Source organism: Catellatospora methionotrophica, from assembly GCF_011297335.1.
GTDB classification, from domain to species: domain Bacteria; phylum Actinomycetota; class Actinomycetes; order Mycobacteriales; family Micromonosporaceae; genus Catellatospora; species Catellatospora methionotrophica.
Genome location: NZ_JAAOTJ010000003.1, coordinates 114,898 through 230,240 on the forward strand (window position 1 = coordinate 114,898; position 115,343 = coordinate 230,240).

At 68.8% G+C, this 115,343-nt stretch carries 92 protein-coding genes and 1 tRNA gene (2 of these 93 only partly in view); 41 read left to right on the forward strand and 52 right to left on the reverse strand.

Annotation, left to right across the window (positions count from 1 at the left end):
- From HAV40_RS11240 to HAV40_RS11270, 7 genes are all read right to left on the reverse strand, one after another.
- Positions 1-278, reverse strand: the 5' portion of a protein-coding gene (locus HAV40_RS11240; RefSeq protein WP_166380884.1) for a TerD family protein. It extends 286 nt beyond the left edge of the window; the window shows 278 of its 564 coding nt (coding positions 1-278); the start codon lies at positions 276-278; its stop codon lies beyond the left edge, outside the window.
- On the reverse strand, positions 278-688 hold the full coding sequence (locus HAV40_RS11245; RefSeq protein ID WP_166380885.1) for a hypothetical protein: 411 nt from the start codon (positions 686-688) through the stop codon (positions 278-280). The genes HAV40_RS11240 and HAV40_RS11245 overlap by 1 nt, the downstream gene beginning before the upstream one ends.
- A gap of 101 nt (positions 689-789) precedes the next feature.
- Positions 790-2,016 (reverse strand): toxic anion resistance protein, encoded by a 1,227-nt coding sequence (locus HAV40_RS11250; protein ID WP_166380886.1) that lies wholly within the window; start codon positions 2,014-2,016, stop codon positions 790-792.
- 92 nt (positions 2,017-2,108) lie between these two features.
- Positions 2,109-2,684, reverse strand: coding sequence for a TerD family protein (locus HAV40_RS11255; protein WP_166380887.1), 576 nt, complete (start codon positions 2,682-2,684; stop codon positions 2,109-2,111).
- A 190-nt stretch (positions 2,685-2,874) separates the two neighbouring features.
- The gene (locus tag HAV40_RS11260) at positions 2,875-3,453 is read right to left on the reverse strand and encodes a TerD family protein (RefSeq protein WP_166380888.1); all 579 of its coding nucleotides are present in this window, start codon (positions 3,451-3,453) and stop codon (positions 2,875-2,877) included.
- 302 nt (positions 3,454-3,755) lie between these two features.
- Complete coding sequence (locus tag HAV40_RS11265) at positions 3,756-4,427, reverse strand: TerD family protein (protein WP_166380889.1); 672 nt, start codon at positions 4,425-4,427, stop codon at positions 3,756-3,758.
- A 254-nt stretch (positions 4,428-4,681) separates the two neighbouring features.
- On the reverse strand, positions 4,682-5,695 hold the full coding sequence (locus HAV40_RS11270; protein ID WP_166380890.1) for a hypothetical protein: 1,014 nt from the start codon (positions 5,693-5,695) through the stop codon (positions 4,682-4,684).
- A gap of 230 nt (positions 5,696-5,925) precedes the next feature.
- On the opposite strand from HAV40_RS11270, the gene HAV40_RS11275 reads away from it, so the two are divergent.
- The 3 genes from HAV40_RS11275 to HAV40_RS11285 all read left to right on the forward strand — a co-directional run bounded on the left by HAV40_RS11275 (position 5,926) and on the right by HAV40_RS11285 (position 11,323).
- On the forward strand, positions 5,926-7,776 hold the full coding sequence (locus HAV40_RS11275; protein ID WP_166380891.1) for an AfsR/SARP family transcriptional regulator: 1,851 nt from the start codon (positions 5,926-5,928) through the stop codon (positions 7,774-7,776).
- Between the two features lie 163 nt (positions 7,777-7,939).
- Positions 7,940-8,458, forward strand: a complete 519-nt coding sequence (locus HAV40_RS11280) for a sigma-70 family RNA polymerase sigma factor (protein ID WP_166380892.1) — start codon at positions 7,940-7,942, stop codon at positions 8,456-8,458.
- A gap of 132 nt (positions 8,459-8,590) precedes the next feature.
- Entirely contained in the window at positions 8,591-11,323 is a 2,733-nt protein-coding gene (locus HAV40_RS11285; RefSeq protein WP_166380893.1) for an AfsR/SARP family transcriptional regulator, read from the forward strand.
- A gap of 42 nt (positions 11,324-11,365) precedes the next feature.
- Here the strand turns inward: HAV40_RS11285 and HAV40_RS11290 are convergent, their stop codons facing one another.
- The 3 genes from HAV40_RS11290 to HAV40_RS11300 all read right to left on the reverse strand — a co-directional run bounded on the left by HAV40_RS11290 (position 11,366) and on the right by HAV40_RS11300 (position 16,118).
- The gene (locus HAV40_RS11290; RefSeq protein WP_166380894.1) at positions 11,366-14,695 is read right to left on the reverse strand and encodes a S8 family peptidase; all 3,330 of its coding nucleotides are present in this window, start codon (positions 14,693-14,695) and stop codon (positions 11,366-11,368) included.
- 212 nt (positions 14,696-14,907) lie between these two features.
- Positions 14,908-15,300: a hypothetical protein gene (locus HAV40_RS11295; protein ID WP_166380895.1), complete on the reverse strand. Its 393-nt coding sequence runs from the start codon at positions 15,298-15,300 to the stop codon at positions 14,908-14,910.
- A 293-nt stretch (positions 15,301-15,593) separates the two neighbouring features.
- Positions 15,594-16,118 carry a peptidoglycan-binding domain-containing protein gene (locus HAV40_RS11300; RefSeq protein ID WP_166380896.1) on the reverse strand — a complete coding sequence of 175 codons (525 nt, stop codon included), beginning with the start codon at positions 16,116-16,118 and terminating at the stop codon, positions 15,594-15,596.
- A gap of 305 nt (positions 16,119-16,423) precedes the next feature.
- Between HAV40_RS11300 and HAV40_RS11305 the strand changes: the two genes are divergently transcribed.
- Entirely contained in the window at positions 16,424-16,939 is a 516-nt protein-coding gene (locus HAV40_RS11305) for a hypothetical protein (RefSeq protein ID WP_166380897.1), read from the forward strand.
- Positions 16,940-16,955: 16 nt separating this feature from the next.
- Here the strand turns inward: HAV40_RS11305 and HAV40_RS11310 are convergent, their stop codons facing one another.
- The gene (locus HAV40_RS11310) at positions 16,956-19,055 is read right to left on the reverse strand and encodes a nuclease-related domain-containing DEAD/DEAH box helicase (RefSeq protein WP_166380898.1); all 2,100 of its coding nucleotides are present in this window, start codon (positions 19,053-19,055) and stop codon (positions 16,956-16,958) included.
- Positions 19,056-19,341: 286 nt separating this feature from the next.
- On the reverse strand, positions 19,342-21,177 hold the full coding sequence (locus HAV40_RS11315; RefSeq protein WP_166380899.1) for a DUF262 domain-containing protein: 1,836 nt from the start codon (positions 21,175-21,177) through the stop codon (positions 19,342-19,344).
- A 229-nt stretch (positions 21,178-21,406) separates the two neighbouring features.
- Between HAV40_RS11315 and HAV40_RS11320 the strand changes: the two genes are divergently transcribed.
- A complete protein-coding gene (locus HAV40_RS11320; protein WP_166380900.1) occupies positions 21,407-22,810 on the forward strand; it encodes a restriction system modified-DNA reader domain-containing protein in 1,404 nt (467 codons plus the stop codon).
- Between the two features lie 118 nt (positions 22,811-22,928).
- Here HAV40_RS11320 and HAV40_RS11325 read toward each other — a convergent pair whose 3' ends face one another.
- From HAV40_RS11325 to HAV40_RS11335, 3 genes are read right to left on the reverse strand one after another with little or no spacing between them, the layout of a single operon-like run.
- Positions 22,929-23,234 (reverse strand): hypothetical protein, encoded by a 306-nt coding sequence (locus HAV40_RS11325; protein ID WP_166380901.1) that lies wholly within the window; start codon positions 23,232-23,234, stop codon positions 22,929-22,931.
- Between the two features lie 15 nt (positions 23,235-23,249).
- A complete protein-coding gene (locus HAV40_RS11330) occupies positions 23,250-24,512 on the reverse strand; it encodes a hypothetical protein (RefSeq protein ID WP_166380902.1) in 1,263 nt (420 codons plus the stop codon).
- Between the two features lie 3 nt (positions 24,513-24,515).
- Positions 24,516-24,656 (reverse strand): hypothetical protein, encoded by a 141-nt coding sequence (locus tag HAV40_RS11335; RefSeq protein WP_166380903.1) that lies wholly within the window; start codon positions 24,654-24,656, stop codon positions 24,516-24,518.
- Between the two features lie 1,430 nt (positions 24,657-26,086).
- On the opposite strand from HAV40_RS11335, the gene HAV40_RS11340 reads away from it, so the two are divergent.
- Complete coding sequence (locus tag HAV40_RS11340; protein ID WP_308441060.1) at positions 26,087-31,864, forward strand: ThuA domain-containing protein; 5,778 nt, start codon at positions 26,087-26,089, stop codon at positions 31,862-31,864.
- 457 nt (positions 31,865-32,321) lie between these two features.
- Here HAV40_RS11340 and HAV40_RS11345 read toward each other — a convergent pair whose 3' ends face one another.
- Both HAV40_RS11345 and HAV40_RS11350 read right to left on the reverse strand, forming a co-directional pair.
- Positions 32,322-33,305, reverse strand: coding sequence for a hypothetical protein (locus HAV40_RS11345; RefSeq protein WP_166380904.1), 984 nt, complete (start codon positions 33,303-33,305; stop codon positions 32,322-32,324).
- Between the two features lie 28 nt (positions 33,306-33,333).
- Positions 33,334-33,744 carry a hypothetical protein gene (locus HAV40_RS11350; RefSeq protein WP_166380905.1) on the reverse strand — a complete coding sequence of 137 codons (411 nt, stop codon included), beginning with the start codon at positions 33,742-33,744 and terminating at the stop codon, positions 33,334-33,336.
- Between the two features lie 60 nt (positions 33,745-33,804).
- Here HAV40_RS11350 and HAV40_RS11355 point away from each other — a divergent pair, with 60 nt between their 5' ends.
- A complete protein-coding gene (locus HAV40_RS11355; protein WP_166380906.1) occupies positions 33,805-37,470 on the forward strand; it encodes a CHAT domain-containing protein in 3,666 nt (1,221 codons plus the stop codon).
- Positions 37,463-38,776, forward strand: a complete 1,314-nt coding sequence (locus HAV40_RS11360) for a tetratricopeptide repeat protein (RefSeq protein WP_166380907.1) — start codon at positions 37,463-37,465, stop codon at positions 38,774-38,776. Before HAV40_RS11355 ends, HAV40_RS11360 begins: the two co-directional genes overlap by 8 nt.
- 337 nt (positions 38,777-39,113) lie before the next feature.
- On the opposite strand, the gene HAV40_RS11365 is transcribed toward HAV40_RS11360, so the two are convergent.
- The 4 genes from HAV40_RS11365 to HAV40_RS11380 are packed head-to-tail and all read right to left on the reverse strand — an operon-like array spanning position 39,114 to position 41,370.
- Positions 39,114-39,419: a hypothetical protein gene (locus HAV40_RS11365; RefSeq protein ID WP_166380908.1), complete on the reverse strand. Its 306-nt coding sequence runs from the start codon at positions 39,417-39,419 to the stop codon at positions 39,114-39,116.
- Between the two features lie 15 nt (positions 39,420-39,434).
- Positions 39,435-40,697: a hypothetical protein gene (locus HAV40_RS11370; protein ID WP_166380909.1), complete on the reverse strand. Its 1,263-nt coding sequence runs from the start codon at positions 40,695-40,697 to the stop codon at positions 39,435-39,437.
- 3 nt (positions 40,698-40,700) lie between these two features.
- Positions 40,701-41,057, reverse strand: a complete 357-nt coding sequence (locus HAV40_RS11375) for a hypothetical protein (RefSeq protein WP_166380910.1) — start codon at positions 41,055-41,057, stop codon at positions 40,701-40,703.
- Positions 41,044-41,370: a YbaB/EbfC family nucleoid-associated protein gene (locus HAV40_RS11380; protein WP_166380911.1), complete on the reverse strand. Its 327-nt coding sequence runs from the start codon at positions 41,368-41,370 to the stop codon at positions 41,044-41,046. The genes HAV40_RS11375 and HAV40_RS11380 overlap by 14 nt, the downstream gene beginning before the upstream one ends.
- 262 nt (positions 41,371-41,632) lie before the next feature.
- Between HAV40_RS11380 and HAV40_RS11385 the strand changes: the two genes are divergently transcribed.
- From HAV40_RS11385 to HAV40_RS11405, 5 genes are all read left to right on the forward strand, one after another.
- The gene (locus HAV40_RS11385; RefSeq protein ID WP_166380912.1) at positions 41,633-41,791 is read left to right on the forward strand and encodes a hypothetical protein; all 159 of its coding nucleotides are present in this window, start codon (positions 41,633-41,635) and stop codon (positions 41,789-41,791) included.
- 72 nt (positions 41,792-41,863) lie between these two features.
- Positions 41,864-42,490, forward strand: coding sequence for a hypothetical protein (locus tag HAV40_RS11390; protein WP_166380913.1), 627 nt, complete (start codon positions 41,864-41,866; stop codon positions 42,488-42,490).
- A complete protein-coding gene (locus HAV40_RS11395) occupies positions 42,459-43,031 on the forward strand; it encodes a tetratricopeptide repeat protein (RefSeq protein ID WP_166380914.1) in 573 nt (190 codons plus the stop codon). Before HAV40_RS11390 ends, HAV40_RS11395 begins: the two co-directional genes overlap by 32 nt.
- Positions 43,032-43,197: 166 nt before the next feature.
- Complete coding sequence (locus HAV40_RS11400; RefSeq protein WP_166380915.1) at positions 43,198-43,965, forward strand: DUF262 domain-containing protein; 768 nt, start codon at positions 43,198-43,200, stop codon at positions 43,963-43,965.
- A 9-nt stretch (positions 43,966-43,974) separates the two neighbouring features.
- Positions 43,975-45,246, forward strand: a complete 1,272-nt coding sequence (locus HAV40_RS11405; RefSeq protein ID WP_166380916.1) for a GmrSD restriction endonuclease domain-containing protein — start codon at positions 43,975-43,977, stop codon at positions 45,244-45,246.
- A gap of 14 nt (positions 45,247-45,260) precedes the next feature.
- On the opposite strand, the gene HAV40_RS11410 is transcribed toward HAV40_RS11405, so the two are convergent.
- The 7 genes from HAV40_RS11410 to HAV40_RS11440 form a co-directional block, all read right to left on the reverse strand.
- Positions 45,261-46,223: a phosphatidylserine/phosphatidylglycerophosphate/cardiolipin synthase family protein gene (locus HAV40_RS11410; protein WP_166380917.1), complete on the reverse strand. Its 963-nt coding sequence runs from the start codon at positions 46,221-46,223 to the stop codon at positions 45,261-45,263.
- Positions 46,220-47,770: a protein kinase domain-containing protein gene (locus HAV40_RS11415; RefSeq protein ID WP_166380918.1), complete on the reverse strand. Its 1,551-nt coding sequence runs from the start codon at positions 47,768-47,770 to the stop codon at positions 46,220-46,222. The genes HAV40_RS11410 and HAV40_RS11415 overlap by 4 nt, the downstream gene beginning before the upstream one ends.
- A gap of 45 nt (positions 47,771-47,815) precedes the next feature.
- Complete coding sequence (locus HAV40_RS11420; protein WP_166380919.1) at positions 47,816-50,986, reverse strand: type I restriction endonuclease subunit R; 3,171 nt, start codon at positions 50,984-50,986, stop codon at positions 47,816-47,818.
- Complete coding sequence (locus tag HAV40_RS11425) at positions 50,983-53,157, reverse strand: AIPR family protein (protein WP_166380920.1); 2,175 nt, start codon at positions 53,155-53,157, stop codon at positions 50,983-50,985. Before HAV40_RS11425 ends, HAV40_RS11420 begins: the two co-directional genes overlap by 4 nt.
- A 281-nt stretch (positions 53,158-53,438) precedes the next feature.
- Entirely contained in the window at positions 53,439-54,689 is a 1,251-nt protein-coding gene (locus tag HAV40_RS11430) for a restriction endonuclease subunit S (RefSeq protein ID WP_166380921.1), read from the reverse strand.
- Positions 54,686-56,650, reverse strand: coding sequence for a type I restriction-modification system subunit M (locus HAV40_RS11435; RefSeq protein ID WP_166380922.1), 1,965 nt, complete (start codon positions 56,648-56,650; stop codon positions 54,686-54,688). The genes HAV40_RS11430 and HAV40_RS11435 overlap by 4 nt, the downstream gene beginning before the upstream one ends.
- A 50-nt stretch (positions 56,651-56,700) precedes the next feature.
- Positions 56,701-58,278, reverse strand: coding sequence for an N-6 DNA methylase (locus tag HAV40_RS11440; protein WP_166380923.1), 1,578 nt, complete (start codon positions 58,276-58,278; stop codon positions 56,701-56,703).
- Positions 58,279-58,491: 213 nt separating this feature from the next.
- Between HAV40_RS11440 and HAV40_RS11445 the strand changes: the two genes are divergently transcribed.
- From HAV40_RS11445 to HAV40_RS11510, 14 genes are all read left to right on the forward strand, one after another.
- Positions 58,492-58,953, forward strand: a complete 462-nt coding sequence (locus HAV40_RS11445) for a hypothetical protein (RefSeq protein ID WP_166380924.1) — start codon at positions 58,492-58,494, stop codon at positions 58,951-58,953.
- Between the two features lie 10 nt (positions 58,954-58,963).
- Complete coding sequence (locus HAV40_RS11450) at positions 58,964-59,815, forward strand: ATP-binding protein (RefSeq protein ID WP_166380925.1); 852 nt, start codon at positions 58,964-58,966, stop codon at positions 59,813-59,815.
- On the forward strand, positions 59,725-61,389 hold the full coding sequence (locus HAV40_RS11455) for an AAA family ATPase (RefSeq protein ID WP_166380926.1): 1,665 nt from the start codon (positions 59,725-59,727) through the stop codon (positions 61,387-61,389). The genes HAV40_RS11450 and HAV40_RS11455 overlap by 91 nt, the downstream gene beginning before the upstream one ends.
- Entirely contained in the window at positions 61,386-61,787 is a 402-nt protein-coding gene (locus HAV40_RS11460; RefSeq protein WP_166380927.1) for a hypothetical protein, read from the forward strand. The genes HAV40_RS11455 and HAV40_RS11460 overlap by 4 nt, the downstream gene beginning before the upstream one ends.
- Positions 61,788-61,918: 131 nt before the next feature.
- Positions 61,919-62,545 (forward strand): DUF4352 domain-containing protein, encoded by a 627-nt coding sequence (locus HAV40_RS11465; protein WP_166380928.1) that lies wholly within the window; start codon positions 61,919-61,921, stop codon positions 62,543-62,545.
- A 179-nt stretch (positions 62,546-62,724) separates the two neighbouring features.
- Positions 62,725-63,453: an EcsC family protein gene (locus tag HAV40_RS11470; RefSeq protein WP_166380929.1), complete on the forward strand. Its 729-nt coding sequence runs from the start codon at positions 62,725-62,727 to the stop codon at positions 63,451-63,453.
- 239 nt (positions 63,454-63,692) lie between these two features.
- Complete coding sequence (locus HAV40_RS11475) at positions 63,693-64,385, forward strand: vWA domain-containing protein (protein WP_275413504.1); 693 nt, start codon at positions 63,693-63,695, stop codon at positions 64,383-64,385.
- 1 nt (position 64,386) lies between these two features.
- Positions 64,387-65,157, forward strand: coding sequence for a PP2C family serine/threonine-protein phosphatase (locus HAV40_RS11480; RefSeq protein ID WP_166380931.1), 771 nt, complete (start codon positions 64,387-64,389; stop codon positions 65,155-65,157).
- Between the two features lie 19 nt (positions 65,158-65,176).
- Positions 65,177-66,523 carry a protein kinase domain-containing protein gene (locus tag HAV40_RS11485; RefSeq protein WP_239086831.1) on the forward strand — a complete coding sequence of 449 codons (1,347 nt, stop codon included), beginning with the start codon at positions 65,177-65,179 and terminating at the stop codon, positions 66,521-66,523.
- Positions 66,520-69,768, forward strand: coding sequence for a DEAD/DEAH box helicase (locus tag HAV40_RS11490; protein ID WP_166380933.1), 3,249 nt, complete (start codon positions 66,520-66,522; stop codon positions 69,766-69,768). The genes HAV40_RS11485 and HAV40_RS11490 overlap by 4 nt, the downstream gene beginning before the upstream one ends.
- Positions 69,746-71,368: a hypothetical protein gene (locus HAV40_RS11495; protein WP_166380934.1), complete on the forward strand. Its 1,623-nt coding sequence runs from the start codon at positions 69,746-69,748 to the stop codon at positions 71,366-71,368. The genes HAV40_RS11490 and HAV40_RS11495 overlap by 23 nt, the downstream gene beginning before the upstream one ends.
- Positions 71,340-73,658, forward strand: coding sequence for an AAA family ATPase (locus HAV40_RS11500; protein ID WP_166380935.1), 2,319 nt, complete (start codon positions 71,340-71,342; stop codon positions 73,656-73,658). The genes HAV40_RS11495 and HAV40_RS11500 overlap by 29 nt, the downstream gene beginning before the upstream one ends.
- A gap of 3 nt (positions 73,659-73,661) precedes the next feature.
- The gene (locus tag HAV40_RS11505; protein ID WP_166380936.1) at positions 73,662-75,830 is read left to right on the forward strand and encodes a hypothetical protein; all 2,169 of its coding nucleotides are present in this window, start codon (positions 73,662-73,664) and stop codon (positions 75,828-75,830) included.
- The gene (locus HAV40_RS11510; RefSeq protein WP_166380937.1) at positions 75,820-77,259 is read left to right on the forward strand and encodes a TIGR02710 family CRISPR-associated CARF protein; all 1,440 of its coding nucleotides are present in this window, start codon (positions 75,820-75,822) and stop codon (positions 77,257-77,259) included. The genes HAV40_RS11505 and HAV40_RS11510 overlap by 11 nt, the downstream gene beginning before the upstream one ends.
- Positions 77,260-77,513: 254 nt before the next feature.
- Here HAV40_RS11510 and HAV40_RS39075 read toward each other — a convergent pair whose 3' ends face one another.
- Together HAV40_RS39075 and HAV40_RS11525 are read right to left on the reverse strand one after the other, a co-directional pair.
- Positions 77,514-77,750, reverse strand: a complete 237-nt coding sequence (locus HAV40_RS39075) for a DUF429 domain-containing protein (protein ID WP_166380938.1) — start codon at positions 77,748-77,750, stop codon at positions 77,514-77,516.
- A gap of 636 nt (positions 77,751-78,386) precedes the next feature.
- Positions 78,387-78,473: transfer RNA gene (locus tag HAV40_RS11525), tRNA-Leu, on the reverse strand.
- 139 nt (positions 78,474-78,612) lie between these two features.
- Between HAV40_RS11525 and HAV40_RS11530 the strand changes: the two genes are divergently transcribed.
- A complete protein-coding gene (locus tag HAV40_RS11530) occupies positions 78,613-79,173 on the forward strand; it encodes a P-loop nucleotide/nucleoside kinase family protein (RefSeq protein WP_166380940.1) in 561 nt (186 codons plus the stop codon).
- A 76-nt stretch (positions 79,174-79,249) separates the two neighbouring features.
- On the opposite strand, the gene HAV40_RS38855 is transcribed toward HAV40_RS11530, so the two are convergent.
- Together HAV40_RS38855 and HAV40_RS38860 are read right to left on the reverse strand one after the other, a co-directional pair.
- On the reverse strand, positions 79,250-79,645 hold the full coding sequence (locus HAV40_RS38855; RefSeq protein ID WP_275413506.1) for a beta-galactosidase small subunit-related protein: 396 nt from the start codon (positions 79,643-79,645) through the stop codon (positions 79,250-79,252).
- Complete coding sequence (locus tag HAV40_RS38860) at positions 79,534-79,944, reverse strand: beta-galactosidase small subunit-related protein (RefSeq protein ID WP_275413507.1); 411 nt, start codon at positions 79,942-79,944, stop codon at positions 79,534-79,536. The genes HAV40_RS38855 and HAV40_RS38860 overlap by 112 nt, the downstream gene beginning before the upstream one ends.
- On the opposite strand from HAV40_RS38860, the gene HAV40_RS11540 reads away from it, so the two are divergent.
- The gene (locus HAV40_RS11540; protein ID WP_166380801.1) at positions 79,867-80,040 is read left to right on the forward strand and encodes a hypothetical protein; all 174 of its coding nucleotides are present in this window, start codon (positions 79,867-79,869) and stop codon (positions 80,038-80,040) included. The two genes, HAV40_RS38860 and HAV40_RS11540, sit on opposite strands and share 78 nt — an antisense overlap.
- 26 nt (positions 80,041-80,066) lie before the next feature.
- On the opposite strand, the gene HAV40_RS11545 is transcribed toward HAV40_RS11540, so the two are convergent.
- Positions 80,067-80,543, reverse strand: a complete 477-nt coding sequence (locus HAV40_RS11545; protein ID WP_203671734.1) for a beta-galactosidase domain 4-containing protein — start codon at positions 80,541-80,543, stop codon at positions 80,067-80,069.
- A gap of 117 nt (positions 80,544-80,660) precedes the next feature.
- On the opposite strand from HAV40_RS11545, the gene HAV40_RS11550 reads away from it, so the two are divergent.
- Entirely contained in the window at positions 80,661-81,350 is a 690-nt protein-coding gene (locus tag HAV40_RS11550) for a DUF4386 domain-containing protein (protein ID WP_166380942.1), read from the forward strand.
- A 67-nt stretch (positions 81,351-81,417) separates the two neighbouring features.
- Here HAV40_RS11550 and HAV40_RS11555 read toward each other — a convergent pair whose 3' ends face one another.
- Positions 81,418-82,389 (reverse strand): hypothetical protein, encoded by a 972-nt coding sequence (locus tag HAV40_RS11555; protein WP_166380943.1) that lies wholly within the window; start codon positions 82,387-82,389, stop codon positions 81,418-81,420.
- A gap of 145 nt (positions 82,390-82,534) precedes the next feature.
- Here HAV40_RS11555 and HAV40_RS11560 point away from each other — a divergent pair, with 145 nt between their 5' ends.
- Both HAV40_RS11560 and HAV40_RS11565 read left to right on the forward strand, forming a co-directional pair.
- The gene (locus HAV40_RS11560; RefSeq protein ID WP_166380944.1) at positions 82,535-84,031 is read left to right on the forward strand and encodes a GGDEF domain-containing protein; all 1,497 of its coding nucleotides are present in this window, start codon (positions 82,535-82,537) and stop codon (positions 84,029-84,031) included.
- A 73-nt stretch (positions 84,032-84,104) separates the two neighbouring features.
- On the forward strand, positions 84,105-84,581 hold the full coding sequence (locus HAV40_RS11565; RefSeq protein ID WP_166380945.1) for a VOC family protein: 477 nt from the start codon (positions 84,105-84,107) through the stop codon (positions 84,579-84,581).
- 61 nt (positions 84,582-84,642) lie between these two features.
- Here the strand turns inward: HAV40_RS11565 and HAV40_RS11570 are convergent, their stop codons facing one another.
- On the reverse strand, positions 84,643-85,236 hold the full coding sequence (locus HAV40_RS11570) for a hypothetical protein (protein WP_166380946.1): 594 nt from the start codon (positions 85,234-85,236) through the stop codon (positions 84,643-84,645).
- A gap of 179 nt (positions 85,237-85,415) precedes the next feature.
- Positions 85,416-86,054, reverse strand: a complete 639-nt coding sequence (locus HAV40_RS11575; protein WP_166380947.1) for a hypothetical protein — start codon at positions 86,052-86,054, stop codon at positions 85,416-85,418.
- Positions 86,055-86,259: 205 nt separating this feature from the next.
- Between HAV40_RS11575 and HAV40_RS11580 the strand changes: the two genes are divergently transcribed.
- Positions 86,260-86,865 carry a hypothetical protein gene (locus tag HAV40_RS11580; protein WP_166380948.1) on the forward strand — a complete coding sequence of 202 codons (606 nt, stop codon included), beginning with the start codon at positions 86,260-86,262 and terminating at the stop codon, positions 86,863-86,865.
- 104 nt (positions 86,866-86,969) lie between these two features.
- Here HAV40_RS11580 and HAV40_RS11585 read toward each other — a convergent pair whose 3' ends face one another.
- Together HAV40_RS11585 and HAV40_RS11590 are read right to left on the reverse strand one after the other, a co-directional pair.
- Positions 86,970-88,094, reverse strand: coding sequence for an aromatic ring-hydroxylating oxygenase subunit alpha (locus HAV40_RS11585; protein WP_166380949.1), 1,125 nt, complete (start codon positions 88,092-88,094; stop codon positions 86,970-86,972).
- A complete protein-coding gene (locus tag HAV40_RS11590; protein ID WP_166380950.1) occupies positions 88,091-89,686 on the reverse strand; it encodes a phytoene desaturase family protein in 1,596 nt (531 codons plus the stop codon). The genes HAV40_RS11585 and HAV40_RS11590 overlap by 4 nt, the downstream gene beginning before the upstream one ends.
- A gap of 323 nt (positions 89,687-90,009) precedes the next feature.
- Between HAV40_RS11590 and HAV40_RS11595 the strand changes: the two genes are divergently transcribed.
- On the forward strand, positions 90,010-91,314 hold the full coding sequence (locus HAV40_RS11595) for an outer membrane protein assembly factor BamB family protein (RefSeq protein ID WP_166380951.1): 1,305 nt from the start codon (positions 90,010-90,012) through the stop codon (positions 91,312-91,314).
- A 65-nt stretch (positions 91,315-91,379) separates the two neighbouring features.
- Here the strand turns inward: HAV40_RS11595 and HAV40_RS11600 are convergent, their stop codons facing one another.
- The 3 genes from HAV40_RS11600 to HAV40_RS11615 all read right to left on the reverse strand — a co-directional run bounded on the left by HAV40_RS11600 (position 91,380) and on the right by HAV40_RS11615 (position 96,871).
- A complete protein-coding gene (locus HAV40_RS11600; RefSeq protein ID WP_166380952.1) occupies positions 91,380-92,810 on the reverse strand; it encodes an RICIN domain-containing protein in 1,431 nt (476 codons plus the stop codon).
- Positions 92,811-92,831: 21 nt separating this feature from the next.
- A complete protein-coding gene (locus tag HAV40_RS11605; protein ID WP_166380953.1) occupies positions 92,832-94,250 on the reverse strand; it encodes a pectinesterase family protein in 1,419 nt (472 codons plus the stop codon).
- Positions 94,251-94,648: 398 nt separating this feature from the next.
- Positions 94,649-96,871, reverse strand: a complete 2,223-nt coding sequence (locus tag HAV40_RS11615; protein WP_239086795.1) for a sigma-70 family RNA polymerase sigma factor — start codon at positions 96,869-96,871, stop codon at positions 94,649-94,651.
- Between the two features lie 134 nt (positions 96,872-97,005).
- On the opposite strand from HAV40_RS11615, the gene HAV40_RS11620 reads away from it, so the two are divergent.
- The 3 genes from HAV40_RS11620 to HAV40_RS11630 are packed head-to-tail and all read left to right on the forward strand — an operon-like array spanning position 97,006 to position 99,305.
- Positions 97,006-97,389 (forward strand): GNAT family N-acetyltransferase, encoded by a 384-nt coding sequence (locus HAV40_RS11620; RefSeq protein WP_166380954.1) that lies wholly within the window; start codon positions 97,006-97,008, stop codon positions 97,387-97,389.
- Positions 97,374-98,576 (forward strand): cation:proton antiporter domain-containing protein, encoded by a 1,203-nt coding sequence (locus tag HAV40_RS11625; RefSeq protein ID WP_166380955.1) that lies wholly within the window; start codon positions 97,374-97,376, stop codon positions 98,574-98,576. The genes HAV40_RS11620 and HAV40_RS11625 overlap by 16 nt, the downstream gene beginning before the upstream one ends.
- A 54-nt stretch (positions 98,577-98,630) precedes the next feature.
- Positions 98,631-99,305 (forward strand): SMI1/KNR4 family protein, encoded by a 675-nt coding sequence (locus HAV40_RS11630; RefSeq protein ID WP_166380956.1) that lies wholly within the window; start codon positions 98,631-98,633, stop codon positions 99,303-99,305.
- Positions 99,306-99,308: 3 nt separating this feature from the next.
- On the opposite strand, the gene HAV40_RS11635 is transcribed toward HAV40_RS11630, so the two are convergent.
- Complete coding sequence (locus tag HAV40_RS11635) at positions 99,309-99,980, reverse strand: GOLPH3/VPS74 family protein (RefSeq protein ID WP_166380957.1); 672 nt, start codon at positions 99,978-99,980, stop codon at positions 99,309-99,311.
- Positions 99,981-100,207: 227 nt separating this feature from the next.
- Here HAV40_RS11635 and HAV40_RS11640 point away from each other — a divergent pair, with 227 nt between their 5' ends.
- Positions 100,208-101,713, forward strand: coding sequence for an APC family permease (locus tag HAV40_RS11640; RefSeq protein WP_239086796.1), 1,506 nt, complete (start codon positions 100,208-100,210; stop codon positions 101,711-101,713).
- Between the two features lie 69 nt (positions 101,714-101,782).
- On the opposite strand, the gene HAV40_RS11645 is transcribed toward HAV40_RS11640, so the two are convergent.
- The 10 genes from HAV40_RS11645 to HAV40_RS11690 form a co-directional block, all read right to left on the reverse strand.
- Positions 101,783-103,741: a primary-amine oxidase gene (locus tag HAV40_RS11645; RefSeq protein WP_166380958.1), complete on the reverse strand. Its 1,959-nt coding sequence runs from the start codon at positions 103,739-103,741 to the stop codon at positions 101,783-101,785.
- A gap of 126 nt (positions 103,742-103,867) precedes the next feature.
- The gene (locus HAV40_RS11650; protein ID WP_166380959.1) at positions 103,868-104,275 is read right to left on the reverse strand and encodes a VOC family protein; all 408 of its coding nucleotides are present in this window, start codon (positions 104,273-104,275) and stop codon (positions 103,868-103,870) included.
- A gap of 61 nt (positions 104,276-104,336) precedes the next feature.
- Complete coding sequence (locus HAV40_RS11655) at positions 104,337-104,744, reverse strand: helix-turn-helix transcriptional regulator (RefSeq protein WP_166380960.1); 408 nt, start codon at positions 104,742-104,744, stop codon at positions 104,337-104,339.
- Between the two features lie 42 nt (positions 104,745-104,786).
- Positions 104,787-105,233: a hypothetical protein gene (locus tag HAV40_RS11660; RefSeq protein WP_166380961.1), complete on the reverse strand. Its 447-nt coding sequence runs from the start codon at positions 105,231-105,233 to the stop codon at positions 104,787-104,789.
- Positions 105,233-105,637, reverse strand: a complete 405-nt coding sequence (locus HAV40_RS11665) for a hypothetical protein (RefSeq protein ID WP_166380962.1) — start codon at positions 105,635-105,637, stop codon at positions 105,233-105,235. Before HAV40_RS11665 ends, HAV40_RS11660 begins: the two co-directional genes overlap by 1 nt.
- 113 nt (positions 105,638-105,750) lie before the next feature.
- Positions 105,751-106,170: a helix-turn-helix domain-containing protein gene (locus HAV40_RS11670; RefSeq protein ID WP_166380963.1), complete on the reverse strand. Its 420-nt coding sequence runs from the start codon at positions 106,168-106,170 to the stop codon at positions 105,751-105,753.
- A 209-nt stretch (positions 106,171-106,379) separates the two neighbouring features.
- Positions 106,380-106,976 carry a GNAT family N-acetyltransferase gene (locus HAV40_RS11675; protein WP_166380964.1) on the reverse strand — a complete coding sequence of 199 codons (597 nt, stop codon included), beginning with the start codon at positions 106,974-106,976 and terminating at the stop codon, positions 106,380-106,382.
- Complete coding sequence (locus HAV40_RS11680) at positions 106,973-108,478, reverse strand: APC family permease (protein WP_166380965.1); 1,506 nt, start codon at positions 108,476-108,478, stop codon at positions 106,973-106,975. Before HAV40_RS11680 ends, HAV40_RS11675 begins: the two co-directional genes overlap by 4 nt.
- 50 nt (positions 108,479-108,528) lie before the next feature.
- Positions 108,529-109,152, reverse strand: coding sequence for a GOLPH3/VPS74 family protein (locus HAV40_RS11685; protein WP_308441061.1), 624 nt, complete (start codon positions 109,150-109,152; stop codon positions 108,529-108,531).
- Positions 109,153-109,391: 239 nt separating this feature from the next.
- Entirely contained in the window at positions 109,392-111,233 is a 1,842-nt protein-coding gene (locus HAV40_RS11690; protein ID WP_166380967.1) for a M14 family metallopeptidase, read from the reverse strand.
- A gap of 164 nt (positions 111,234-111,397) precedes the next feature.
- On the opposite strand from HAV40_RS11690, the gene HAV40_RS11695 reads away from it, so the two are divergent.
- The 3 genes from HAV40_RS11695 to HAV40_RS11705 all read left to right on the forward strand — a co-directional run.
- Entirely contained in the window at positions 111,398-111,670 is a 273-nt protein-coding gene (locus tag HAV40_RS11695; protein WP_120319484.1) for a Smr/MutS family protein, read from the forward strand.
- Between the two features lie 111 nt (positions 111,671-111,781).
- Positions 111,782-113,509: a fibronectin type III domain-containing protein gene (locus tag HAV40_RS11700; protein ID WP_166380968.1), complete on the forward strand. Its 1,728-nt coding sequence runs from the start codon at positions 111,782-111,784 to the stop codon at positions 113,507-113,509.
- Positions 113,510-113,633: 124 nt separating this feature from the next.
- Positions 113,634-115,343, forward strand: the 5' portion of a protein-coding gene (locus tag HAV40_RS11705; RefSeq protein WP_239086798.1) for a fibronectin type III domain-containing protein. 891 nt of this gene lie beyond the right edge of the window; only the first 1,710 of its 2,601 coding nucleotides appear in the window; it begins with the start codon at positions 113,634-113,636; the stop codon falls past the right edge of the window.

Sequence of the window (115,343 nt, forward strand, 5' to 3'; positions counted from 1 at the left end):
ACGGCGGCGAAGTTCACCTCGATCTGCTCCTCGTCGTCGCCGAGGGCCTCCTCCAGCTGCGTCACCGACAGATCGGGAGAGCTCAGCTGGTTGAAGAACACGAAGTGCTCGTCGGAGACGGCCTTGCCCGCCGCGTCGCACAGGATCGCCGCGACGACGAGGTTGTCCGACAGCAGCGATTCAGAGCCGGCATCCCAGTTGATGCCGAACACGATCCCGGTCAGGCCGGGGATCTCCCGGGTGAGTGCCACGTTCGATCCGCGTCTCATCACTGCCATCAGAGGTCCAGGTCCGATCGAGAGAATTTCGTGCGCATGAAACTACCCTGGGTCATCAGCGCGTCGACGTCCTGGGCCTGCGCAGCCACCAGGACCGCCGACGTCGACTCCCACATCAGCTCGAGCTGCTCCTGCAAGGCTTCGACCGGGGTCTGCCCCCTGGCCCGCGCCACATCGTGGTGGGCCGGATCCAGGGCGAGGAAGCTCTTCAGGGTCGTGGGCAGGTAGTCGTCCACGACCCCGCGCACCGACACCACGGTGTAGATGTCGAGCTCGCGGACCTCCGAACTGTCGATGACCGCCCGCAGGACGTCGGTCACCCGCCGGGCGGTCACCACCGCCTCCCCCGGCAGCCGGCCGGAACTGCGGTTGACGAACCGGATCAGCTCATCCAGGTTCTGGCGCAGCACTGCGGGACTGTCGTCGACGGGCGCCGACTCTGCGGGCTGCGTCTCACGCTCTCTGCGAAACCATCGCACTGCTGTCGTCCATCCCCCGAACGGTGTCTGCGTCAGGCCCCGACCTGGCCGGCCGAACCACCCTCGTTGCGGCGGGTCCGCTCCAGGTACGGCTTGGCGCGCTCGATCTGCCCCTCGATCGCCGCGACCGTCTGGGCCATGCTGTCCACGGCCTGGGCACGGAACGTGTCGAGGGCGTCCATCGTCTGGAAGACGTTGTCGAACGCGGCCTGGAGCTTGGCCACGTCGATCGTCGTACTCGCGGCCTGCTGGTTGATCTGGGCGCCCTGGACGCGAAGCTGCACCGACGTCGACTCGATCAGGCTGGAGGTGACCGTGTTCAGGGCGGTGATCTGGTCGAGCACGAGCTTCTGGCGCGACAGCGCCTGCGCGACGATGACCGCGGTGCGCAGCGCCGCGATCGTGGTCGTCTGCGCCCGGTCGACACCCTTGATCAACTCGATGTTGTTCTTGCGGACGAGGTCCAGGGCCAGGTAACCCTGAACCGCGACCGCCATCTGCGTCATGATGTCCTGCCGCCGCTGCCGGATGGGGAACAGCGCGTCAGCGCGCAACGTGTTCGCGTCCTCGCCCCTGCCCGCAGCGTCCAGCGCGGCGACCTTGGCCTCGACAGCGGCGTCCAGGGCCGCGGCCAGCTCGTTGTACTCCGCGAGCTTGCCCATCGCGGCCCACATGTTGGCCTTCTCGGTCTCGATGCTCGCGTTGTCCTTGCGCAGCTCGTCCTGGCCCGAGTCGAGCGCCTTGATGATCGCGTTGAGGTGACTCTGCGCCGACTGGTACTTGGCGAAGTAGCGCTGGATCTGGTCACCACCCGGCAGGAACTTCAGCACCTTGCGCACACCGCTCAGGTCGGCGCGACCCGGGTCGAGCTCGGTGACCGTCGTACGCAGGTCGACCAGCGTGTTGGCGACCCGCGTCTGCGCATCGTCGCCACCGCGGCCACGACCGGAGCGCAGCGCCGCCGCGGGCCGCTCCAGCATCCGGCTGGACACGCTCGCCGACGCCCGCATCTCCCGGTCACCCATCGACGTGATCGCGCCGACCTTCTCGGAGAACGCCGGCGAGCGCATGTCCAGCGCGCTCAGCTCGCCGGCGAACGCCTCCGCCCTCGACCGCAGCTCCGCCTGCTTGCCGCTGTCCACGGGGACGGCGCCGGCCGCCTGCTCCTTTTCCACCACGACGACAGGGGCCGGCGGAGTGAGTACGAGCGCGGTGCCCGGGGCCGTGGGCGCTGCGCCACCGAGGTCGAGTTCGGACATGGAGGACTCCTTGGCGTACGTCAAACAGGTGGAGGGGGGTCAGCGGGAGGGAAACGGTGTTCTACGACGTCAGCGGACCGGTGCGGGGCAGGTCACAGGTGTGCGGCCATCGCGGGGAGCAGATCATGGAAGGTACGTCCGGAGGTGGGCGCGCCGATCGCCGTCATCGACCAGCCCTGCCCGTCGCGGGCCACCTTGGCCATGATCTGGGCGGTGTGGTTACCGGAGCCGGTGAGCGCGTAGCGGGCGACCTCCTGGCCGTTGGTCTCGTCGATCAGCCGGCAGAACGCGTTCTCGATCTGGGAGAAGTCCTGCCCGGTGAACGAGTTCACCGTGAAGACCAGCGTCGTGATGTGGACGGGCAGGCGGGACAGGTCGACCTTGATCGACTCGTCGTCGCCGTCGCCGTCACCGGTCAGGTTGTCGCCGGTGTGCTGCACAGCGCCGTCACGGCTCTTCAGCTGCCGGAACCACACCTGGTCGGCCAGCTGGCCGCTGGCGTCGAACAGCAGGCACGACGCGTCGAGGTCGATGGTCTGCTTCCGGCTGCCGAAAAGGCTCTTCTTGCGTACGGCGTCCCAGCCCAGACCCATCCGAACCTGGGTCAAAGTGCCGCCACCGGCCTTGGACAGCGAAACCTTCTGTCCCTTGCTCAAACTGACCGTCACGTCGCGCCCTTTCATGTCGCTTTCGATATCGTTATAGCGGGATCGGCCACCTGCTGCCATCCCGTGGCAGTCCCAGCCGATCCGCAGATCATGCACGAACTCCGCAAGGCCCGAGCCGGGCTCGATCCAGCCGACTTCAGCGCACCGGAAGAGTACGTCGCCCGGGCCGCCAGCGGGGCCCGGTCCACGATCATTCGACGTTGACGCCGAAGTCACGGGCGATGCCGGCCAGGCCAGAAGCATAGCCCTGCCCGATCGCCCGGAACTTCCACTCGCCATTGCGCCGGTAGACCTCACCGAAGATCATCGCCGTCTCGGTCGAGGCGTCCTCGGACAGGTCGTAGCGCGCCAGTTCCCCGCCGTCGACCTGGTTCAGGATGCGAATGTAGGCGTTACGGACCAGCCCGAAGGACTGCCCACGGCTGCCCGCATCGTAGATCGACACGGCGATGGTGATCGTCTGCACCTCGGCCGGCACCGCAGCGAGGTCGATCTTGATGGACTCGTCGTCGCCGTCACCCTCACCCGTCAGGTTGTCACCGGTGTGCTCCACCGACCCCTCAGGGCTGACCAGGTTGTTGAAGAACACGAAGTGCTGATCCGACAGGATCTTGCCCGACCCGTTGAGCATGAGGGCGCTCGCGTCGAGGTCGAAGGCGGCTCCGCTGGTCGTTCGCGTATCCCAGCCGAGGCCGACGATCACCGCAGTCAGGCCGGGGGCCTGCTTGGAGAGGGAGACATTGCCGCCCTTGCTGAGGCTGACGCCCATGTGTGTCCTCCTGAACGTGTGGTGCGACCGGCACTGCTGACGCGCGGTAGGGACGTAGCCCCTGAGCGCAACGGCGATTGGCACTTTAGCCGCAGGGTCAAATGGTGAGACTGCACTTTCCGCCCATACCGGCCGCACCGCCGCATGACGTGACGACCGACATGGGTACTGCCGTCCTAGTGTGACGGCTCGATGCGATTCGCTCCCGACGATGCAACACCGCCTGACCGCTCACAGAGACCCGCAGGCCACCGACTCGGGCATGGTGAGACCGAGTCGGTGGCGCGGTGATACGGACCGGACTATTTGCGGCCCGGTGACCAGTTCATACCCCAACCGTAGGCACGGTCCAGATCAGCCTGACCACCATTGATGTACCGGACCTCACGTCCGATGGTCAGCCCACCACCCGCCGCCTCGAGCAGCGCGATCGCGCACATGCGGCTACCGGAACTCTCATCGAGCCGGATCTCGATGGGAGCACCACCCACGGGGTACAGAGTCACCACACCGTCGGCCTTGTCCCAGGCGGGGACGCCTTCGTAGATGAACGCGAAGATCAGGACCCGCTTGAGGTGGTCGAGGTGGTCGAGGTTGATGAGCAGGTTCTCTCCACCGCTCGCGGCGCCCGAGCGGTCATCGCCGTCGAGCTTTATATAAGGATGCTGATCGAGGCTGCCGAAGGAGTTGCCCAGGGCCTGGATGACGCCTTTGCGGCCGTCGACGGTCTCGTAGAGGCAACCGATGTCGAGGTCGATGGAGTCACTGCCCGACAGAAGCTTCTTCAGAAAGCCCCCGCCGCTGTTGCTGCCTGCCGGTCGGGCGTTCCAATTGAGGTTGATGCGCATCTGCCCCGATGCGCCGGTCGCCTTGGTCAGCGAGACCTTGGGGCTGCTCTTGGTGAGCGACGTCTTCGACAGGGAGACGGGGGCAGCGGGAGCCGCGCCGGACGGACGCTTGTTGTAGTCGACCACGGAGTGCCTTCCTACGACGGCGAGCGGGGTGAGAGACCCATATCAGGCTAGTGCCGTCGAGGGTGCACGTTAACTGTCCATCACTATGCATTTCCTGACTAGGCGGACTAGCCCGTCGTCATCCTCGACATCACGTCATCCGATACGAATGGCGCCTGATACTGACCGCACATGGGCGATCCCCGCTTCTCTCCACCACCCGCCGCCCCTGATCACAATGACGAAGACCTGGCGGGTGGCGCCCTCGTAGCGGCTCAGCAGTAGCCGTCGTTCAGAAAGTCCCGCTCGCCGGGTCGGCCGAGCTCCAGCGGGATGTCGACGTAGCTGGGCAGTTGCCCGTACGCCGTGTTCGGCACGATAAACTCGCGGCCGGTGTAGCGCTGACGCACACTCTGCTCGCGGGCCGGTCCGCACACCAACGGGTTGGCGTACGTGTTGTACCCCAGACCCACCCCGGTGTTGAGGAAACCCGCGTCCTGGCACTGGTACAGCACCCCACGCAGCGCCGCCGCGCTGCGCCGACCCCGGTAGCGGTCGGCGAAGTTCGCGAAACACGCCTTGGACTGCGCGCCGTCGTACGGCGACGGGCCGGCTGCGGCGAGCGCGCCGAGGAAGTCACGGTCGCAGCCGATCGCCGCCGACGGCGCGGCGCCCTGCAGCAGCCTGCCACGGCGGCAGCCGGTCACGTCCTGGAACGCGCTGACGACGTCCTGACCCCGGCGCAGCCGGGAGTACGCGTAGACGAGGTCGGTCTGCGCGGCGAGCGGGTACGCGCCGGTATCGCCGAACTGCTCGTCGAGCAGCCGGAACCAGGTCTCGAAGCTGGGCACCTGGGCCCGCTGGTGCGGCGGGAGGGTGTACACGGCCAGGCCGGTGGGCGTGGACCAGTCTTCCAGGCCCGGGTAGCCGACGTAGGACAGCACGCCGATGCCGACCTTCGCCGGGGTGTCGCCGTAGTCGCGACGTAGCCGCAGGTACTGCTCCAGGTTGGTGTTGGAGCCGGCCCAGGCGTACCAGAAGCCCTCGGGGTAGATCGAGCTCTGCCCGACCGCGTGGGTGGTGCCGAACAGCTGCGGTGAAACGCACCGGACCTGCCGCCGCTGCCAGGCGTCGCGGTACTCGGCCGGGGTGGCGATGCACGAGCCGTACCCGCCCGCCGGGCCCGGCGCGGCCGGGGCCGGGGACGCGGTCGTGAGGACCAGTCCGCAGATCGCCGCGGCGACGGCGCGCAGCATGCCGCGACCGGTGAGGATGTTTCCGACAAGCATGGGCGGTCCCTGCGCTTCGTTGCGGCTGTGCGGCGGCGCGACTGCCCGCCGCCGTCGAGTCTTGCCCACGGCCGACCGGCCAGGCCAGTGACGCGGCCGTGACCAGGAGACGATTCAGCAGTTCAACCGGGTACGGCAGCGTCGCGTCCCGGGGCCCGCCCAGACCCGGGCTGCTGGCGCGCGGCTGGGCGCGGGCTGGACCGGCGGATCAGCCGGTTACGGTTGCCGGTGTGCAGGCGGGGGCGGGTGAGGCGATCGGGTTCTCGGTGCTCGGCTCGATCCGGGTCGTACGGGCCGGCGCCGCGCTGCCACTGGGCGCCCGCCAGCAGCGCCTGGTGCTCGCGCTGCTGGCGGCCCGGGCCGGTGCGCCGGTCTCGGTGGCCGAGCTGGTCGACCTGCTCTGGGACGAGCAGGCCCCGGCCAGCGCCGTCAATGTCGTCCACCGGCACATCGGCGAGCTGCGGCGGGTGCTCGAACCTGGCCTGCCGCACCGGGCGACCGGTCGGCACCTGGTCCGGGAGCTGGCCGGCTACCGGCTGCGCGCCGACGAGCAGTCGCTCGACCTGCTGAGGTTCCGGGCGTTGAGCCGTCAGGCGGCTAGCCGTCTGCACGACGGCGACCCGGCGTCGGCGCTGCGGCACGCGCTGGACGGGCTGCGGTTGTGGCGAGGCCGCTGCGCCGCGGGCCTGGAACCGCAGTCGCGGCGGCATCCGGTGTTCCTAGCGGTGGAGGCCGAACGTGCCCAGGCCGTACGGGAGGCCGCCGACGCCGCCGAGCGGTGCGGCCGGCTGGCGGCGGTGCTGGCCGCGTTGCGGCAGGCCGCCGAGCAGCATCCGCTCGACGAGTCGCTGCAGAGCCGGTTGCTGCTGGCGCTGGCCGCCGACGGCCGGCAGGCCGAAGCCGTCGAGGTGTACCGGGCGGTGCGGCACCGGCTCACCCACGAGCTGGGCGTCGAACCGGGTGAGGAGCTGCGGGAGTCCTACGACCGGCTGCTGCACCAGCGCACCCGGCCGGCGGCTGCCGAGTCGCCGTCGCCGCTGCCCCAGCCCGCGCAGTTGCCACCGGACCTGCCCGGCTTCCACGGCCGCGACGACCTGATCGCCCAGGCCGGTAAAGCGGTGTCGGCAGGCAGCACGGTGCTGGCGATCGACGGGATGCCCGGGGTCGGCAAGTCCGCCCTGGCCGTGCGCATCGCCCACGAGCTCGCCGCCGATTACCCCGACGGGCAGCTGTACGCCGACCTGCGCGGCTACGGCTGGGAGCAGCCGATGGGCCCGGCCGAGGCGCTGCGGGGGTTCCTCGGTTCGCTCGGCGTGGCGCAGGACGCCATCCCGGCCGAGCTGCACGCGCAGGCGGGCCTGTACCGCAGCAGGCTCGCCGGCCGGCGGCTGCTGATCGTGCTCGACAACTGCCGTGACGCCGAACAGGTCCGGCACCTGCTGCCCGGCGGCCCTGGCTGCCTGGCTGTCGTCACCGGCCGCAACCGGCTCGCCTCCCTGCAGACCACGGCCGGGGCACACCCGCTGCCGATGTGCCCGCCGAGCCAGGCCGAGGCCCGCACAGTACTGGTGGGGATGCTCGGCGCCACGCCGGACCTGGACGCGGTCGACGCCGTCGTCACGGCGTGCGGGCGGCTGCCGCTCGCGCTGGCAGCTGTGGCGGCCCGCGTGGCAGGGCAACCGGGCGTCACGCTCGCGCGGGTCGCCGAAGAGCTGGCGCAGGCAGCCGGAACCCTAGACGGCTTCGACGGCGACGATCCGCAGACCGGGCTGCGGGCCGCCTTCTCCTGGTCATACCGGGCATTGACGCCCGAGGCCGCGCGGCTGTTCCGGCTGCTGCCGGTCCATTCTGGTGCTGGCATCTCGGTCGCCACGGCGGCTGCCGCGGCCGACGTCGGGTTGCGGTCCGGGCGGGCACTGCTCGGCGAGCTGAGCCGCGCCCACCTGGTCAGCGAGGAACTGCCTGGCCGCTACCGCGCCCACGAGTTGCTGCTGGCGTACGCCGCCGAGCTGGGCGAGGAGCACGACAGTCCGGCCGCTCGGGCTGCGGCACGGCTGCGGTGCCTGCGGGCCGACCGGTAGGCAGCTCTGTCGCTGACGGGGACCGGCGCCGAAGTCTCGCGCTGAGCGAGATGCTGCGGACCCACGGTCACGGCACTGATTCAGCACTTATGTGTCAGTCCATCCGCATCGATGATCCCTAGGCTCGGCGCACTCACCCGCCGCACCTGCCTAGGGGGTCTCCGTGCTGCTGGCATCCGGCGAATCGACCGCCGCGGCGCAGCGCCTGACCGCGCTGCACGCCGACCACGCCCCTGCCGTGCTGCGCCTGCTGACGGTGCTGACGCACGGCCAGCGGCAGTCGGCCGAGGACCTGCTGCAGGAGACGATGCTGCGGGCCTGGCGGCACCTGGACACGGTGCCCGCCGAGGCCGACGCCGCACGCCGGTGGCTGCTGACCGTCGCCCGGCGGCTGGTCATCGACGGCGTACGGCGCGGCGCGAACCGCCCGTCGGAGGTCCACGTCGACATGAGCTGGATTGCGGCCGGTGACGACACGACCGGCACCGCGCTGGCCTCGCATGCGATGCGGCAGGCTCTGGGCCGGTTGAGCCCGGCGCAGCGCCGCCTGCTGTGCGAGGTGTACCTGGTCGGGCGGTCGGCGCAGGAGGTCGCGGGGCGGCTGGGTATGCCGGTCGGCACGGTGAAGTCCCGGACGCACTACGCGTTGTGCGCGCTGCGCACCAGCCTCAAGGCCGCCTGAGACGCGGCCTGCCGAGCCGCGGTTCCGGCCCGAGGTCAAGTTCACAGAGCCGCCGGCCCGGCTGGTCGCGCGCGATGATCCCTGCCACGCTACGGCGATCGTGACCACCTGCACCACACGGATCGCACTCAGATGACCAGCCCACTGACCTTCGCCGTACTCGGCCCGGTGCGGGCCTGGCGCGGCGGGTCCGAAATCGACCTCGGCACCCGGCAACAGCGGCTGATCCTCGCACTGCTGCTCGCCCGTGCCGGAGGTGCGGTCAGCGTCGCGGAGTTCGTCGACCTGCTGTGGGAGTCCGACCCGCCGCCGAGCGCGGTCAACGTCGTACACCGGCACGTGGGCGTGCTGCGGCGGCGCTTCGAGCCGGGCCTGCCCACGCGGGAGCAGGGTTCGGTGCTGGTCCGCGACGGCGCGCAGTACCGGCTGCGGCTCGACGGCCGTTCGCTGGACCTGCTGCGTTTCCGGCACCTGGCCGCCCTGGCCCAGTCCGGTTCCGGTGAGCAGGCCGTGGAGCTGTACCGGCAGGCCCTGGCCCTGTGGCGTGACCGGTGCGCCGCGGGTCTGCACACCGACGGCCGTTCGCACCCGGATTTCGTCGCCGTCGACGGCGAACGGTATGCGGCAGTGCGCGCGGCAGCCGATGCGGCGCTGCGCGCCGGGTGCGTTCACGTGGTGCTGCCCGCGCTGCGGCAGGCCGCCGCAGCTGAGCCCCTCGACGAGGCGCTGCAGGCGCGGCTGCTGCTCGCGCTGGCCGCCGACGGCCGGCGGGCCGAGGCCCTGGCCGCCTTCGCCGACATAGAGCACCGGCTCGCCGACGAACTCGGCATCGTGCCAGGCCCGGAGCTGCGTGCGGCCCGCGACAGCCTACTCGGCCACGAGGCCCCGACCAGCGCGGCCGAACGCCCTGCCCAGTTGCCGGGTGACCATCCGTACTTCACGGGCCGCCGTGACGTGCTCGCCGCCGTCGAACAATTGCTGGCCGGGGAGCAGCGGCCGACGGCGCTGGTCGTCGACGGCATGCCCGGCGTCGGCAAGACCACGTTCGCGGTGCACCTGTCGCACCGGCTGGCCGACCGCTACCCCGACGGGCAGCTGCACGCCGACCTGCGCGGGTTCGACGCCACGGGTGCGGCGATGACGCCGTCGGAGGCGCTGCGCGGGTTCCTGTGGTCGCTGGGCGTGGCGCCGTCGGCGATCCCCGCGGAGCTGCACGCCCAGGCCGGCCTGTATCGCAGCATCCTGGCCGAGCGGCGGATGCTGATCCTGCTCGACAACTGCCGCGACGGTGACCAGATCCGGCACCTGCTGCCCGGCACAGGCGCGAGCCTGGTCATCGCGACGAGCCGCCGCCGGATCACCGGTGTGGCGGGCGCGCACGCGCTGCACCTGAACCTGCTGACCGACGCCGAGGCCCGGGAACTGCTGACCCGTCGGCTCGGGGACGTGGTCGCCGCCGACCCTGCCGCCGTCGGGGAGATCATCGTGCGGTGCGGGCGGTTGCCGCTGGCGCTGGCGCTGGTCGCGACCCGCAGCGTCGGCCGGCCGGGGCTGAGCCTGCCGGAGGTCGCCGGTGAGCTGGCCGGGGCCGACGGGCGGCTGGCCGGTTTCGGCGACGCGTACGCCGACCTGGAGGCGATCTTCTCCTGGTCGTATCAGGCGCTGTCGCCCGGGGCGGCGCGGCTGTTCCGGCTGCTGCCCCTGCATCCGGGCGCGGACTGGAGCCTGGACGCGGCGGCGGCGCTGGGCGGGCTGACGCCACGGGCCGCGCGGGGCCTGCTGGCCGAACTCGGCGCGCAGTTGCTGGTGCAGCCCGGTGACGGCCGGTGGCGGATGCACGACCTGCTGCGCGCCTACGCGGCTGAACTCGGTGAGGAGCACGACGGCGCGGCCGAACGTGACGCGGCCGTCGAGCGGATGTACGACTTCTACGAGCTGAGCGCGTACGCGGCGCATCTGCTGGTGCTGCCGCAGGTGCCGCTGCCGGAACCGGAGCCGTCGGTGGTCGCCGGGCGGTCGTTCACCGACCGGGACGAGGCGATGGCGTGGTTCGCCGCCGAGCAGCGGGTGCTGACCGGCATCGTCGCGCGGGCGGGGCGGCGCGGGCGGCCGGGTACGGCGTGGCGGATCGCGCTGGCGATGCAGAACTTCTTCCAGGACACGGCACAGTTCAAACAGTGGGCGGCCGTGGCGGGTATCGGCCTGGCCGCGGTAGGCGACGACCTGGTCGCGCGGGCGCTGCTGCACCGCAGCCTCGCGGGCGCGTGCTACTTCCTGGGCGATCTCGACGGCGGTCTGTCGCACCTGGACCGGGCGCGGAAGATCTTCGAACGGCTGGGGCTGCGCACCGAGCAGGGCCATGTCGAGAACAACATCGCTGAGATCCGCCTCGAGCAGGGCCGCTACGACGAAGCGATCGAGCACGCGGGAGCGGCGCAGACCCTGTTCCGGGCAGAAGGCAACGAGCGGGGTGCGACGACGGCGCTGCTGGCGATCGCGCGGGCGCAGTCCTGGATGGGCCGCCACGAGCCGGCGCTGGGCATGTTCACCCAGGCGCAGCGGCAGTTCGAGGCCCTCGGTGACCTGCACGGGGTCGGCACGACGCAGGCGTGGCTGGCGCACACGTACTCGATGATCGACGACCTGCCGCACGCGATGGCAGGGTGGCGGCAGGCGATCGGCACGTTCCGGGGCGCGGGGGCCGCTCATCACACCGCCGAGGTGCTGGTCGCGGTCGGTGACTTCCACTCCGGCCACGGTGAACCGGTCCGGGCGCGGCAGGCGTGGCGGGAGGCGCTGGCAGAGCTCGACGGCACGGACTCGCCGATCGCCCGGCAGATCCGCGACCGGCTGATCAGCCGGTGACCCGGACGCGGCGCCGGGCAGCGCCGCGTCCGGGACCGGTGCTCAGTACCGGTAGGCGCGGATCACGGTCTGCTTGACCGTGTTGCCACGGTTGTCGGTCGCCGCGGCGCGCAGCGACACGAAACCGGTGCCCGCCGGGTGGCAGATCAGCGCGGTGCCCTGCTCACCGAAGCGCAGCACCGGCAGCTTGTGCCAGGTCTTGCCGTCGTCGAACGACGCCTCGACCGTCAGTGCCTTCGTCCGGCCCGGCGCGGCTCCGACCTGACGGTCCAGCGACACCGGGATCGTGAACAGCCGGCCCGCCGCCGCCTTGTTGTCGATGTCGAGCTTCGGGCTGTACCGGATCGCGGTCAGCGGCAGTTTCACCAGTTCCCCGTCGGGCACGTGGCCGGACGTGAACGTCCACTCGGCCTGCACGACGGTCGACAGGGTGAACGCCGGGTCGCTGGTGAACGTCGCGGCAAGCCGGTAGTCGCCGGTCTGCGCGGGCACCTGCCACGTGTACGGCACCTCGGACGCGCTGCCGATCTCGACACCGTCGCGGTACAGGGTGACCTGGGCGCTGCCGCCACGTACGTGCCGGAAGCCCATGTGCCCGGTGCCGTCACCGTGCAGCGGGCCGGGTCCGCCGATCTGGTCGCCCCAGTAGCGGGTCGCGTACTGCTGACCGAAGTTCGGCTGCGGGTACACCGGCCCGGCGACCGCGTTGGCCCACTTCACGTGGTACGTACGGCCCGGCTGGTAGCCGGTCCAGTCCGACTGGTAGTAGGTGTAGCGCGTCTGCGCCGACACCGACTGCCATACCGCCTTCTTGTCGGTGTGGTAGTACTCGGTGATGGTGGCGGGCACGTCGTAGGTGAAGGTCGGCTGGATGTTGCGCTCGTCGCGGTAGACCGGCGAGTTACCGGGCGCGTGCGCGACCGCGTTGCGGGCGACCGGCACCCCGGGCACGTCCGCGCTGATCTGCGACCGGACCGTGGCGAAGTCACCGGCGCGCAGCCGGCGGGTCAGGCCGGTCATCATCTGGCCCGGCTCGTAGAAGTAGGCCCGGTACACGTACGGGCTGTTGTGCAGACCGCCGTCGGCGTCGACCTGGCCCCAGATCCCGTGCACGTAGGACACGAAACCGGGGGTCCTACCGGACCCGACCTGCGCGGTGCGGATGTGGTCGAACGGCACGTTCATCAGCGTGCCGAAGGGGTCGTTGCTGCCCCAGATCTGCGGTTGCTGCGTGCGGATCGTCCAGCCCGAGTCCGGGAAGACCAGGCTCGCCTTCGCGTTCGGCACCGACACCGTGAGCGGCTTGGCCTTGCGGGTGTCGACGGTCAGCGACTGGTCCTTGGTCAGGTCGAGGGTCGGGCGGACCAGGGACGTGATGTCGGGGGCGTTCGGGTCGCCGGTCAGCATGTACGTCTGGACCAGGTAGCGGCCCGCGCGGACCCGGTGCGTGGTGGCCGACGGGTCGTCGAGCACCAGCTGGGTCTGCCGGTCCAGGTCCATCAGGACCGTCACCCAGCCCTGCTCGGCGGTCGGCTTGCCGCCGTCGGGGCCGATCAGCTTGAGGGTCAGCTGACGGCGTACGACATCCACCGCGACCGGGGTCTGCACCTGCGTGCCGTTGCCGGTCGCGGTCACCTCACCGCCGAAGTACCGGTCGGGCAGACCGGCGCTGGCCTGCACGGTGACGGTCACCGTCGCGGTGCCGCCCGCGGGCACTGTCACGGTCGGGGCGCTGAGGCTGAACAGCCCCGCCGGGGCCGGTGCGCCGTCGGCGTCCTTGGCGTCGAAGGTCAGCGCCAGGGTCAGGGCCGAGGTGCCACTGTTGGTGTAGGTGACGGTGCGGCTCTGCGCGGCGGTGGTCCGCTCGAACGCGACGCTGACCGGGCTGGCGGTGGCGGTCTGCCCGATCGCGCGGGCGACGTCGACGAAGCCCGCGCCCTGCTCGTACACGCCGATCGCGGTGCTGGGCTGTGCGGCTGCCATCAGCGTCGACTTGATCCGGTCCGGGGTCCAGTCGGGGTGCTGCTGGGCCAGGATCGCCGCCGCGCCCGCCACGTGCGGCGTCGCCATCGACGTACCGGACAGGCTCGCGTACTGCGGATTATCGTCGTTGGCGTACAGATCGGAGGCCGCGCTACGCGCCGCGACGATCGCCACGCCAGGTCCGGTGATGTCGGGCTTGATGCCCGCGTCGCCGGTGCGCGGGCCGCGGCTGGAGAACTCGGCCAGCTCACCGGTCTTGGACACCGCGCCGACGGTCAGCGCCTCGGTGACGCTGCCGGGCGAGTTGACGGTCGACTCCCCGCCCAGGCCCGTGTTGCCGGCGGCGACGACGAACAGGATCCCGTAGCGGTGGGTCAGGTCGGCCAGGGCCGCCTCGATCGGGTCGGTCGCCGAGCTGTCCGGGCCGCCCAGGCTCATGTTGGCGACCTTGACGCCCTGCTGCGCCGCCCAGGTCATACCGGCCAGGATCGCCGACTCGGGGCAGCCGTCGATGGTGCAGACCTTCGCGCTGTACAGCGACGCGCCGGGCGCCATGCCCTTGAACCGGCCCTGCGACGCCTCTCCCCCACCGGCGATGGTCGAGGCGACGTGGGTGCCGTGGCCGACCCGGTCGAGGGCGTCGGGCTCGGCGGTGAAGTTCTCCGCGGCGGCGACCCGTCCCGCGAGGTCGGGGTGGGTCTGGTCGACGCCGGTGTCGATGACGGCGACCTTCACCCCGGTGCCGGTGAACCCGGCCTGCCAGGCCTGCGGTGCGCCGGTCAGCGGGACGCTGACGTCGAGTGTCGGCTTGCGCAGACCGTCGAGCCAGATCTTGTCGTATCCGGTGCGCAGCCGCCGCTCGGAGCCGGTCGCTGCGGTGAGGCTGTTCCAGAAGGCGACGGCGTCGGTGCGGTTCTGTGCGACGGCGCTCAGACCGGGGAGTTCACGGATGGTCCGCGCACCGGTGAGGCCACCGGTGGTGCCGTCGTGCTCGATGAGCAGCGGCAGAGTGGTACGCGAGTCGTCGTAGCCGAAGCCGACCAGCGTCGAGATGTCGAACAGGCGCTCGTCGAGCTTGCCGCGGTTGAGCAGGCCGACGGCGTCGGCGGGGATGACCCGCACGTCGTCGCCCGCGCTGTGGGTCAGGAACGCGATCCGTTCCCGGCCCTTGCCCGGCACGACGGTGACGGCGGTCTGGCCGTCGATCGTGCTGACGTGGACGGTGTCGCCGGTGAGCAGAGTGACCGTCGAGGGCTTCGACGCGACCGGGGGTGTGGTCGCCGGCTTCGGCAGCGGGGTCGGAGCCGCGGCGGCGGAGCCGCCGGGGACGACCGCCGAGACGCCGAGCACCAGCACCGCCAGCGCCGATAACTTGCGTACTGACCGCATCTTTCTCCCTTGATGAACGCGAGAGGGGTACGCGTCATCAGGACGTGGCCAGCAGGTGAAAGTTCAGACTGGTGACCTGGATCACATCATCGGATCGGCTTAGGCCCCGCGAGCTGGCACGCCCAGGGCTGACAACGAGGGCAGCTTCGCCCACCACGCGACTGCACGTCGTCATACCTGACCCAGGGCGTGGGCAGCATGCTCAGCCACGCCTAGACCCGGTCCGGGTGGGCATCCTCCAGGCGCTCGACCCGCAGGTAGCCGAGAAGCAGCTCCTGATCCCGTGGGTCGAGCGCGGCGAACGCCCGAGACGCCGCCGCCCTCGACCCGGGGGTCTCGATGCCCAGCAGGCCGATGATCGCCACCCACGCCATCGACACGAGATGGAACAACCTGTCCTCACGGAGCCGGGGATCCTCGGCAAGGTCTGCCAGCGGCTGGACGAGATGAGCGTCGGTTCTTGCCCTGCCGATAAGCTCGAGCAGCGCGGCCCGACGCAGTGTGCGCCCGCGGCCGATCAGCTCAATGATCTCGTGGTCGGAGAGCGCCTTGACAGCGGCGCGGTCGCCGCCCGGAGACTGGGCATCAGCACTCCCGCTATCCATACCACTCCTCCCGGATCTTCGCGATCGCCGCGTCCCTGATCTCGGTCAGCCTACGCACGGCATCGAGGTCACCGATCGACGTCGCATAGTCGATCTCCTTCTGGAGGGGGCGTCGCAAGACCCAGAGAACCAGGTCCCCTGACTTCGCCCAGGCGTGCACAACGTTCGGGATGGAAGCATCGGGACCAGCGACGGCAGGCTCCACTTTTGCTCGACGCGGGCGATCGCGGCAGGCAGCAGGGCCGGCCCTGCTCAGGGCCGATCCTGCCGCCGCCTGCGGCATCGTTGCAATATCAGTAATGGGTACAGTTCCCGCTGTTCATCGCAGGCCAGCACATGATGTTGCGGGTCTGCGACCCGTAACCTCCGTCGATCTTGATGGTCGCGTCGAGGTGGTCGTGCCACCACCTCTGGGCGAACCGCAGGCCGGCCTCGGTATTGGGCCCGAAGTCGTTGTCCTCGCTGAGCATGACCCAGCCGTCGAAGTATCTGAAGTTGTAGTTCAGCGCCCGCTGCAGCTGGCCGACCCCGGAGTTGTGCGAGCCGCGCAGCAGCCAGCAGTTGAAGTTGCTCGACCGGTACCCGGGAATCCACGCCGAATGCGTCCCGCCGTAGTCGTCGGGCCGGATGATCAGACCTGTGCCGTCGCACTGGGGGTTGGCCGCGTGGGCCGCCGACGGGCCGACCAACTGCACCACGGCGGACGCGAGAACGATCGCGGTGACGGTGAAAACGCGCCGAGCTCCCGACTTGAACATGCCGATTTTGCTCCTCACTCGATCCCTGGAAGTGGAATCGCCGGTGAACAGCGTCGCCATCGCCGGCGGGCGGACGGATCCGCACCGACCAACTCCGGACTGCGGCGACCGCTGGCCTGATCATCACCGCCGCACCGGGCCCGGACACCGGACAGAACCGGATCTAGAACGTACGGACGAGTAACGCTGCCCGCCGAGCAGCGATGACATGGCCCGGTGACCACGGAGCACCAGGCCATCGTCAAACGCGGCACAGCGAACGCCTACCAGCGGATAGCGCTTCATGCCACTGCCGCGCCGGACCACAGGCCACTAGATCCACAAAGATGTACCAATACGTTGACGTGCATCACTACACTGCGGCAATGGAGACGCTGACGGCCATCTTGCCACTGGCCGGTGTCGTGATCGGTGCGGTCGCGACATATCTCGTCACCACCGCGACTGAACGTAGCCGGTGGCAGCGGGCGCAGGACGTGCGCTGGGACGAGCGCAGGCTGACGGCGTACATCGCTTTCGGCGAGGCGAGTAAGCGGATATACAGCGTCGCCTTCCGGATCGCGGCCCACCACGGATTCCACAACCGCGGCGACCCACTGACGCCGGAGGACGGCCTGCCGCTGCTGTCCGCTGCGATCGCAGATCGGGCGGTCAGCTGGGAAGCGCTGCTGCTACTGGGCGGAAGTGGCGCACTCGAATCCGCACGAGAGTGGCACCGCGTGCTGCGGGTCCCCGTGTCATACGTCCGGGGCGAGGCGACCGATCCTCAGGCGTGGCAGGCTGCGGAACGTGCCGTGGACCTGGCACGGGACGCGTTCTACATGGCCGCCCGCGACGACTTGGGCGTGCCCGACTTCACGGTGTCGGCACATCTGCGCTGAGCGAACCCGGCACGCCTCACGCGAGGGCACCAGGCTTGGCGGGCGCGCGTGACGTCTCCCCCAACCAGAGGGTCAGCCGAGCGCGACTCATCGCCACATGTAGAGCGTGTCGAGCCAGAGTCGCCGACTCATCATCGGACTGGTACCCCTTGGCGGCGTCGGTGATCGCGCTACTGGGGCCCGGCAGCAGGACGTGCGCGAACTCCAGGCCCTTCGCCTTGTGCCAGGTGCCCACCTTGACCCGGTCGGTGGGGTCACCGGTATAGGCATCGAGTTCCACAACGGGGATGCCCTCCCTGCGCAGCAGGGCGGCGTATCGCCTGGCCTGCGCTCCCCGGTAGCACAACACGGCGACCTCGCCGTAGCCTCCCCCGGCCGCCAGCTCCCGGACAGCCGCGACGGCCTGGTTCTCGAGCTGGGATTCAGTCTCCTCCGACACCCGCACGACCCGCCCAGCGCCATGAGTCACCGCCAGATCCGCCGGCCGCCCCGTGACCATCGTGCCGTCGATGTCCTCCAGCCGCTGCTCCGCGATGACGTCGAGAGCCGCGTCGAGGATCGCCGGGGCGTTGCGGTAGTTGACGGTCAGAACCTCACTGCGTCCGCCGGTGATCGACAGGCCCGCGTCAGACAGCCGGTAACCGCCGGGATAGATCTTCTGGCGGCAGTCACCGATCAGAAGCAACCCGTTCGCCCCCGGTGGCGCGACAGCGGACACCAGCCGAAGCGCCGTCAAAGACAGGTCCTGCACCTCGTCGACGATGACCGCCCCGTATCCGGGCTGCGGCGGCTCCCGCCGCGCCTCCGCGAGCGCCCGCATCAGCAGATCGGCCGCATCGGCGATCCCACGGTGCACGAGACGCTGCTGGTACCGCTCGTACAGGTCCCATACCAAGTCGCGTTGACCTTCTGTGAGCCGCAGTTGCCGGCCGGGCCTCGCGCTAGCCCGGTACTGGCCACGCTCGGCGATGCCCCGGCCCTTGATGACGACATCGATCTCCTGCCGCCAGTAGACCGGCCGCGGGTCCAACGCGGCCAGGGGCGAGCCGCGCATGGCCAGCCAGGCATGGCTGAACTCGTTCTCGGCAGCCGCCGCGTCGTAGGCTACCTCGATGCCGCGCTCGGCAAGGAACCTGGCGGCCCACCCGTGCACATGCACGCAGTCGATGCGATGGGCCAGGTCCGGGCGCATCTGATGGAGCAGTCTCGCCTGCACCCGCGGCACCATGCGCACGAGGCTGGTCAGCAGCACCGGACCGGTCGTGTTCTTGGCCGCTTCGACAGCGCGCCACAGTCCCACCACCGTCTTTCCCGTGCCCGCCGGGCCGCTGATCCGGGCAGGTCCCGTGTAGGTGCGTCGCACGATCGCCAACTGGCTGGCGTGCAGGAACGTCATCCAGCGCTCCATGGGCCGGGCAGTCGCGGCCGCGACCTCGGCGTCGAGGATGTCCTGTGGTTCGAAGAGTCCTCCTGCCACCTGGGCGGCAGCCTGGACGGCGACCCGATCGGCCGGCAGGTTGCAGGGCTCGTACGCCGGATACACCTGTGCCAGGACCTCGTGCACAGCTGTCACGTCGGCCGTCGACAGACGTGACGGCAGCTCTCCGGCCAGCGTCGGGCGCAGCTCCTTCACGCCCAGCAACATCACGCCCTGGTGATTGCGGTGCACCGAATGACCAGCGAAAGCGAGCACCGGATGAACGATGTCGGCGACGATCTGCAGCCGCCGTGCCAGCGCGTGCTGCGCGGGCCGGATCATCGCCTTCACCTTCGCGATCTCGGCCTGCCGGTTGTCCAGACCCGCGCACAGCACACCGGCATGGATCTGAGGCTGGCTGGTCCACTCCTTCGCGTCGACGATGAATACGCCCGGCGGTCCGATCAGAATCATGTCCACGTTCGCCGAACGGGTTCCGGGCCAGGCACGGTCGATCATCAAGAACCATCGCTGCCGCCCGGCACCGTCCGGGCGGGTGAGTGCCATCAAGGCCGTCGCGATCTGTCGCTCGCCGAACGCGCCACGGGCGAACCGTGGCGCCAGTACGGCTTGCGCGTCCAGTTGGTCCCGCACCAGCTGCTGAGACCGGTCGGTGTCTGCGCGACGCCGACCGGTCACGACAGGCACCTGTCAACCGCGCCAACATCCCGACCACGGGGTACGTTCATCGCGCCGGCCCTCCCCAGGTACCTACATCGATCGACTGTGCCATACAGTAATCGACGCACCACGCTGTGTCAGCCCAGATCGCTAATGGTCGGCGAAAAGCACTATCGATCAGTCTGCGACACCAGGCAACCACGACACGATCGCCGAGTTCTCCGGACATGATCACATTTCCGGGGCGTCAGAAGCCGTTCACCCGCTGCTGGGCTGCCGAGAACCGCCGCTGAGGACGGGACATTCAGTCCTCATAATCAGGGTCGTCGTCCTGCTCCTCGAACTCGCCCTCCTCAGGAACATCACGCACGGCTGACTTGCCCATCGCCTCGCTGATGAGATTCAGCAGCTTCACCTGCCGATCCTCGAAGAAGGTCTCGAAGTCATCTGAGCGCAGCGCTGTCGGATGAATCAGATGCGACTCGATGATCTGGTCCATCTTGTCGCCCCGGACACCGGCTGCCGATTCCACCCTCGCCAGGTAGCTGCTCGGAGCTCGCCCACCGATCGCCCGGTTGGTGACGGAGGACAGCGCCGTCTTGTTGACGATCGACTCACGGTCGGCCCGGCTGATGTTGTTCCTGTCGCACCACGTCTTAGGAAAGATGTGGTGGATATCGACCTGAAGGTCGAGAAAGTTAGCGATATTTATCGGTTGCGGCTGGATCCAATCCAGCCCACCTTCCCGCATCAACAGCGCGTAGATGCCCTTGTAGGCCGCGCTGTTGCGCGTCCGTAGACTCCAGAGCCGGGACTCGTGGAAACTCGCGTCCGACACGGTGCCCGGCTCGGCCCTGTCGCCGCGAACCCAGTCAACGACCTGCTCCAGGTCCCTGGCGAAGCGCGTCTCGGTACTACCCCCGTAGAGCTCGCCCAGTACCCCGGACCAGAACCAGCGTCGCAGTTTGATGTCGGCGCTGTGGGTGTCCACGGCAGAACCCAGCACTGCCCTGATCGCCGCCAGCGGAATGAGCTGACTCCGGTAAGGAACATCCTTGTCAGTAAATATGTGCTGACGGGTAAGGAACGCCGAGGCCCAGATCAGACCCTCCTCAACCGCAGGCGCGTGGGTGAGGTAGTCGTCCAGCGTGAGCTTGAGGATGTCGCGGCGTTTACACGACACCCCTGGCGACTGCGCAGAGTCTTTCCCAGCCGCCAGATGGGCCTCTCGTCGCGCGTACGAGGTCAGTAGCGAGATCGTCTGCAGGAAGTCGGTGTTCTGCACAGAGCCGAGAACACGCTTCGCGGCCAGCCGCTCGTACCGCTGCCGCCAGTCGTCGTTGAGGCGAAAGTCCTGGTGCTTTCGATCTCCAGCAAACGTGGCGGTCAGCAGCTCGAATACGTTGAGCACCACTCCGCCCGTGTTCACCTTCTCAAAAACTATGCAGACCGCTTCCTTCGGCGTCGACTTCTTCAGAACGATGACAGGCACCGTGTAGCTGATGATGTTCTGCAGTACTTTCGCGTAGAAGGCATTCCAACGATGCACTCTGTCCGCGTCCCCTGCGACATACCGGCCGCCCCACTCGAAGACCTTCGCCGCGTCGAGTGCGATCCACAGCGGGAAAACGCCTTCCACACATTGCTGATCGATCGTGGAATAGTCCGCGATGGTCACCCGGCCGAAGTCTTTCCGCAATTTCAGGTCGGCAGGCACGGAGAGGATCGCCTCCTCACGATCGCCGTCCTCATCCAGCGCTCGCTCCATGTCGATGAAGTACCAACGCTGCAGTTTCTTACCGTTCGGGTCGCAGGTCTCGACAGGTTGCTGGGCCTTGAGCGACTGGAACAGGGAGGTCAGCCGCTGTTGGCCGTCGAGCAGCAGCTGCTCCGGCTCGGCCAGTGCGGCTCCATCGGCCACGCCAGCGAGAGGGCGGGGCGCCAGACGGATGTCATCGCCACCCGTCTCCAACATCATCACGACCCCGACCGGGTAGCCAAGGCTGATGGTCGCAAGCAGGCTGGCGATCCGCGGGTCGTCCCACTTCCATTCTCGCTGGAAGTCAGGCAGTTGGACCTTGCCCTGACCGACATCCTGTAGCAGCGTTCCGAGGTTAATGTCTGGGCTGTCGAACGGCATATCAAACCCCCACCACGGCGACCAAGACGACAACCCTTCCACGAGATCCAGACTGCCGCCATCGTCCGGTCATCTTTCGAGTGACACCCGGTCGAGGAAATGTATTCCTGCGCCGATTGCGGTATCGCTCTGGATAGGACAGGATCGTCCGCGGTGTTGTGCCCGCCCGGTTTACTGTGCAGAGCGGCTGTCGCCAGCCGACCGCATCCCGACAGCAGGAGAGTCGCGCATGTCGCTCGAAGACCGGCCCCGGACCCGCCGCGAGCTGCTCATCGACGGGCGCCGCGTGCGGCTCGCCGACCTGATCGAAGCAAGCTTGCTCAAGCCCGGCCAGGAGCTTTTCTACCAGCAGCGCGTGGGCATGGAGCCATTCCGGTCGGTGCTCACCGAACGCGGGCGCCTGCGACTAGATGACGGGCGGGAATTCAGCTCGCCTTCTGCGGCAGCCACGGCACTCGCCGAGGTCACCGCGGTCGCCGGGTGGTCCGCATGGCGCGTCGGGCGTGACGGCCCCTACCTCTATCGGCTTCGTCAAGAGCTCTTGAAGGAGGTAGCCGACGAGGTATCGCGGGCCGCCAGCACCGCAGAGCCCGAGGCCGACGCCGCGACCCAGCGGTTTGCCCTTTTGAACGACGCCCGCAGCGCCGCCGATTCCGGCGAGCCACGCACCCTGACCGTTCAGGAGATGCTGAAACTCTGGGGCGCAGAGGACCGGGATCGCTCCACGAGCATGCAGATCGAGTCAGACCTGGCCAACCACGGGCTGACCACCGTGCCCGACTTCCGCGCGGTAAGCCTGGACCATGTCGTACGCATCGTCGCCCCTGCCGTCGAGGCTCCCACCATTCCCGCCGCAACCTCCCTCGAGGAATCGAGTTCGCCGTCCGCTCGGCTGGCTAGCGAGGAGGTGAGTGTCGACATCGGCCTTACGCTCGGCAACCTGTTGTCCGGCACGCGGCGACTCGCCGCCGTCTCCCCTTCGGCGACGTTCGAGGAAGCCGTCACCACCATGCAACTCAATGACTACTCTCAGCTTGCGGTGCTCGCTACTCCCCGCAAACTGCACGGGGCGGTCTCGTGGAAATCGATCGCTGAGGCGAGGCACCTCAAGCCCGATGCGAAGTTCAGCGACGCCGTCGACCGCAATGTTCAAGTCTTCGGCTACGGTACCCGCCTGCTCGACGTCCTCGACGTACTACAGCGTGACGGCTTCATATTCGTCAGCGACTTCGACAACACGATCAACGGCATCATCACCACCGCCGACGTGGTACAGAAGTACGACGAGACCGCGACGCCGTTCTTCCTCATCGGCGAGGTCGATCAGGAACTCCGCCTCCTGATCCAGAACACGTTCGACGAGGAGACCGCACGGCAGGCGTGCACGGCGGCGAAGATCGGCTTCAAGACGTTTCATGAGATGACCATGGGCCAGTACCAGGCTGTCCTCGATAATCCATCGTGCTGGGCGCAACTCGGCTGGCCGCTGGATCGGAAGACCTTCATTCAGCGGTTGGACCAGATACGCCGGGTCCGCAACACTGTCATGCACTTCAATCCCGATCCCGTCAGGGCGGAGGACGTCGCCATACTGCGCAACTTCCTGAACCTGATCAGGCGATACAACGGCTGAACGGTTCCACGTAACGGAGAGGCTGGGCACGTTCATCACCAGCGGTAATTGATCTCGGGCAAAAGCCACGAGGGCGGGAGCGACATCGGTTTGGCGCACCTGTGGAGCTAGACCCGGCTCACGCGTAGTACTTGTGCGCCGTCTCCGGCGCCTCACCGGATTGCAGATACTTTGAAATGATCGCCCCGGCGACTCGCACCACCTTGAGCCGGTCAGATGACGAATCGTGGCCGGCGACCACAAACCGGGAACCGTATATGACTAGGTCACCTTGGACCACTCCGTCCTCCGCGCATGGCCTCACTGCCTGGGTCGCCGGATCGAACAGCACGAAGCCAGCGGTCACGCTGCCGCCATCAGCCTCCCAGCGGTAAAGGACGCCGCTCGGCAGCTCCGCGACTTTGAACACGCCCAGTACGAACACGCGCTGACTCCTTCATTACCCCTGGAACCCTAGACCGTCGGCTGCGGCAGCACCTTCGTTCCAGGGGTGGCCTGCCTCGATCGTGGCATTGTGGGCCTTCATGTAACTGGGATCGCCGGTCCTGGCCATGTGCTGCGACTCGTACAACTCGTGCCGAAGCAGGTTTAGGTCGGCGGGGTGCGGGGTGCCGTTGGCGAGCCGCTGCCACGCTTCGGCGATTCGCGGGTTGGGGTCGAAGCGCGCCATCTCCCCCGGCGGGAAATAGTCGAGCAGGTGCTCCTCGTGAAAGAGGTGGTTCTTGATCTGAATGACGTCGTCGGGCGTGAAGCCGTGTTCGGCGGCCGTTGCCGCCACGTCCGCCACGTCGTCGGCTGATCGGATCTCGTCGTACATCTCTGATGCCCAGCGGGCGTCCCAGTCGCCGGCGTCTCTGGGCCGCCGGACGATGCCGCCGCTCTGCAAGATGTCGAAGCCCGCGTCGCCGTCCAGGTGGGCGGATGGTGCACCGAACCGGCGCGCCATGAGGCGAGCCAGGGTCTCGACGATCTCGTCCAGCTTTCGCAGGGCAGGCGACAGGTTGCGCAAGCTGGAGGTGAGCGCCTTGATCAGCCGCATGATCCGTGCGCCCCACTTCGCGACCAGGGCTGCCACCTGTGCTTCGACGTAGGGCGTGGCGAGACCGAAGGTGCCGAGCGTCTCCGCCGTCCACAGCGGGATCCGGGCGACGAGGATCGACACCAGTTCCCCGATGAGATCTCGCACCAGCGTACGGACGAGCGTCACCAGCGATCCGGTCATCTCGACGATGACGCCCATAGCCTCTGAGGCTTTCGCCAGCCCCGCTGTCAGTTCGAACGTATCGGCGGCCTGGGCCCGGTAGGCCGCAGCGGCAGCACCGCGCCAGTCCGGAATCTCGTATCTGACGCCTCGCAGGTAATGATCGGCGATGCTGTCTTGCTCCTCGGCGACGTTTCGCCACGTCTGCGCGTTGGCTGCCACGTGATCAGGGTCTCCCACGAGCCAGTCGAGGGCGTCCGACAGTGGCTGGACATGCTCAACGACCCATCCGAACCCGGCGGTGACGAGAGCACCGACAGGATCGAGCAGCCACACCGCGCCTTCCGCGGCAGTACCGAAGCCACCCAGCGTGCTGTCGACCCACGACCCGCTCTTGACGCCGTCGACCAGCATGTCGACCGTTTCGACGATGCCGACACCGGAATACCAGGCTGTCGTGTCCACGCGCGGCGCTACGAGCGGGTTCTTGGCTTCTGGCACCGCTCAGATCTGCCTGTCGGCAGGTCGGTAACGGGCGAGCAGGTCAAGATGACCACTGACCGAGTCATCGGCCATCTGGTAGGTCGTGCGGACCGCGCGCAGCGCCTCACCCATAGTCTCCACATGCACTGCCGACATCTGCATCACAGCGATGATCCGGGCTTGGAACGGCGCAAGATTTGCGGGTATAAACGCGCACGCTTGGCCGTAGGCATCGATGTCCAGGCTCGCCCTACGCGCGGCGCTGTGCACCGTGTCGGCACGGTCGGCAAGGCCGCTGACAGTACGCGCATGACGGCTGATCTACTCGCTCGGAGCGACGACCTGCTCGAGGGGCACCCCATCGTCAGCGATCAGCATCGCCGAATCCCGCTACAGTGGTGAGCTCGAGGATGTGCGCGGCCAAGGCCTGGCGGGCCGCGTCGGTGGCAGCCAGCACGCCCTGCGCGATCCGCGTCGCCGGCCAGTCACGGACGCGCCGTCCAGCCTCAGATCGGTGAGGTGACCGCCCTGATCCACGGTCGCGGTGACCATTCCACGTCCAATCGAGGCGTCGACTCTCAAGTCGCGAACCTGCGCTGCGAGATCCGCAGCGCGGCGGGCACGATCCTCAAGTACGTTCGCCCAGTGTTCGACTCGAGCGTCGAGCCGGTCCGCATCAGCGTCGAACAAATACCTTCGCCTCCCGAGTCACCTAGCCTTCGCAGCCTAGGAGACCGAGCCGAACCGGACAAGGCTTCTGTCGATGCTTCGATCAGGGCGTTAGGTCTAGCGAGCTGCCGCACTCGACTGGCTCGACTAAACAGCGTCGTCGCTTCCCGTCGATGCGTGTTACCGCGCAGGAGTAGCAGTCACCTACCTTCGGCGCGGTCCTGCCCTGGCGCGTCGACCCACCTCGCACCCTGACGACGTCATTGAGCCGATGACCATCGACGGCGTCTATGCCGCGCTCGGGGAACTCGGCGACGCTCCACAAACTCTGGAAAGAGACCTATCCGAACATAAGCTCGACCGCTACCGAAGCCGCTCGACTCAGGGTCACCTATTTTCGCTGATCTTGCCGAGCGTCGGATGGATTTAATCGGCATCCGAGGGGTAACCCAAACGAAATCCCCACCGGATTCGACGCTGTCGACGTCGATTCAGTTGATCTAGCTGTTATCGGGGCGGGGTTCCAGGTCTCGACACTTTCACGGTGGAGCAGCTTCCGGGGCTCCTCGCCGCGGGCCACCGCGAGCCTGCCGAGCTGAGGAAGAACTCATCGAACTGCGGTGGCGACGCGACGCGTGAGGGTAACCAACGGACCTTGCCCGACCCGAGCCACCGTACAACGGGCCAGGAGTCTGTCGACGTCGGGCGCGTTATCGAAACGTTATGGAATTGACCAGCAGCAATCTAACCAAGACTTCGGTGGCGGCGCTAATTTGTTCAATGCCTCAACTATTACCCCCACAGGTCTTCGGCGAGCCGCGGCGGGCTCTGAAGTCCCGTCCAGGCATTGGAGACTCTTCGTGTCCGCACAACGTCGCAGCCGCACCCATCCGAATATCAGAGCGCGATCTCTGCTCGGTTCGGTGCTCGCGCTCGCCATGACCGTGACCGCGCTTGCCGTCGGGCAGTCGCCCACGCGGGCCGCGCCGGCAACCACCCGTCAAGCCAACGCGGCGCTCGCTCCGTTCTCGGTGCTGGTCTTCTCGAAGACCGCCGGGTTCCGGCATGATTCCATTCCCGCCGGCATCGCAGCGATCCAGCAACTCGGTGTCGACAACGGGTTCACGGTCACCGCGACGGAGGACGCTGGCGCGTTCACCGACGCCAACCTCGCGCAGTACGCGGCGGTGATCTGGCTGTCGACCACCGGTGATGTGCTCGACGCCGCCCAGCAGGAAGCCTTCGAGCGCTACATCCGTGCCGGCGGCGGTTATGCCGGCGTGCATTCCGCATCGGACACCGAATATGCCTGGCCATGGTACGGCAGCCTGGTCGGCGCATACTTCTCTGCGCACCCGAACAACCAGCAGGCGACCATCAAGGTCGAGGACCCAGCGCACCCGTCCACGGCTGCTCTGCCGGCGCAGTGGTCACGGATCGACGAGTGGTACAACTACCAGGCGAACCCGCGCAGCAAGGTGCATGTGCTGGCCAGTCTGGACGAGCGGTCCTACTCGCCGGGCACCGGTGCGATGGGTGCCGATCACCCGATCGCGTGGTGCCAGGATTATGACGGCGGCCGGTCCTGGTACACCGGGATCGGTCACACCATCGCTTCGTACACCGAGCCTTCATTCCTGGCTCACCTGCTCGGCGGCATCCAGACCGCGGCCGGTGCGCTCGACTCCGACTGCAGCGCGTCGCTGACCAGCGGGTACGAGAAGGTGACGCTGGACAGCAACACGCAGAATCCGATGGAGCTGGACGTCGCGCCGGACGGCCGGGTCTTCTACATCGAGCGTGACGGCCGGGTGCAGATCATCAAGCCCGCCACCGGCACCACGGTGACCGCGGTCGACCTGGATGTCTTCACCGGCAACGAGGACGGCCTGATCGGCATCCGGCTGGACCCGAACTTCGCCACCACCAACTGGGTCTACCTGTACTGGGCGCCGAACGACGGTATGACGCGTAACCGGATCTCCCGGTTCACGGCCAGCGGCGACAGCATCGACCCGGCCAGCGAGAAGGTCGTGCTGGAGGTGACGACGCAGCGCACCACCTGCTGCCACGCCGGCGGTTCGATGGTGTTCGACCGCGCCGGCAACCTGTACCTGGCCACCGGCGACAACACCAACCCGTTCGAGTCCGACTCGTTCACCCCGATCGACGAGCGGACCGGGCGCCAGAACTTTGACTCCCAGCGCACCTCCGGTAACACCAACGACCTGCGCGGCAAGGTGCTGCGCATCCACCCGGAGGCCGACGGCACGTACACCATCCCGAGCGGGAACCTCTTCCCGCAGGGTACGGCGATGACCCGGCCTGAGATCTTCGCGATGGGCTTCCGCAACCCGTTCCGGATCGGCATCGACGCGAAGACGAACACGCTGTACGTGGCCGACTACGGCCCGGACGCGAGCACGACGAACCCGAACCGCGGCCCGGAAGGAACAGTCGAATGGAACATCGTCCAGCCCGGCAACTACGGCTGGCCGTACTGCCACGGGGCTAACTACGCCTACAACGACTACACCTTCCCGAGCGGACCGTCCGGCGCGAAGTTCGACTGCGCCGCCCCGGTCAACAACTCGCCCAACAACACGGGTCTGACCAACCTTCCGCCCGCGGTCAGCGCCACCGTCGACTACGACTACAGCGGCAACGCACTGTTCCCGGAGATCGGTGGCGGCGGCGCGCCGATGGCCGGGCCCGTGTACCGCTACGACCCCGACCTCGTCTCCGAGCGCAAGTGGCCGGCGTACCACGACGGCAAGGCGATGTTCGGCGAGTGGAACCAGAACAAGATGTACGCGTTCCAGGTCGCCGCCGACGGCAGGTCGCTGGTCGACATCAACAACATGCTCAGCGGCATGACCTTCCTGCGGCCGATGGACATCGAGTTCGGTCCGGACGGCGCGCTCTACCTGATCGAATGGGGCACCGGATTCGGCGGCAACAACGGCGACTCCGGCATCTACCGCATCGACTACATAGCGGGCGAGCGGGCCCCGATCGCGGTGGCGACCGGCACGCCGGACTCCGGACCTGCGCCACTTTCGGTGCAGTTCTCCAGCGCCGGGTCGCGTGACCCGAACGGCGGGGCGCTGAGCTACGCATGGACGTTCGGTGACGGTGGCACCTCCACCGTGGCCAACCCGTCGCACACCTACCCGGCTGCCGGCAACTACACGGCGCAGCTGACCGTCACCAACACCGCCAACCGCACGGCCGTCGCGAACGTGACGGTCACGGTCGGCAACACCGCACCCACGGTCACCATCTCGTTCCCGCCGGACGGCGGCTTCTTCGAGTGGGGTGACCAGGTCAAGTACACCGTCGCGGTGACCGACCCGGAGGACGGGACGATCGACTGCTCGCGGGTGAGGCTGCAGTACTACCTCGGTCACGACCAGCACGCACACCCCCTGCAGTCGTACACCGGGTGCACCGGCACCGTGCAGACGTCGCTGGCCTCCGGCCACGGCGCTGACGCCAACGTGTTTGCCGTGTTCGAGGCCACCTACACCGATGATGGTGGAGCCGGCGGCTCCCACGCGCTGACCGGCAGGGCGATCGAACAGCTGCAGCCCAAGCGCAAGCAGGCCGAGTACTTCACCGCCACCGGACGGGCTCCCGACGGCGTCGGCGGCGGTGACCCGGGCGTGCAACTGGAGACGACGACCGACACCGCCGGCGGTTTCCAGAACATCGGCTTCATCGAGGACGGCGACTTCTGGTCGTACGCCCCGGTGAACCTGACCGGTATCGACGTGCTGCGGTTCCGGGTGGCGTCGGCCACCGCCGGTGGACGCATCGAGGTAAGGACCGGCACGGCGGACGGGCCGGTGCTGGCTACCGCGACAGTGCCGGGCACCGGCGGCTGGCAGACCTTCACCGATGTCACGGCGACGCTGAGCAGCCCGAGCACGGTGACCGGGCCGCTGTTCCTGGTGGCGAAGAACCCGGCAGGCGACACCGGTACGGGTTCGTTGTTCAACGTCAACTGGGTCGACTTCCTGGGACGCGGCGTGACCGACAACGCGCCGCCGGTGGTCACCGCGACGGCGACGCCCACCACCGGCACCGCGCCGGTGCTGGTCACCTTCACCGGTTCGGCGACCGACGCCGAAGACGACAGCCCGCTGACCTACCTGTGGGAGTTCGGAGACGGCGCCACAGCCGCCACCGCCAACGCCACGCACACCTACGCCAACCCCGGCACTTTCACAGCGACGCTGACCGTGTCCGATGCGCGCGGCGCGAAGTCGTACGCCAACGTGGTCGTCAGGGTCCAAGCGCCGAACAACGCCTGCCTCGGCGCCCGTTCGGACAACTTCGACGGCACCGCACTGGACAAGGGCCGCTGGTCGACCGTGGTCCGGGAGAACCAGCTCTACTCAGTGGCCGGTGGCACATTGCGGCTGCCCACCGCGGTCGGTGACCTCTACGGCACCCGCAACGACGCGACCAACCTGATCCTGCAGCCGGCACCGGATGGCGCCTGGCAGGCGACCACCAAGGTGTCTGTCACCGTGGCGGCCGACTACCAGCAGGCCGGCCTGATCGTGTACGGCGACGACGACAACTACGCCAAGCTGGACCTGGTGTACGGAGGCTCCAGGAAGTTCGAGTTCATCCGGGAGACCGCAGGGTCGCCGCGCAACGGCTCCGCCGACGCGGTCAGGGCCCCGGCAGAGCTCGGCGACACGGCCTACCTGCGGTTGATCAGTGACGGCGTGAACCTGACGGCGGCCTGGTCAGCTGACGGTGTGACATTCGCGCCGGTCGGGCAGTCGGCCGCGCTGGCCGGCATCGTCAACCCGAAGGTGGGCATGTTCGCCCTCAACGGCGGCACCACCGCACCGGTCGTCGACGCGGCGTTCGACTGGTTCCAGATCACCCCGGACGCTCCGGCCGGGCCGATCGACCCGTCCGACGAGTTCGACGGGTCAGCCCTGGACCGGTGCAAGTGGAACGCGGTAGTCCGCGAGGAAGCCGGCAAGTACCGGGTCACCGGCGGCAAGCTGGAGATAGATGTGCCTAACGGGGACATCTACACAGGTGCCAACACCGGGCCCACCAACTTCATCCTGCAGAACGCGCCATCCGGTGACTGGACGCTGCAGACGAAGGTGGACGGTAGCCAGCTCAACGAGCAGTACCAGCAGGCAGGCCTGCTGGTCTACCTCGACGACGACAACTACCTGAAGCTGGACTACATAGTCGACAACACGGCCGGCTCACCCGTCAGCCGGCGGATCGAGTTCCGCAGCGAGATCGCCAGTGTCGTGCAGAACCCGCAACCCGGAATCACCAACCTCACCGGCGCGGTATGGCACCTGCGACTGGCCCGGGTGGGCGGCGTCTACACGGCCTCCTACTCCGCCGACGGCACCACCTGGACGGCGCTGGAGCCGTTGACCAACACGGTCGTAGGTGACACTCCCAAGGTCGGGCTGTTCACGCTCGGCGCCAACCAGACGGCGTCGAAGCCGGCAAGCTTCGACTACTTCCGGATGACCACGCCAGGCGCCGGCGACACCACAGCCCCGGTGACCACGGCTACCGTGACCGGTGCGGCTACCGCCGGCTGGTACACCGAGTCGCCGACGGTCAGCCTGACCGCCGCCGACGAGGCCGCAGGCAGCGGCGTCACGCGCACCGAGTACCAGCTCGACGACGCCACGACGTGGACCGCCTACACCGAGCCGGTGCTGATCAGCGGGACAGGAACGCACCAGCTGCGCTACCGCTCCACCGACACCGCAGGCAACGTCGAGCAGGCCAAGACCGTCGAGGTGAAGATCGACGCCACGGCGCCGGTCACCACAGCGACGTTCGCACCGGCCAACGACGACGGCTGGCACGCCGGGCAGGTGCCGGTGCTGCTCGCCGCCACCGACGCCGGTGCCGGCGTGGCCAAGCTGGAGTGGTCACTGGACGGCGGGCCGTGGACGCCCTACACCGAGCCTGTCAACATCGGCGGCGACGGGCAGCACGAGCTGCTCTACCGGGCCACCGACGGGGCGGGCAACGTCGAGACGCTGAAGTCCGCCATCCTGAAGGTCGACGGCAACCAGCCGACCGTCATCGTGGCAGGGTTGGCCGACGGCCAGCTCTACGGCGACAGCCAGGACGTCCGGGTCACCTTCCAGGCCGTCGATCCGACCTCCGGCATCGCGTCGGTCGTCGGGACGCTCAACGGCGCGGCGTACACGACCGGCACCCTGCAGGCCATGTACGAGCTGCGGCTCGGCCTGCACGAGTTGACGGTCACCGCCACCGACAAGGCCGGCAACAAGACGGTCTCCACGGTGCGGTTCTACGTGACGACCTCGTTCCGGGACATGCAGAACCTGCTGGACCGGTTCAAGGCGACCAGCCGGCTGTCGGCCAACGCGCACAAGAAGCTGACGGCCAAGCTGACAGCGGCTCGCCAGTCCGAGGCGAACGGCAAAGACGCCAAAGCCATCAGCCAGCTCAAGGAGTTCCGCGCGCTCGCGTTGAACACCTCGCTCGTGCCCGAGGCCGAAGTCCGGGCGGTACTCGTCCGCGACACCGATGCCATGATCATCAGGCTGGGCGGCACACCGCCGACCAACGCCGGGGCCAAGGCCAACGGCGGCACGTCACTGGCCGGGGTCGGACGGCTGAACGGTGACGTCGTCCGCATCGGCAAGAACGGCCGCCTGAGGTAGACAAGCACCATCTGGTACGAGGTCGCGCCGTCACGAACTCCGTGGCGGCGCGACCTCGTACGCCATGCGTTCAGGGTTGCGAAGGTAACCACCAGCGCGAGTCGTCAGAAGGTCCTGGAACTGCCTCAGTCTGTCGGGTCGGGCATGTCAGGCCGAGATCAAACGACGTACAGCCTCTTCCACGTCGGCGGGCTTTCCCCGTAGTTCATTCACCATCTCGGCAACCTCCCGCAGGTCGATGGCAACGCTGACGCCGACCCATAAGATCCCGCGTCCGCTGGTTGTGAGCGACAACCAGCTCCGTCAGGATCACCGGCCTGCCGTGACCCACGGGCCCCCGACGTCGTTGCCTTGGTCAACAACCCGGACCGGGCCGCTCGGCGGGCTGATCGGCGCCGGTGGCGGCCGACGACGCCGCCGCAGCCCGGTCGTGGGTCTGCGGCCGCTCCTCGGCGAGTCAGGGCCCGGTACTGACAGCCGCAGGCTGCTCCGGCAGGGTCTTGGCGAGCACCTGCTCGATCTGCTCGCCGACCGCCGTGGTCAGCGAACCGTCACAGGCGATGCCGAGCGCCATCGCCAACTGCCGACCGTGCAGGTCGACGGTGGCCTCGAGCAGCTGGGCGAGCACCTCGGTCGCACGGCGCGCCCGCCGCCGGCCGCTGCCCAGGACGACCAGGCCGATCAGTAGCGCGGGCCACCAGAACAGGCCGAGCACGAGGTAGGCCAGGCCCCAGGCGAACAGGCGCGCCGCATCGGCGTACCCGCGCTGGGCGCTGGTCAGGTCCGTCCGCAACGGCTCGGGCGCCACCGACCACAGGTGCGGCCACGCCGACCGCAACGCGAACCCGTACCGGGCGAGCACCCGGCGTTCCACCAGGGCGAGCCGGTCGGCGATCCACGTCGCGGCCACCGGCTCGGCCGGTGCGACCCGGTCGCGCCTAGCACGCAGCCGACGTCGGCGCGCCCGCGCGTCGTCGGGGTCCTCGGGTACGTCCGCGGTGGCGCGCTGCCGGGGCGGGGCCGTGCGCAGCCGGCCGCGGGCGACCGCCGCTGCGAACGCGTCCAGCTCCGCAGTGAGCGCCCGGTCCGCCGCGAGCCAGCGCCGCCGGCGACGCGCCGCCGCCCGGTCGGCGAGCAGGCCGGGCGGGTCACCCCACGCGGCCTCGACAGCCCGACCCAGCGAAGCCACTCCCACCCCGCACAGGGCCGCCGCGAACGCCACCGCCGCCAAGGCCAGACCCACCCGGATCGTATCGTCGGCGCCGGACCCGACCCCGAACCGCGCGATCACCGCCTGAGCCCGCTCGACGTCTGCGGCGTGGCGGTGGCCCAGCCGCAGGCCGAGCCACGCGCAGGCGACGAACAGCAGCCCGGGGCCGAACACGACCGCGGCCCAGCGGTCCAGCACCCGCTTGGACAGCTCCTGCAACAGAGACGTCATGGCGTCGCCGCCGGCGCACGACCGGGCGTCACCCCGGCACCGTCACCGGTTCGAGCCCGCGACCACCGACAGCGCAGCGCGACTTCGCCGAAGGCTGGGACTCGGCGCGCACGCACATCCGCAGCGGGCACACCCACACCTGCTCGGACCCGGGGCCGGGCGGCAGCAGCCGGAACGAGCGGTTGGCGCGGGTGAACCCGTGCACGCCCACGAGCAGGAGCTGGTCGTCCAGCGCGTCGAGCGCGCCGCGGATGCGGGCCGGGTCGGAGGCGCCCGCACGGATCTCCGTCAGCGCCGTCTCGAACTGCTCCTCGGCATCGGCGGCCGCCAGCACCTCGTACAGGTCGCCGCGGTCGAATGCCCGACAGAGCCGCTCGATGCGCTCGGCCAGCTCTGTCCCGTCGTCGGTCGAATCACCATAATGATTGTCCGGTAGCACAGGGTGAGTGTATACCTACAGAACAGCGCTAACGCGGTCTGTCCACTGAGGAGGTAGGGGGTGCGGGTACGGCTGCTGGCACTGCTGAACGCCAAGCTGGCACACGCCCGGCAGCACCAGTCGACGGAGCTCCTCGACGACGACACCACCCTCGCCGAGCTGGTCGATCTCCTCCATGACCGTCGACCCGCCACGGAGCACGGCCCGGACCTCGAGGTCCTGTCCATCGTGGGCTGGGTGCTCTATCTGCGTCACCTCAACGCACCGGAGCAGACCCGGCTGCCCACCTTCGTGGCCGCCTGCCAGCTGCTGGGCCCGGTCCACCTCGCCGACCCAGGTTCCCTGCCGCCGATGGTCGCCGCGTTCTACGCGACCGGTGCCGACCCCCGGGAGTTCTTCTCCTGGCAGACGGGCATGAACACCGATCCTGAGGTGTGGGTGGCGCTCGTCCGCGAACCCATGACCCGCTTCCTCGCCGACCACACCGACCTCGCCACGGCCCGGCTCGTCACCGGTCTGCTGCGGCTGGCCTGCGTAGCCGCCGGCGACCGGCACCCCGGCCGCACGCGCTATCTCGGCGGTCTCGCCTCTCACCTGGCCGTCCTGCGCCCACTGGTCGACGACCTCGAAACCGCCCGCGCCTCGGCCGAGGCCAACCAGGCGATGCTCGACGCGATGACCGCCAGCGACCCGGCGCGGGGGTTGTTCCTGCAGAACCTCGGGGTGGCCCGGTTCACCGTAGGGCGCGACACCGACCGGCTGGACCTGGTCGAGCAGGCCGTCGACCTGTTCCGGGAAGCGCTGCCGCTAGCCAGGAGTGCGGACGAACGCGACCATCTCCGGCTCAACCTGGGCGGGGCGCTGGGCCATCTCGGCGCGTTCGGCACGCGACACGCGCTGCTGCACGAGGCGGCGGTACTGCTGCGCGAGACCGCCGCCGGCGCCGGACCGGTCGCCGACGCCGCGGTCAAGAACCTGCGCGCCATGCTCGGACAGGCGATGGCCGGACTCCAGGCCACCCCTGACGACGACGCCCTGCTGGCGCTGTGCACCGGCGCGGTCCGGCCCGAGCCACCCGACGCCCCACTCGACGCCCTGTTCCTCATCGCCCTGATGTACCTGTTGATGCGCCGCTACCAGTTGCCGCGCGGGACGCTGCAGGACGCGACCCGCGCGATCGCGTACGGCCGTCGGGCGCACGCCGTCACCCGCACCGGCCGGATCATCGATCACGCCGAACGCGCCAGTCTCCTGCACAACCTCGGCTCCTGCATGCGCACCGTCGCCCAGATCTCCGGCGACGTCGCGCTGGTCGACGAGGCGATCGACCTCGGCCGGCAGGCATGCGCGGCACCGGCCTCGCCCAGCCTGGACCAGGCGACCCTGCTGGCGTCGCTGGCCTCCTCCCTGGCCTGCCGGTTCGACCTGGCCGGAGACCGCGCCGCCCAGCGTGAAGCCCTGGCCGTGAGCCGGCAAGCGGTCGCCTACATCGAGGCCGGCGGCACCCCCGGCGACAGCCTCACCCTGTTCGACGTGCACACCGTCCAGACCGACGACCCGGACGCCGGCCGGCACACGGTCGCCGCCTGGCGGGCGTCGGTGCTCCACGCGCACACCGCGGTGCTGCGCAACTCCGCGCACATCCTCGACGACCTCAGCCTGCTCCGGGAGGCCGTCGACATCCGCCGCGAACTCGCCGCGGAACCCGGCATCACCGACCGAACCCACGGGCGACGCCTGCACGCGTACTCCGACGTGCTGCGTGACCTGGCCGCCAGCACGCGCGGCGCGGAACGTGCGACGTTCGCTCGGGAAGCCGTCGACCTCGCCCGGCGCGGCATGGCCCTCACCCCCGACGACGACGTGGACCGCTACGCCTACCAGGGCAACCTGGGCCGTGCCCTGCGCCTGCTCGGCCAGATCGAAGGCGAGGCGACCGGTGCCGAGGCCGTGCTCGCCGCCCGCCAGGCCCGCGACACCACCGACCCGAAGAGCCCCTGGTGGGCGTTCCACAGCCTGCACCTCGGTCTGGCGCTATACCACGAGTCCGACAGCACCGACGCGGTTGAGCAGGCCCTGGCGGCATTCGAGGCCGCCACGCACGCTCCGGCCGCCCGGCCGGACGTCCGGGTCAACTCCGGCCGCATGTACGCCGAGGCGGCACTGCGGCTCGACCGGCCCGCGGCCGCGGTCGACGCGCTCGCCGAGGCCGTCGCGCACCTGCCCTTCGTGGCCTCTCCCGACCAGTCCCGCCAGGACCGGGAACGGATCCTGCGCGACCAGCAGGGTCTCACCGCCCAGATCGTGCGGGCCTGCGTCGCCGCCGGCGATCCCGCACGCGCGGTGGAGCTGCTGGAGCAGGCGCGCGGCCTGCTCTATGCCGAGGCCCTGGGCGCCCGCGGCGACCTCAGCGAACTGCAGCGCCTCGACAGCGACCTGTATGCCCAGTTCAACGACGTGCTGCGCCGCATCCGCGGCCTCGATTCCGCCGAGCCCGCACCGGGCACGGACCGCCAGGCCGCCGACCTGCGCGGCACCACCATCGCCGAACGCAACGCGCTGATAGCACGGATCCGCACCAGCACGCCGCTCACCGACTTCCTGAAACCACCGGGACTGTCGCAGCTGAGGGCACAGGCATGCGACGGCCCGATCATCATCGTCGCCTCCACCGGGGAGTCAGGCCACGCGCTGATCATCACCGCCGACGCCGACCGGCCCGTCCGCCACGTGCCCCTGCCCGGACTCGCCTACGAGCAGGCCAGCGACCGGGTCCTGACATTCCTCGCGGCACGCACCGTGGCCACCGACCCCGGGTACTCGATCCGGGCCCGGATACGGGGCCAGCGCGAGGTCACCGGCATGCTCTCCTGGCTGTGGACCGTCGCCGCCGAGCCGATCATGGAAGCACTCGGCGCGGCGGCCGTGCCCGACGCCGACGACGCCGAACTCCCCCGCGTCTGGTGGTGCCCGGTCGGGTTCCTTGCCAACCTGCCCTGGCACGCCGCCGGCACGCACGACCGGGGCACCGCAGCCGCCGTACTGGACAGGGTCGTGTCGTCCTACACCGTCAGCATCCGGGCCCTGCAGTACGCGCGCGCCCGCCCCGTGCCACCGTCGGGCGGGAGCATGCTGGTCGTGGCTCAGCCGACCCTGCCGGGCGCCGGCACCCTGGGGGGCGTGGCCGCAGAGGTCGACCGGATCACCCGCTACGTCCCCGAGACCGAGCAGCTGTCCGAAAGCCGCGCACGCAAAGCCGAGGTGCTCGCCGGCCTGGCCCGCCACCCGTACGCCCACTTCGCCTGCCACGCTCTGTCCGACCTGCGCGAACCCGCCCGCAGCCGACTGATCCTGGCCGACCACGAGACCGATCCGTTGACCGTGCGGGACCTCTCCGCCCTCCACCTCGAGGCTAAGGAGCTGGCAGTGCTCTCCGCCTGCAGCACCTACGAGACCAACCCGTCGACAGCCGACGACGCCGTCCATCTGACCGCGGCGTTCCAGCTCCTCGGCTTCCGACACGTCGTCGGCTCGCTGTGGCCGGTCTCCGACGGGACGGCCGTCGACCTCGCCGACACGCTGTACCACCACCTCACCGGCGGCGGCCGGCAGCCGCTCGACGCGACCGCGACCGCGACCGCCCTGCACCGCGCCGTCCGCGCGCTGCGCGCCCGGTTCCCCGCCGCGCCCACCGTCTGGGCCGCCTACCTCCACACCGGTGCGTGATCCGGTGACGCCGCCAGACGACGTGGCCGTGGAGGCCCGACAGCTGCACGACACGCTGACCGCCCTGGGCGAGGGCCGGCACGCCATCGCCGTCGTGCTCAGCCAACTGCCCCGCATCCTCTCGCTGATCGACGCCACCCCGGTCGAGGACGAAACCACCATCTCGCTGCGCGTCTACAACGTCGCCATCGTCGCCCTACTGCACCACCAGATGGGCGAACGGGCGGTGCCGCTCGCGGAGCGAGCCCGTGACGTCGTCATGCTCAGGCTGGGACCAGAACACGAGGTCACCCTGTCCATCCTGGAGACGCTCGCCTCGACGTACCAGCAGTCGGGCCAGCACACCCGTGCGGTGCAGCTGCTGGAGAAGGTACTGACCGCCCGGCAGACGACGCAGGACCCGGACGACCCGGACATCTGGCACGTGATGCAGAACCTCGGCGGCGCCTACCACGCCGCAGGACGACACCGCGAGGCGCTGGCGACCGTCGACCAGATCGAAGCCCACCACATCCGCACCGTCGGCCCCTGGCACCGGTCGACGTTCATGGCGCGCAACAACCGGGCGGTGATCCTCCGCAGCGCCGGCGACCCGGCCGAGGCGATCCGGATCCTGGAGCTCCTGGTCCCCGAGATGGAGCAACACCTCGGCGCGCAGCACGCGGACACCGTCGACGTCCGCGACGGCCTGGCCCGGGCCCGGCGAGCCCACGCCCGCACGTCGGGCGCGCACGCCGCCGCGAAGGCGGACCCCGCCCACCCCCGCCCCGCGCTGGCGGACACCGATGACCTGGAACCCGAGGGCGGCATCGACGAGATGTACGCCCTCGTACGCGACCAGACCGCCGCGCGCGGCGCGCACGACCTGCACACGCTGATCGCGCGGGTCCGCGCCGCCACGACGCTGCGCAACCAGGGACACCTCGACGAGGCCCGCGAGGAGTTCGAACGGACGCTGGCCGACTGCGTCACCCACCTGGGCGAGAACCATCCGGTCACCCTCGACGCCCGGATCAGGCTGGCGTTCACGCTGTGGCGGCAGGACGAAGACGAGCAGGCACTGATCGCGACCGAGGTGCTCGTCGTCGACTGCGAACGGGAACTCGGGCGGCTGTCCCGGCTCACCATCACGGCCGTGACCATGCTCATCAACCTCTACAGCCTGCGGTCCAGGTCGCAGGACGCCGACCAACTGCTCGACGAGTGGCACGCTGACATCATCGAGGTGCTCGGATTCGAGCACGAGCTCACTCGCCTGGTGCTCGCCCAGCGCACCTTGCGCCAGTACGGCATCGACCAATTGTGACCCGCCGCGGCGGTACCGGCAGACAGCGGAGCGAGGCACCAGAAAGACCCGTCCGGCGCCAGAACCCAATGACGAGCTCGACCTGCACCGATCCGACGGCTAAGGCAGACGTATCCGCAGGAACACAAACGGTGTTCGCCATGATTGATCTTGGCGAACATCGTTGGGATTTGATTGGTGTCCGAGGGGGCATTTGAACACCGCTTTTCGGCGTCCATGATGCATTTGGGTGTTCATGTGCAGCACGATATCAGCCTAATTCATCTCAGATCGGGCCAGAAACTGCGAGGGCCGGCGCGAGATCGATTTCTTCCGCACCAGCGGGGTTAAACGCAGTTCACGCGTAGTACTTGTGCGCCGTTTCCGGTACCTCACCGGATTGCATAAACTTTGTGATGATCGCACCGGCAACCCGCACTACCTTGAGCCGGTCGGATGAGGGGTCGTGTCCGCCGACCACGAGCTGAGAGCCGGATATCACGAGGTCACCTTGGACGGCTCCGTCCTCCGCACATGGCCTCACTGCCGGACTCACCGGGTCGAACAGCACGTAGCCTGCGGCCGTGCTGCCGCCATCGGCCTCCCAGCGGTAGAGGACGCCGCTCGGCAGCTCCGCGACTTTGAACACGCCCAGTACGAACACGCGCTGACCCCTTCGTTACCCCTGGAACCCTAGACCGTCGGCTGCGGCAGCACCTTCGTTCCAGGGGTGGCCTGCCTCGATCGTGGCGTTGTGGGCCTTCATGTAACTGGGATCGCCGGTCCTGGCCATGTGCTGAGATTCGTACAGCTCGTGACGGAGCAGGTCGAGGTCGGCCGGGTGCGGGGTGCCGTTGGCGAGCCGCTGCCACGCTTCGGCGATTCGCGGGTTGGGGTCGAAGCGCGCCATCTCCCCCGGCGGGAAATAGTCGAGCAGGTGCTCCTCGTGAAAGAGGTGGTTCTTGATCTGAATGACGTCGTCGGGCGTGAAGCCGTGTTCGGCGGCCGTTGCCGCCACGTCCGCCACGTCGTCGGCTGATCGGATCTCGTCGTACATCTCTGATGCCCAGCGGGCGTCCCAGTCGCCGGCGTCTCTGGGCCGCCGGACGATGCCGCCGCTCTGCAAGATGTCGAAGCCCGCGTCGCCGTCGAGATGTGAGGATGGTGTACCGGACCGGCGCGCCATAAGGCGAGCCATGGTCTCGACGATCTCGTCCAGCTTCCGCAGCGCAGGTGACAGATTGCGCAGGCTGGAGGTGAGCGCCTTGATCAGCCGCATGATCCGTGCGCCCCACTTCGCGACGAGGGCTGCCACTTGGGCCTCGACGTAGGGCGTGGCGAGACCGAAGGTGCCGAGCGTCTCTGCCGTCCACAGCGGGATCCGAGCGATGATGATTGACACCAGCTCGCCGATGAGGTCGCGTACGAGGGTGCGAACGAGGCTGACCAGTGATCCGGTCATCTCCACGACAACGCTCATCGCCTCCGACGCCTTCGCCAAGCCCATCGCCAGCTCGAAAGTGTCAGCGGCCTGCGTGCGGTAGGCAACGGCGGCAGGACCACGCCAGTCCGGGATGTCGTAGCGGACGCCCCGAAGGTACAGGTCGGCAATGTCGTCATGCTCCACGGCGACGTTTCGCCAGGTCTGTGCATTCGCAGCGACCTGGTCCGGGTCGCCGGCAAGCCAGTCGAGCACGTTCGACAGCGGTTCGACATGCTCGACGACCCAACCGAAGCCGGCGGTGACGAGTGCGCCCACCGGATCGAGTACCCAAACGGCGCCTTCGGCGACGGTACCGACACCACCCAGTGTGCCGTCGACCCAGGAGCCACTCCTGACGCCACCGATCAGCAAGTCCAGGGTCTCGACGATACCGAGGCCCGAGTACCACGTTGTCGTGTCGACCCGTGGCGCGACCAGTGGAAGAGCGGGGTCCGGCACGGCTCAGGCCTGCCTGTCGCCAGAACGGCTGTGGGTGAGGGCATCGAGTTGAGCGCTGATCCGGTTGTCCGCGGCCTGATAGGTCGGGCCGATCGAGTTCAGAGCGGCACCCATGGACTCCATGTGTTGTGCCGACATCTGCATCAACGCGGCGATGCGCGTCTGGAGCGGCACTAGGTTCGCCGGGATGAAGGCGCACGCTTTGCCGTAGGCATCGCCATCCATACTCACGTGGCGTGCGGCTCCATATGCCATGTCAGCGCGATCCGCCAGACGATCGACTGTCTGGGCATGTCGGCTGATCTGCTCGTCGGGCGCAACGATCTCCGCGCTCGCGCCGCCATCATCAGTGGTCAGCATTGCCGAATCCCGACTCGACAGTGAGTTCACGAACGTGTGCGGCAAGCGCCTGATGGGCGGCGTCTGTAGCGGCCAGCACGCCTTGAGCAATCCGCTCCACGGGCCAGCTACGGACACGCTCGTCGAGCTTGAGATCCTTGAGACGCCCTGCCTGATCAACGGTTGCGGTAATCAACCCATGGCCAATGGAGGCATCGACCCTCAGATCACGGACCTGCGTTGCCAGGTCTGCAGCCCGACGGGCACGGTCTTCCAGCACGACCTGCCAAGCTTCGATGCGGTCGTCGAGCCTGTCTGCATCGGATTCGAACACGTGGCAGCCGCCTCCCCCGAGCCTGTCAACCCAGGACGCAGGCTAGCACCAGGGGCCCAGCAGCCCTGCCGTCGATGCGATAGGCCCCAGAATGGATCACACCGCCGACTCGGGTGACGAGCGCCGCAGCGGGCAGCTGTAGCAATGTTCACCCGACTGGGGCTAGCCCGCAGGGTCTGCAGCCACGACCGATGGAGTAAGACGTATGCCTGGGTGACAAACTGCTCGACATGGCATCGACGTCCTTGTCACGATGCTGAGCGTGCGCGTCATGCTCGACACCAACCTGCGGTCGTACCTGGGCGACGCGGGCATGGTGCGAACGTTCGACGCCGAGGTCACCCGGCGGTCGATTCGGGTGATGATGGCGCCGAGCACGCTGGTCGAAGTGCTGGGCCATCCGAAACTCGATGTTCGGTAGCGAATCCTCAAGGCCATCGGCACCGGCCGGCGGAACCGTCTGCCGACCGAGGCCAGCGCCGAGGCTGCGGAGTTGGTCGCCGAGGCGCAGCGGACACGTCCTCGTTGGCTGCGCCAGATCCCGGATGCGGGACGGGTCGCTCACCTGCACACCTTCTGGACCAAAACCGGATGGCGTGATGCCCTCTCCGACTCGCGTTCACAGCACGATTACGTCACGGCTCAGCGCGAGGTCACCGACTACCTGGTCGGCCGCCAACGCGAGCAGCGATCACGACTTCTCAAGTCGGATTTCTCCGTCCGCCCGCTGACCGCGATCATCCTGCGGCCCGACGAAAACCCGGTTCCTCACCCACTGCTACCGGGCTGGTCCGGCGAGCAGGTGGAGGCATGGCGGGCAAATCTCCGCTGCTACTACTGGCACCAGCTGGTGACTGTCGCCGGACGATCGGTGGTCACCAGCGAGGACACCACCGCGGCAGACTGGGTCGTTCATCGCCGACCTCGGCCCGCTGCGCGGGACGCTGAACACGTCTGCCGCGGAAGGGCCAGTCCGCCTTTACGCTGGCGCCTTGGAACGGATATTTCCGTCCACCGCCGCAGCGACGATCCACAACTCCACCATCCCATCGGAACCGGACGTCGCTGCCATGGCATCCCCGCACCCGATGACCAGGGAACAGCTGGCCGCGGTTCGTGACCAGGCACGTGAGATGGCCGAGCGAACGTGCTTCCGGCAGGCGGCTGCTGCGCTCGCGAAGGTCGAACGACTGGCGAGGCAGACCTTCGGCAGCACTGACGGCGACGTGCTGCAGGTGCGACACGAGCTGGCACAGTCCCTGTTCGAAAGTGGCGACTATCGCAGCGCCGCGCCTGTCTATCAAGGGTTAGCCGCGGATCTTGCCGACTCTGATCTGGCGGACCTGCTGTTCGAATGTCGGCAGAAGGCAGCGAGCTGCCACGCGCTCACCGGCAATCCGGGCGATGCCCTGCGCGAGCTGGACGAGTTACTCGACGACAAACGACAGTTCTACGGTGAGACCGATCCACGAACGTCCGAACTACGCAAGCAGATCGGCCTGCTTCAGTTCGGCCTGGGCGAACGATCGGCTGCCCAAAAAACGCTCTTTGGGTTGCTTGACGATCTGCGTTTGCTGCCCGGCAGCGGCACGCGGGCGGATGACTTGGCGAAGCTGCTCAGCAACCTCGGGATCGACAGCCCCGCGCGCGGGACCGTTTGACGCCTGGCGCGAGACGATGGGTGCGCGACCGGGCCAGACCGGTGCCGTTTCGGGGTGACGCCACCCGACACGTCTGGAGTCCACGAGACAGTCGCCTTCCCGACAGACCTCTAATGGACCTGCCCTGCGTGGGAGGATCACCTGATCCATAGCGGCTGGAGGCGCGGTGAAGGCAAGCGAAACGACGTTAAAGGGCCTCCTACAAGGTGAGCGTCAGTATCTGGTTCCGCTCTACCAACGCCGATACAGCTGGAAACGCCATCACCTTCAGCAACTGTGGGATGACATCCTCAGTCTGGAACACGCTGACGCCTCAACCACACACTTCCTCGGGTCATTGGTTCTCGCTCCAAGCCCGGCCAACACCCCGGCAGGTGTGCAGAGCTGGCTGGTGGTGGATGGCCAGCAACGACTGACCACCCTCAGCATCCTGCTATGCGCTATTCGTGATCATTTAAGGAATGGGGACCCACACGCAGCCGCGAGAATCGATGATCTCTATTTACTCAACAAATACGCGGTCGGGCATGAGCGTTACACGCTGCTACCCACGCAGGCCGATCGCAGGTCATGGATTTCTCTTGTGGAGCACACGCCTGACGCGGGCGGTGATGACCTTGTCGGCCAGGCCTACAACTTCTTCAGGTCTGTCCTCGCCACGACCGACGACACCGAACCACCTCTCGACCTGGCACGGGTCGAGCAGGTCATTGTGGGCCGCCTCAGCATTGTGGAAATCGCCGCGCATGCCGACGACAACGTTCACCGCATCTTCGAATCGCTCAACCACACCGGCCAGCGGCTCACCCAGGCAGACCTGCTCCGCAATTACCTTTTCATGCGGCTGACGACCCGAGCCGATCACGTATACGAGTTCCAGTGGCTGCCTTTGCAGAACCTGCTCGATGATGACCAGCTCACTCAGCTTGTCTAGCTTGACCTGGTGCTCCGCGGCGATGACCGTGCCACGCAGGAGTCCACTTACCACTTTCAACAGCAGCGGTTGAAGCAGCTCGCCGGCGAGGCTGAAGTCGAGGCTTGGATCGTCGAGCTGCACCGTCGAGCGCGGCTCTATGACCGGATCTTGCGCCCGGAGAAGGAGCCGCACCCGACACTGCGCCGTGCGTTGGACCGGCTCAAGCGCTGGGGTGCGGCCGTTGTCGAGCCGATCGCCTTGCTCGTGTCGCTGGCTCAGGACGACGGCCGCCTTACCCATGAGGAAGCCGCAAGTGCGCTGCGGGTGGTGGAGAGTTACCTCGTGCGGCGCATGATCGCCGGTATCGCGACCAACAACACCAACCGCTTCCTCATGTCGGTGGTGAAGGACCTTCGTGACTCGGTGCCCACTGCGGCAGAGATCACTCGGCTGCTTTCCGCGCCCCGACGCCGCTTCCCGACTGACGCGTTGGTGCGTGAGGCGGTCCTGGCGAATCCATTCTATTGGAATGGTCGCGGGCCACAGCGTAGCTATGTACTGCGGTGCATCGAGGAGGCCTACGAACACGCGGAGCCCCTGGACTTCACCACCGCGAAGCTGACCATCGAGCACGTTCTGCCGCAGTCCCCCACCCCCGAGTGGCTGGAGATGCTGGCGACAGACGCGCCCGACGAGGCCCCTGATGAGCTCCACAGCTCGCTGGTGCATACCCTCGGCAACTTGAGCCTGACCGCGTACAACTCCAAGCTCGCCAACGACACCTTCGATGCGAAGAAGAAGATCCTGGCCGACAGCGGCCTGGTCATGAACCGCGAGATAGCCGACGCTCCGCGGTGGGGACGTACTGAGATCCACCGGCGCGGGCGCGCGATCGCCGAGAAGATCATCACGGTATGGCCAGGCCCGGACAATACCGCGAGCACTGAGCCCGTGAAGCCGCAGTGGTCCTTGATGACGACGGTGCTGGCGTCGGTGCCAGCCGGCCGCTGGACGAGCTACACCGATGTCGCGACGGTGATCGGTTCCCACCAGGTGCCTGTGGGTGTGCGTGTGGCCACCGTCGCGGTGCCCAACGCGCACCGTGTCCTCAAGCTCAATGGAACCATCTCGCCCGAGTTCCGCTGGCCCGACCCGCAGCGCACCGATGACCCACGAGCCGTGCTCGAGGCTGAGGGCGTCCAGTTCGACGCTCATGGCAAGGCTGCATCGAGCCAACGCATGACTGCGGACGAGCTGGCCAAGATGATCGGTCTGGAGATCGACGCCCCAGCCGAGTAGCCGGCGTCTGCGTCCTAGGCCTGTGGGTTCCGCAGCCGCGGGATCCACAGGCCACGGATCGCCTCGGCGGCCGCGGAGTTCGCCGCATATGGCTCGTCCCAGCCGACCTCGGCTCCGACGTCCCAGAGTGCCTGCCGTACGCGACCGAACCTGATCCCCTGCTGCGCATACGTGTCATCGGTACGGACCAGCAGCGCCACCGGCGAGCTTCCGGGGTCCACGATCACCCGTGCCACGACTGCGGGAGCGGAGGCGGCAGTGTTGCCGTGTGGCTCGCCGCCTTCGACGGAGACCTCGAAGAGCACCACCTCATGGCCTCTCAGCAGGCGATCTTCGTCGTCGTCGTAAAGCTGCCAGGTCTCCACCATCCCTTCGCCGTAACGCGCGGTCAGACGAGACAGCTCAGCTTCCGCCTTCGGACCCAGGTCGTAGTCGGACGGCGTCGTCTTGCCCAACCAGATGGGCCCAGCCGCTGCGGCCTTCGATCCAGGCGAGCGCCGACCTGGACCCGATCGCGGTGGCTGGTAGATCGCTCGCGCGTGGGCGAGCCACCGGGCGTCGACCTCGTCGCTTCGGGTCCACCAGACGTCCAATTGCTCCTTCAGTTGGTCGCACAGACCGTTATCTGTCGTGACGATCGCGGCTTCGAATAGGTTGCGGGAGTTCGCCGAGGCGTTCGCAGAACCGACGATGCCAACAGGCGGTTCTGACTCGACGAGCATGACCTTGGCGTGTAGGCCGGGCAGCGAGCGCACGTCGACGCCCTGGTCCAGCCAGGTGCTGATGACCTCCGGATCGACTCCACCAGCGGAGACGACCCTGTCGGAGCCGTCCACGATCACCGAATCTCCAGGCTCCAGTTGAAGTAGGTCGGCTGCAGCAGCGCCGACGTAGGCGATGGCAGCGACGGTCCGGGCTTCGGTGCCGAGGTGGTCGGCAAGACCCGGCCATACGTCGTCGGCAACCAGCTGGATCATGGCTGACTCCTGAGCTTCTCGATGCGGCGTTCGAGAGTTCGCACGTGTATGGAGTCCGGGCCGTACTCGGCGGCGAGCAGCGGAAGGACACCGTCTAGGTCAGCGAGGCCCGCGGCGGCGTGGCCGGAGGCGTGCAGCATGATCCCCCGGCTGTACATCGCATCCCGGTACAGCGGGTCGTTCGCGTCGGCGTGGGCGAGGTAGTCCGTCAGGTAACGGACCGCGTCATCTGCGCTGTCGATCTGCGCATGGCTGGTTCCCGCCGCGTAGCGCAGGTATTGCACGTAGGCGTCGTCGTCGCCGTCACGCAGCACCAACTCCGGCAGCAGGCGGTCGAGCAGGTCGGCGGCGCGGGTGAACTCGTCGCCGTCGTACAGCGCGAGGGCGAGGTCCAGGCCTATCTCAAGGGCGAGCTCGGGCTGATGTCCCGCCCGGGCGTACGCGTCCTCAAGCAGGTCGACGGCCTGCTGCAGGTGACCCTCGTCCAGCAGTTCGCGCATCCGGGCAAGCACGGCGAGGGCTTCATCGACGTCGAGCGGCACGGCGTCGACCTTCGCGGGCGCTGGGCCGCGCGGGCGCACTGACCGCGGCGTCGGGGCCAGCGGGCGCAGGAACGGCCGGCGCGGGTCGCGTTCGCCGGGGACGCCAGTCACGCCGGCGCCGACGAACGGCAGCAGTGCCTCGTAGACGGCCTCCGCCTCGGGGCGCTCGCCCGGCTGCTTGGCAAGCATCGCCAGGATCAGCTCGTCGAGCTCGTCGGGCACATCGCCGCGGAGCAACCGCACCGATCGGGCCGGGGTGTTGACATGGTGGTCCTGGTACGACCGGGTGGGGCTGGCCTCGAACGGCACCCGGCCGGTGAGCATCTCGTACAGCACGCAACCGAGGGCGTACACGTCGGTCGGAGGTCCGACCAGGTTACCGAGGGCCTGCTCACGCGACATGTAGGGCGGGCTGCCGACCGTCTTGCCGATCTGGGTGAGCCGGGGCAGCGCAGCCGCGCCCTGCAGCACGGCGACGCCGAAGTCGAGCAACTTGATCACGCCACTGGTCGTGAGCATGACGTTGCTGGGCTTGATGTCGCGGTGCACGACGTCGACGCGGTGCACGTCCACGAGCGTCGCCGCGATCTGGGCGCCGATCGCGGCGCTCCACGACACCGGCTGCTGTAGCGAGTTCGGGATCGCCTCGGCAAGGGTCTGGCCGTAGAGCAGCTGCATGACCAGGTAGATGCGGCCGCTGGCTTCTTCGACCCCGAAGTCGTACACGGTGGGGATGCCGGAGTGGTCGAGCCGGGCGGTAGTGCGGATCTCCCGCAGGAACCGCTCCCGGTCCAGCACGGCGGCCTCGATGAGGGCCGCCGCCTCGGGGCTGCCCGAGGGAAGCGGCATGGGCGTGGGGCGGTGCATGAGCTTGATCGCGATCCGGCGATCGAGCTGCTGGTCATAGCCGCGCCAGACCTCGCCCATGCCGCCGGAACCGATCGGCGCGTCGACCCGGTAGCGGCCGGCCAGCAGCCACTCGTCGATCGGTGCCGCGTCGCTCATGCCCACCCCTGCCCGTGCCCGACGGCCGCGAGACCGCCACAACCGTTAAGGCGTAACTGTCTCACGACCCTGCGTGTCCGTGTTGGTCGCTGCCCGCAGCCTGCGCAGCGCCTCGTCACGGGCCGGGCTGCGGATCAGGTCGTACGCCCGCTTGCGTGCCACCTGCTTGATCGCGGCCTGGAACTCCGGGTTGTCGAAGTAGCGCCGGACGAAGTCGGTGTTGCTGTCGTGATTCTCCGCGACGACGTTGTCGAGCTGCTTGTCGGCGACCTGGCCGAACTTGTCCAGGTCGTTCTGCAGCGCGACGGCCTGCATCTTGTCGTCCATCACCAGCGACACGATCTGCTGGACCAGCAGGATCTGGTCCGAGGTGCCAAGGTCGAGGCCGAAGCGGTCGTTGAGGTCGGCGATGACCTCGCTGAGCGGCACCTCCTCGACCTCCTTACCGACCCCGCCGTCGGGAGAGAAGCCGGGAATCAGGTGCTCACCGGCCGGGGCGAGTTTGAGATCGTGCTTGCCGGTCTTGTCGATGCGCAGGTGGCTCAGCGTCGCGTCGCCGACGTCGACGCCCGCGCTGGGCTGGCGGGGCAGCCGGTTGAACAGGTGCCTGCCATAGAGGTAGAGCCGCTCGAGCTCCGGGTCGGTATAGCCGGCGATCTGCGCCAGGAAGCTGTACGCCCGCAAGTAGTCCGACAGCGACGACCGGAACTCCTCGGCCTGCTCCGGCTCCCGGTCGGCCAGCTCCTTGAACCGGTCAACGGCCGGCTGGGTGAAGTGGTAGAGCTGCGCGTGCGCCTTCTGCAGCTGCGCCTCGCTGGCCGAGGACTGCTCGGCGTTCAGCAGGGCGTCCACGAACGCCTGCATCTCCGAGGCCACCAGAAGCTGGTGGTCCATGACCTCCCGCTCCTTGTCGTAGAGCAGGTTCGGGTCGGTCGGCTCAGTGATCGTCGTCTCGAAGTACGGCTTGAAGGCCGCCTGAAGGTGCTCGGCGTCGTTGGCGAAGTCGAGCACGACCACGTCGTCCTGCGTCTTGTACCGGTTGGTGCGGTTGAGCCGCGAAAGCGTCTGCACCGCTGCGACTCCGGCCAGCGGCTTGTCGACGTACATTGCGGTGAGCAGCGGCTGGTCGAAGCCGGTCTGGTACTTCTCGGCCACAACCAGGATCCGGTACTCGGTCTGGTTGCGGGCCAGCGCCTGCGGATCGTCGATCTCCGTGTACGCGAACCGGTCCGGCAGCGCCGGCTCGGGGAAGCCGTTGAGCTTCGGCTCGGTATAGTCGATGTCGTCGATGCTCAGCGTGCCGGAGAACGCGACCAGCGGCGTGCAGTCGGTCAGTTCCAGCTTCTCGATATACCGGCGAATCGCCTGGTAGAGGCGCACGGCGTGCTCACGCGACCGGGTGACCACCATGGCCTTGGCCCGGCTGCCCAGCCGGTCGGCGATCTCCTTCTGGAAATGGTCCACGATGATCTGCGCCCGCTGGTCCTGCGACGACGGGTGCAGCTCGGCGGCCCGGACCAGCTTCGCCTTGGCCTTACGCGGGTCGACCTCGGGGTCGGCCTGCTCCGACGCCTCGACTGCGGCGTTGGTCAGCCGCCAGCGGGCCTGGTAGGTGATGTAGTTGCGCAGCACGTCGAGGATGAAGCCCTCGTCGATCGCCTGCCGCATCGAGTACACGTGGAACGGCCGCCAGTTACCCGTCTCCGGGTCCTTCATGCCGAACAGCTCCAGCGTCTTCGACTTCGGGGTCGCGGTGAACGCGAAGTACGACAGGTTCGGGTGCCGGCCGCGGGCCATCGCCGAGGCGGTGAGCAGGTCGCCGTCGTCCATGTCGTCGAACCCGTGCCGGCCCAGCGCCTTCTTCAGCGCGTTCGCCGACTCGCCGGACTGCGACGAGTGCGCCTCGTCGATGATGACTGCGTACCGCTTCTCCCCCAACGCGGACACCTTGTCCAGCACGTACGGGAACTTCTGCAGAGTCGTGATGACGATGCGGGCGGTAGATCCGGCCAGCGCGTCCGCGAGCTGCTGCGAGTTCTCGTCGATCTTCTGCACGACCCCGGTCACGTGGTCGAACTGGTAGATCGTGTCCTGCAGCTGCCGGTCGAGCACCACCCGGTCGGTGATAACGATGACCTTGTCGAAGACCGGGATGTTCGGCCGCAGCCCGGCCTTCAGCGCGAGCTCGTCGAGCGCCGCAGGGCTCTCCGGGGTGTGCAGCGTGGACAGCCGGTGGGCCAACCAGGCGATCGTGTTCGACTTGCCCGAGCCGGCCGAATGCTCGATCAGGTAGTTGGTGCCCGCGCCGTGGCGTGCTGCGTGCGCGGTCATCTGCTGCACGGCGTGCCACTGGTGGAACCGGGGGAAGATCAGCGGACTGGTGTGCGGGTCCGCGGTGCCGCTCTTGCCGTTGCGGGCGCGTGGGTTCTCCACGTGCATGAATCGCTGCAGCAGCTCCAGCCAGGCGTCCCGCTGCCAGATCTGCCGCCATAGGTACGACGCCTGGTAGCCGTCCTCCTTCGCGGACGGGTTGCCGGACCCGCCGGAGACGCCTGGACCGTGCGAGCCCATGTTGAACGGCAGGAACCGGGTCTGGTCCCCGGCCAGCCGAGTCGTCAGGAACACCAGGTGCGGGTCGACCGCGAAGTGCACCAGGGTCCGCTTGGCGAAGATGAGCTCCTTCGCGTCACGGTCATTGCGGTACTGCTCCTTCGCGTCCTCGACCGTCTGGCCGGTCAGTGGGTTCTTTAACTCGGCGGTCGCCACCGGGATGCCGTTGACGAACAACGCCAGGTCCAGTGACTTCTCCGGCGTCCTGGCCGAGTAGCGCAACTGGCGTACCACCGTCAGCCGGTTGGCGTTGTACTCGTCTAGCGCACCAGCGGCGAGGGTGTGACCTGGGCGGAAGTACACGAGCTGAATCGTGACGCCCCGATCCTTGACCCCGTTGCGCAGCACATCCAGCACGCCGCGCTTGTCGATCTCTCCCGCCAGCCGCTTCTTGAAAGCAATCTGTGCCGAGCCGATGTCGCCATACGCCTCGACCAGCCGCTCGAACGCGTTGTGCTGCGTGGCACCGATAAAGGTGAATAGTTCGTCACCGTCAAGGCCCAGCTCCGTCGAATACGAGCCCGGATTACCCGAATGCCAACAGGTGGCCAAGAGCTCAGCCTCTATCACATCCTCGAACGACTTCTCCTTGTATACCCCGGTCACAGCAGCTCCTCCCCGGCCAAAGGCAGCTCCCCCGCACGCAGCACCGCTTCTGCCATCTCCACCAGAGTTCCTTCGCCGGGCACTGACCAGCGTTTAGTGCCCTGAACTGCGACCGAAGCCTCAGCCCACTCCGCCAGAGCCCACATTCGCATGACCAGCCCGCTGGGGCTGTATCGCTTCGCGTCGACTGCCCAAAGCAGCGGCTTCGTCCGGTCGTTCACCCACGTGGCCGTCTCCCGACGCGGGTCAGCCGACAACCAATCGGCCAGTGCGGCCCGCTCCGGAGCGGTGTCGGCTCCGAATTTGAGTGTGGTGCCGTCCTTAATCATGCGAGCATCTACGAGAATCTGAACACTGCTGGCTCGGCGCGTGCGCTGCTTAGGCAGGACTCGATATGAATCCGGCAACTCCGGTACCGAAGCTCCTTCGTCCAGCTTCTGCAAGGCGAATTGAACCAGCGATCTGACGCGTTCAGGGTTCGAGAATGTAGCACCGATCAGCTTATTCGCGCCGATGATCTCATCCACCGCATGGATGAGCCATTGCAATGCCACATCGACCAGCCCGGGCACCTGACCGAGGACATCGTTCCAGTCGAAGTCGGGGTCGTCGACACCGTCACGGCCGATCCGTTGGAACACCAGGTGCGCGACGAGCAGGTTCCCATGCTCGGCTACTGCGGCGGCTCGGCCCTCCCTGGATGCCTGGCCAGCATGGAGTGATTCGAGTACAGACCGCAGAAGCTGCACCGACCGCCAGATCTGGATCGCGCTAGGCTTCGAGCCGAAGAGCAGCCGGTAGGCACCCTTAGGCCCGTCCTCCCACAACAGATCCTCGGCGACGCGTGCCCGCACGGCAAGCTCGGCGCTAGGATGGGCAGAGGCGAGCGCCACCGCGGCCACCCGAACAGAGCACCCGGATTCCGCCGGCGGCTCGAGTTCGCTACGCCGGATCGAATACGTTAGCCCCAGCGCTGCGGCGAATTCATCCTTGATCTGGGCCTGGATCGGATCGAGGGCGACGAAGTCCCGGCGCTCGACGTGGTTTTGCGTGTTCGTGGCCTTGGTGATCTGTGAACCAACGGCAGTGTCCGACGTCTCGATTATTCGGACATTGACAAATGCATAGCCTGCGGTCTCCTCCTGGTTCACTGCCCGTGCGACGGCCGCGACGGTCTGGGCCCCATTCACGACGCTGGCACCCGTAATCTTCAGGTCGACCGGCCCACTTGGCAGACCCTTCGACCGGAGCTTCACATCCAGGTCGTCACACAGCACCGTGATGCCGTTGTTGTAGTACCAGAAGTCGTGGGGGTCTTCCGTGAGAGTCCGAACGAGACCTGCGTTGACATGCGTGAGCCCGAGCGACTCGCGAATGTTCTTGCTGAACAGTCGGTCGCCATGGGTGGTGTGCCAGTCGGCGACTTCCGCCGCCGAGACGACCCCGACGATGGCCCGCATCGGTGTCTCCAACTGGAACCAACGATCCATGATCAGGGCAAGGTCGATCGGGTCCGGCTGACTTGATCGGCGCATCATCTCCCAGAGGTCTCGTCCGTAGAGGACCTTCACGTCAAGGTGCTCGCCATACGCATTGAACTCACGCCGGACGTCCTCCAGTCGCTGGGTCACGTTCTCGTGGAGTTCGTCCTTCCGCATGAGCGCCAGCACCAGCGTGATGCGAGCGCGCCGGTCACTCAGCACCGTCTTCACGCGCTCCGCGTGCTGCTGGAACCGAGGGTTGAACCGGGCGAAGTCAAATTGGTCGATCTTCCGCAGCCCGTCGACCATAGTCATGACTTCGAGTTCGCCAAGTTTGGCTTCACCCTTGTCACTCCACTTGGTCTGAATCAGCCACAACCTGGGCGCGCCCTCGGAGATTGCCAGTGCATCAATGCCGAAGTCCTGGCCACCGTCGACGACGAAGTCAGCCGCGGCCCGAGCGTCACAACCGACGTAGTCGCGTACGACAAGTGCGCCCAGTGCTCGCGTCAGGAACTTGCGACGCCTCTCGCCGAGATCCGGATGCGTAAAGTCGCTGATGTCGATGAGGTCAGCGAAATCGCGTTTAAGTGCCTCGGCCATGACGGTGACCTGACGCGCAGCTTCAATAGTCACAACGTGCCCTTTCCTCAACTGAGACATCGAATTTCTCACCACCGTCGTGGCCATGATCGCCTGCGCTGCTCATTCAGCAGCAAGATTCGGCACCCGGCCTTATTCGCGAGACTGCCCATGAGCTATTTCGTGCCCTTGATACGAGCAACGCCTTCCCGTTGTTCAACGGGAGGGCGCACCGAAACTCACATCATCTGAAGATCTGAGACGTCGACGGTCTTGGCCGTTAAGCCCTGCGCCAGGCTGCCGAACAGGTACGGACACATCTCCCCAAGGGAGCCGAGGAGTTCTGGCTTCTATTCCTAGAGGGCGCCTCCCTAAACACGCCCGCACTCTCACGATAGGTCCGCTCCCCTAGCCGTCGACACGTCCAGCTGACCGGTTACCGCCACAGTGACCATCGCCTGACGTCGCTCACTGATCAAAGAAAGCTGATCCGTGAGTGCCCTGCGAAGGGCCGCAATCTTTTCGACCTCCGCGTTGATCCGTCGAACAGTCACTCGCTGCTCCTCAAGGTCAACCAACGGAACCCTGAGATCACGAATCTTACTGCTGCTTGTTGAAGCCAGGTTCGTCGTCCTGACCCCCGTGCTCTCGAAATGAGAGCGTGCATGGGTCGACCGGGTCAACAAGGCAAGATAATCTGGGTCAAGCTTTCGAGGATCTGGACGAACCGCAAAGACATGGTTTTGGTGAAGGCAGTCAAACAATTCGCCCCGCCAGACGGTACCCCGCCCCAACTTGTCGAGGTCCCCCCCTTCCGTCATGAGAACATCGCCAGGACGAAGCGTGCTGACCGCCGCCATCTGCCTCGGGACTGTCACTTCAGTCACTGAATCGAGCGCCACAAATCCCTCCTGGACGTTGGCGACTCGCAGATACGGACGCCTCACAACATCGCCCGACAAATCTCGACTGGAATCCACAGTGATACCCGACTGTACTTTTGCCAAATACCCAAGACGCACCATGGGAACGTCCCGAGCGCCATCGGCGATCGAAGAGACGGCACACAGTAGATACTCAGATAAGGTTGCTAGTTGTTTGAGCCGTAATGCACTTAGTTCGTCCAGGCGACTCACCTCCGAGTCGAGGAAGTCGGCGATGCGCCGCTGCTCGCCCAAGTCCATGAGGGCGACAGGTGTGCGCGACAGCGGTTCAAGATTCAGGGCACGGAAAGTCGCACCGCCGACACTTGACTCCCAGAATTTGACAGCGATCGCGGATTGCAACGCCCAGTAGAGAAAACGAGCTTCAACATTAGGGCCCGGAGCAACCCGAGCAGTCCCCTGGGTAAGATTAGCGCCCGCTAGGGCGGGCGGGACAATCATGACCTTCCCGAACGAAGGTCCAATAGAAACTACGAGATCCCCATCACGAATGGTCGAGCGCCGATACGAATCGGCGATCGTAAGTGTAGTGCGCAAGAGCGATTCAGGATCTAACACACCCGCATTCGGGGTCATATCAGCTGGGCGGATGTATGGCGTTCCACCGGGCGTGTCCGGGCCTGCCTGAACAATGCCGTAGGTGATCGGGCGGTACGGGTCAACCAACCGCTTAAGTGGTACTTCACTTCGGATCACTTGGTCACCTCGCGCAGCAGGGACTGGATTTGGGACTCAAGCTGTCGCAGCTCACCGTCAATGTTGGCGAGCGGCCGCGGCGGGGTGTACACGTAAAAGTGCCTGGTGAATGGGATCTCGTACCCGGTCTTGGTCTTGGCGTAGTCGATCCAGGCGTCAGGGACATGGGGCAGCACCTCGCGGGCGAAGTACTCATCAGCGTCCTCGTTGAGTGGCACGTTCTCGTAGTCGCGCAGGTCGGGGTCGGGGACCACCTCGCACTTCTCCTGCTGCACCTCGCCGTCCGCATCGCTGATTGCAATCGAGGCCCACAACCCCTTCTCGACAGCGGCGGTCGGCCAGGGCACGCCCGATCCGGCTGCGGCCTCAAGCAGCGTGACCTTGGCTTCCTTCTTCGTCCACCACACCGTGCCGACGAGCGGCTTGAACGCGGTGATCAGCATGTCGCGGTAGTCGTACCTCGCCAGCGGCTTGGCCTCGGCCAACGCCGCCAGCGTCTCCTCGGTGATCTCGAAGCGCAGCTTGAGGGGGCGCTCCACGGTGATGCGCTGGTAGCCGAAGTCGGTGGTCGCGAACACCTTGACCTTGGCGTGTCCGGGATGGTCCGGGTCGGACGCGACGGTGAGGGCCTCGCCGTACAGGCGGGTGATGTCAGAGATCTGGTCGTCGGTGATGAGCTTGCGCTTGTCGCCAAGGCTCTTGCGCATTTTTGCCCACTGGTCGCGGGCATCGAGCAGCACCACCTTGTTCCGCAGCTTGGATGCCTTGCGGTTGGACAGGATCCAGAAGTACGTGGAGATCCCGGTGTTGTAGAAGAGCTGGTCGGGCAGCGCGACGATGCCTTCCAGCAGGTCGTTCTCCAGGATCCAGCGACGGATGTTCGACTCTCCCGACTCAGCTGCGCCGGTGAACAGCGGCGAGCCGTTGAAGACGATCGCCAGCCGGGAGCCGCCCTTCTCCACCGGCCGCATCTTGGACAGCATGTGCTGCAGGAACAGGAACGAGCCGTCGTTGATGCGCGGCAGGCCGGCCCCGAATCGGCCCGCGTGGCCGAAGGCAGCTTCCTTTTCGACTGCCTCCTTGACCTTCTTCCACTCGACACCGAACGGCGGGTTGGCCAGCATGTAGTCGAAGGTCCGACCCTGGTGGCCGTCCTCGCTGAACGAGTTCCCCAGCACGATGTTGGCCGGGTCCTGGCCCTTGAGCATCATGTCTGACCGGCAGATGGCGTACGACTCGGCGTTAAGTTCCTGACCGAACAGCGTGACGGTCGCGCCCGGGTTGAGCGATGCGATGTGGTCCTCGGCCGCAGACAGCATGCCGCCTGTCCCGCAGGCCGGGTCGAGGATGTTGATGACCTGGCCGGGTTCGGTGAGCGCACCCGCGTCCGGTGCCAGCAGCAGGTTCACCATCAGCTTAATTACCTCGCGCGGGGTGAAGTGCTCACCGGCGGTCTCGTTGGAGATTTCGGAGAACTTCCGGATCAGCTCCTCGAAGACGTACCCCATCTGGTGGTTGTCGACCTTGTCGAGGCGCAGGTCGACGTCGGCGAACTTCTGCACAACGAGGTAGAGCAGCTTGGCGTTCTTCAGGCGGGTGATCTGGGCATCGAAGTCGTACTTGTCGAGGATCTCGCGGGCGTTGGGCGAGAAGCCGTTGATGAAGTCGCGCAGGTTCTTGTCGGCGCTGGCCGCGTCCGCCCCGATAGTGGCAAAGGCCTGCTTCGACGTGTTGTAGAAGGGCAGCTTCGCCGCAATCTTCAACAGCTGGTCCTTGTTGTCGAGGTTGAGCGACGCGTCGCGGTCCCAGACGGCCTGACGGGTCGGCTCCATGACGCACTCCAGCCGGCGCAGCACCGTCAGCGGCAGGATGACCTTGCCGTACTCGGACTGCCGGTAGTCGCCGCGGAGCAGGTCGGCAACTGACCAGATGAATCCGGCCAGTTCCTGGTGTGTGGTCACGATGAGTGCTCGTCTCGTCTCAACTAAACGGGAAAGGAGAGGATAAGGGACTAGGCGGCCGCATCGGGTGCGAAGACACCCGAGGTGAGCCCATACACGGCCGTTCGCACGGCATCGTCAGCTAGAGAGGTGACCGCCTCGGCCTGTTCGGTGAAGGCGGCGATCAGCCGGAAGGCGTCGCCGTAGCGGCGCTGCTCCGCAAGCGGCAGTCGGGGCACACGTGCGCGCCTGACGTCCAGCCGGAAGGTGCCGCCCTGCGTGCCGGTGGCCTGGCGGCGGTTACTCTCCGAGCGCAGGAAGCAGGCCACGAAGTACGGGTCGAGTTGCTGCGGATCGCAGCGGATGACCTCGCCCACCGGGCGTTCTCGCGCTGCCTCGGCGTCGGCCGCCACGACGGCGTCGAACCGGTTGGCACCGCCCGGGATGACGATGTCGCCCGGCTGGAGGTCCTGCTTGTCGGCGAACTCGAGGGCGCCGGCCCGGGCCAGGTCCGCGATCGTGGTCGTCGGCAGCGTGATCGGCTCCGGCCGGGCCGTGAACGACGGCAGGTCGCGGGCCAGGCGGCGCACCGCTGTGCCGAGCGAGGAGCGTAGGTCCTCGTAGTCGCCGCTGACGTCTCTGACCGGCAGTTCGATGTGGCGTGCCGGGACGAGCAGCACCTCCTCGTCGAGCAGCTCGATCGACGGCACGTCCCGGGTGCAGGCCTCGTCGGCGAAGACCCGCTGCCAGCCGGGTTCGTCGCGTGGCACGTCGGCGGGGTCGGCGTCGGTCAGGTCGACCAGGCGGAGCGTGTACGCGGGCTGGCCTTCAGGCCGTTGCAGCACCCAGATCAGCCACGGACCGCCGGGACCGCCGAACCCCTCCGGCAGCGCTACCACCTGCTGGAGCACCCCGGCGCGCAACAGCTCCGCTCTGATCTTGCGCCCGGTGGCGCGGACGCCCGCGGCGTACGGCATCAGCAGCGTCGCGGTGCCCGATGGCTTGACGTACGCGAAGGCCAGTTGCAGCCAGACCAGGGCCGTGTCCTGGTGATGGGGCGGGCCGAACTCCCAGCGGTGGTCGAAGGCGCCGTCGTCGGCCTGCCAGGCCACCTTGATCGGCGGCATGCAGATGACGGCATCCGCCCGCCCGCGGTAGTCCGCCAGCGTGTCGTGCTCGAACGGTTCGCCCTCGGCCAGCTCGGACGAGACTCGGCCGCTCTCGGCAAGCCTCTCGCCTGCCAGCTGCGCACGAGCCGGGGAGACGTCCTGACCCACGTACCGGGCCGCACTGCCGAACCGCCTTGCCGCCGCGACCAGCGCCGAGCCGGCACCGCAGGCGGGATCGAGCACTTGTCCCTGCCGCACGGCGGGCATCAACGCCGCCATTGCGGCAGCCACCTCGTCATCGACTGCGCGATGGACTGGACGCGCGGCTGCGGTCGGCTTCGGCAGTGCCGGCAATGCGTCTTCCAGCTTGCCGTTGACGCGCAGCCAGGCCTCGACGTCCGCTAACGCGAACATCGGGCTGTTCGGCGGGCCACCGACGGGCTGCGGGAAGTCTGCGTGGCGTCGTCGCCAGTTCGACACTGCGGCTCGTCCCACGCCCGCCAGCCGCGCGATGTCGGCCGCGGTCACCTCGTCTGCCATGTGGTGCACCTCCATTTACGACGACACCGTACACGAACCGTCGCCCCGTGTACACGACGGCTTAGCACAGAACTTCGATTTGTGTACACGCGTGGTGTGTGTATAGTGTACACAAAATCGGCGATCGTCGGTCGCGTGAACTCCCGTGGCTGGACTGCCACCGAACCCCTTACGAGTACGAGGTGACATCGCGATGAAACGAACCTGCGCCACGTGCGGAAAGAAGTCCTACTTCATCCAGGAGCGCGCCATCACGGTCGCGCTGCGCTGCTCCCGTCTCCGCGGCACCGCACTGCGGGTCACCACTGCCCCCAGCACGAGACCTGGCACCTGACCAGCCGCGCCACGTGGCACGAGCGCCCACCGGCGCCGCCCGTCGCCACGCTGGGCTACCGGCGCGCCATCGCCGCCCTGCTCGCCGACCGGGGGTCGGTCGTCGAGCAGGAGTTGGTCGCCATCACCGCGTGCGGCGCGGACCCGCGGCACGTCCCGTCGATCGTCACCGAGCTTCTGAATTCGTGGTGCCGCTGGGGACTGGTGTACCCGGACGGGCAGACCGTCATCGCGGTCAACGTTCCCGCACTGCGCGCGATCTCGCAGCACGGATGGTCGGTCTGGGTGCGCGAACACCCGACCGGCGACGCCGCTGCTCCCTCCCCTGCCGACAATCTGTGAAGGCGCTGCCATGACTCACGACGAACCACTGGTCGAGCTGCTGTTCGACCGCCTCGCCACCGACGGCGTACCGGATGATGTCGCCGAGGTCGTGCTCGGTGCGGTCGGCGGTGACGGCGACCTGCGGGCCGCCCTCGACACACGGCCGACCCGCCTCGACCCCGCGGGGGAGGTCCCGCAGCAGCAGCGCGCCCACGTCTACCTGGACTCGGTCACCATCTGTGGGTTCCGGGGCGTCGGTCCGCAGCGCACCCTGCCGGTGCGGCCCGGCCCGGGCCTGACCCTGGTCGTGGGCCGCAACGGCTCCGGAAAGTCCAGCTTCGCCGAGGCGATCGAGCTGGCCCTCACCGGGGACAGCGCCCGCTGGGCCGACCGCAACAGCGTGTGGCGCAGCGGTTGGCGCAACCTGCACCAGCCCGACACGTGCGCCATCACCCTCGACCTGCGCATCGACGGCGTCACGACGCCCACCCGCATCCGTCGGACCTGGGCGCCGGGCGGCGACCTGACCTCGGCGTCGGTGGCCGTCACCAGCGCCGCGGGCAGCTTCGACAACCTGAACGCGCTGGCGCTGGCCCGGCCGCTGAAGCTGTACCGGCCGTTCCTCACCGCAGGCGATCTCAGCAGGCTGGTCACCAGCACGCCCAGCGCGCTGCACGACTCCATCAACTCGATCCTGGGCTGGAGCTGCTCACCGACGCCGGCCAGCGGCTGGCGGCCGCGGCCCGGCCCGTCGACGCCGCGCTCACGAACATCCGGGACCGGCGCCTCGTGCTGCGGGTCGCGCTCGACCCGATCGACGATGACCGGGCCCGGCGTGCCGCACATGCGCTTGCCTCGGCCTCTCCCGAGCACGACCTGATCGACGCCGTCCTCGCCGAGCCTGTCGACGCCGGCACCGATGAGACGCTCACCCTGCACCACCGGCTCGCCGACCTCAGCCTGCCCGAGCCAGCCGCGATCGCGCGCCTGGCCGAGGGCCTCGCCGCTGCGGTAGAGGAGAGCAGGGGGTACGAGGAGCGGCAGGCGAAGGCCTCGGTGCGTACCGCCGAGCTGCTCCGTCTCGCGGTGGACCACCATGAGGAAACCGGCGACGGCCCCTGCCCGGTGTGCCACACCGGCACGCTCGACGGTGCCTGGCGGCAGGAAGCCGACCAGGCCTTCCGCGAGCTGCGCGAGCTGTCGCTGTCGGCCAGCCGGGCCTCGTCGCAGGTCACCGAGCTGGCCCGGCGCGCCCGCCAGATGATCGCCGAAATCGAGCTGCCTCAGGGCGAGGGCGTAGCGCTCGCCCAGCTTCATGACGCCCTCGCCGACCTGCTGGCGGTACCCGGCGCCCCGGGCGAGCTGGCCGCGCACCTGGCTGCCCGCTATCCGCTGGTAACCCATGCTGCCGAGCTGGTATGCGACGAGTCTCGCGCCTACCTGCGCGAGCGCGACACCGTTTGGCAGACCGTCGCCGTAGAGCTACGGTCCTGGTCCGTCGACGCCCGCCGAGTACCGACGCTCAAGGCCGAGCAGGCGCGGCTCAAGGCGGCACGCCAGTGGCTCAGGAACGCCGCCGAGGACATCCGCAACGCACGCCTGGCCCCGTTCGCCGCGCACTCGCAGGGCATCTGGTCGCAGCTGCGCCAGGAGAGCAACGTCGAGCTCGGCACGATGACCCTGCAGGGCGCCAACACGCGCCGCAAGGTCGAGTTCGAGGTCAGTGTCGACGGCGTAGACAACGGCACCGCGCTGGGCGTGATGAGCCAGGGCGAGCTGCAGGCGCTCGGGCTGGCCACGTTCCTACCGCGCAGCTGCACGGCCGAGAGCCCGTTCCGGTTCGTCGTCGTCGACGACCCCGTGCAGAGCATGGACCCGTCCAAGGTCGACGCGCTGGCGAAGGTGCTCGCCGACCTCGCCGACGAGCGGCAGGTCGTCGTGTTCACCCACGACAGCCGCCTGCCCGACGCCGTACGCCGGCTGGAGATCGATGCGCAGATCCTGGAGGTGGTGCGGGCGGAGCGGTCAGTCGTCACTATCCGGCCTGGCCTCGACCCGGTCACCCGCTACCTTGACGACGCCGGTGCGGTGGCCCTGTCCCGGGACATCCCCGAGGAGGTCCGCGCGCCCGTCGTCGCCGAGCTGTGCCGCTCCGCCCTGGAAGCGGCCTGCCACCGGGTCGTCTGGCGCGTCCGCACCGCAAAGGGTGAGTGCCGTCTCGACATCGAAACGGACCTCCAGAAGGCTGGCAAGAACATCACCCTGGCCTTCGCGCTCGCGCTGTTCGACGACGTCAACAGAGGCGGGGATGTGCTTTCCCGGATCAACAGCGCCTACGGGCGCCGAGCCGGCGACGCCTACCAGGCCTGCCGCCGGGGCGTCCACGGCCAATGGCACGGCGACCTGCCCGACCTCGTCCGCCAGGTCCGCCAGATCGCCGAGGTTCTGAAATGACGACACCGGCCACTGCTCAGCCTGCGGCCGTGGCGGCAGCGCACTGCTACCTCACCGCTGCCGACAGCATGCTCCGCGGCCACGGCCCCGTCGGATCCGCCGCCGTCTCCGAGGGCTGGTGGCCCAAAGCCTGTGCGTGCCTCATCCGGCTCGCACTCGAGACGGCGATAGACGCCTACTGGCAGCGGATGAACCCCGCCGTCGCGCAGTACGGGAGCGGGCGGACCAAGCTCCTGCTGCTGCGCAACCGCTGCGAACGCACGCTCACCCGCCAAGCCACGTTCGCCTGGACGACCCTGTCCCGGGCAGCCCACCACCACTACTACGAGACAGCGCCATCCGTCACTGAACTTCGGCACCTGCACGGCTCAGTGCTCGACATCCTCGCGCGGCTGTGACACTCCGCGGCCGGCAGGACCCGCCGCGCCACCGTCGACCAGCCGACGCCGACGCCGTTTCTGTTCAGTCCAGTCACTGACGCTAGATCGCTCAACTCATTGCAACCGAACCTACCGAGGAGACCCATCCCATGACGCACAACAGCCCCACCCCTGACATGCCGCGCGTCGGAACCCCGGCGCTCGCGCCACCGAGGAAGAGCCTGAGCACCGGCGGGATCATCGCCATCGTCGTCGGCTCGCTCCTCGCCCTCTGCTGCGTGCTGGGCACCGTGGCCGTCCTCGCCAGTAGCGACGACACCGGCAAGTCCACGTCCGTCGCTGCGACCGACAACCCGCCCACCAGCCCGGGGCCGGCCACCTCCGATGCCGCCCCGTCGCTGGCGCCAAACGTCGAGCCGAAGGGGCCGGCAACGGTGAAGGTCGGCCAGGCCATCAACGTCAAGTTCCTGAACGACGAGACCAGGGTGACGGTCAAGTCCATCAAGAAGGCGATGTCGCCGAACCAGTTCACGCAGCCCAAGCGTGGTCAGTTCGTCGCCGTGATGGTTGACATCTTCGCCGCCAAGGGCGACACCGACCTCGGCCCGTCGAACTTCCGCCTGATCGCCAAGGACGGCACGGTCTACAAGGCCGAGTTCCTCGTCGTCGGCATCGACCCACAGCTTGATGCGATGACTACGGTCAACGAGGGGCAGCGCAAGAACGACAACATAGTGTTCGACGTCGACCCGGACAAGGTCGCGGGGTCGAGCTGACTGACGACTTCGGCGACGTCCAGGGCTACTGGACCGTCTGACGCAGAAGTGCGAGGGCCCCGGCGAAATGCCGGGGCCCGGCACCCACTTGGATGTCTCCTTTCAGGACTTTCGCCCCCTCTGACGACAGGCCCTTCTGTGGTTCGATGAGCCGCACCCGCCACCAGGAACGGAGCACGATGGACACGGACGAGACAGACGCTGACAAGCACGACGGGGGTCCATCCAATGCGGTGGTCCGCTACTTCCAGAACATGGTGGTCAAGGTCATTGAAGACGGTGTTGGCCCCATCACAGGGTCGGTCGCATACGCGGAGGCACGCCTCGGCAAGGTCGACCCAGACCTACGCGGCCCACTCTCGGAACCCGAAAGCGGTCCATTGCGTGACCATGTGAGTCAGGAGGCCATCGAGCAGGTAATCGGTCGGCTCATCAAGGAGGCAGTGGCCGCATCATCGACAAACGGCTTCCTCACCGGTTTGGGCGGGTTCGTGACCATGCCAATCACGCTCCCCGCGAACGTCGCGGGAGCGCTGTTGATCAATGCCCGACTGGTCGGGGCCATCGCATACCTACGGGGCTACAACATCTCGGACCCGCACGTTCAAACCGTCATCACTCTCGCGACGGCGGGCGGGACGCTCGCGAGCACGCTCCAGGGGGTCGGCGTCAAGATCGGGACAAAGCTGACCGCACAGATGATCAAGGCGATCCCCATCGCCGTCATTCGGAAGATCAACACACGGGTGGGCTTCATGCTCATCGCCAAGTACGGGACGCAGCGGTCGGTCATCACCTTGGCCAAAGGCATTCCACTTGCGGGGGGCGTGGTCGGAGCCGGGGTGGATGCAGCCCTCACCGCTCTGGTCGGTCGCGCAGCCAAATCGAGCTTTCCGGCGCACGTCTGATTTCGGTATCGGCTCGCCTGAGCCGAGCCGATTGTCCAACGTCCCCGGTCAGCCAGCTGCCGCTATGGCCGGGGATCACGCGAGGCGCAGACAACGATCAACGGGCTGTCAGATCATGGACATAAGGCTTTTGTACGTAGATCATTCATTACGTCCGCCTTTATGATCCAGCAATGCCACCAGTGACCTGATCCCATCAGGCACTGAAGCAGCCATCTTCGCACGACAGAAGGATCTCCATGCCACTCCGAGACTTCGTCGCCGCCACTCCTCGCCAACTTCCGGTTCTCATTCTCGCCGACGTGAGTGGAAGCATGTTCCACGAATCCAAGATCGAGACACTGAACCGCAGCGTCGGCGAAATGATCAGGTCTTTCAAGTCTTTCGGCGAGGCGACGTACGAGATCACTGTCGGCGTCATCACCTTCGGGGGCCTAACCGGGCTGCACGTTCCCCTCACCCCCGCGCGCGAATTGGCCTGGCAGGACATGTCCGCCAGTGGTGTCACCCCCCTCGACAAGGCTCTGCTGCTCGCCCACGACGTGCTTGAGGACCGCAGCCAGGTCCCGAGCCGATCCGCCAGGCCGGTGCTGGTCCTACTATCTGACGGGCAGCCGACCGACAGCCAGGGCCACCCCAGCGACAACTGGCGGGAGCCGCTCGACCGCCTGTTGCAGGCCCCGCGGGCCGGCAAGGCGGCACGGTACGCCGTGGCCGTCGGGCGGGAGGTCGACGCGGAGGCGATGGCGGTTCTCGAGCGCTTCGCCGGGGACGGTAACGAGGGCGTCTTCCAGGCTACCGAGGTCCACCGAATCGTCGAATTCTTCGAATGGCTCACCATGAGCGTCAGCCAGCAGGCCACCACTGGCATCGTCGATGGTAGGCCGCCGCTGCCGCTGGCCGAGCGCACTGCCGACATCGTCATCGACTGACATGGCAGTTGACCGCAGGAACGCGGGCTGGTTCGGTGCGTCGGTGTGTGGTCCGGCGCACCGCCGCACCGGGACCTCGAACCAGGACGCCTGGCGCGGCACCCGAGGGAAGTTCGGCTCCCTCGTCGTGGTCGCCGACGGCATGGGATCGAGACCTCATGCCCGGCTGGGTGCGCAGAAAGTTTGTCGCGCGGCCCACCGAGCCGTTGTCGAGGTGGCCACCGAGGACATGCCGGACCCGGAGCTGCTCACCAGGCGACTCGAAGCACGCTGGCGTGAGGCGCTGGCCCCCCTCGACGCGGCCCAGGCTGCCACGACAGTACTGCTGTCCCTGGCGCATCGCAGCGGTGAGGTCCTGTTGTGTCAGCTCGGTGACGGCTTGATTGCCTTCACTGAAGGTGGGCGTCTAGAGGTCTTCGTGCCCGCCGACGGGTTCGGCAATGAGACCGAGGCGCTGGGGCTTGCCGATCGGCGGCCGCAATGGCACGTTCGGCGCCTCCCGCTGCTTTCCGGAGGGCGGCAGATGCTGCTGGCGACCGATGGGGTCTCCGCAGACCTGCTCCCCGGCGCGCTGCCCGGACTGATCGATCACCTGTCCCAGGACTTCGCACCCTTGGCACCGCGCACCCGCCACGGTCGCCTTTGTGCGCAGCTGCGCGCCTGGCCGACGCCAGGCCACTTCGACGACAAGACGCTAGCGCTGCACTGGACGACACGGGAGGAAAACCATGGGGCAGCCGATGACACTGCCGCACAGAGTGAAGACGGCTAGCGGTGTGACCTTGGAACTGGTGCGTGAGCTCGGCCGCGGCGGCCAGGGCGCCGTGTACGAGGTGGCCGGTGGACGGCATGCCGTCAAGATCTTGTCCGGACGGCACGCGGCAGAGACGGACGGATGGGTGGAGCGAATTCAGGCCATCCGTCGCCTTCCTCTGGAGGGCTTACCGGTGGCGCGGCCACTCGAGACCCTGGCAGCGCCTCTCGTCGGCTACGTTATGGAGCTCATCGTCGGCATGGTCCCGCTGTCGCAGATGTGCCGCGTGCCGTCTGGGGCAAGCGCAGTGGAACATTACCGGGATACCGGCGGTCTGCGTCAACGGCTGAAGGTGCTGGCATCAGCCGCGGAGACACTGGCACGGCTGCACGCGCTGGGCCTCGTGTATCAGGACCCATCGCCGAACAACCTATTCATCTCCGACTCCGCCGACACGGCGCAGGTGTGGTTGATCGATTGCGACAACCTCTCGTACGCCACTATGCAGCGCGGCAGCGTCTTCACTCCGCGCTATCACGCGCCCGAGCTGCGGCATGGCGGCCTGCACCGCCCCGACAGCCTCTCCGACGCATTCGCCTTCGCAGTGCTGGCGTTCGAGACGTTGACATTCGACCACCCGTTCGTTGGCGACGTCGTCTACGAGAGCGAGGAGGACGAAGAGGCCGCCGTCCTGGACGGTATACACGTATTTGTCGATCATCCAAAAGACGCATCCAACCGGTCCAGCCGAGGTATCCAGTCCCGATGGTTGGTGCTCGACGAAGCGTTGGCGCTGGCCTTCCAAGCGACCTTCGTTGACGGGCTGACCCGACGCGACCGCAGGCCAGGGCTCGGTCACTGGCGAACGCTCCTGCGGGCCGCGGCATCCAGGACAGTATCCTGCGCTGCTTGCCGAATGAGTTCCTACTTCGACGCCGAAGAGCAGTCGTGTCCCTGGTGCGACGAGCTACCGAGGCCCGCCACCTTGCACACCCGGAGCTACCTGGACCTGCGCGGCGACCCAGACGACGGCGCGGATGAAACGCCGGACCGCGCGCCTTACGTCGAACGCTGCCGGGTGGTGCTGTCAGACGGCGAAGAGGTCGAGCTGGCCCGCGAGGCAGTGCTTGGTGCGGTGGCACAGGCCGAGCAGTCCATGTTCCAGCTGCGTTGGGAGCAGGGCCGCCTCAAGATCGTAAACCTGAGCGGCGGCTCCGTCGAACTGGTGTCCCCAGACGGCAGCAAGATCCACACATTGCTCGCTGACAAGGTGGCAGATCTCCGCGCCGACGGCACCGCGCCCGTGTGGAGCATCCGGATCGGCACGGCAGGCCGAGCCGATCGGTGGCTCTGCTTCGACGTGGTTCCGGAGGGACGGCCGTGAGATTGAGGGACCTGCGCACCGACTCGGCATCGGCGATCACGCTGCGCACCCGCGGTGGCGAGAATCCCGCCACGGTCGCACGGGTGGGTGACGAGGCATCGCTGCTGTACTCATCCACCGGGGGCAATCTCCTGCTGCGCATCGGCGCCAATGCTTGGCAGGCGGCCGGTGACACGCCGACCGACGAACAGGTGCTCACCGACGTCATCGGCACAAACCTGCCCGTGCTCGCCTGGGTGAGCCGGGTCGCCGCACCCGACTCGGTCGCCGTCCAAGTACACCGCTTCGCGCACCGGCTGACCTGGGATCAGAAGCTGGTGATCGGGGTCGACGACGACGCAGTCCGGGCGGTTCAACGCGCCCTGCACAGATCACGCACCTCGGCAGACCTCGTCCGCTGGCTCGCGGACGAGTTCGTCCTCGCCCCGAGCGCCGACGGCCGCCCGGTGCGGGTCTTCGGATCGGCAGGTCAGCAGTCGCTCGACCTGAGCACCGGGTTCGTGCTGCATGGACGCACCACAGAGGCCCATCTAGAGTCCCGCGATGGAGTCCTGTGGCTCAAGACCCTGCGGCGACCTGGCCGACGTGGCCAACGCGAGGTCGCACTCACGCTGGTCGAGGCAGACCTGACTTTCGCCGATGGCACGCACGCCCATACGTTCAAGCAACAGCATCTGGACGAGTTCCAGCGCCTGCTCAGCAGCGGGCAGCAGTACCTCAACCACTGGGACGAGTACGGCAGGATGGATCAGGCACAGGTCATCGCGCGAGCGATCGGACTCGGCGCGGTGCACTATCACGCCGTACACCAGCAGGACGCGCGAACCTACCGGTTCCAGCTCGACTCTGATGACGGTCAGCAGTTCATGTCTCGGCTCGGCGACGAGCACGGCCGGCTCGCCGCCTCGACCCATGCCCCCGACGGCCTGCAGAACGGCACACTAGATCTCGACGGCCGCGACATGGAGGAAAACTTCACCGGAGACATCGCCTGGGTGAACCCCGCTGCGAACAGCCTCGGCCTGCGGGTCCCCGAAGACCGCACTTTGCAGCACCCACCAGCGCGTGGCGTGCTCTACCTCAGCCTGCTGGGTGATCGGGTTCGCATCAACCGCCAGCGGCGGGCCCGGCACCGCATCGAAACACTGAGCACGCCGATGCCACAACTCGGCCTGCTCTTGGAAGGCCAGCCCATGCCCTCGGCACGGGCTGGCCTTCGGATCGTGCAACCACGCTCGCTGAAAGCGTTCGCCCCGTACCAGAACTTTACGGACAAGCAGGAGGAGGCCGTCCGGATAGCCATCAACACGCCGGACATCGCGTTGATCCAGGGACCTCCCGGCACCGGCAAGACTCGTGTCATCACCGCGATCCAGGACTGCCTGGCCGAGATGGCGAAGGCAGCCGGCACGATCGAGCACAGCGTGCTGCTGACGAGTTTCCAGAACGACGCCGTCGACGAAGTGGTCCGCCGGACGAAGGTCTTCGGCCTACCCGCCGTCAAGGTGAGTTCTCGGCAACCGCAGGGCAATAGCGACGCCGTGGCGCAGTGGTGCCGTGAGAAGGCCGCGCAGCTGCGCGCGGAACGTACGCCGGGCGGGCTGCTGCTACAGGCAGCACGCCGGGCCGAGGCACTGGTGCTCGGCTACGGCCAGCAACCACCCACTCCGGCTGGCACTGCCAGGCTGATCGCGGAGCTGGACGGCCTGTGCGGCCACTACCTGTCCGCTGCGCTGCGCAGCCGGCTAATAATGGCCGGTAGCGCCTTGACCAACGGCGCTCCGGTTGCTGTGGCGAGCGCTGATCTGGAGCCACTGCGCAGAGCCGTCGGAGGGATCCGGGTCGATGCAGTCTCCTTTGCCGACGACGGGCCACATATGGCCCGGCGCGCTTTGCTGCGCCTGCGCGCGCACACTGAGCTGGCGCAGCACCTCAATGTGATCGAGCAGGCGGCTGAATGGGAGGGTGCGGAGCCGCCGTTCCTTGCAGAACTGACAGCAGCACGCGACCGTCTGCTCGACAGCCTCACCACGCCCGCAGTTCCCCTCAACGCGGTCGCCGACGAGGAGATCGTCGCGCTGTTGAGCGAGGTTACCGCAGAGCTGCGCAGCCGCCTTGTCGTGTCTCCCGACGGGGTCGCGGCCGCCGTCGAAGCATTTCTCGACGACCTTGAGAACGACCCAGAGGCGGTCGGCGAGGCGATTCGTGGTTTCACCGCCGTCGTCGCCGCGACCTGCCAGCAGTCCGGATCCCGCCTCATGTCCGAGTTGGTGACCGGCGATGACATCCGGTTCGACACTGTGATCGTCGACGAAGCCGCCCGAGCCAACCCCCTGGACCTCATGATTCCGCTGTGTCTCGCGGCGCGGCGCATCGTGCTGGTCGGCGATCACCGGCAGCTTCCCCACCTGCTGGAGCCTGACATCGAACGCGACCTGGAGATCTCGACCGAGACCGAGATGCTGGCGGCACTCAAGCAGAGTATGTTCGAGCGCCTGTTCGAGTATCTGCGACGTGAGGACCGTGGAAGAGCCGGCTTGCGCCGCGAGATCACGCTGGATACTCAGTTCCGTATGCACCCAGTGCTCGGCCGCTTCGTGGCAGAGGCGTTCTACGCCAGCGACACCGAGCTGGGTTCTGGAACGAACACGGTCCAGCTGCGCCACGGCATCGAGCGTTACGGCGACGCGGTCGCGGTGTGGGCCGACCTGCCCTTTGCCACCCACGGCGGAGAAACGAGCGGCCGGAGCAAGTCTCGGCGGGCCGAGGCCGAGTGGATCGCGGCGGAACTGAAGAAACTCGCGGCCGAGGCTCCGCCAGCTGCCAAGGTTGGCGTGATCGCCTTCTACCGAGCGCAGGTTCAGCTGATCTGGCAGGCGCTGAACGACGAGAAGCTCGCCGAGCGCGACAGCCACGGCCGGTACCGCGCCGTAGGAGCGTTGGCGGATCGGTTGTACATCGGCACCGTCGACGCCTTCCAGGGACGGGAGTTCGACGTCGTCCTCCTTTCAGCGACCCGCAGCAATACCTTGGCTTCAGGTTCTCCGACGGCTGACCGCCGCAAGTATGGACACCTGCTCCTCACGAACCGGTTGTGTGTGGCAATGAGCCGCCAGCAACGGCTGCTCATCACAGTCGGCGATGCGGCCATGTTCCGAGAGCCGTCCAGCACCGGCCCGTCCGAGCTGACGAAGTTCCTGTCCCTGTGCGAGGACGGAAGGTATGGACGTGTCGTTCGCCGCTGACACACCGATCCTCGACTTCGGACGCCTGGGTTCCGCACCGCCTGGAAGCGCATGGATGCTGTGGCCCGCCTGGTCCTGGCGGGTACTCGCTGCCGACCACGTGCACCGCAAACTCGACCCGTTCCTGCGAGTCGTCGCGATGCTGTGCCAGGCGGGCCTCACCGACCCTGCCGAGCAGGCCGAGGTCAGCGGGCTGCACATGGGGATGTGCCAGAACATCATGCAGATGCTCCGGCAGCGGCATCTGATCGACCATCACCGGCGGCTGACCGTGCAAGGCCTCCGAGCGCTCGATGGGCAAGCCTGGGACGCCTCCACCCAGCGGCTGCTGTTCGTGTTCCAGAGCCCCTTCACGGGGCCGGGTTCGGCATGGCTGTGGCCTGCGGCGCGGCCGAGCCTGGACTATGCACACGTCGACTACCTGGATGATGGGCGGCCTCGGCTGCGCCTCGACGCGCGACGCGACGCGACGCCGATCCACCCGATGATCGTGAGTACGGTCGGGGTACGCCCGCCCGCCCGGCCACGGTCCGAGGCGATAGCCGCCGCGATCCGCACCGCCGCAACGCGGGTGTCCGGTGAAGAGACGCAGACTGCCGCCGCGCCGCCGGTTGGCACCCAGGCGGGACGGGTGTCGTACGTCGGCGGGCAACCGGAGCCGGTGTTCCTGCTGACCTGTGCCTATTTGCCCGAGGGCGCCTACACAAGTGCGGACTGGGAGGCGCTGGACCCGTTCACCGGGTGGCCTCACGCTGAGCTGAAGCAGCTCATCCTCGAACGCGCCGAGGAGGACACACGGCTAGCCGCAACCATCGGCCGCATCCGGTCCCGCCTGGTCAATCAGGATGCCGCCGCGCAGCAGCAGGAACAGCGCAGACTCGCGCAGGCCGAGGTCCGAGCCCAGGACCGCCTTGGCCGCCGGCTGCTGGATCCCGAGTACGCCGACGTCCTCAAGCTGCTCACCCATATCGAAGCGGACCATGCTCAGGCGGTGGCGCTCGGCTCGCTGGGCGGCAGGCGTCGGCAGTCTGCGGTCAACAACGCGCTCAAACTGTTCGAAGAGATCTTCTTCAGGCTGGCCCGACGCTTCCCGTTGAACTCGGCACGCCTACATCAGCTCAGGGACGGCAGAGACGGCACCAGGATGCTGGAGCACAACCTAAGGCGAGTCCGTGCACACACCGGCGTTGCCGCTGTACCGGAAGGTGTGCGCCGCCAGCAGCACGATCAGGTGGCACGTGCCGCTGCGGGAACCCTTCCGTCATTTCGCGCCGGGCTGGCCGGGGTGCTGATCGCGACCCTCGATCATCCTCGGCATCCGCTACTCGGCGCCCTGCACCGCCGACCGACGCTGTGCGATCAGCTCGACCGGGCGGCGAAGCTGCGCAACGACGCCTCTCATCGCGGGGATCACGAACCCTCGCCGGAGGAGACTGCCGAGATCGTGGAGCTCCTCTACTGGACCACCGAACACCTGCTCATGGCCCCGACGATCCCCGCTAAGGAAGATGATGGCTCCGCGACACCCCCGCTCCGGTCCACCTCAGCAGAACTCCCACGGGGACGCGCTCTTGCGGGAAGCCCGGAAGGCGGCTCGTAACGCGCAGGAGGTCGCCGAACAGAGGGGGATCGAGGCCGAACCCGCCGAGCTTCCCGGCGCGGATCTGCCGCTCACGACAGCTCAGGAATTGTGGACCGAGGCGTCGCGCGTGGCCGGCGTCTACCGCAAGGCCCTGCAGATCTTGGAACGCGACACCGAGAACCTTGCCCGCGAGCGGGACCAGCTGCAGGCCAAGACTGCGAAGCAGGACCAGGACCAGGCCGGCCTGGTGCGGGACACACTCCAGTTGGCGGCGGACCAGGCCCGGCTGGCCGCTGATCGTGCAGATCTCGAGAAGGAGCTGGCGGCACTGCGACGCCGTACGCAGGAAGTCGCGGAATGGGCGGCGCAGACCCGGCAGGAGCGGATCGACAGCGCAGCCGGATTCATGGACCTGGAACGCCAACACCAGCGACGACTCGACGAGCAACGCGCTGCGATGGACCAGGACATCGACCGGAGCAGAGCCGAGGCAGCCTCCGCCGTCGCCCGGGAGCGCTCCGAACTCGACGAGCTGCGCCAGCACAGCGCCACCGAACTCGAGGCCCAGCGCGCAGAGCTGGAGGAGCAGCGCCGCGCCCTGCGGTCGGAGCAGAACATGCTGCGTGCCATGGCCGAGAACGAGCAGGAAAACGAGGACCTAGCCCGCCAGCGGGCAGAACTCGCGGTGGCGGCCGAATTGCAACGCCGTCAGCTGAAGATCGACCAGCTCACCCAGACCCATGAGACGGTGAAGGCGCACGCCGACCGGCTCCGGGAGGAACTGGACCGACGTGACGCTGCCGCCCGTGACGCCGGGCACGAGGACCCTGCGCGCCTGCAACAGCAGATCCGGCTACTCAACGAAGACAACTCACGGCTGCGTGCCCAGCTGGCAAACTCGCTGACGATCGAGGATCAGCAGCTGATCACCCGCCTACGCGAGGACAACGCGCTGCAGGCACAGCAGATTCTGGCGCTGGAGCACCAATGCGCCAGCCTGCGCACCGAGAACAACCTCTACCTGATCTCCACCACCGAGGTGGAGGAGCTTCGCGAACACCGCGACCACCTGCAGCACTCGATCAGCACACACCGCAAGCTACTCCGGGAAAAGCAGGAGGAGGTCGACTCGCTGCTCGGCGGCGAACGCGCGCCGCGGCCGTTCCCCGGCCTCGACGAGCTCGACGCGGAACCGGGCCTGCAGACGGCCCGGCCCACCAATCGCAAAACACCGGATCTGGACGACCTCCTCGACCACATCCAGCGGCACATTCACGCCGACCGCATCCTCAGCAGCGCCTCGTCGCCGTTGTCCTTCGACAAACGTGATCTGCGTTGCCTGCTCGGCGGCCTTGCGATGAGCCGGCTGCACCTGCTCCAGGGCATCAGCGGCATCGGCAAGACCAGCCTGCCCAAGGCGTTCGCGCGCGCGATCGGCGCCGATTACGCCGTCGTCGAGGTGCAGGCCGGGTGGCGAGACCGGGCCGACCTGGTCGGCCACCTCAACGCCTTCGAACGCCGATACTACGAGACCACGTTCACGAAGGCGGTCTACCAGGCAGGCTGCGCGGCGCACCAGGACAGGCCATTCTTCGTCATCCTCGACGAGATGAACCTGGCCCACCCCGAGCAGTACTTCGCCGACATCCTTTCCGGCCTGGAGAACACCGGCGAGCAGATCCGTCTCCAGCTGTCCAACCAGGTGCTGGAGCCCGCCCCACAGCACCTGTCGCGGCAACGCGGAACCCACCTGCCGGTGCCGCCGAACGTGTGGTTCTTCGGCACGTCGAACCATGACGAGACCACCGTGCAGTTCGCCGACAAGACTTATGACCGGGCCAATGTCATCGAACTGCCCGCCACACCTCCAGCAATCTCGCCGCAGCCCCCGCAGCAGCGGCAGCCGGTGTCGCTCAAAGCGCTCGAGGACGCCTTCGACCGCGCCCATCGCCAGCACGGGGACGCGTCGGAGCAGATCTTGCACTTCCTGCGCGAGCACCTGGTGCAGCCGATGCGCGACGATTTCAAACTCGGCTGGGGACCGCGGCTGGAACGCCAGATCCGCGGCTACGCCCCGGTGGTGGTTGCTGCAGGCGGCAGCGTCGGGGAAGCGGCCGACCACGTGATCGCCACCAGGATTGTACGAAAACTACGCAACCGGTACGCGCTGAAGGACTCGGACCTGCGAAGCCTGCGCAACATCGTCGAGTCGAGCTGGCCGAGCCTGGTCAGGGGAACGGTCACCGCCGACAACGGCCCCACCGCGACCCTGGCTTTGCTCGACGAACTCGCCGAGGCGCGGGGGTGAGCCATGAGCGATCCATTCTGGGATCGGGTGACCGCCCGCCACCTTCGGAAGCTGCCTGACCAGCCGCTGCTCGGGCGCTACCGGCTCGGCTCGGCGGGCCTCGCCAACGGGCAACCGGCTGCCGCATACGCGGCCGTCGTTCCCGGTACTTCCACCCGGTGGTCGGCGGAAGTCGCAGGGGTGAGCGCCAGTGGACGGTTCGCCCACGACGGGCAACCCGACCCGGCGCTGGCCGGCCGGGCCGCCGCGATCGCCGCTGCGTTGGCAGAAGCCGTGCTCCGCACGGATGACCCGGAGAATACGACGGAATACGAGCGCTGGATCGCGGTTCCGCCACTGGCCGGCGATGTGCTGGCGCAGCTGCGTGGCGTCGCCCCCGACGACCCCGTTCCGTTGTTCGAGCGGGAGTTCGACGCTGCCTTTCCGCAGTTGGCGGCGGTATGTCAGCAGCCAGTGGCCCGGCTACGCCGGGAGGTCGAACTGACGGCGCTGTCGCGCGCTCGCCGGTTCGCACCAGGGGCTGCCGACTACCTCGCCGGCCACACCGAGGACTGGCAGCAGCGAACGATGGGCGGGGTGCATCCTCGACGGGTGCAGTCCCTGCGCAACGACGAGGACCTGGACCTCTACGAGAACCGCGCGACGCTGCGCCTCCTGGCTCATCTCGCAGCCTTTTTCGAGTGGCGCCGCCGACGCCTGGAGGCGGCCGTAGATGTCCTTGACGACCTGGACCGGTTCGCCGCACAACTGGGCACGGGACGGTGGCGCACCTCGCACCGCATGTCCCAGCTGCTGGCCGAGTTCCATGATCACGCCGATCTGCTCGCCGGCATCGACGACCTGCTGGAGCAGACGCGCCAGCGCCAAGCACGACTACTCGGCCTGCACGCATCGCGGCTGTGCCGGAACCGCCAGGTGAGCCGGTCCGCCGTGATCGGCACCGGGCTACGCCCCACCAACCTGTTCCTGTTCCACGAGGACTACCGTCGCATCCACGGACTGTGGAAGGCATGGGCTCTGGTCGACGCATCCACGGGACTCGACTCAGCCGTCTCGCCCATGGCGTTCTGCGACGCATACGACCAGTTCGTGGCCCTGATCACCGCACGTGCGCTGGAATCTCTCGACTTCCGGGCGCTGACGACCCTGCAGCCGTTGCCGGGGGGCCCGAAAGTCGCCTACACGAACCGCGCCGACGATCAGCTCACCCTGAGCGTCAGGGCGGACGGAACGCTCGAACTCTGCCGCGACCAGCGAATCCTGCTCACCGTGGTGCCGGTGCCGCACCAGCTCGCGGCACCGGTGACCAGCCGACAACTCGACGCGCTGCTCGACGACCTCCGCACGCCGGCTCCGGCTGGGCACCACCGGGTCCTGATCTACCCGAGCACGAGAGTCGAACGTCAATCGCTGCCGCGCCAAGTGCGGGCCCGCCTCGAAAGTCCCGGTCACGATCTAGCCGAGGGCACCGGTGTCGGGCTGATCCCCGCCGCCCCGACAGAACTCGACAGCGTGGAACGGGTCGCCAGAGCGTTGCAGTGGGCCCGCACCGCCCCGGACGCGACGGCCTACCCGCCGGTCGTGTCGGCGCAGGCAACTCTCATCGACGTAGCCGCCGACACTGACTGGACGAGCCGCAACGCTGCCGACACGCTGGCTGTGCTCCGGCATCCGAGTCAAGCCCAGTGGCAGCATCTGCAAGAACAGGTCAGCTCCTGGCGGGACCAGCGGCTGCCGGACGCGAAGCGCCGCGAGCGGCAAGTCGTGGCAGAACGCTTCAACAGCCAGCTCGACGCGGCCTTGGCGATCGTGCGCAGACTCGCCACCTGCCCGGTCTGCGGTGAACCCGTCGGCTCCAGTCGGGACTTCCAGCCCCGCGAAGGAACCTTCACTGCGGAGTGCCGGCAGTGCCACACGAGATGGGGCACCCAGTCGTGCGGCAACTGCGCCCGCACCTACCCCGTCATCTTCCGCCGCCAGAACACCGGCACGCAGCCACTCGGCACCGCAGACGTACTCGGCATCGACGTCCTCGCCACCAACTGCCATGCCTCTGCGACCCACGCCACCGTCTGCCCGCACTGCGGCACCTGTGGTCTGTCTGACACGAGGCCGTCCTGCTGGCGCTGCCACCCCACCGCACTTCCGACAGGAGACTCCCATGGCAGATGACAACGCCCTAAAGCTGCGCCAGATCCTGCGCGGCCACGACACCTGGGGCGAGGGAACAGCCTCCGAGCAGGCGACCGCTTTCTTCCTCGACACGATGCTCGACGAGACAGTCGCCAGGGTACGCAAGCAGAACCCCGCTCTGAAACGGCCCGTGGACCTGCTGATCAGCATGAGCGGTTTCTCACCGCTGACGACCATCCTGGCCTACGAACTCATCCGGCCTACCCGGCTCCTGGTCATCTACTCCGAACAGGCCGGCACGAGCGTCGACGTCATCGCTCAACGTGTCCTGCGGCCCGGCCGACTCCGGCAGCTCGACTTCTCCCACCGCTCGGTCGACCCCACCGACCCGCAGGGCATCTACCGCGAGGTCAAGGCCGAGCTCGACCGGGCGACCACCAACGGCACCCTATCCGCCATGATCGAGATCACCGGCGGCAAGAAGGTCATGAGCGCCGCCGCCGCGCTCGCGGCATGGCAGCTCAACCTCAGCCTGTGCTACCTCGACGGCGACTATGACACGGAGTTCGGCCGCGTCGTGCCCGGCGACGAACGGCCGCTGCTGCTGGACAATCCGACCGCGCTGTTCGGTGAGCAGGAGATGGCCGCCGCGCTGGAGACATTCCGCAGCGGCGGCTTCAGCAGTGCCTACGACCGCTACCACGAGCTATGCGAGCAGGTCGCCAACCCAGCCCGGGCCCGGTTCATGCGTGCGCTCAGCGCGCTCTACCGCGCATGGTGCGACCTCGACCTCGCAAACCTGGCCTCGTGCATCAGGGCGGTGGAAACCACCAAGGCAGCAGCCGCACAGGAAATCAGCCAGAAGACCAGCAGCGTGATCGGCGAACAGCTCCACTTCCTCAAGACCCTCACCGGTGCCCGTCCGGATCCCGCCTCGATGCTCGTCAGCTTCCTCGTGCTGGGTCGGCACTATGAAAGGCTCGGCCGGCACGACTTCGCGGCCCTGTTGTTCTACCGCACCATCGAAGGCTGCCTGTCCCGCCGGCTGGAACTGAAATACCCGGGCTTCAGCTGCAAAGCACCTGACTGGAAGCTGATCGGCGATCCCGACGACGTGCGTGCGGTATACCTCCAGGCCGTCATGGACACGAACGGCCGCGACACCGACACACTCCCACCGGACATCTCCATGATGCAGGCGGTCACCCTGCTCTACGCACTACGGGACAGTCTCAGCGTGAAAGCGCAGCTGAACACGCCCGACGGGGTCAGCAACCTGCGTTCCCTAGCCGAGACACGAAACAGCTCCGTGTTGGCACACGGGTACAAGACCGTCGCGCCGAAAGACTCCCAGAAGTTGCGGGAACGAGCAGAACACCTGCTAACGGTTTTCTGGCGGTTACACGGCACCGGCGGGGACGTACGGCGGCTATGGGAGCAGCTGCGCTTTGTCGACATGGATCGTTGACCGTCCGAGTTTCCGACGGCCGGTCCGGCGGAGGCCAAGCACCGGTGATGGAGCCGTTCGTCACGCGGTGGCGGCACACTGGTGGATGCGCGCAATGAGGTGCAGTAGCCGCGTCGAACCCGATGCTCCAAGCCGTTTGATGAGCAATAGTCGTCATCTCCGGATTGCCGATCGTAATATCGGTCAGCACCCTGGCCGGGTCCTCGGGCTGCAAGACCCGAGGACCCGTGATTCCATTCGATGCGAGCCAGGGATCAGTACTCTCCCCGTTCGCCTGTCGATCCGCCCGACGGCAGCAGTGCCGAGAGCTCGGGCGTCGGCAGCGCAATCCAGCCTTCGACGGCCACGGTGCGCTGACGTGAGGGGCTGAGGGGCTCCGTCAGGCCCAATGCTGCGGCGCGGGCGGTCAGCGCCGCGACCACCGCGTCAAACACGTGATCGCTGTTGCGGCACTCGCGTTCGCCACCACCGAAGTTCAACCAGGGTGCCACGATCAGCAAAAGATCGACCAGCCTGTCGAGGACAGCAATATTCTTGGTCGTCTTTTAGCCCGTCGACGGCAGGCCCCATCGATGCAGCAAGCCGGCTGGGTACACCTCGACGACCGACCCGGCGCCGCTGCGATCGACTGGATGTTCCCACAACGCCAGCTGCGCCTGCAGTGCCGCGCACCGCATCGCCGTACGCCCGATGCGGTCGGAGGACACGCTAAGCAGCTGTCGTGCGGTCAGCTCGGCCAGCCGCACCGCGGTACGAGGCTGGCGTTCATCCGGTGGGCACCAGCTAGGCAGCGGTTGCCGGTGCCGCAGCACAGTGACGCCATCCAGCCGAGCGTCAAGGTGTCGAGCGGACCAACGGGTTCCTGGAGACCTCGTTCATGCCGGGCCGGTTTCGTGTCACTGCGCAGGTATCGGCCCATCCGTGCGCGCCGATGCCCAGCGCGCCGCACCGGCGGTGAGCGATGATCGCTACGGCCACAGCACGCGGTGGATCTCGTCCCTCAATCGCAAGTCGTCGCAGACCACAAGGCTTAGGACTGAGACAGCTTCTAGTGCTTGGCAAACGAAAGCGCGTGTCCAAGTGCACTTGGACACGCGCTACGCGAATACATCACTGGTGATGCTAAATGGTGTCCGAGGGGGGACTTGAACCCCCACGCCCTATACGGGCACTAGCACCTCAAGCTAGCGCGTCTGCCATTCCGCCACCCGGACCGGTGGTGTCCGACCTTCTCCGGACCACCTCCGGAGACACATCTCCGCTGGTGTCCGGCATCAGCCGCACGAGCCACAACGATACACGGCCCCCGGTGATCACGCACATCGGGTTACCGCTGTCGGTAGTCTCCCCACCGTGAACGCCGCCGTATGGGTCGTGGCCGGCCCTCCAGGAGCCGGCAAAAGCACCGTCTCCCACCTGCTCCTTGCATCCCTCAACCAGGTCCCCGCCCTCCTGGACAAGGACGTCCTCTACGGCGGCTTCGTAGCCGCCACCCTCCAGGCCGCCAACCGCCCCCACGGCGAGCGTGAGGGTGCCTGGTACGACGAGCACGTCAAGATCCACGAGTACGCCGGCATGACGGCCACAGCCCGCCTGATCCGCTCCCACGGCTGCCCGGTCCTCCTGGACGCCCCGTTCACCACCCAGATCCATGATCCGGACCGCTGGGCAGCATGGGTGGCCGAACTCGGCGGCGACCCGGTGCACCTGGTCTGGATCCGCACCGACGCCGCCACCCTGCACGCCCGACTGACCTCCCGAGCCCTGGCCCGCGACGGCCAGAAGCTCGCAGCCTTCGACTCCTACCTGGCAGCCATCCGCGCAGGCATCGAGCCGCCGGTCCCCCACCTGACCATCGACAACCGCCTGGACGCCCCGGACCTCCAAGAGCAGATAGCCGCGCTCCTACCCTGAGGCTTCCGGAGCCGAAGCGCGCACCCCCAGCACGAACACAAGCATGGCCACCAGACCACACCCGGCCAAGGCCCGCTCAGCAGCGCCGCAGCAGAACCGCCAGCGACGCCGGCCCAGCCATCAGAACGTGCTCGTCGAGCACACCTGGGCCGCAGGAGTTGCTGCCGATGCCATGCTGCGCCAGGTCGACGTTCACCCACACGCGGTCACCCCGGACCAAATCAGTGAGGTGCCGGGCGGCATCGAGCTGCTCGGACGTCCAGCGGCGGGTCGTGAGCTGGTACAGGGGGTCGGCTTCGATCCGCAGGCCGGAACCGGCGGCGTCGGTAATCGTCGCCCAGCGAGCCGGGCGCCGTTTTCCTACGGGTACACGTACGGGGTCTGCATGGTGTCGACGGTGGTGGTGTACCGGCCGACGCGGGCGGCGAGCCGGGTGTCGGCGTAGGCCTCGCCGGGGCCGAGCCCGTACCAGGTGACCTGGTCGTAGGCGGCGGGCAGGCCGAAACGGAGTCCGCGGCGGGGCAGCGGGACGGTCCATACGCCGTCGGGGGTGATGTCGAGCTGCAGGCGCAGCGTGTCCCCGGCTTCGCTCCACCGGTAGGTGACCAGGAGTCCGGTGTCGACGGCCGCCGGGGCGGCCCGGGTGCGCACGGTGAGCGCGTCGGCGTCAGCCGCCACATCAAGGACCCTTTCGTGTACGCGGTGCAGCCCCGCCCACCGCCACTGCGCCGCCAGGGCAGGCGCGTCGTTGTCGGTCGGCGCCCGCCACAGGTCAACGCGTGGCCGGACGATCCCGATCCCGCCGAGCTCGACGAGCCTGCCCCGTTCGTCAAACCGGGCGGCGCGCGGCGCGGCGAACACCTCTGACGTGCCGACAGCCGAATGCTCGGACGTTACGGGGTCGGCCAATCTGACATCGGGCTGCGGGCGTGCGCCGTGGCTGGTGCGGGCCACTGGCCCCAGGCGATCTCGTGCCCGGCCGGAGCCCATGCGGTGTCGTCGGCGAGCACGGCGCTCACCGTCCACCAGGCCTCGCCGGGCTGGTCCGCGAGGTCCAGGGCGGGCAGCGCGATGACCTCGGAGCTACCGGCCGTGAGCCCAGGGCACGTCAGTTCGCCGCCGCCGTGTGCGACGCCGTCGATCTCGTATGTCCAGCGCAGCGCCAGGCCGGTCAGGTCCGTGAAGTCGTGGCGGTTCTCGATGGTGAACGCCCCTGATCCGGCGTCGGTGATCCGGACTGGTTCGATGACCTTCTTGTATTCGAGCAGGCCCGGCGACGGCGTCCGGTCGGGGAAGACGAGGCCGTCGCAGATGAAGTTGCCGTCGTGCAGTTCCTCGCCGAAGTCGCCGCCGTGGGCGCGGACTCGCACCCGTGGGGGGTGAGCGAGCGGATGCCGTGGATGTAAAGAATATTTGACTCGCCGCCGCCCCAGCCCTACCGTCGATGGTGTCAAACATTTTTGACACCTCACTCCTGGAGCAGTGCCATGACGGACATCAAACGCACCGCCCGTATCACCGGCCTGGCCTACCTCGGCCTCGCCGTCACCGGCTTGCTCGGCTTCCTGCTCATCCGCCAGCGGCTGTACGTGCCCGGCGACGCCACCGGCACCGCCGCCAACCTGACCGCCCACGAAACCCTGGCCCGCCTGGGCGTACTGGCCGACCTGGGCATGGTGGCCACCCAGGCCGTCACCGCGGTCTGGTTCTGGCGGCTGTTCCGGCCCACCGACCCCGTCGCCGCCGGCACGCTGGCCCTGTTCGGGCTGGTCAACTCCGTGACGATCCTGGTCGGCACGATGTTCACGGCGACCGCCCTCGACATCGCCCAGCGCGCCGACGCCGCCTCGGCCGCCCAGGCGCTGCTGCTGTACGAGCTCAACGGCGCGGCCTTCACCCTCGGCGCGCTGTTCTTCGGCCTGTGGCTGATGCCGATGGGCTGGCTGGCCATCCGCTCCGGTCACCTGCCACGGGCGCTGGGCCGGCTCCTGATCGCCGGTGGCGTCGGCTACGTGCTCAGCCTCGTCGTCGCCGTCACCCTGCCCGAGGCGACCGGAGTCGTGTCCGCCCTGGTCCTGCCCGCCACCGCGGGCGAGTTCTGGATGGTCGGCTACCTGCTGGTCAAAGGCGTCTCGGGTCGGATGGCGCAGCCCGTCGCGCAGGTCGCGGCCGCCTGAGCGGCCATCGATCCGGCACATGCGCAGCGGCGCCGCCCGGGGCGCGGCGCCGCTGCTGGAATAAAGCTCAATGGCGTAGCCGCTCTCCGAGTAGCTGCCTGACCGCCTCGGCGGCCGCATCCTCGGCGTGCAGCCGCATCGGCGGCGTGTCGACATAAACGTCGCTGGTCGCGTACGCCCTGTCCTCCAGTTGCACCGCCTCCCAGGCCGCGGTCAGGCGCTCGGCGGTGGTGAGGTTGCGCCTGCCGGACAGGTACAGCGTCTCGCCGTCGGAGTTGGCCTGCGCCGCGGCGACCAGGCCGATGCCGGGCACGTAGGCGCGGCGTACCGGTGGGGCCAGCAGCGGGCTGAACTCCTCGATGACCAGCGCGTCGTCGTAGCAGATGGCGGGGGCGCAGACCTCGTCGGCGGTATCGACGACGAACGCGCAGCCCAGCAGCCCGATGCCGGGGGCCTCGGCGCGCAGGTACGGCGGCTCGTCGCGGTCGGGGTCGCCGGGCACGACGACCCCGGCCCTCGCCCCGGCCACGCCCGCGATCCATGCACCGGGCGCACCCGGGGGCAGCTCGTCCTCGACGAGCTCGGGGTACTCCCCCAGCTGCCAGATGTTGCCGTCGTCGTCCTGGGCCTGGAAGATCAGCGCCGACGCGAAAGCCTCGCCCTCGCGCCAGTCGCGTTGCCACAGCACCCGCGTCCAGACCCCGTCGATCTTCTTGATCAGGTCGGTCGCGGTCAGGACGACGACGTGTGGCAGGAGTTCACCGCCGGAGTTGGCGACGGCCTGCAGGGTGATCTCCGTACCGGGGCGCAGCGGCTGGTGGACGTTGTCCAGGTCGGTGGCGTCGCCGAAGCGCTGCGGCCGGTACCTCGTCAGGGTCGGGCAAGGTTCGCCCGATCCGGCCGGTCCGGCTGCCGCCGGGGTGGACGGTGTGCCGGGCACTGCGGCTTGGGCCGCGGCGGGCAGGGTCGTCGCCGCGGCGAGCAGCGTGCCGGCCAGGGCGAGCGAAGCAGACTGTCGGGGGGTGTGGTACCTGGTCATCTGCCTGCTCCGATCTCACATTCCGGGAGCCGCGTTCACGAGATATCTGGAGAATAGGGTCGATAGTGGCCGAAAGCCCAGGCTGGTCACCCGTTAGCCGTGCCGCCCCAGGTCACAGCCCCGGATGCTGAGTACAGTCGATCGGGTGGTCCAGCTCACGGCGGAACGCGAACTAGCAGACGAGTGGCTGTCCTTCCGCGACCTGACCTGCGCAGGCCGTTCGATCGAGGCGCTGCCCCTGGCCGACCGCGTCATCGCCGAGTCCGACGACATCCGCCGCACCGCCCAGGCTCTCATCGAACGCGCCGCCGCCCTCTACAACCTCGGGCTCACCACAGCCCTGACCTCGCTCGTCGACGAGATCAGCGACGTCCTGCGCCGCGCCGACGACCCGCGCCTGATCGGCGTCTTCCACAGCGTCGCCGGAGCCGTCGCCTTCGAACGCGGCTCCCCCGCCCTGGCACTGATGCACCTGGCGACCGCCGAACGCAGCCTGCGCCGCATGACCGAACACAGCCTCGCCGCCGTCGACGCCTGGCACGACCTGTCGGCCATCTACGCCCAACTCGGCTACTTCACCGAAGCGCTGGCCACCGCCCGGCACTGCCGGCTGCTGTGCGCCGAAACCGGCCTGCCCCGCGCCTACGGCACCGCCATGATCAGCTATGTGGGCGCGGCAGTGCACCTCGACCAGCGCGGCGACACCACCGCCTGCGTCAACGACCTCACCGCCCTGGTCGCCTACTGCCGGCCCATCGTCGGCGACCTCGCCGTCATGCAGCGGGTCCTGCTGCGCTACGGCGTCAAACGCCTCGCCGCCCTCGGCCAGCCGACCGACCTGGACATCGACCGCGACGACGGCATCGACCCGATCCTCGCCGACGTCAACACCCTCGCCGAAGTCTGCGACGCCATCGCCGCCCGCGAACCCGACAAAGCCATCGCCCTGCTCGACGACATCCCGCAGGCCATCGACGCCATCGGCCTGGCCGAACCCGTACGCCTGCGCTCGATCGCCCTGTCCCAGCGCGGCGAACACGCCGCCGCGCTCGCCGTCGAACGCGACGTGCTGCGCGTGGTCACCGCTGAGGAGGAGCAACTGCGCAGCCTGCTCGCCAGCGGCATGAGCGCCCGCCTGGACCAGGACCGGCTGCGGCGTATCGCCGCGCACTACGCCTGCCAGGCGACCACCGATCCGCTGACGGGACTGCCGAACCGCCGCCGGACCGAACGGTTCACGGCCAGCCTCGCCCGCCGCCACGTCGACGCGGTCGTCGGGGTGCTCGACCTCGACGGGTTCAAAGCGGTCAACGACACCCACGGCCACGCCTGCGGCGACGTCGTGCTGCAGCGCGTCGCCGGGGTGCTGGCCCGTACGGTCCGCCACGGCGACTTCGCCGCCCGCCACGGCGGAGACGAGTTCGTGGTCGTCCTGCCCCGCACCACGATGGCCGAGGCGGTCGACATCGGCGAACGCATCCGCGCCGCCGTGGCCGCCGAGGACTGGGCCACGGTCATCCCCGGCACCCCGGTCGGGATCAGCGTCGGCTGGGCCGACCTGGCAGGTGACGCCCGGTCCGCGTTCCAGATCGCCGACGACGCCCTGTACCAGGACAAGGGCTCACACAGCGCCCTGCCGTAAGCCGCTTGACCCTCACCCGACGGCAGGCGGCAACCTCGCACGTGTCCGTTTCCCCGACCGTGATGAGGTCCCCATGGAACCCGTTCTCCGTAGCGCGCCCGGCATCGACCGCGACATCTACCCGATGCCGGCGTTCGTGAAGTTCGAAGCCGCCGACCTGGCCACCACTACCAGGTGGTACGAGGCCGCCGGGTTCGTGGTCCTCGCCGCCATGCCCGGCCCCGGCGGGGCGACGGCCCTGGTCCACCTGCGCCGCCAGCGTTTCCAGGACATCCTGCTCGTGCCCGCCCGAGGCGTCCCGACCGGCGGCGGACGGATCACCATGGCAGCCGGCGGCGACGACCTGCGACAGCGCGCCGCGGACCTGGCCACCGCCGGCGGCGGCACCGCGCAGGGCCCCGCCCCCACGCCGTGGCGCAGCGACGACCTGACCCTGACCGACCCCGACGGCAACGTCGTCGTGCTCACCGAGCCGCGCAGGGCCGACATCGACGCCGATGCGCAATGGTCGGCGATGGTCCGCGACAGCGTCGGCCGCAAAGTGAACTGACAGAGCCACATGCACACGGCCAGGGCCGCCCGGAAAGGGCGGCCCTGGCCGTACCTGCCCGCTAGCCGATACGCCGGTTCTGCGACAGTGCGCTGATCTGCTCGCGCCCGACGAAGGTCTCACCGAACGCCGAACCCGTCGCCGGCGCGCGGTTGACCCGGTCGATGCAGAGCACACCGTTGTCATCCCGGTAGATCGACGTGGTCGCCCGCTCCGTCGCCGTCCAGGTGACGGAAAGGTCCGTCGTGGCCGTCCCGGCGTCGACGCGGTCCGTGCACGACTCCTGCTCCCCGTCGAAGGAGCAGGTGTAGTGGGTCTCGCGGTAGGTGACCACGGCGACGACCGTCGTCGACCTCAGCGAGAAGTCGAAGACCGTCGGCGTCACGCCGAACGCGCCGCGCCAGACGTAGTCACAGCTCCAGGTGTCGTCTGTGGTCTGGCAGGTCTGGCTGTGCCACTCGACGTCCAGTGTGGTCACACCGTCGCGACTCGAGACGTCCACCAGCAGGTCACCGGGATGGGTGTCGTCCGCGAGGAACTGCACGTGCGCCGACTGCAGCACCGTGGTGGCCGGTTCGGCGTGCGCCGGCGAGGCAACCGTGAACGCCGCCAGGCCGACTGCGGCGGCGGCCAGCGATCGAAGAACCCGAGACATGGAACTCCTCCCCCGTGGGATCAAAGACGTCGGGGAGGTTATAGGAACAGATCAAGATCCGCTGCCCCTGACAGTCCAATAGGCACTGCCCTCCGAGCCCGGAACGGAACTCAGCCGCGCTGCCCGTTCGGCGAACCCAGCGGGGGTCGTGGTGGCCTCAGGTCACCTGACGGCTACGGCTACTGGCCGCCGGGACCGGCGAGCACGAACCGGAACGCGGTCTGCGCCGGCCCGACCCGCTCGCGCAGCGACACCTTGCCTGCGGCGTCGACCTCGACGTTGCGGTCGCCGATGACGAGTTCGAAGTCCGCGCCGCGTGCGCCTTCCATGCCGGGCGACGCGACGAGGGTGACCTTCTGGTCCCGGTCGGCGGCGTCGCACGCGGCGGCGTGCGGCACCGCTCCGTCGACGCTGATGCACAGCGGCTCACCGCCTGTACGCAGTCGGGCGGTCTTCAGCAGGTACGTCGTCGCCCCCGGCGACAGCGGAGCGAGCACGAACTGCTCCCGCTCGCCGGTGTCAGCTCCGCCGGGGTAGGTGCCGATGCGTCCGCTGGCGGTGACGGTGAGGACCGGGTCCTCGACCCGGTCGACGGCCTGGAGCAGGAACGCCTGGTCGGGTTTCGGGACCTCGCCGACCGGCGACGGCGCGGCCGAGGCGATGGTGGACGGGCTGGGCGACGCCGCCGTGCTCGCGGGGGCCGGGCTGGGTGCGGCTGTCGGCGCGGTGGCCGGTTGCGGGTCGCAGGCGCTCAGGGCGGCGACCATCGCGCCGCCGATCCACAGTGACACCGCGGGGCGTACACCCAGGGTCGTCATCTTCGCGTCCTCCTGCCGTCGGCCGTTGCCCGTGGTGATCGACTACCCGGACCGACGCCCGAGCACACCTGCCGAAACCGGATCAACCACACCACCGGCTCTGCGCCCGTGCCGGTTCGTGATCTTCCGGGAAGCCGGCCGTATAACGCCCGAACCCGCGACGCGGGGCAGACACCAGGGCCCACCTGCGCTGATACTCTCCCGCGTGACTTCATCCGACACCGCCACACCCGTCAGCGCCACGCACAGGCGGGTCGCATGGACGTTGTTCGTCACCACGGCGACGCTGGCCGTGGTCGGCGTCGTCGGGTCCTGGAATCCGTGGCGGCTGGTCGTGCTCGACCGCTGGCTGGATCACGCGCCCATGATCTGGGTGGCGCTGCCGTTCGGCGTCTACCTGCTGCACCTGCGCTGGCGAGGACACGGCCCGCGATGGTCGGACCATCCCCGCGACCGCAGCTGGCTGCTCTGGACCTGTTTCACCGCCGTGCTGGGGCTGGTCGGCCTGGCGATGACGGTCGGCTCCGCCGTGTCGGCACCCGACGAGCGGGTTCTGGCCACCTCTCCCGACGGCCGCCACCAGATCGTGCTCGACCAGGACGACGACCTGCTGTTCCTGCGCAGCGTCGAGGGCCTGCGCAGCAGGCAGTCCCCGGTGCCCTGCGCGGTCATCCCGGTCGGCGCCGCCTTCGTCGAGGCGGGCACGTTCGAGGTGCGCGACGAGTTCATCGCGGACAAGCCCCGCCGGTACAGCTTCGATCCCGCCACCGTGCAGATCCTGAGCACCTGCAAGGTGGCCTCGGCGGGGTAGCCGGCCGGCAGCGACCGCACACCGGGCGCTGTCGGCCGGTCCCGCGAGGCGGGCGGTCAGCGTACACATTTCCAGTTTTGAATATCATGCGGCTCTCGGCCGGGTTACCGCCCCAGCACCCCCGCCGGGTCGCGGTACGCCCGCGCCAGCAGCGTCACCCAGTCGTAGATCGCGGTCTCGTTCGGCGCGAGCGGCCCGGCCGTGTAGTGCGGCGAGGCGAGCCCGCGCTGCACCGACTCGCACGCCGCCCAGTCCTGCCGGTTCGTGACGTCCCAGAAGTCGACCGCGTACGACGGGTCGGTGACCGTGTCGTCGAACAGCCACAGGCACTCGACCTGGGTCCGGTCCACCGCGACCGGGGTCATCCGGTGTGCCATCACGTAATCGGGGTGCAGCGACAGCAGGACGTTCGGGAACACCCCGAGGTAGCGCACCGTGCGCGGGTCGGCGCCGTCGAGCATCACGCCGCGCGAGCGCCCATCGAGCGACATCGTCTCGGCGTGCTCGCGCAGCTCCATCGAACCGCCGAGCCAGTGGCCGGGCTCATGCCAGTTGTCGCCGGAGTTGGGCGGGGTGACCGCGCACAGCTCCGGGTGGATCAGCGGGCAGTGGTAGCACTCGTGGTAGTTCTCGGCGATGACCTTCCAGTTCGCCGCGACCTCGTAGCGGTGCACGGCCTTGACCGTCAGCTTGCCCGGCGCGTACGGCGCCACGAGGCGGTCCAGGCCGCCCAGGTGCTCCTCGAACGGCATCGCGGTGCCGCTGGCGTTGACGAACACCCACCCGTGCCAGTCGACCGCGGGCAGCTCGGCGAGCCCGAACTGCCTGGCGGGGAAGTCGTCGGGCATCCGCGGTGCGCTGCGCAGCGCGCCGTCTAGGTCATAGGACCATCCGTGGTACGGGCACACCAGCGCGCGGCGCTCGCACACGCCACCGGCGGACAGCAGCTCGTGGCCGCGGTGGCGGCACACGTTCGCGAACGCGCGTACGCCCGCGTCGGTGACCGTGACCACGACGGCGACGTCGCCGACGGTCACGGCGTGCTGGTTGCCGTGCTCGGCCAGCTGGGTGCGCCGCCCCAGGCATGTCCACGACCCGGCGAACAGGTGCCGTCGCTCCCAGGCCAGCACCGCCGGGTCGGTGTAGGCCTGCGCGGGCAGCATCCGCGAGGTCCCGAACGGGCGTAGCGCGGCGTCGAGCCCGTCGGCGGGCAGCGGCGCGGCGGTCATCGCCGCACCTTGCGGCCGGTGTCGCGCAACACCTGCCGCACCACGTTGCGGCCCGGGATGCCGGTGACTCCGCCACCCCCGTGAGTGGCGGAGCCGGCCTGGTAGAGGCCCTTGATCGGGGTACGCAGATCCGCGTAGCCGGCCGCAGGGCGGCAGTGGAACATCTGTCCCGGGGTCAGCTCGCCGTGGAAGATGTTGCCGCCGATGAGGCCGTACTCGTGCTCCATCTGGTGCGGGCCGATGATCTGGCGGCCGATGACCGAGTCGGTGAAGCCGGGCGCGACCGCCTCCATGCGTGCGGTGAGGCGGTCGGCGTAGGCGCCGAGTTCGGCGGTGTGCGGCTGCGCGGCCCAGGTGTGCGGCACCCACTGGGTGAACATGCTGATCACGTGTTTGCCGTCGGGGGCCAGGGTCGGGTCGAACACCGACGGGATGCACACGTCGGCGAACGGCAGCGTCGCCGCCCGGCCGGACGCGGCCTCCTGGAAGGCGGTCTCGACGTCGTCGAGGGACTCCGACAGCACGATCGTGCCGCCGTACACCGCGGGGTCGTGTTCGGGGTGGCTGGCGAAGCTCGGCAGCCGGTCCACCGCGAAGTTGACCTTCACCGTGCCGGAGCGGGACTGCCACGACTCGATGTCGGCCACGAAGTCGCCCGGCAGGTCGGCGCGGTCCAGCAGCCGCAGGAACGAGATCGTCGGATGCGCCGTGGTGATCACCGTCGGGGCGGTGAGCTGCTCGCCGGATTCCAGGGTGACGCCGGTGACCCGGCCGCCGGTGGTGTCGATGCGGGCCACGGCCGCCCCGGTGCGGATCTGCGCGCCGAATGCGCGTGCCGAGGCGGCCATCGCGGCGGTGACCCCGCCCATGCCGCCGCGCGGGAATCCCCACGCCGCGGACTGCCCGCCGGTCTGGTCCAGGTGGTGGTGCAGGGTGACGAACGCGGTCCCGGCGCTGCGCGGGCCGCCCCAGGTGCCGATGACGCCCGACACCGACAGCAGGCCCCGCATCGCGTCGGACTCGAACCGGTCCTCGACCAGGTCGGCGACGCTGGCGGTGAACAGCCGGGTCAGGTCGAACGCGGCCCGTACGTCGACGTTGCGCAGCGTCTTGAGCAGTGACGCCTGGCCGAGCAGGTCGCCGGGGCGTCTGCTGCCCAGCTTCGGCGGGATCGCGTCCAGCAGCGGCCCGACCTTCGCGCCGAGGCCGCCCAGCCACGTCTCCCAGCGCTCGTAGGCGTCGGCGTCGGCCTTGGAGAACTTGCCGATCTCCTCCCTGCGGCGCTGCGGATCGCTGACCAGGTGCAGGTGGCGTCCGTCGCGGCGGGGCGCGAAGTAGGGACCCTGCTCGTACACGTGGTAGCCGTGCTCGGCCAGGCGCAGGTCGGCCACCATGTCGGGCGGGAGCAGGCTCACCACATACGACAGGGAGGTCACCAGGAAGTCGGGGCCGAACGGGCGCTCGGACACCGCGGCCCCGCCGACGGTGTCGCGGCGTTCCAGCACCACCACCCGCCGCCCGGCGCGCGCGAGGTACGCCGCGGCGACCAGGCCGTTGTGCCCACCGCCGATGATGATCACGTCATGCGTCACGCCAAAGAGTCTGACTGACTGACCGATCAGTTGGGAAGACCCAATTTCACCACATGGTATTTATCACCATCGGTTTCCAAGTCTCCTGTTGTCGACAGTACACCTCCGGCGGCAACCACCGGTGGGCCACGATCGCCGACCTGACCGGATGGACGTGGCCGTCGCCGGGCAGCGGCGCGCCGTGGCACAGGACGTCGGTGCAGCTCACGTGGTCCCGTCGGCACCGGGTCGGCGGCAGTGACAACCGTCGCTGCCGCCCGGCGCGTTCCACCACGCGGTGCCGTCTCACCCGAGAGCGGCCCGGACAGCAGGGAGCGCTGACGGTGGACGGGTACTCGACGACCGGCACGGTCGCGGTCATCGACCTCGGGGTGGGCTGGCGCGAGCCGCACCCCGCTACCGAACGGCCGAGCACACGTCGCCTGCTGCGGCCGCTGGCCGGGGCCGTCGCCGTGGCCATGATGTTCGCGCTGGGCGGCGCTGCACGGGGACGCCAACTGGAGGAGCTCGCCACCATCGCGTTCAGTCCAGCCGGCGACTTCCAGATCCAGAACGACATGCTGCTGGTACGCGACGCCGACCGCCTCGCCGCCTACAGCCTCGCCGACGGCACCCGCCGCTGGGACATCGCCCTGCCGGGCACCAGGGGCACGAGCATGAATTCCACGCCCACGGTGCCCGGCCTGATGGTGACGGAGATGGAGGACCGGGAGACCGGCCGCCGCAGCACCTACGCCGTCGACGTGGACACCGGAGCGGTGCTGTGGCAGGCCGAGGAGATGCTGTCCCCGTACGGCGAGGTGGCGGTCGCGATGTGGTCGACCGACCAGGACCGCGGCTCCACCCAGGTCGTCGTCCGCGACGTGCGCACCGGCCAGCCCCGCTGGAGCGCGCAGCAGGTCCTGCCCGCGATCGACTACTCGACCATGCTCCCGGACCGGGAACCGATGCGGGTCTGGACGCTGCAGGCCACCGGCGAGCTGGCCGAGCGTGACCTGCGGGACGGGCGGGTGCTCCGCCGCCAGCGCCTTGACCTGGCCGGGGCCGTGCCGGTCGATCTGGTCGCCTTCGACGGCAGGCTGATCGTCGAGACCAGGCGCGGTGAGCAGAACACCACGGCCCTGTACTCCACCGCCGACCTGTCGCCGATCCTGTCGACAGCCCCGCTCGTGCAGCGCAGCGACTGCGGCGCGTTCTGGTGCGCGACGTCGCAGCCGGTGGACCTGCAGCCGACGACCAGCCCGATGGAGATCGTGGACAAGGCCACCGGCCTCGTCCGTCAGCGCTTCCCCGCAGGCAGCTTCGGCATGCCGACACCGGCCGGTCTGATCGTCGGCAGCCCCGAGCCGGGCCCGACCGGGCTCCCTGCCATCGCGCTGCTCGACCCGGCGACCGCCAGCCCGCTGTTCGACGTCACCGGATGGGACGTGTACCTGGTCTCCACGGCGTCGACGACGGTGCTCGCCCGCAACATCGGCACCGGGCCGGGGCAGGTCGCCTGGCTGACCCCCGACGGCCTCGACATGGCACAGCTGCCCGTGCCCGCGGACCGCTGCAAGTTCTCGCCGCGGGTGGCCGCGTGCCGCAGCGGGCCGGACACCCTGACCATGTGGCGACGCACCCGCTGATCACGGCCTGGTACGCGGTGGACCGGTCGGCGTCGCCCGGACGGCGCCGACCGGTCCTGGACGGGTCAGCCGATGTTGGCCTGCGGCCCCGCGTACGTGCGGAGCAGGGTGGGCACGTCGGCTGCCGCGTCGAGGGTGTAGGCGTAGAAGCTGCCCGGCGTGAACGCCGACCCGAGGGTCTGCTGCTTGCCGGTGCAGCTGACGCAGATGCTGCCGCTCTGGCGCAGTTGCGCGGTCGCGTCCGGGTAGTACGGGTCCTTCACGTTCTCGAAGTAGCTGTTCTCCAGCACCATCTTCGTCGCGCCGCGGGCGTAGTTGCCGTACGAGGCGACGTTGCTCAGGTAGTTGTTGTACAGGTGGGCGTAGGCCACGTTGTCGGTGCTGGGGTTGCGCTGGTTGGTGTCCTTGATCCAGTTGTGGTGGATCGTCATCCGCGCGGTGACGTTGTCGGTCCAGCCGATGCCGAAAGCCTTGTTGTTGCTGGCCAGCACGTTCCAGGAGATCGTCAGGTAGCTGGTGTCCTTGCGGCTGTCGATCAGGCCGTCGTTCATCCGCGTGATGGTGTTGTGGTCGATCCAGACGTGGTCGGCGGTGTCCATCTGGATGCCGTCGTAGTCGTAGACCTTGTCGTCGGGGTCGTCGTCGGCCATCTGCGTGTCGCGGATGGTCAGGTTGCGGATGATGACGTTGCGCACGCCGGTGCCGAGGAAGAAACCGCCGCCGACGATGTGGCCGGAGGTGCCGACGCCGACGATCGTCTTGTTCGAGGCGACCCGCAGCTCGGTGCCCTTGGGCGTGACGGTGATCGCGCCGCTGACCCGGATGACGTACGGCTCGGCCGCGGTCACGTAGCGCTGCAGGTCGGCGAACGTGCTGACGGTGACGGTCGCCCCGGCCGCGCCGCCGGTGGTGCCGCCGCCGGTCGAGGCGAACCCGTCCGGACTGCTGGACCAGGTGCGCCCGCCGACGCCGGTGAACGCCCACTGCTTGTTGGTGTTGGCGGTGCAGGTCTCCTGGATGATCTGCGCGCCGTTGGCGGTCGAGGCGTCCTTGAGGCTGACGCACAGCCCCGAGTGCACGCTGATGATCTGGTACGTGTTCGTGCCGCTGGCGACCAGCCGCCACTGCTGGTTGGCCTGGCTGGACACGCACCCGTACTGCTGCAACTGCACCCCGGAGGCCGTGGACCAGCCGGGAATGTCGACGCACCTGCCGCTGCTGACGTTGACCAGCTGGTAGTTCGAGCCGACGGCGGTCAGGCGGAACTGCTGCCACGGCGAGTTCGCGGTGCAGCCCCACTGCTGCAGCAGCGCCCCGTTGGCACTGGACGCGCCGGGCACGTCGATGCACTTGCCGCTCTTGGCGACCACCAGCTGGTACGCCACACCGGTCGCCGGTGCGGCCTGGGCCGGGGCGGACGGCAGGCCGACGAGGGCGGCCAGCATCGTCGCGGCGAGCGCCGCGGCGGCGTATCGCAGGGTTCTGATCGTGTTCATTGTTCGTCTCCTAGAGGGGGGTCAGCCGACCGGGTTCCAGCCGTCGGTGCCGGCCAGATACTTCTGCGGGGTGTAGTTCGGTGCGGCGGCGTCGGACAGCTGCGGCCGGTTGCTCCCGGTGCCCGCGCCGGAGCCGGTGTTGCGGTATTCGAGGAAGCGCGCGTTCTGCCACGTGTTGCCGGACATGTCGGTCCACGGCTGGGCGGTGCGGATCGTCGCCGACAGGTTCGATTCGCGGAACAGCACCTGCGCGGCCGGGCCCCAGGGGCGGCCGAGCTGGGTGACGCCACTGGCCGCGCCGGTGATCGTGCAGCGGTAGATCAGGATGCCGTACGCGACGCCCGGGTCGGTGCGGGCCGCGGTGATCGGGCCGCCGCTGGTGCGCTTCTCGTGGATGGTGCTGGCGTTGAACACCGCCGTGCCGCTACCGAAGATGAAGTCGACGGTCCCCTCGACGTAGGAGTTCACGATGTAGGCGCGGTGGTTGTTGAGCAGCAGCGTGTCCTGGTTGCCGAGGAACCGGACGTTGTCGAACACGGCCCGGTCGCCGTTGAGGTTCGCGGCCACGGCCTGGCTGCCCTCGCCGTAATCGTTGGCGACGGTCAGGTTCACCGCGCGGAAGTCGCGGCCGTTGACGAACAGGGTGGCGCTGCCGGAGGTGCCCCATCCCCCGGCGGAGCTGTGGTTGTTGACGATGACGGTGCTGCTCGCCGAGCCGCCCAGGCCCTGCAGGGTGATGTTGGGCTTGTTGGACGCGATGGTGACGATCTCCCGGTAGGTGCCCGCCTTGATGGTGATGACCTGGCGGGTGGTGCTGTTGGCGGGCACGGCGTCGACGGCGGCCTGCACGGTGGTGTACCGGCCGGTGCCGTCGGCGGCGACGGTCGCGCCGGTGCCGCTGTCGACGCCGGTGAACGCCCACTGCTTGTTGGTGTTGGCCGTGCAGGTCTCCTGGATGATCTGCGCGCCGTTGGCCGTGGACGCGTCCTTGAGGCTGACGCACAGCCCCGAGTGCACGCTGATGACCTGGTAGGTGTTGCTGCCACTGGCCACCAGGCGCCACTGCTGGTTGGCCTGGCTGGACACGCACCCGTACTGCTGCAACTGCACCCCCGAGGCCGTGGACCAGCCGGGCACGTCCACACACCTGCCGCTGCTCACGTTGACCAGCTGATAGTTGGAGCCCACCGCCGTCAGGCGGAACTGCTGCCACGGCGAGTTCGCGGTGCAGCCCCACTGCTGCAACAGCGCCCCGTTGGCACTGGACGCACCGGGCACGTCGATGCACTTGCCGCTCTTGGTCACCACCAGCTGGTACGCCACACCGGTCGCCGGTGCGGCCTGGGCGGGCGACGCGGCCACCGCCAACGCTGCGCCCGGCGCGGCGATCGCGAGCGCCACGGCCAGCCACAGCCTCGCTCTTGTCAGTCTTCCTGGCACCGCTGTTCCTCCTTGTCGAACGGTCGGGCCACCGGCGTCGCGTCGCGTGGCGCACCCACGGCGCGGGCCGGATCGGCCCCTGTGTCGATATGGAGACGGCGGCGGGCCGGGCGCGATAACAAGAACGGACGAGACTTTTCTCGCCCGTGCCGACAAAGTCCGCGCACCTCCAGCGCATACCTGCGGCCTTCCTGGTGCAATGAGCAGCTCGCAGGCCGTGCCGGGTGGGCTGAGCCGGGTGGGCTTCGCCCCATGATCGAAAAAGCCAGGGTGGCCGTCGCCGGGGTGGGCGACAACGTGTCCGCCCTCGTCCAGGGCCACGCCTTCTACCGCGCCACCGGCAGCCTCGTCGGCATCTGCCGCCCCTAGGTCGACGGGCTCGACACCGGTGGGGCGGTTCAGGCGGGCGGCGGGGCCGCAGCCCCTGCGGTCATCGACGCGCCCATCGTCTTGTCCTTGCGGTTGAGCAGGAACGTCGTGCTCGGCAGCTGCCCGGTCGGGGCGCGTTCGCCGCGGGCGGTGGCCGGGTCGCCGCTGCGCAGCACCGTGGTCGCCCAGCCGTCCTGGCCCCAGGAGTTGCCCGCGTCGTCGACGCCGCCGCCGACCTGGACGTCACGGCCGTTGGCCAAGGCCACGTTGCGGCGCAGCCGCGCCTGGGAGTACACGAACGCGAACCCGGTGCCGCCGTTGCGGTAGGCGGTGTTGTTGGTGACGGTCAGCCGACCGGGGTTGCCGGCCTCGGTGAAGCCGTAGCCCGCGTTGTCCCAGGACGCGTTGTCGACCACGACGTGGGCCACGGCCGGGGCGGGCGAGCCGCCGCCGAGTTTGACGCCGTTGCCGGGGCCGTTGAACGCGGCGATGTTCCACCGGTTGTGGCCGTTGCCGTAGGCCCAGTTGCCGACGACGGTCACCGGGTCGGTGAAGTTGCTCAGGTCCAGGCCGTCGCCGGAGTTCTCGGCGAAGCGGTTGCCGCGTACGACGTTGCCCGGCCCGCCGCCGTTCTTGATCGCCAGGCCGTCGGCGCTGCCGCCACGGTCGGCGGTGTCGTGGTTGCGGGCGAAGTCGCTGTCGAGGACCTGGTTGCCCCGCGTGCCCGCGTCGCGCAGGGTCAGCGCGGTGTCGCCGTTGTCGTGCATCGACAGCCTGCGGAACACGTTGTCGTGGCAGCTCCGGCACACGTAGGCGTGGCTGGGCGCGTTGCGCAGCTCCAGGCCCTGCACGGTCCAGTACCCGCCGGTCTGGTTGATCAGCCACTGGCCGCCGGGCAGGGCCGAGCCGTCGACGACGGGCCGTTCCCCGACCAGGTTGCTGAGCGTGATCCGCCGGGCCGCGAGGCCGCTGGTGGTGATCGCGATGGTCGCGGCCGGGCGGTGTGTGCCCGCGCGCAGCGCGATGACCTGCCCCGGCTGCACCACGTCCACGGCCCTGGCCAGGGTCGCGTACGGCCGGGCGGCGCTGCCGGGCCCGGAGTCGTCGCCGTCGACCGCGACATAGAGGTCCGCGCTGGTCACGCCCTGCGCCGTCACGACGTGGCGGGCAGCCGCGGGCGGCGACGGGGACGGGCTGCCCGCCGGTGTCGGGGCCGTGCCGCTCGGCGTGGTCGCGGGTGCGGCCTGCGGCGGCGGGGCGGGCGGTGTCGGCGGGGAGGCCGGTGGCGCGGTCGCGGTGACGGCCAGCACCGCCGCGGTGGCCGCGGCGACCCCCACCCCCGCGGTGCCGACGATCTTCACGTTGAGGTATCCGGCGACGCGTCGTACCGCGTCCGCGACCAGCGCCGCGACGCCGCCCGATGCCGCCCCGCCCGCTCCGGCGGAGCCGGCCCCGACCAGCGCGGGCAGTCCCTCGGTGAGCACGGCGGGGACCTGCAGCAGCCACGGCAGGGCCAGCACCCGTGCGGCGGGAACGCCACGGCGACCCGCCAGCAGGCAGGCCTCACAGTCGGCGACGTGACGGCCGAGGCGTTTGAGCCAGCGCGGCTCGGCACCGGCGTCCCATGACGCCGCGACCTCGCCCAGCCCGGCGCAGCGCGGCGCGGACCGCAGCGCGCGCAGCACGGTCAGCGCCAGGTCGAGCCGCGCCCGCATCCGCTGCACCCGAACGGCGGTGTGCGCAGGGCTCAGCGACAGCGCGGCCGCGACCTCAGCGCGGGTCATCGTCCCGGCGACCTCCTGCGACCACAGCGCCAGGGTCTGCCGCTCGGCGGCGTTCAGGAACCCGGTCGCCTGGGCGATCAGGCGCAGCTCACGGTCGACGTCGACGCGGTCCTCGGCCAGCGCGGCGACGTCGGCGTCCGGGTCGGGCGGCTCTGCGACGCCGAGGTCGAGCGGCGCGACGGCGCGGGCGCGGTGGCGGGCCAGGCGGCGCGCGCGTTCCTGGATCTGGCTGACCGCGATGGACACCAGCCAGGCCTTGAACCCGTCGGGCTCGCGCAGCCCACGCAGGTGCCGGACCGCGCGCAGCATCGTCTCCTGCACCACGTCGTCGACGTCGGGATCGGCCCCCAGCGCCCGGCGGACCACCGCGTACACCAGCGGCAGGTGGTCGCCGAGCAGTGACTCCAGGGCATGCCGGTCACCTGCGCGGGCGGCGGCCACGCGCGCGGCATCCGCCGTCGGGGACAAGGCGACTCCTCGGCGTATCGCGACCGGCCTGGCCGGTCGGCACGTGCCCGACATGGTGACATCCATGAATGTTCGTTGTAAAGCCGAACTAACGGCGAGCGGTGCCACTGCGGCCGGCTCGTTAGAGTGCTGCCATGGCAGTGGACGTCGCGGTCGTACATGAAGTCGACGACGAACTCGTCGAGGCCTTCGGGCGGCTGCTCCCGCAGCTGTCGCCGTCGGCCGGTCCCCTCGACCACGCGGCGCTGGCGGCGGTGGTGGCCTGGCAGGGCGTCTTGCTGCTGGTCGCCCGGGTCGACGGCCGGATCGTCGGGGCGCTGACGCTGGTGACGTTCCCGATCCCGACCGGGCCACGGGCCTGGATCGAGGACGTGGTCGTCGACGAGACGGCGCGCGGCGGCGGCGTCGGGGCGGCGCTGACCGGTGACCCGGCGACCGGCTCACGACTTCCCGCCCTAAAACAGCACAAATCCCCCAGAATGGGCAGGGTGAGGAGTCGCCCGTGCTCGCCGTCCTGATGCTCGGCCTGGTGCTGGTCACCTGGGCCGTGCTAGCCCGACCGGCGCAGCGCTACAGCGTCACCGTGCCCATCGCCATGGCCGCCTCCGGCCTCATCCTCACCAACGGCACCCACCCCCTGGTCAACGTCGAGGTCACCGGACCCATCGTCCGGCACCTCATCGAGATAACCCTCGCCCTGGTCCTGTTCACCGACGCCACCGACATCAGCATGCGCTGGCTGCGCGAGACCGGCCGCGTACCCATGCGCATGCTGTTCATCGCGTTCCCGCTCACCGTGCTGCTCGGCTTCGCCGCCGGCGTGCCGCTGCTACCCGGCGCGGGCTGGTGGGTCTGCGCCATCTGCGCCGCCGTACTCGCCGCCACCGACTCCACCCCCATCCTGCCGCTGCTGCACGACCACCGCCTGCCCTCCGGCATGCGCCACACCATCACCGTCGTCAGCGGCCTCGACGACGGCCTCGCCGCCCCCTTGGTCCTACTGCTGCTCGCAGGCGCCATCGGCACCGAAGACCTGGAAAGCGTCCTGCTCGAACTGCTCATCGCCCTGGTCGTCGGCCTGGTCGTCGGCAGCGGCGGCGCGAAACTGCTCGCCGTGGCCCGCACCCGCGCATGGTGCACCGAGGAGGCACAACGCGTCGGCCTGCTCGCCCTGGCCATCACCGCGTTCGCGATGGGCGAGGTCCTGCACGGCAACGGCTTCGTCGCCGCGTTCGTCGCCGGACTGGCCGCCCGCGCGACCGCGCCGCACATGCCGCGCAGCTCGCTGCAGACCGTGTCGGACACCGCGCTGGTGCTGTCGGCTGCGGTCTGGTTCGTTTTCGGGTCGCTGATCGTGCCCGCGTTCATGGACGGCCTGGAGTGGCGCGTCTTCGTGTACGCGTTCCTGTCACTGACCCTGATCCGGATGCTGCCGGTGGCCCTGTCGCTCGTGGGCAGCCACCTGCCCTGGCGCGAACGGTGGGCGCTGGGTTTCTGGGGCCCGCGCGGGCTGGACAGCATGGTGCTGGGCATCATCGCGCTGGAGCAGCTGTCCGGGCTGGACGCCGACTGGGTCGCCGACGTCGTCGTGGTCGTGATCAGCCTCAGCATCCTCATCCACGGCCTGTCCGCCCGCTACTTCGCCTCCTGGTGGGCCCGGCGCAGCCGCACGCTCGCGGCTGCGGCCCGCCGCACCGGCACCTGAAGCAGGTCCGACGATCTACCATGCCACCCATCAGGCGACCGTGGGGAGACGGCGATGGGCGGCACGGACTGGACCGGCGTACGCGAACGCGTCGAAGCCCTGCGCGCCCGGCCGGGCTCCGAGCGGCTGTTCGGCGCGGACACGCACGGGTTCACGCTCGCGCCCGCCCTCAGCGGCGACGAGCTCGCGGACCTGGAGACCTGGCTCGGCGTGCGGCTGCCCGACGACTACCGGCGGTTCCTGACCGAGGTCGGCGCGGGCGGTGCGGGCCCGTTCTGCGGGGTCAACCCGGTCCGGCGAGCCGACCCCGGCTGGCAGTGGCACGGCGAGTGCGCCGAACTGACCGACGTCACCCGGCTCGCCCAGCCCTTCCTGGTCGACCGGCCGTTCGAGGACCTGCTCGCCGCACTCGACGAGCAGGAACCACAGGAGCAGGACTTCACCGACCCGGCCGCCTACCAGGAGGCGGCCGAGCGGTGGCGCGACGGGATGCGGGAGATCGTCGCCGGGCCGGAGTTCAGCGCGGGCGCGATCTGCCTGGTGCACGAGGGCTGCAACCTGCGCTACTGGCTCGTGGTGAGTGGACCGGCCCGCGGCGGCATCTGGTACGACGGCAGCTGCGACTGGGCCGACATGATCCCCGAGGAGAACGACGACGACCAGCCCGTGGGCTTCGGCGAGTGGTACCTGGACTGGCTCGGCGAGGCTGAGCGCAGCCTGGCCCGGTGACGTTCAGCGGCGCACCCGCCGGGCCAGGGCTGCCTTGGTCGTCGCGACGCCCTTGATGATGGCCTGCTCGGCGGGGTGCATCCGGTCGAGCAGCAGTGCCGCGTTGCCGGCCGCCTCGTCGGGTCCGACCGTCGGGATCGCCTCCCACATCTCCATACCCGCGACCAGTCCGGCCAGCACCGCGTAGTGGGCGTCGGCCGGTGCCTGGCGGCGGCCGGGCGGGTCGCGCAGCACGCCGAGCATCAGCGAGCGGGGCCGGGCGGCGACGAACGGGTTGACCGCGACCAGGCGGTTCTGGCGGCTGAGCACGCCGCGCTGGACCTCCTCGATGATCCCCTGGCGTTTGAGCCGTTCGGCGACCAGCACGTACAGGTCCTCGCGCAGGTAGTCGATCCAGGAAGCGGCGGCGTGGGTGACGGGTTCCTGCGCGGCGACCTTGCCGAGCACGTGGTCGAGGACCGGGTCGCCGCTGAACGTGGGGGTGGTGCGGATGACCACCGCGCCCTCGTCCAGGGCGATGGCACGCTGCCAGCCGAGTTCGATCAGCACGGCGGCTGCCAGGCCGAGACCGAACACCTCGTCGCCCGCGTGCCGTTTGCCGGTGTATTCGTGATGGCCGATGAGAAAGAGTTCGTCGGCCACGGCGAACCTGTCCGAGACGGAGAAAGTCGACATGGGGTTCCTAGATGATCACTACTCGGCGGGAGAGGTCTTCACGCATGCCGCGATGCATGCTCGCGTCTGTGCAAATTGGAAAGGCTAGTGGACTTCGACGATCCGTTCAACTGCGCAGACATAGACAATAGCGAACTACATTAACGAAGCGTTACTCGTATTGATCCATGTACCTGCACGCATTACTATGCACCGACCGTTCACCCCGAAACAGGATCAGAGGAATCATGACCACCTCAGAACAGACACGGGGAGCCGCGATCCCCTCGGGTGCCTCGTCACCCCTGCCGCCCATGCTCGCCCCCGCCGACCTCGGCCTGGCCCGCCGCCGCCTGAGCACCAGCTCGCTGGTCTTCTTCACCGTCTCGGCCAGCGCGCCGATGACCGTGCTCGCCGGCGGGGTCGTCGCCACGTTCGCCGTCACCGGCTCGGTCGGCGTGCCGCTGGCGTTCCCGATCGTCGCCGCCGCGCTGGCACTGTTCGCCGTCGGCTACGCCGCGATGAGCCGCCACGTCGTCAACGCCGGCGTGTTCTACGCGTACGTGTCCCAGGGACTCGGCGGGGCGCTGGGGGTCGGCGCCTCGTTCGTGGCCCTGTTGGCATACAACACTATCCAGATCGGCCTCTACGGCCTGTTCGGCGCCGCGATGGGCGGCTTCGTCGCCGCCAACGGCGGCCCCGACCTGGCCTGGTGGGTATGGTCACTGGCCGCGCTCGCCCTCGTCGCGATCCTGGGCCTGCTGCGCGTCGACCTCAACGCCAAGGTCCTCGCGGTGCTGCTCATCGCCGAGGTCGCCGCCGTCGTGCTGTTCGACCTCGGCTCGTTCGCCAACCCCGCCGGTGGCACCGTCACCTTCGACGGGCTCGACCCGGCCAACCTGTTCGGCCCCGCCATCGGCGGCGTGCTCGCCTTCACCGTGGCCGCGTTCGCTGGCTTCGAAAGCGCCGGCGACTACGCCGAGGAGGCCAAGGACCCCCGCCGCACGGTGGCCCGCGCCCTGTACGCGGCCATCGCCATCACCGGTGTGCTGTACGCGCTGTCGGCGTGGGCGCTGACCGTCGGCGCTGGCCCTTCCAACGTCGTCGCCCAGGCCCAGGACCCGGCGGCCGGGCTGCCGTTCTCGCTGATGGCCGCGCACTTCGGCGACACCGTCGCCAACATCGCCAACCTGCTCCTGCTCACCAGCGTGTTCGCCGCGCTGCTGTCGTTCCACAACACCGTCGCCCGGTACCTGTTCGCCGCCGGACGCGAGAAGGTGCTGCCCGCCGTGCTGGCCCGCACCGGCCGCCGCACCTCCGCGCCGTACGTCGGCTCGCTGCTGCAGACCGTCCTGGCCGTGATCGTCGTGGCCGTGTTCGCCGCCCTGGGGCGCGACCCGGTGCTGGAACTGTTCACCTGGCTGTCGTACGTGTCCGCGGTCGGCCTGCTCGTGCTCATGGTCGCCACGTCGGTGGCCGTGCTGGCCTACCTGAACCGGCACTCCGGCACCGAGACGCTGTGGCAGCGCACCATCGCCCCGGTCCTGGCCACCCTCGCCCTCGGTGCGATCACCGTCCTGACGATCGTGAACTCCGACGCGATGCTGGGCGCCGAAGCGGACTCGCCGCTGCGCTACATCCTGCCGGGCCTGGTCGGCGTCGCCGTCGTGCTCGGCGCGGGCTGGGGCCTGGTGCTGCGCTCGACGCAGCCCGCCGTGTACGACCGCATCGGCAAGGGCGGCCCGACCGAGTAGCCCGCGCCACGGGGGCACGGACAGGAGCGGGGCGGACGCCGAAGCGTCCGCCCCGCTCCTTCGTTGCGCTCAGGAGCAGCAGCTGTCGCCCTCGGACTTGTCCGAGGCGCAGTGCGACGCCGTCGAGGCGGGCACGTCCAGCGTCGGGTTGCGGTCGAAGAAACCGACCGGCTTGAGCACGAACCCGGCCCGGTCCACCGGCATCACCGGCCAGTCCTCGGTACGCGGGAAGTGCGTCAGCCCGAACGTGTGCCACAGCACCACGTCGGTGGCCCGCAGGTCCCCGTCGCGGGCCGTCCACGCCGGCAGCCCCGCCCCACCCGCGTGCTGGTTGGGCAGGTCCCCGGACGGGTAGCGCTCCGCCGGGTCGTACCGGGTCACCCACAGGTGGTGCGTCGCGAACGCCGCCCGCTGCGAGATCGACGCCGACGGGTCCGCCGCCAGCACCGGCTGGCCCTGCGGGTACAGCGCGTACCCGACCGGCTGGCCCAGCCGGTTGAGCTTGTCCGGGTTCACCACGTGCCACGCCCGCGCGCTGGCGGGCTCGGCCATCCGCGCCCCCTGCGACTCGCGCTCGACCGGCGTCACCGACTTGGTGAACGCGTTGCCGTGCGGGTTGTCCGGCCCGACCGGCACCCGCTGCAACTGCACCTCGTTGACCGTGTTCGCGACCCCGTCGACGGTCATGTCCAGCCGCGCGCACCACATGTGCTGGTGGTACGGCCCGCCCAGCCCCGGAGCGACCTCGTCGGCGTACGGGGTGCCCGGCACGTACGACGAGGTGAACATGACACCGGTCGCCTTGCACTCCAGCTCGATCGTGCCGTCCAGGTACAGGTACCAGTAGAAGCCGTAGTCGTAGTTGCCGACCGTCACGAAGAACGAGATCACCAGCCGCCGCTGCCGCCGCGTCTCCGACGAGCCGGTGAACAGGTCGGTGTGCTTCCACAGCACCCCGAAGTCCTCCTCGTGCATGCAGATCGCGTTCGGGCGCGTCTGCGGCTCGCCCAGGTCGTCGGCGACCACCGCGTCGAAGTAGTGGATCTCACCGAGGCAGTCGCAGCCCAGCTGCAACGCGTTGACCTGCGCGCCCAGGCTGTACTCGCCCGCGTCGAAGTAGTTCTGCCACCAGCGCGCCGGGGACGGGTCCGCGTACGGCACCACCATCTCGGCGACACTGGCCCGGTAGACGATGTCGCGGCCGTGCAGCGACAGCTGGTGCAGGGTCAGGCCCTCGCGGGCGTCGAACCCGATCCGGAACCTCCAGCCCTCCCAGCTCACCACGTCGTCGTCGACGGTGAAGCTCGGCCCCTCCGGCTGCGTGATCTCGATCGGCTTCAGCGTCGTGCGCACCGGCCCGGTGTACGCCGGATCGTCGTGGTTGTGCTCCTCGGCCGGGACCGGCAGCAGCACGTCGTCGATCAGTTCGATGACCCGCCGCTCGGTCAGGTCCACGAACGCCACGACGCCGTCGACCGGGTGCGCCCACGGGTGGTCGGCCTCGCGGTGGCGTACGAACGACAGCACCCGCACCATGCGGCGGCCCTGCTCGTCGGGCTTGGTCGCCGCGCCCGCCGACAGCGGGCACGGGCACACCAGGTCCAGGTCGGTGATGCCGCGCCGGGCCATCGCCGCCTGCCAGCCCTCGTCGGCCTTGACGATCTCGTCGGCCGCGATGTACTCCTCCAGCATGATCGCGGGCTGGCCGTCGCGGACCGGGTCCAGCAGCCGGCGGCTGTCGACCTCGCCCTTGCTCAGCGACACCACCGTGTCGGTGGCCCGGCCGGTCGCCACGTCCAGCAGGATCACCCGGGCCCGGCGCGGCACCACCGCACCGCCGGTGTCGAGCACCTCGCCCTTGGCGGGCTCCTCGAGGCCGACGTAGGTGAACCGGGTGCTCTCCCCGACCAGACCCGCGGCACTGAGCACCGAGCGGGCCTGGCGCATCTCCTCGGCACTGAGCCGGGCCAGGGGGTGGGCGGCGTCAGGCCGCTGCGGATCCATCTGATGCAGCGCCGTAGAACTCATTGATGTCGCCCTCTTTCATCGGCAGTCAGCGGACACCCGAACATCCTCATCGCCGCCCGGTCCGCTGTCGAGTCCGAAGTGGGGCGAACACCGGCGCCCCCAGGACCACCCGTGGCCGTCTCCTGATCAGCCCTGCTGAAGGATGCGGACCGGGTTGCCGAACGGGTCACGCAGGCCCATGTCGGTGCCGTAGAAGTGCTCGGTCGGCTCCTGGGTGAAATCGGTGAAGCCAGCCGCCTTGAGCGACTCGTACAGCCCTCGGATGTCGTCGGTGAGCAGCACCAGGCCGGTCAGCGCGCCCTTGGCGACCAGCTCGCGCAGCTGCTCGGCCGTCGCGTCGTCGTGCAGCGGCGCACCCGGCTGCTCCAGGGAGATCTCGGTGCCGTCACCGCCGGGGACCCGGACCGTCAGCCAGCGGTACGAGCCCTGCTCGACGTCGTTGCCCTTCTCCAGGCCGAGTTTGCCGACGTAGAAGTCCAGCGCCTCGTCCTTGTCCAGGACGTAGATCGACGCGACGTTCAGCTTGGTGATCATTTCGGGTTCTCCTCCATCAGCAGTGACCCGGCCAGGCTAGGTGTGCCGCCACAGCCTCGGCTTATCCAGAACTGCGCGATGTCCGGGGCCGGGTGTGGGCCATCAGGGCACAGTTGGGCACGCCCACCGGCTGGTGCCCGTCCCGGTAGGCCGACGGGGACTGGCCGACGATCTCCCGGAACGTCCGGCTGAACGTCCCGAGGCTGGCGAAACCGACGCCGAAACAGACGTCGGTGACGGTGCGGCCGGGCTCGCGCAGCAGGAACATCGAGCGCTCCACCCGCCGCCGTTGCAGGTAGCGGTGCGGCGTCTCGCCGAACACGTCGCGGAAGCAGCGGCTGAAGTGCGCCGGGGAGAGGTGGGCGACCGCTGCGACGGCGGCGACGTCGAGAGGCTGGGCGTAGGCGCGGTCCATCGCGTCGCGGGCGCGCAGCAGCCGCCGGTTGAGTCGCTCAGCCTCCCTGCTCACGCCGCAATGCTATAAGTGCAGTTCGGCGGGCATGGAGACCGGTCAGCCCAGGTTGGCGGCGTTGGGGCCCTCGCCCCAGATGTTCATGGCGGTCCAGCGGGTCAGGCCGTAGATCAGCGTCCAGCCGACCGGGGTCAGGTAGAGCGCGGCGATGACGTACGCGGCGATGGTCCCGGCCTCGATCCGGTCGCGCAGCGACTGCTCGCCCTCACCTCTGAGCGCCCGCCGCCCGCGCCAGGCCAGCAGCACCGCGGCCAGGGGCGACAGCCACGCCACGACCATGCCGAGCAGGGTGAGCACGCCGAACGGGTTGGCCAGCGAGCCGCGGATCGACGTGCCCTCGTGCAACGGCGCGTACACCATGGCGTAGACGCTGGTGCCGTTGCCGCCGTGTACGCCGCCGATCAGCAGCGCGCACAGGAAGGCGCACACGGCCAGTCCGAAGGCCCAGACCAGGGTCAGCTGCGCGCGCCAGAGTCGGTCGGTCATCAGTCCAGAATCCAGTTCAGCAGCAGGCGGCCGGGTGGCGCCAGGGTGAAGGCGACGAACACAACGGTCAGCCCGGCCGCGATGTACATCCACCGGCGCAGCCCGGCCGGCATCTGGCGCCGTCGCCGGGCCAGTGCGGTGAACGACATCAGCAGCGACAGCACCGCGGCGGGCGGCCCGAGCGTGGCGAGGAAGACGGCGGGCACGGCCAGCCATATCAGCGCACCGGGGAGCGCGTCGGTGGGCGCCTGGCAGCCGAGATCAGCAGGGCAGTGTGTGGTGCCCTGGAAGGTGAACAGGAACAGGTAGGGGATCGCGGCGCTGGCGACGTAGAGCGCGACGCACGCGAGCTGCACGGCCACGAGCAGCCGTGCGGCGAGGAAGCGGGGTGCGGGCGCCGACACTCCCGGAGCATACGAGCCGCCATTCTCGCCGTCTATGCCTCGGCCGGGTGCGGTCACGGCGACCGGCAGCGGGTCGCGTCGGCCGGGCACGGCCGATCCGGACAGTTCCGCGCTCACGAGTTGTCCGGGCCGTCCAGCGCGGCCAGCGCGTCGCGGACGAACGGGTGAGTCGCCGACAGATTCGTATCAGCGAGCACCATCGACAGCAGCCGCCGCGCGTCGTCGACCGACGCGTCCCCGGCGTCCTTGCGCCGCCGCCTGCGACCGTCGCTGGCCTGCTGCTCGGCCCGCACCGCCGGATACATGCCCGACAGCAGCCCACCGGTCTGCAGCACCTCGTCACAGCGGCGCGCCAGGTCCTCGGTCGGCCAGCGCTCGCCCGACTCGACCTTGGCGATCATCGCCTCACTGTGCGGCATCCGTTGCGCCAGACGACCCTGCGAGAATCCGCGCACGCCACGCCACCAGCGAAGTTGCGCCGCGAAATCCCGGGCTGCCGACGCCTGCGCGCGGCCCGTCAAGGGCTCGGTCATGCCCTGCCTCCGAGGGGTCAGTGTCCACAAAGGACGCACCGTACCGCCCCCACCCCGTGCGGTCTAAAACACGAGACAGTAAACAACACCGCATCGTGCCCAGTCCATGAGCGAAAAGACTCAGAGATCGCCCGTTGCCGGTGCCCACACCCGCGCACACGAACAGGGGCGGCGATCAGCAGATCGCCGCCCCTGTCCCGATCACGTGCTCAGCCCTGCGGCTCGCGCCACATCGGGTACATCGGCGGGCCGTCACCGGGCAGGTGGTAGGCCTGACCCATGAGCGCGAACCCGTGCCGCAGGTACAGATCCCGCGAACCGGCGCTCGACGCCTCCAGGTAGGCCGGCACACCCGCGGCGTCCAGCTGCGCCAGCCGCCGCCCGAGCAGCTCACTGCCCAGACCGGTGCCCCGCTGGCCCGGCCGCACGGCCAGCAGTGCCAGGTGCCAGTGCGGGCCGCCGTGCGGGTGGTGCGCCGCGAACGTCTCGTCCAGCAGCGCCCACCGGGCCGCGTGCGGCCCCGCCAGCTCCGCCAGCCGCTCGTCGTACGCCTCGATCCACGGCGCCTCGACCGTGTTGTCGAACCAGACCGCGACCGCGTCGTCACCGACCACGTCCACGGCCCCGTACCTCAGGGCGTGCTCGGCGAACCAGCCGAACTGCGCGGCCATGATGCGCTCGCGCTCGACCGGCTCGTCCAGCAGCCACTGCGACACGGCCAACTCCTGGAACGACGCGGCGATCAGCCGCCCCGCCGCGGCGGTGTCGACGGCCGGGGCCGCCGACACCGCTTCCGCGCCGGTCATACGCCGACCTTAGGGGCCTCCGCCGCCGACGCGACCTCGGTCTTGCCGCCCTCGACGCCCTTGCCGATCGCGGCGTACAGCGCCGGGTTGGTGCCGCGCAGCACCAGCGCCCAGATCACGCCGATGACCGCGACCAGCAGGTACAGCCCCGGCAGGATCCAGCGCGCCGCGTGGTCGTCGCCGGTGCCCAGCATGGTGCCGTAGTCACGGACCGTCTGCTGCACCGCCCAGATCAGGAACAGCGCCGACAGCACCGGGGCGATGACCCGCGTCCACAGGCTCTCGCCGCGCTTGTCCTTGGCGAAGTACAGCACCACCGCGACGCTGGTGCCCGCGAGCAGCAGCAGCACGCCGAAGCCGCCGGTCATGCCCAGCCAGAAGAACAGGTGGGTGAACGGGTCGAGCTGCGCCACCGCGTACACCACGATGACGGCCAGGCCGATGACGCTCTGCAGGATCGAGGCGCCGACCGGGGCACCCGAACGCGCGCCGGTGCGGGCCAGCGAACGCGGCAGCACACCCTCACGGGCCAGCGAGAACGTGTACCGGGCCACGGTGTTGTGGTACGACAGCATCGCCGCGAACGCGGACGTCACCAGCAGCACGTTGCCCGCGTCGGCGAAGAACGCGCCGAGGTGCTCACCGGCCAGCACGAACATCAGGTCGGCCTGGGCGGCGTGCTCCTGGGACTGGGCGACGATGTTGTCCGGGCCGGTGGCCACGGTCAGCGCCCACGCGGTGAGCGCGTACACGAACACCATGACGGCCAGGCCGCCGAACGACGCCAGCGCGATCGTCTTGCGGGAGTCACGCGACTCCTCGGCGAACACCGGCGGGGCCTCGAAACCGACGAACGCGGTCACGGTCACCGTCAGCACCGCGCCCAGCGCGCCGCCGATGAACAGGTTGTCCGGCGAGAACGCCGCGAAGCTGATGCCGCCGTCGGCCGGGTTGGCGATGAACACGATGTCGTACAGCAGCACGATGGCGAGTTCGGCGACCAGCACGACCAGCAGCAGCTTGCTGTTGATCTCGACGCGGGACAGGCCGAGCACCGTGACGAACAGCCACGCGACCAGGGCCAGGACCCACCACTCGACCGAGACGTTGAACATCGCGCCGAGCAGGCCGGAGCCCGCCGCGCCGAAGATGCCGTAGAGGCCGACCTGCAGCAGGTTGTAGGCCAGCACCGCCGACAGCGCGGCGGCGACGCCGGCCGGGCGGCCCAGACCCTGGGAGATGTAGGAGTAGAACGCGCCGGCGTTGCGGATGTGGCGCGACATCGCGACGTAGCCGAACGTGAACAGCGCCAGCGCGGCGCCGATGAGCAGGATGCCCAGCGGGAAGCCGATGACCTGGACGTTGGCCCAGCCGGCGACGATGACGCCGCCGATGACCATGAGCGGCGCTGCGGCAGTCAGCGCGAACGAGGCGACGGACGCCGAACCGAGCCGGTCGGCGGCCAGTGCCGACGACAGCGCGGAGGGGGGAGGTGCGGACACGGTGTTGCTCCTTGAGGGGTGGGGGGTGATGGGGGGGTGGGGGGTGTGGTTCAGGTGAGCTTCGCCACGGCTTTGCTCACGGCGAGCTCGGTCTCGGCGATGAGGACCCGCACCGGCTCGTCGAGCGTCGCGATGATGCTCGACAGGCTGCGGCCGCGGACGTCGTCCCAGGCGAAGGTGGTGCTCAGCCCGGTCGCGAAGGCGAGCGCGGCCAGGATGCGGTCCTCGACGGACATCTCCTCCTGCCGTCGCAGCCGCCCGATGAGCCGGGCAGTGGGCCAGGCCGCATCGTTGACGGACACCGGCATGTATCGGCGCTGCACGCTTAGCAGTCGGCGCGTCTCGACCAGTTGGAGCGCCCCCGCGGCGGTCATCCTGACGGCGATGTCGGACTCGGCACTGAGCCCGAGGAAGGTGAGCCAGTCCCGTACCGGGTGCAGCTGCGGCTCTGCCAGCAACTGCCCGTGTACGCGGGCGGCCAGCGCGTCGGGCGGCGGCGGCGCGTTGCGCACCGCCACCCCCTCGGCGGCGGGACGCACCAGGTCCAGCATGCACAGTTCGGCCAGCAGCGCTGCTGCCAGACCGAATCCGACGGCTTTGGCGTGCAACCGGGAGTCGCCGCTGACATCGTCATGCGTCATCAAGTAGAACTCGTCGGCTATCGGCACGAACACGCACCCTACAGAATGGATCTACCCGCTGTCACCGCCGAGCACGCACTGTTTACCATCGCTCCACCGCAGGTAGCGTCCTATATGGATCTCTGAGAGCGTTTGCTCGTGCAATATTCCCAGCCAATCCGGTACGGCCGGACACGAACAGGGCGGCCCCACCGCCACACCGGTCACCGGACCGGCGCGGACAGTGAGACCGCCCGCCGGGCGCCCCGGACCTCAGCGGCCCGGGACACCTGTCACGACTGGGTCACCGTGAGGTTGTCCAAGCCCGCCTCGACGAGGCTCGCCGTGCTCGCGTCCGCCGCCTCGACCAGGAAGCGCACACTCTGGCCCGCGTACGCGGTCAGGTTCGCCGAACCAGCGCCCCACGCCCCGTTGCGGTTGCTCGCCGCGCCGGTGATGGTGGCCAGCACGGTCGTGCCGCCACTGTGCACGATCGAGATCCGCAGGTAGTCGGCGCTGGAGGAGTTCGAGCCGTGCGCCAGATACCACTGCCAGTTCGCGCCCAGGGTGCCGGTGGACGGCAGCGTGATCGCGGGCGAGCGGATCGAGCTGACGCCGCCGTCGAGGTCGAAGTCACCCGCCGCGGTGCCCGCCGACAGGCCCGTGGCCAGATCGTTGCTGCCCGCGAACGGGGCCAGCTGCTTGACGCCGCTGGAGTTGGTCGCCTGCGCTGTGCCGCGCGCCCACTGGCCGAGGGTGGCCGTGTCGGTGCTGGCCGGGTTGACGGTCCAGCCGGTCGCGGTCTCGAACGTGTCGGACCACACCGTGGTGCCGCCACCGCCGCCGCAGTACGTCGCCTCCTTGCCGATCACCCGGTACGGGCAGTCGGCCTGCTGGAGCAGCATCAGCACCGCGGCCCGGTTGCGGGTCGTCTGCGCGGTGATGACCTCGTCGGGCGGGTAGAAGCCGCCGCCGCTGCCCGAACTGCCCGGGTACATCTCGAAGGTGTACGCCCAGATCTTGTGGGTGCCCCACATCCAGTCGATGGAGGTGCCGTCGGCGACGTAGAGGTCGCTGGACTGCTCCGGGGTGTAGCTGTTCGTGGCGGCCATCTGCTGGCCCAGCGTGGCGAACGTGTTGTATTCGTCGGCGCTCATGCCCGACGGGTTGTTGGCCGTCGTGTAGCCGAACGGCCACAGGATGAGCTGCGAGTACGTGTGGAAGTCGATGTTGGCCTTGATCTGCTGCACGCCGCCGACGACCCGGCTGTTGACGAAGTTGCGCAGGTTCTGCGTCTCCGGCGCGGAGAACGCCGACGGCCCGCGGTAGGTCTCGCTGCTGGTCGTGCCGCTGGACCCGCCGCAGCAGCCCCACTGGTAGGACCAGTTGCGGTTCAGGTCGGTGCCGACGTTGGACGACCCGCTGTTGGGCTGGCGGTTCTTGCGCCACGACCGGTAACTGCCGGTGGCGATGTCGTACTCGCCGCCGTCGGGGTTCATGTCCGGGATGATCCAGATCTCGCGGCTGTTCACGATGTTGGTGATCGTGCTGTCGGAGCCGTAGCCACTGGTGAACAGGTTCATCAGGTAGATGGCCATCTCCACCGTCAGGTGCTCACGCGCGTGCTGGTGGTGGTTGAACATCACCTCGACCTCGTTCTCGTCGGTGGCGACGTTGTCCGAGATCTTGATCAGGGGCATGTTGCGCCCCTCGTAGGAGTTGCCGATCGTCGTCACCCGGAAGATCGACGGGTAGGACGAGGCCAGCGAGTTGATGACAGACATCATCTCGCTGTAGTCGTGGTAGTTGGAGTCGGCCGGCGGGAACGCCAGCGGCTGCGCGTGGTCGTCGGGTGTGGGCGCGAGCACGCGGGTGACCGCGAAGCCGAGCGCCTTGATCTTGGCAGCCTCACCCGGGGTGGCGGTGATGTCGAGGATGCCGTGGTCGAAACCGTCGATGGCCGCGCCCGTGGCGGCGATCGCGTTGCGCTGCGCGAGGGTCTTGATGCCCTCGACGGTGTAGTGGCCCGACGTGCTGACCTCGGGTCCGAGCGGGGCGCCGTCGGCCGGTCCGGTCAGGACCATCGCGCCGGCGAGCGCCAGGGTGGATACGAAGACGGTTAACCGTCGCCGCATGACTGCCTCCAAGCGGGGGTAAAGGAGGCACCCAGCAGATCACCAGGTTCATGGTCATTGCAATATGTCGATCTATGAAAGTCATGCTGACGCGCAGGTCGAAAGGTTTCAGTCCACCCGGGGACGCTGACCAGCGCCGATCACAACGGGTACGCTCGGAGGCGATGAAACTCGTACTGGATCTGCATGACATCTTCAACAAGGGCCGCGACATCGAGCGGGCCTTGAACGACATCATGGCCGAAGCCATCGCCAAGAAGGCTCCCATGATCGAGATCATCCCCGGCAAGGGCTCCGGCGCCCTGAAGAAGACGGTGCTGCGCTTCCTCGAACAGAAAGAGGTCAAAGCGCTCTACCACCGCGTGGAGAAGGACTCCAAGAACTTCGGCCGACTGTTCGTGCACTTCAAGCACAACACCCCCCGCGGCCGCCGCTGACGCGCTGGATGAGGGACGACACACTCGTTCCGGACATACCGCTGGCAGATCGCCGCAATACCCGCCCCTGCGGGTGGCGGGAGGTCGGGGGGTGTGGGCAGGATGTGAGCCGTGCCGTCACCGACCTCGCTGTCCGACATCCGAACTGAGGCCCTCGCCCGCCGCGACCGGGGCGATCTGAACAGCGCCCGGACCCTGCTGGAGCAGTCCCTCGAAGCGGCGATCATGGCTGCCGGGGAGGACCACCCCGAGGTGCTGGCCACCGGCCACCTGCTCGCCACCATGCACCGGCAGTCCGGCGACCTGGGCGCCGCCCGCCGGGTGCTGGAGAACGCGCTGTACAACGGCGGCTACCGGTTCGGCGAGGAGCACCCGCTGCTGCTGGCGATGTCGTTCGACCTCGCGCAGATCGCCGACGAGCTCGGCAACCGGCACGAGGCCCGCCGCCACTACACCAAGGTCGCCACGTACGGCCCGCAGACGGCCGGGTTCGACCAGCAGGTGCAGGTCGCCCGCTCCTGGCTCGGCCCCGACGCCCCCGCGCAGGCCGCCCCCGCACCGGTGACCCCGCCGCCCGCGCCGCAGCCGCCCGAGGACGCGACCGCGCTGCTCCCGCCGCCGTCGCGGCCGACCACCTACGTATCCCAGTCCGCCGCGACGCCGCAGGCCCCGGCCGCACCCCTGCCCACCACGCCGGTGACACCGCAGGCGCAGGACACGCCGGTGCAGGCGCAGGACACACCGCCGGTATGGCCGTTGCCCCCGGCGACACCCGCACCGGCACCGGCCGGCGACCCCGGCGACCGCACCGCGCTGGTCATGCCGCCCGCCCGGACCGAGGCCCCCGCCGCGCCGCAGCCCGCCGACGACCGGACCTCGCTGCTCACCCCACCCACCCGGATCCCGCCCGCGCAACCTGCCGTCCCCGCACCCACGCCCGCCGACGACCGGACCGCGCCGTACGGGCTGACCATGCCGCCCCGGCGCGAGCAGCCCCCCACCCAGGCCATGCCCTTCGTGCCGCCACCGCCCGCCGTCCCGCTGCCGCCCGAGCGCGCCCGGCCCGCGCAGCCCGACCCGGCCCGCCAGGCACCACCCCGGCAGGACCTGCCCCGGCACGACACCGTCCACCCGGAGCAGCAGACACGGCACCCGTCGCACCCGGGACACCCGCTGCGTGACCTACCGCCGCTGCCCCAGCAACCGCCGCACGACCAGCCTTCGCACCCGCACCTGCCGCCGCAGCAGCAGCCGAGGGCCGACCAGGGCCGCGTCGACGGATCGGCCGCCGCGATCCCGGTCGCGCCGCCGCCGCAGGCACCCGTACGCCACCTGCCCCAGCAGCCGCAGCACGTCCCGACGGTGTTCGCCCCGCCCGCACCACCGCCCGCCCCGGCCCGGCGCAGCCGGGGGCCGGTCATCGCCGCGGTGGTCGCGGCCGCCGTCGCCGTGCTCGCGGCGGTGACCACGCTGGTCATCGTCCTGCTGCCCAACAACGACGAGAAGACCCCCGACCCCGGCCCGAGCATCGCGGCCAAGCCCGCCAGCGACGTCTTCGTCACCAGCGCACCCAACGGCGACATCACCGTGAGCTGGTTCGACCCGTCCGACGGCTACGCCGCCCAGGTGCTGCTCGGCGCGCGCGAGGGCGAGCAGGTCGCGACGATGGGTAAGCCCGCCAACGGCGATACGCAGTACACGGTCACTGGTTTGAATCCGAACTGGGACTACTGCTTCGTCGTCATGAGCATCTACAGCCAGGTTGACCTGCTGCAATCGCCGCGGGTCTGCACCCAGCGCGCGACGTCGGCGACGGCGTCGCCCAGCGTGGCACGATGAGCGTCCTCACTCGACTTTCACCGTTGACCTGCAGCGCCTAAGCTGTCCTCGGCTTCTGGGGAGGACGCCAGTCGGCGAGCGGGGTGAGCTCGACACACCCCGCGCTCATGGGGAGGGGCGATCCGTGGCGGATCTGTCACCGGGCGCGATCACACGCAGGGCACGGACCAAGGGTGGCATAGTCACCATCGTCACGGTGCTGGCGATGCTGGCGGCCATGGGCCTGACCTGGTTCGGGCTCAGCGCCAACGACCAGGTGTCGGCCGGCTACGACAGCAGCTCCTGGCTGTGGAGCCTCACCCGCGGTGAGCTCGCCCGCGTCAACGGCCTGACCGGCAAGGTGGACACCCGCACCCAGGCCCTGGTCGTCTCGCAGGGCCACTACGTACAGGTCAGCCAGTCCGACCGCTATCTGATCGTGCGTGACCAGAACACCGGGCGCATCAGCGCGCTCGACCCGGCGACGCTGCAGATCACCGCGTCGCAGGAGTCGCAGGCGGGCCTTGGCGTGCAGGTGGCGCTGCACAACCAGGCCGCGTTCGTCATCGACCCCGTGCAGGGCGTGGTCCGCCAGCTCGACCCGGCGACGCTGCAGCCGATCGGCGAGCCGCTGCGCTACCCGCCGGGCATCACCGGCGGCCACTTCGACGGCACCGGCCGGCTCTGGGTGGCCGTGCCCAGCCAGGGCACCGTTTCGGCGATCACCCCCGCGCCGCTGTCACCGCCGTCGGGCGGCACCGGCGGCAGCGGGCCGTCGCTGACCCGCACCGAGCCGGTCGCCGAGGCGTTCCACGACCTGGCCCTGTCGGCACTGGACGACGGTGTCGCGGTGCTGGACCAGACCAACGGCTCGCTGACCCTGCTGCGCGGCGACGACCTGAAGAAGGTCGAGATCACCGGCGCGGCGGGCGGCGAGCTGCCGGACCGTACGACGGGCAAGGACCTCGCGGTGACGGTCGTCGACGGCCGCAAGGTGTATGTCATCTCCGGCGACCAGGTGCACGAGTTCACGGTGCCCGGCGCGGGCGGCACGCTGCGCCCGGCGGTGGCCTGGGCGGGCCTGTTCTACGTGGCCGACGACGCCTCGGGCAAGGTCTACGCGATCGACCGCGAGGGCAAGCTGGTCAACACGATCGAGGCGGGCAAGCCCGGTGGGCGGCTCGACCTGGAGGTGCGCGAGAACCAGCTGTTCATCAACGCGCCGGGCTCCTCGACGGCACGGGTCGTCAACGACAAGCACCAGGTCAGGGTCGTCGACAAGTTCAACGACGATGTGCTCGGCGGCGACCCGCCGCCGGTGGCGCCGCCGCCGGACCCCAAGCCGCAGCCGGGCAAGCCGGGTGCGCCGCGCAACGTCACCGCAGCGGCGGGCGACTCGCAGGTGCGGCTGAGCTGGGGCAGGGCCGCCGAGAACCTGTCGAGGATCACCAAGTACGTGGTCGAGGGCGACGGGCGGACCTGGACGGTCGGCGCGCGCAACCGCTCGCTGGTGATCGACAAGCTGACCAACGGCAAGACGTACACGTTCACGGTGTACGCGGTCAACGGCAAGGGCAGCGGCCCGACGCGTAAGAGCAATCCGGTGATGCCGACCGGTGACGTGCCTGATCCGCCGACCAACGTCAAGGCCGTCGAGAAGCCCGACGGCACCGTCGAGGTGACCTGGACCGCGGCCAACGGCCAGGGCCGCAAGATCACGCGGTACGAGGTCACGGCGGTCACCGCGGGCAGCGGCGCGCTGATCGGCACCACCAACGGCACGGCGAAGCTGGTGATCAAGGACGGCGAGCTGGAGTACGGCACGCAGTACGCGTTCACGGTCGTCGCGGTCAAC

What these genes read in the sequence shown, in the direction of transcription:
- HAV40_RS11250 (WP_166380886.1), bottom strand. Translation starts at nt 2,016, where the DNA reads ATGTCCGAACTCGACCTCGGTGGCGCAGCGCCCACGGCCCCGGGCACC.
- HAV40_RS11260 (WP_166380888.1), bottom strand. Translation starts at nt 3,453, where the DNA reads ATGGGCGTCAGCCTCAGCAAGGGCGGCAATGTCTCCCTCTCCAAGCAG.
- HAV40_RS11270 (WP_166380890.1), bottom strand. Translation starts at nt 5,695, where the DNA reads ATGCTTGTCGGAAACATCCTCACCGGTCGCGGCATGCTGCGCGCCGTC.
- HAV40_RS11285 (WP_166380893.1), top strand. Translation starts at nt 8,591, where the DNA reads ATGACCAGCCCACTGACCTTCGCCGTACTCGGCCCGGTGCGGGCCTGG.
- HAV40_RS11290 (WP_166380894.1), bottom strand. Translation starts at nt 14,695, where the DNA reads ATGCGGTCAGTACGCAAGTTATCGGCGCTGGCGGTGCTGGTGCTCGGC.
- HAV40_RS11295 (WP_166380895.1), bottom strand. Translation starts at nt 15,300, where the DNA reads ATGGATAGCGGGAGTGCTGATGCCCAGTCTCCGGGCGGCGACCGCGCC.
- HAV40_RS11300 (WP_166380896.1), bottom strand. Translation starts at nt 16,118, where the DNA reads ATGGCGACGCTGTTCACCGGCGATTCCACTTCCAGGGATCGAGTGAGG.
- HAV40_RS11305 (WP_166380897.1), top strand. Translation starts at nt 16,424, where the DNA reads ATGGAGACGCTGACGGCCATCTTGCCACTGGCCGGTGTCGTGATCGGT.
- HAV40_RS11315 (WP_166380899.1), bottom strand. Translation starts at nt 21,177, where the DNA reads ATGCCGTTCGACAGCCCAGACATTAACCTCGGAACGCTGCTACAGGAT.
- HAV40_RS11320 (WP_166380900.1), top strand. Translation starts at nt 21,407, where the DNA reads ATGTCGCTCGAAGACCGGCCCCGGACCCGCCGCGAGCTGCTCATCGAC.
- HAV40_RS11335 (WP_166380903.1), bottom strand. Translation starts at nt 24,656, where the DNA reads ATGCAGATGTCGGCAGTGCATGTGGAGACTATGGGTGAGGCGCTGCGC.
- HAV40_RS11345 (WP_166380904.1), bottom strand. Translation starts at nt 33,305, where the DNA reads ATGACGTCTCTGTTGCAGGAGCTGTCCAAGCGGGTGCTGGACCGCTGG.
- HAV40_RS11375 (WP_166380910.1), bottom strand. Translation starts at nt 41,057, where the DNA reads ATGCTGACCACTGATGATGGCGGCGCGAGCGCGGAGATCGTTGCGCCC.
- HAV40_RS11395 (WP_166380914.1), top strand. Translation starts at nt 42,459, where the DNA reads ATGACCAGGGAACAGCTGGCCGCGGTTCGTGACCAGGCACGTGAGATG.
- HAV40_RS11410 (WP_166380917.1), bottom strand. Translation starts at nt 46,223, where the DNA reads ATGATCCAGCTGGTTGCCGACGACGTATGGCCGGGTCTTGCCGACCAC.
- HAV40_RS11415 (WP_166380918.1), bottom strand. Translation starts at nt 47,770, where the DNA reads ATGAGCGACGCGGCACCGATCGACGAGTGGCTGCTGGCCGGCCGCTAC.
- HAV40_RS11425 (WP_166380920.1), bottom strand. Translation starts at nt 53,157, where the DNA reads ATGGCCACGACGGTGGTGAGAAATTCGATGTCTCAGTTGAGGAAAGGG.
- HAV40_RS11440 (WP_166380923.1), bottom strand. Translation starts at nt 58,278, where the DNA reads ATGGCAGACGAGGTGACCGCGGCCGACATCGCGCGGCTGGCGGGCGTG.
- HAV40_RS11450 (WP_166380925.1), top strand. Translation starts at nt 58,964, where the DNA reads ATGACTCACGACGAACCACTGGTCGAGCTGCTGTTCGACCGCCTCGCC.
- HAV40_RS11460 (WP_166380927.1), top strand. Translation starts at nt 61,386, where the DNA reads ATGACGACACCGGCCACTGCTCAGCCTGCGGCCGTGGCGGCAGCGCAC.
- HAV40_RS11465 (WP_166380928.1), top strand. Translation starts at nt 61,919, where the DNA reads ATGACGCACAACAGCCCCACCCCTGACATGCCGCGCGTCGGAACCCCG.
- HAV40_RS11470 (WP_166380929.1), top strand. Translation starts at nt 62,725, where the DNA reads ATGGACACGGACGAGACAGACGCTGACAAGCACGACGGGGGTCCATCC.
- HAV40_RS11475 (WP_275413504.1), top strand. Translation starts at nt 63,693, where the DNA reads ATGCCACTCCGAGACTTCGTCGCCGCCACTCCTCGCCAACTTCCGGTT.
- HAV40_RS11480 (WP_166380931.1), top strand. Translation starts at nt 64,387, where the DNA reads ATGGCAGTTGACCGCAGGAACGCGGGCTGGTTCGGTGCGTCGGTGTGT.
- HAV40_RS11495 (WP_166380934.1), top strand. Translation starts at nt 69,746, where the DNA reads ATGGACGTGTCGTTCGCCGCTGACACACCGATCCTCGACTTCGGACGC.
- HAV40_RS11505 (WP_166380936.1), top strand. Translation starts at nt 73,662, where the DNA reads ATGAGCGATCCATTCTGGGATCGGGTGACCGCCCGCCACCTTCGGAAG.
- HAV40_RS11510 (WP_166380937.1), top strand. Translation starts at nt 75,820, where the DNA reads ATGGCAGATGACAACGCCCTAAAGCTGCGCCAGATCCTGCGCGGCCAC.
- HAV40_RS11550 (WP_166380942.1), top strand. Translation starts at nt 80,661, where the DNA reads ATGACGGACATCAAACGCACCGCCCGTATCACCGGCCTGGCCTACCTC.
- HAV40_RS11555 (WP_166380943.1), bottom strand. Translation starts at nt 82,389, where the DNA reads ATGACCAGGTACCACACCCCCCGACAGTCTGCTTCGCTCGCCCTGGCC.
- HAV40_RS11565 (WP_166380945.1), top strand. Translation starts at nt 84,105, where the DNA reads ATGGAACCCGTTCTCCGTAGCGCGCCCGGCATCGACCGCGACATCTAC.
- HAV40_RS11570 (WP_166380946.1), bottom strand. Translation starts at nt 85,236, where the DNA reads ATGTCTCGGGTTCTTCGATCGCTGGCCGCCGCCGCAGTCGGCCTGGCG.
- HAV40_RS11575 (WP_166380947.1), bottom strand. Translation starts at nt 86,054, where the DNA reads ATGACGACCCTGGGTGTACGCCCCGCGGTGTCACTGTGGATCGGCGGC.
- HAV40_RS11585 (WP_166380949.1), bottom strand. Translation starts at nt 88,094, where the DNA reads ATGACCGCCGCGCCGCTGCCCGCCGACGGGCTCGACGCCGCGCTACGC.
- HAV40_RS11600 (WP_166380952.1), bottom strand. Translation starts at nt 92,810, where the DNA reads ATGAACACGATCAGAACCCTGCGATACGCCGCCGCGGCGCTCGCCGCG.
- HAV40_RS11620 (WP_166380954.1), top strand. Translation starts at nt 97,006, where the DNA reads ATGGCAGTGGACGTCGCGGTCGTACATGAAGTCGACGACGAACTCGTC.
- HAV40_RS11630 (WP_166380956.1), top strand. Translation starts at nt 98,631, where the DNA reads ATGGGCGGCACGGACTGGACCGGCGTACGCGAACGCGTCGAAGCCCTG.
- HAV40_RS11635 (WP_166380957.1), bottom strand. Translation starts at nt 99,980, where the DNA reads ATGTCGACTTTCTCCGTCTCGGACAGGTTCGCCGTGGCCGACGAACTC.
- HAV40_RS11640 (WP_239086796.1), top strand. Translation starts at nt 100,208, where the DNA reads ATGACCACCTCAGAACAGACACGGGGAGCCGCGATCCCCTCGGGTGCC.
- HAV40_RS11645 (WP_166380958.1), bottom strand. Translation starts at nt 103,741, where the DNA reads ATGAGTTCTACGGCGCTGCATCAGATGGATCCGCAGCGGCCTGACGCC.
- HAV40_RS11650 (WP_166380959.1), bottom strand. Translation starts at nt 104,275, where the DNA reads ATGATCACCAAGCTGAACGTCGCGTCGATCTACGTCCTGGACAAGGAC.
- HAV40_RS11660 (WP_166380961.1), bottom strand. Translation starts at nt 105,233, where the DNA reads ATGACCGACCGACTCTGGCGCGCGCAGCTGACCCTGGTCTGGGCCTTC.
- HAV40_RS11670 (WP_166380963.1), bottom strand. Translation starts at nt 106,170, where the DNA reads ATGACCGAGCCCTTGACGGGCCGCGCGCAGGCGTCGGCAGCCCGGGAT.
- HAV40_RS11675 (WP_166380964.1), bottom strand. Translation starts at nt 106,976, where the DNA reads ATGACCGGCGCGGAAGCGGTGTCGGCGGCCCCGGCCGTCGACACCGCC.
- HAV40_RS11690 (WP_166380967.1), bottom strand. Translation starts at nt 111,233, where the DNA reads ATGCGGCGACGGTTAACCGTCTTCGTATCCACCCTGGCGCTCGCCGGC.
- HAV40_RS11695 (WP_120319484.1), top strand. Translation starts at nt 111,398, where the DNA reads ATGAAACTCGTACTGGATCTGCATGACATCTTCAACAAGGGCCGCGAC.